The sequence below is a fragment of the Flavobacterium sp. KMS genome (genome assembly GCF_000813005.1).
Taxonomy (GTDB): domain Bacteria; phylum Bacteroidota; class Bacteroidia; order Flavobacteriales; family Flavobacteriaceae; genus Flavobacterium.
Map to the genome: position 1 here is coordinate 57,672 of NZ_JSYP01000005.1, position 115,343 is coordinate 173,014.

Below are 115,343 nucleotides of genomic sequence, written 5' to 3' on the forward strand. Positions count from 1 at the left end.
GAAAACCAAACTGGTAATGCTTTTAATCTCCTTGAGTTTTCGGGTAAAAAATTTAAGAAGCTGAAATTTTCTAATGGATCTCCCAAATAGGGTGCATTCGAATTTTGGAATGTTTCTATCTGTAATATTTTATGTTCTTCTTTTATCAAATAAAAAGCACTTTCATAAGGGACATTAAGCCATTTATGACAATCTATTGTAATACTATCAGCATTTTCCCAACCATTTACCAAATGTTTATATTTAGGCGAACAAGCTGCAAATCCTCCAAAAGCGGCATCAATATGCCACCAGAATTTATACTTCTTTTTTAATTCATTTATTGCTACAAAATCATCAAAATCGGCTGTATTTACTGTTGCTGCACTTGTAATTACAATAAATGGTTTTCCGTTTAGAGTTTCGATATTTTCTTCTAAATCGGCTACATCTATTGCTTCACGGTTTCCTTCGATTGTTTTTATTTTAGTGAAGTTCTGACTTCCAATACCTAACATTGACAAGCATTTTATAGAAGATGAATGTGGCGTAGATGCAAAAATCGTAATAGGTTCTGAAACTCCGTTCTTAGCAAAGTCTTTTCCTAGTTGTTTTCCAATCCATTGTCTTGCAACAGCCAATGAAGTAAAATTAGACATTGTTGCTCCAGTTACAAATCCGCCAAGAAATGATTTTGGCAAATCGAGCAATTGCAATAATAAATTAATAGTTTCGATTTCTATTAAAGCCGAAACTCCTCCTTGTGCTTTTACCGCTTGCGTATTCTGGTCATAAATTGTCGTTAACCAATCACCAACTATTGAAGCTGGTGTACTCCCACCTGTTACAAAACCTAAATATCTTGGTCCTGGCGATGCAATCATTAATGGTGCTAATCGCTGATTAAATTCTTCCAAAGCCGATAATGCGCCTAATCCTTCCTGATTAAGATTTCGGTTGGTCGTTATACTGTTGGAATTGGATGTTGGAATTGAATCGAGAGAATTTAAAAATGCTATTCCTTGTTGTTTTACTTGTTCAAGTATATTTTCTATATCGTTTAAATCTTGTTGAAGTGCTGTATTCATTTTAGATATTATAGTTTAAAATAAAATTAATGCATTATATGGTATCAATGCCTAATCTGTTTAAGAATAAGATTTTATTGTGAAAAAATAACCATATAAGTAATGTAAGTTCATTTAAGTTTTGCGTTGATTATTCTCTCTTATATTTACTTACATTACTTATATGGTTAAAATAATTTTATTGAATAAATGTTACGACAATTTCATTATGTTAAATCCCTACCATTTCGTTTTTTCCGAAAATCGGGAGACCATCATCGATGAAATCACATCGCCATTTGCATTAAGTAAAGTGGCTATTGGGTCTACAAGTGTACCCAAAATCATTGCTACAGGTAAGGCTTCTGCCATTGGCAAACCGTAAACTGTTATCGCCAATACTTCTCCGATATATCCTCCGTTTGGGATTCCCCCCTCAACAATCGAAACGATTACCGTAATTCCCAATGCTAAAAGTATTGTACTTGGTTCGGTAAAATCTTTTCCGAACATGGTAAATAATACGGTGATTTTTAAAATAGATGACATACTCGAACCGTCTTTATGCAATGGCGCTCCTAGCGGAATAACCACGTTCCGGACATGTGCGGGAATTTTCATTTTCTCGGCCGCCAAAAGATTAGCAGGTATTGTTGCAATACTACTACAAGTTCCTATAGCTGTAAGCGCGGGTGTAGCATTATTACTCCAGAATACTACAAAGGCTCTTTTTCCTCCTGCTATTAAAGCATACAAACTAAAGAATACAAAGAAATAAAAAATACAGGCTCCATAATAAATCCCTAGGGGTTTAGCGTAAACTCCAAACAATTGTGGTCCATAAAAACTAACCTGATAGGCAAAATAAGCTCCCAAACCTATTGGAGCTAATTTCATAATCATATTTAAAAGCTGTTTCATCACTTCGTTTCCTGAGTCTAGAAAACTCCTGAAAGCATTTCCTTTTTCTCCTGATTGCAAGGTTGCAAATCCTATTAAAAAAGAAAAGATAATAAGTGCCAACATACTTTTTCGAGACAATAATTCGTAAAAATCATTGGTTGTAAGTAATTGTGCAATTTGATCCCCAACATTACCTGTTGCAATATTCTCTAATGGAACTTTAGAAACTATAATGTTCTGATGAATAGGAAAAAGATAAACGGCAATAATCATTACAATAGCCGAAATAAGAAGTGTTCCTAAGAAAACGGCAATCATAACAACAAATAATCTTCCTAACTTTTCTGTTTTCTCTAAATTGGCAATAGAGGAAGTTATCGTAAAAAAGATTAACGGAATAATTGCTGTAAAAAGCAAATTCAAGAAGATATCTCCCAATGGCTTTATAATCTCAACATCTTTACCAAAAACTAATCCTAAAATACTTCCCGCAATTATACCTCCCAGAAGCAAAAGTATACTACTGTAATTTTTTATAAAATTGATTTTTTTAGTCCCCATAGTTTAAAAAGCATTAGTATTTTAAAAATCAATTAAATTACACCAAAAAAGGATTCTAAATTGTTAACTCTAATTTTATTCTTTTTGTAAAACAAGTGTAGTAAATTCTCTATCGACAAGTTCTCCTTTTTTGCTTTTGACTTTTTCGGTCAACGTTTCTGAATCTATGATTCTAAAAGGGGTTTGACTGATTAGTTTTTCAGCTTTTTCGGTATCATAAAGATTGAATTCAAATTCGGTAAACGGAAGTTTCTTCATAAAACTTTCCTGTGCAAATGTTAGGCTAAAGATTCCTTTATCATTAAGCACTCTATATATTTCTAAAAGAAATTTTACAGGCTCTTGCCAAAAGTATAACGTATTTACAGTAAATATTTTATCGAAGGTGGCATCTGGAAACGGAATGGTGTTTCCATCATAAACTGAAAAGAAAGCTTGTTTTTGAGAGACATAGTTTCTGTTTATCTGTCGCGCTTCTCCATACATTAATTCAGACATTTCGAGTCCGTAATATTTTAAATCAGTACTCTGTTGCATTACGTATTCTAAATGCGCTGCGTTGCCGTGACCAATTTCCAGTATTTTATCACCTTGGGAGATATTTAAATTTCGGATTGAGCTAAGCGTCATATTGATGTTTGTTTCATGCATCATATTTGCCATTTCTATTCCTTTTTCTCCTGTTGGATGCTTTAGCTGAGACGCTATTGCTTGTAATTCTTCTTGTTTCATAATCATTAAAATTATAACAAATTGAAATTAAAATACCTAATACCATAGCCCAGATGGGAGCGACATCCTTTTTATTTTTTCTTTAAAAATAAAAAGATATAGCAGACAGCTGGAAATAGCTCCTTTCTCTAACTCTTCTTAAAATAAAACATTAAAAACAATTATTTTTTACCATTAAGAAATCAAGCTTTACTTAATCAACCTTAATTTCTTAATGGTGAAATTTGCACAAAGTAAATTTAGAAAACTTTACTCGCTATTTGACGAATATTTTCGGATTTTCCCATGGAGTAATAATGCAAAACCGGAACTCCTGCAGCTTTAAGCTCTAATGATTGCTGAATTGCCCATTCGATACCTACTTGTCGTATCTCTACATTATTTTTACATTTATCGACTTCGTTAATTAAGTCTTCGGGTAAATCGATACGGAAAATTTGTGGTAAAACCTGCAAATGTCTTTGTACAGCAATTGGCTTAATTCCTGGAATAATAGGAATTGTAATCCCCATTTCGCGTGCTCTTTTTACAAACTCGAAGTATTTTGAATTGTCAAAAAACATTTGTGTTACCACATAATCAGCACCAGCATCGACTTTTTCTTTTAGTCTTTTTAAGTCAGAAGTTAATGATGGAGATTCTAAATGCTTCTCTGGATATCCTGCAACACCAATACAAAAATCGGCTTTGTTATCAACATCCATTACTTCGTGCAAATACTTTCCACAATTTAGTTCATTAATTTGTTTAACTAAATCTATCGCAAAACTGTTTCCTCCAATTTTAGGTACGAAAGATTGTTCGTCTTTCATAGCATCTCCACGAAGCGCCATTACATTATTGATTCCTAGATAGTGACAATCTACCAACATATACTCGGTTTCTTCTTGAGTAAACCCACCGCAAAGCAAATGTGGTACTGTATCGACGTTATATTTATGTTTTATAGAAGCACAAATTCCCAGTGTTCCCGGACGCATACGTGTAAGTTTTTTATCTAAAAGTCCGTTGCCTTTATCAATATAAATATACTCCTCGCGAGAAGTTGTTACATCTATAAATGGCGGTTTAAACTCCATTAACGGATCAATATTGTCGTATAATTCCTGAATACTTTTCCCTTTTTGAGGCGGAATAATCTCAAATGAGAATAATGTATTCCCGTTGGCGTTTTCTATATGTTGTGTTACTTTCATAATCAGCCCCCTAACCCCCGAAGGGGGAATTCCTGAAAGGGGTCATCAGGTTTGTGTTATTTTTTTCTGCCTTACTTCCCCCTTCGGGGGCTAGGGGACTAATCTGCTATATTAGGATTTAACCATTTCATAGCTTTATCTGTCGAAATACTTCGGCGTTTGGCGTAATCTACAACTTGGTCTTCTTTTATTTTTCCGAGTCCAAAATATTTACTTTTCGGATTTCCAAAATAATATCCTGAAACCGAAGATGCTGGCCACATCGCCATACTTTCAGTAAGGGTTACTCCTATTTCTTCTTCTACATTTAGTAATTTCCAAATTGTTGGTTTTTCTAAATGGTCTGGACAAGCAGGATATCCTGGCGCTGGACGAATTCCTTTATAATTTTCTTCGATTAAATCTTCTGTCGATAATGATTCGTCTACGTCATAACCCCAAAAATCTTTACGTACTTCTTCGTGTAGATATTCGGCGAAAGCCTCTGCAAAACGGTCAGCTAATGCTTTTACCATGATCGAATTGTAATCGTCAAGATCTTTTTCAAATTCGGCAGCCCATTCGTCTACACCAAATCCTGTTGTTACACAAAATGCTCCCATATAATCGGTAATTCCGCTGTCTTTTGGCAATATAAAATCCGACAAAGCAATGTTTGGTGCGCCTTTTGTTTTTTGTGATTGCTGACGAAGCGTTAAGAATTTCTCCAGAACTTTTCCGTTTTCATCACGCAATTCGATATCGTCATCATCTACCTGATTCGCAGGGAAAATTCCGTAAATACCTTTTGCAGTTAGCTTTTTCTCTGCCAAAATTACTTTCAACATGTCCTGTGCATCTGCAAAAACAGAAGTTGCTTGTTCTCCAACTACTTCATCGGTTAAAATCGCTGGGTATTTCCCAAACAATTCCCATGTTCTAAAAAACGGTGTCCAGTCGATATACGGTACCAGAACGTCCAACTCTACTTCGATTACTTTTGCTCCAATAAATTTTGGTTTGGTTGGCGTGTATTCTGCCCAATCCAATTGTAATTTATTTTTACGCGCTTGCTCAATCGTCAGGAAGTTTTTATCTCTCGAACGATTTAAAAATGTTTCTCTAAACGCATCATAATCTGCACGAATATCGCTTGCATATATTTTGCGATTATGGTCTAAAAGATTTCCTGCAACGGTAACGGCTCTTGAAGCATCGTTTACGTGAATTACAGTTTCTCTATATTGTGGTGCAATTTTCACGGCTGTATGCGCGCGCGAAGTCGTTGCTCCACCAATCATAATCGGGATTTTAATTCCTTGTTTGTCTAGTTCTTTTGCCAAATACACCATTTCGTCAAGCGAAGGCGTAATCAATCCGCTTAGACCAATAATGTCAACATTATGCTCTATCGCGGCAGCAATAATTTTTTCTGGAGGCACCATAACACCAAGATCTACAATCTCGTAATTGTTACAGGCTAATACCACCGAAACGATGTTTTTACCAATATCGTGAACGTCACCTTTTACAGTTGCCATCAATATTTTACCATTCCCTTGTTTGTCTCCGGCTTGTTTGCTTGCCTCAATATAAGGTAATAAATAAGCAACAGCTTTTTTCATTACACGTGCTGATTTTACTACTTGTGGCAAGAACATTTTTCCGCTTCCGAATAAATCTCCTACGACATTCATTCCTGTCATCAAATTGATTTCGATAACTTCAATAGGTTTTACAGCTGCTAGACGCGCTTCTTCGACATCTATTTCTATAAAAGCATCAATACCTTTTACCAATGAATGTGTAATACGCTCCTGAACCGTTCCTAAACGCCATTCCTGAATCGCTTTTTCATCTGATTTTACTTCGCCTTTTACATTCTCTGCAAAATCTAAAAGTCTTTCAGTTGCATCGTCACGTCTGTTTAGGATTACATCTTCTACGTGTTCTAATAAATCTTTAGGGATATCATCATAAATCGAAAGCATCTCTGGATTTACAATTCCCATTGTCATTCCGTTCTGAATTGCGTGGTATAAAAACACCGAGTGCATCGCTTCACGAACGTGATCATTTCCTCTAAAAGAGAATGAAACGTTACTTACTCCACCACTAATATGTGCGTGTGGCAAATTATCACGAACCCATTTTGTACCTCTAAAAAAGTCCAAAGCATTTAAGCGATGTTCTTCCATTCCGGTTGCAACTGGAAAAATATTTAAATCGAAAATAATATCCTGTGGAGGAAATCCAACTTTATCAACCAAAATATCATACGAACGCTGGCAAATTTCGACTCTACGTTCAAAATTATCTGCCTGACCTACTTCATCAAAAGCCATGATAATAGCCGCAGCACCGTAACGTTTGATTAGTTTGGCGTGGTGAATAAAGGCTTCTTCTCCTTCTTTTAACGAAATCGAGTTTACAACGCTTTTTCCTTGTACTACTTTAAGACCCGCTTCGATGATTTCCCATTTCGAACTGTCGATCATAATCGGCACTCTCGAAATATCGGGTTCTGATGCTATTAAATTCAGGAATTTTGTCATTGCCTGAACACCATCAAGCATTCCTTCATCCATATTTATATCGATGATCTGCGCTCCACCTTCTACTTGTTGTCTTGCAATATCAAGTGCCTCGTCATATTTCTCTTCCTTGATTAAGCGAAGGAATTTTCTTGACCCGGTAACATTTGTACGTTCACCAATATTTACAAAAACACTGTTAGGCGTAATAATCAACGGTTCTAATCCTGCTAATACAAGGTCTCTTCTATTTTCTGCCATTTCTTTTTAAGTTACTAAGATTCTAAGTTGCTTAGATTCTGAGTTTTTTTATTCTATTTTTATAAGGTTCTAAGACCTTTCATCTCTATAATCTTATTTTGGGCGTGTTTCGCCGTGGCGAATCGGGCTATCCATTTCTTAGTCCTCGCACTTCCTTCGTCAGGCTGTGGGCTATCCACTTCTATCCCTCACGCAAATTCGGTTTCATAAGACATTTATGTTTCCCGAAATTTCAATTTTAATCTACAATTTAAAGATCATTTCCATTTTGACCCTTCTATATATTTACAGGTTACACCTCCATCGTATGTATAATATTTCACTTTAGTAAAACCTGCTTTTACAAGTGAAATAGAATCAGGTTTTAATTCTTCTTTCAAAATAATATAGTGTCCTTTTTCAGGATTATCTAGATCATATTTCACTTTATAAAACTTGTTTACAAGGTTATAATCAACAATAGAAGCCCCTCCCAAAATCTTTTTTTTGCCCGAATAAAAACAATATCTTAAATATTGGGATTTACCCGATTGTTTAATTCTTAATGTAAGCCCTATTGTTTCCCCTTTAAATGTCTTTCTATATCTATGCTCATCATTTCTATGAGCATTCTTAAATAAAAAATGTACTGTTGAAATTATTATTACAGCTATAAAAATTCGCAATAACAATTTCAGAGAATTTGCGACTTCTTTATTTTCAATCATTTCTTTTAATTTTCAACGAAATAAATTTCGTTGCTACAATATTTGTCGTTCCTCTGGAACTTTTATTCTCAATTCAACCTACAAGGCTTTAAAAACCTTGCAGGAAAACGTTATTCAAACACTGGCGCCACACGTGGCTTATAATCTTTTGCTATTTCGGCAATTAACCTGATATGATCCGGCGTTGTTCCGCAACAACCTCCGATGATGTTGATTAAATTATCTTCTAAATATTCTTTGATGAATGCCTGTGTTTGTTCTGGTGTTTCGTCATATTGTCCGAATGCATTAGGCAAACCTGCATTTGGGTGCGCCGAAACATTAAAACTGGTATGTTGTGCTAATGTTTTAAGGTATGGCTTTAACAAATCGGCTCCAAGAGCACAATTAAATCCTACACTTAATAGCGGAATATGTGATACCGAAATCAAGAATGCTTCAACAGTTTGCCCTGAAAGTGTTCTTCCTGATGCATCGGTAATTGTTCCCGAAACCATGATTGGAATTTCGATATTACGTTCTTCTTTTACTTCTTCGATTGCAAAAAGTGCAGCTTTGGCATTTAATGTATCAAAGATGGTTTCTACCAACAGTAAATCGCAGCCACCATCCATTAAGGCTTCTACTTGTTGTTTGTACGCAATTCGTAAATCATCAAACGTTACGGCTCTGTAACCCGGATCGTTTACATCTGGTGACATACTTGCTGTACGGTTTGTTGGCCCGATTGAACCGGCAACGAAACGCGGTTTGTCCGGATTTTTAGCTGTAAACTCATCGGCTACTTCTCGGGCTAGTTTAGCCGACTCGTAGTTTAATTCGTAAACGTACTCTTCCAGGAAATAATCGGCCATACCGATTGTTGTTCCCGAGAATGTGTTGGTCTCTACGATGTCGGCACCCGCTTCATAATAAGCGGCGTGGACATCGCGAATTGCTTGTGGTTGTGTTATGGATAGTAAATCGTTGTTTCCTTTTAAGGGATGTGGAAAGTCTTTGAAGCGCTCTCCACGAAAATCTTCTTCGGAAAAATTATAGCGTTGTAACATTGTTCCCATTGCTCCATCGAGCACGAGTATGTTTTTTTTAATTGCTTCTTGAATTGTTGACATGTTTTTTCTTTTCTTGCAATGACGCTAAGGCGCAAAGCTTTTATTAAATATTACCAAAAATTCAATATCATAGCCTTTTAGCCCCGAGTGCAGCGGTATCCTTTTTTTCTGGTCCCGAAGCCTCGGGATAGAAAAAAAGATATAGCGGAAAGCGGGAATGTTTTGGGCAAAAATGCGCCAATAATTCGCTTCTGATACTGAAATTTTATTCAGTTAATATCGATAAGTTTGTCAAGAAAAGTTTTGAGAAATACATTGCTGTATTATGTGTTATCTATCTTTAATACAGTAAATGTATAAAGTAGAATGTAGCACCTTCTTTATGATAAAGGGTTGCTAAGGTTTCAATGGGTCTATCCCTCCGCCTTTCGTGATAACTTTCAATAAATATATGAACAGTGCAAAGTAAACACATAGCGCTAACAATTGCAAGTGTTTTTTAAAGATTCTGAGGAACTAAGTTACTAAGGGTTTTAGGGTTGACGTTTAGCATCAAAAAATTAAGAATAAATACTAGTAAGTTTAAAGATAATTAACATTCTTATACACCTGAAATTCTATTATTATCAATTTATAGCCCGCGGTTTCAACCGTGGGATACGGATTGTGATTATATATTGTGTTCCAGTGGTTGAAACCACTGGCTATGTTTTTAAATTATTCCCAAATGTTCTGAAAGATATGAATGTGTAATAAAACGAAATTGCCCTATATTATTAAAAAAAATAAAGCTCAAACTTGATAACAAGTTTGAGCTTTATATATAAAAATCTTAGTACCTCAGAAACTTAGCTTCTTAGAGGCTTAAAAAATTAAACTATTGCTTTAACAACAGCTTTTGGAGCTTCTTTACGAGTTCCGTCAAATCCGTCTACTCCTGAAACGGTAGTATATTTAAGCACGTATTTTTTTCCTGGATTGATAATTTGGTATGCAGCCTGACACATAAGTGTTGCTTCGTGGAATCCGCAAAGAATCAATTTTAATTTTCCTGGGTAAGTATTAACGTCTCCAATAGCAAAGATTCCCGGAATATTAGTTTGATAATCTAATGCGTTATTTACTTTAATCGCATTTTTCTCGATTTCTAATCCCCAGTCTCCGATTGGTCCTAATTTTGGTGTTAATCCGAAAAGTGGAATAAAATAATCGGTTTCGATTTTACGGTGTGCTCCGTTTTCTTCGATATCTAATGATTCAATATGCTCAGCACCATTGATTCCGATAACTTCTGCTGGTGTAATTAATTTAATTTTTCCAGCTGTTTTTAATTCTTGTACTTTTTCTACAGAATCTAAAGCTCCTCTAAATTCGTTTCTACGGTGAATTAAAGTTACTTCTGAAGCTACATTAGAAAGGAATATACTCCAGTCTAAAGCTGAATCTCCTCCTCCTGCAATTACTACTCTTTTATCTCTGAATTTTTCTGGATTCTTGATGAAGTATTTTACTCCTTTATTTTCATAAAACTCGATATCTTCAATAAGTGGCTTACGTGGCTCAAAACTTCCTAAACCTCCTGCAATAGCTACAACTGCTGCATGAATTTTTGTTCCTTTATTTGAGGTTACAATAAAACTTCCGTCTTCTTGCTTGTCTATTGTTTCAGCACGTTCTCCTAATGTAAAACCTGGTTCGAATTGCTTTATTTGCTCCATTAAGTTATCTACCAAATCTCCTGCTAATACTTCTGGAAATCCAGGGATATCATAGATAGGTTTCTTAGGATATAATTCTGAAAGTTGCCCTCCTACTTGAGGTAAAGCATCTAGTATATGGCATTTTAATTTTAACAATCCTGCCTCAAAAACGGCAAATAAACCAGTTGGACCAGCTCCTATTATAAGTATGTCTGTTTTAATCATTTTATTGTTGTTTATAATCATTCTTAATAAATACAAAGAAACAAATAATTTACACTATTTTCAATGATTTTTATCATTCATTTCTTCCTTTGTCCAAAAAAAATTACTGTGTATTTTTTAGTGAAGCAGTAATCTCATTCATTTTTTTAACCTTATCTTCAAAATTCCCTTTTAAGGTTTTTCGATATTCGTTAAGGTTTTCTACCATCTGGTTGATATCTTCGGGAATTATTTCTTCGAAAAATTCTCGTAGCCTTTTGGCAGTGGTCGGTGATTTACCATTTGTCGAAATGGCAATTTTTACATTTCCTTTGGTTACGATTCCACCTAAGTAATAATCACATAATTCGGGGGTATCGGCAATATTACATATGAGATATCTTTCTGTAGATAAATCGTATATTCTTTTGTTAACCAATAAATCGTCGGTACAGGCAATAACCATATGCCTCCTTTTAAGCATTTTCTTTTTGAACTTTGCCTTTGTTAGCGTTAGATTATACTTCTCTGCCAAGATTTCTATCTCTGGCAAAAAAGTGGTTGCAACAACCTCAACATTGGCATTAGGGCTTGATTTTAATAAAAAGGAAAGCTTCTCTAATCCCACATTTCCACCGCCTACAATAAGTACATTAAGCTTATGCAGTTTTAAAAAAATGGGATACAATTCGTTTCTTTCCATTATAATCGTATTTGGCTTGATACAAATTCTTCGTAAAATCCTTTTAATTTGGTACTTTCTCTAACTACTTCTCCAATGATAATAATAGCTGGTGAACCTAGTTTGTTTTCTGCAGCGATTTCCTGGATTGTATTTATCGTTCCAACTCCTACTTTTTCCTCTGACGTTGTTCCGTTTTGAATAATCGCTATCGGTGTTTCTCCCTTTGATTCTTTTTGGAATAAAGCTACTATTTGCGATAGTTTACTCATCCCCATCAGGATAACTACTGTTGCAGAAGATTGTGCTGCAAGAGCAACATCTGATGATAATTTTCTATCAGAAGTTGTTCCTGTAATTGCCCAAAAACTCTCTGAAACTCCTCTTTTCGTTATCGAAATTCCCTGATAAGCAGGAACTGCAATTACCGATGAGATTCCGGGTACTACAAAAGTAGGGATTCCAAAACTCTCTACGTATTCTATTTCTTCGCTTCCACGACCAAATACAAATGGGTCTCCACCTTTTAGTCGCACTACATTTCCATAAGTTAATGCGTTATCAACTATCAATTGATTTATCTGGTCTTGTGTGTAAGCATGATTCCCTACTCGCTTGCCAACAAAAATTCGGATTGCATTTTTAGGTGCATATTCTAAAATTTCTTCATTTGCCAAAGCATCGTACAAAACCACATTTGCCTCAGCAAGTGCTTTTACACCTTTTAAAGTCATCAAATCTGGATCGCCCGGACCTGCTCCGACTAAAGTTACTTTGGGTTTTACTGTATTAAGCATTAGCTAAATCTTTGGCTCTATATTTTTCTATTGTATCAAAAAAAGCAATTCCTTCTTGGATATATTGTTTTGCAAATGCTTCTGAAGGTTCTACTTTATTAATTTGGTATACCAATTCTTTAAAAGTTGTTGGCAATTCAATTTTAGAAGTTGCTACAAAAACAGTGTCAAACAAATCAACAATTCCTGCGTGATTATTTGTTTTTTCATCTTCTGAAAGTAATAATGCTTTAGCACCATTTACAAATCCTGCATATGCATGGTAAATAGCATCTGACCATTTATTTTCGTCGAATGATTCTTGTGCAAACGTTAATTTATCTTTAGCCTCTAATAATAAAGTAGCAACTAAATCGATAACAACACCAGCACATTCTCCTACTCCAACTGCTTTTACGTAGTTGTCGGCATTACCCCAATCTACAAAATCAGCTTCGGTTAAATTGGTTACATCAGCAAAAGGTTTTAAGATTTCGTAGAAATATTTCTCTCCTTTTAAGTCGTAATAATTTAGGAATTTTTCTCCGTTTGCGTTGGCATCAAAGTCATTTAAGATAGTACGCAAAGCATCTGGTCCTCTACGACTTGGAATCTTAATTACTTTATCGGCAAAACGTCCTGCTCCATTTCCTAATTTTCCTCCTCCCAATAAAACTTGTAACGCTGGTGCTACTAATTTTCCTGAGTTAATTGACATTCCCTGAAACCCGATTGCTGACATATTGTGTTGTCCACAAGCATTCATACAACCACTAATTTTTATTTCGATTTCATGGTTATTGCTATACTGAGGATATTCGGCATTTAATACTTTTTCTAGTTCTTCGGCAATTCCGGTACTACTTGCAATCCCAAGATTACAAGTATCTGTACCCGGACAAGCTGTAATATCGGCAGTAGAATTATACCCTAGATTTACAAAACCTAATTTGGCTAATTCCTGATAAAAGAAGGGCAGATTCTCTTCTTTTACATGACGTATTACAATATTTTGACGCAATGAAAAACGTAATTCATTTGCTGCATAATTCTTAATCAAATCAGCTAATAATCTAGCTTTATCAGTATAAAAATCTCCTAATAAAACTTTGATTCCGATAGCATAATATCCTTCTTGTTTTTGAGCAATTACGTTTGATTTTTTCCAAGCTTCATACCCTTTAGTCTCTTCAATAGTAACCGCTGGAACTGGTAATAATGTTTCTGGAATTGGTGCTTCAAAAGCTGTTGTATCTATTTCATAAGTTTCAAAAGCAATCGCTTTCTTCTCTTGTTCAACCAAATCCATAAAGGTATCTCTTCCTATTTCTTTGATTAAAAACTTCAAACGTGCTTTCATTCTTTTTGCACGTTCTCCGTATCTGTCAAAAATACGAATTACACCTTCTGCCGTTGGAATGATTTGGTTTGCAGGTACAAATTCCGAAAGTAATTCGGCATGTGCTGGTTGTGAACCTAATCCTCCTCCTAACATTATTTTGAAACCACGAACACCATCTACTACTTTTGGAATAAATCCTAAATCGTGTAAGTAACTCAAAGCCGTATCTTCATCTGATGATGAGAACGAAATTTTAAATTTACGTCCCATTTCCTGACAAATAGGATTTCTTAACAAATACTGAAACAAAGCGTGTGCATAAGGCGAAACATCAAATGGTTCATTTACATCTACACCCGCCAATTCGCTTGCTGTAATATTACGAACGGTGTTTCCACAAGCTTCACGCAAGGTAACATCGTCTTTGGCTAAATTTGCCCAAAGCTCTGGAGTTCTGTCTAAACTTACATAGTGAATCTGAATGTCCTGACGTGTTGTAATATGCAAACGCCCTGTAGAATATTCATCAGAAACTTTAGTAATACGCACTAATTGCTCACTGGTAACTTTACCAAAAGGCAATTTAATACGAATCATTTGAACGCCTTCCTGACGTTGCCCGTAGATTCCACGTGCTAAACGAAGACTACGAAAGCGCTCATCATCAATTTTTCCTCCACGGAATAAATGAATCTTTTTTTCTAAATCGATAATCTCTTTCTGAACTATCGGATTTTCTATTTCTGTTCTAAAACTTTCCATTTCTTTTTAATGCTTTAGGCTTTAGGCAATAAGCTGTAGGCTTTCTTGCGTACCTTGTTATACGTTTTTTGCTAAAAGCTTACAGCCTAAAGCTTATTGCTTACAGCAGTGAAACTATCTAATGAATCCTACTCCTGCAGTTGTATTTGTTGCGGTATCAATAAGGATAAAAGCTCCGTTTGATTTATTGTCATTGTAAGCATCAAAATATAAAGGCTTGCTTAATTTAATACTTACTTCACCAATTTCGTTTATTGCTAATTGAGTTGCTGGTGTTGTTCCTGAGTAATCGGTTGCGATTGTATTCTTGATACTTTCTACTTTTGCCAACACTCTGTTTGTATTATGCTGAACGATATATTTTGTTCCTGGAACTAACTTTTTAGAATCCATCCAACAAACTGTTGTTGTGATATCTTTTTCTATTTTAGGAAGTTCTGTTGATTTTACAATCATATCCCCTCTTGTAACATTGATATCATTTTCTAATTCAATTGTGATTGATGAACCTGCAATTGCTTCGTCAAATTGTTTATCAAAAAAGTGAATGTTCTTTACTTTAGATTCTGTTAATGAAGGTAAAACTGTTACTGCATCTCCTACTTTAATAGAGTTTCCGTATAATTTACCTGCATATCCTCTAAAATCATGATACTCTTCGGTCTTTGGACGAATAACTGTTTGAACTGGAAAACGTGCTTGTCCTTTTTCAAAAACATCTGTTGGCTCTAAAGCTTCTAAATGCTCCAAAACAGTTTGTCCATCGTACCAAGGCATATCTTTAGATTGATCAACTACGTTTCCACCGTTGATTGCACTTAGTGGAATATAACTTACGTTTTGTTCCTTAAAAGTACTTTTGGCGTTTAATGCCTGAAAATCAGCTTTGATTTTATTATAAACTTCTTCAGAATAATCTACTAAGTCCATTTTGTTAATCGCTACAATTACCTCTTTTACTCTCAATAAATTATTGATAAAAAAGTGACGATATGTTTGCTCGATTACTCCTTTTCGAGCATCAATCAAAATGATTGAAACTTGTGAAGTCGAAGCTCCTGTAACCATGTTACGTGTATACTCAACGTGACCTGGAGTATCGGCAATAATGTAACTTTTCTTTGCTGTCGAAAAATAAATGTGAGCTACATCAATCGTGATTCCTTGTTCTCTTTCTGCTACTAATCCGTCAGTTGCAAGTGAAAAGTCTAAGTAATCATATCCTTTTAATTTACTGCTTTTTTCTATTGCTTCGATTTTATCTGTAGTCAATGATTTTGTATCATACAATAACCTCCCGATTAAAGTACTCTTTCCGTCATCTACACTTCCTGCTGTTGCTATTTTTAAAACTTCCATTTTAATTTTTTGTTTAAAGTTTAAAAGTTTAAGGTTCCCTAAAAAACCTTCATATAAACTCTTAAATCTGAATATTTTATTTACTTTTCAATCCGCTTAAGTTCCCCCTTCGGGGGTTAGGGGGCTTAAAAGTATCCTTGTTGTTTTCTTTTCTCCATTGCTGCTTCAGAACGTTTGTCGTCAATTCTGGCACCTCTTTCAGAAATTGTCGATGTTCTGATTTCTCCAACTACTTCTTTAATTGTTGCTGCATACGATTCAACGGCTGCTGTACAACTCATATCTCCAACGGTTCTAAAACGAACGATTCTTTCTTCGATTTGTTCGTCTTCTTCCTGATACACATAAGGAGAATGTGACCAGATTAATCCATCTCTCAAGAAAACTTTACGTTTGTGTGAAAAATAAATAGATGGAATTTCGATTTTTTCTTGTTCGATATAACTCCATACATCTAATTCTGTCCAGTTTGAAATTGGAAAAACACGTACGTTTTGTCCATTTTCTATTTTTCCGTTCAAAATATCAAATAACTCTGGACGTTGGTTTTTCTCATCCCATTGACCGAAATCATCACGAACTGAGAAAATACGTTCTTTAGCTCTTGCTTTTTCTTCATCTCTACGCGCACCACCAATACAAGCATCAAACTTAAATTCTTCGATTGCATCTAGAAGTGTTGTAGTTTGTAAGCTGTTTCTACTAGAATATTTTCCAGTTTCTTCTACAACTTTTCCTTCGTCGATAGCATCCTGTACATTTCTTACGATTAATTCTAATCCTAACTCTGCAACCAATTTATCTCTAAATTCTATCGTTTCAGGAAAATTGTGTCCTGTATCAACGTGCAATAGTGGAAAAGGAATTTTCGCAGGAAAGAATGCTTTTTGTGCTAAACGCACTAAAGTAATCGAATCTTTACCTCCTGAAAAAAGTAAAACCGGTTTATCAAATTGAGAAATTACCTCTCTAAAAATGTATATCGCTTCACTCTCTAAAGCATTTGTTTTTAATACTGAACTCATTGTTTTTTTGTTTCAAAGTTTAAAGTTTAAAGTTTAAGGTTTTGATCACCTCATCTAAAAACTCATAACCATTATTGTTTTTTATTCTATTCTCTTGCTCTCTTGCCTCTAGGCTCTCTATTCTTTCTTAGCGCTATGCAAACCACATTCTTTATGGCTCGATTCCCACCACCATCTTCCGGCTCTAATATCTTCGTCTGGCAAAATTGCTCTCGTACATGGTGCACATCCTATACTTACAAAGCCTTTTTTATGTAATGCGTTTTGAGGTACATTGTGCTCTTGTAAATAATTCTCAACTTCTTGTAATGACCATTTTAATAATGGATTGAATTTTATTATTTCGAAGTTTGCATCGTATTCAAACAATTGTAAATCATTTCTGTTTTCCGATTGTTCGGCTCTTAAACCTGTAATCCAAACCGAGTTTCCTGACAAGGCTTTTCTTAATGGAACTACTTTACGGATAAAACAACATTCTTTCCTATTCTCTACCGAATCATAAAAACTATTCGGTCCTTTTTCTCTCAATAAACTCTCTACTGCAACTGCTTCTGGAAAATAAACTTCGATATGTTTTTTATATTTTTTTAATGTTCTATGAAAAACATCGTATGTTTCCTGAAACAATCTTCCTGTATCTAATGTAAAAATGGTAATTGCGATATTATTTTTAGCGATAAAATCGGTTATAACCTGATCTTCCTGACCAAATGAAGTCGAGAAAACGACTTTGTCTTTGTATTCATTAGCCAAAAATTCTAATGTTTCTTCCAGAGAAAAATCTTTTGTTTTAGCTAATAAAGATGTAATATTTGTTGTGCTCATATTCTTGATATTTCTAAAAAATTATTACAATAATTTAGATAATGTTTTTAAACTCAAAAGGATAATTAATATTCCTACTGCCACCATCATAGGTTTTCTTTTAATTTTATTTACTAAAAAAGCAGCAAGAGGAGCAGCAATTACGCCACCTAAAATCAAACCTATAATAACTTGCCATCCGTGGATTCCTCCAAAAAGCATGAATGTAACACCACTTGCAAATGAAACTGCAAACTCGGCTGCATTTACCGACCCAATTGTATAACGAGGATTTCTACCTCTTCCTAACAATGTCGAAGTTACGATTGGCCCCCAACCTCCACCTCCTACAGCATCCATAAAACCTCCAAAGGTTGCTAAGATTCCTAGTCGCTTGGTTTTCTTTTTAATTATAGTTTTATTTAATGCTTTTCTGATAATTATTACTGCCAGTACAATCATATAAACCGCGATAAAAGGTTTTATAACATCTCCATCAATTACATCCGACAGTAAATATGCTCCTGTAATTGATCCTAAAACCCCTGGGATCAATAAATTCTTAACTAGTTTTTTATTGATATTTCCAAATCTATGGTGTGATATCGCTGATGCCCCTGTTGTAAACATTTCTGCTACGTGAACTCCTCCACTACTAATAACCGGAGAAACTCCATAAGCCAATAAAAAAGATGTTGATGTTGCTCCGTAACCCATTCCTAACGTTCCATCTACCAATTGTGCAAAAACTCCAATTAAGAAAAACACTAAAAATTCCTGATTAAATCCATCTAGAAAGCCTTCCCAAGTAAATTCTGCATGATGATTATAAATCAATACTGAAATCAAACCTAACAATAATGCAGCAGGAATTATAACCCATAATTGTTTTGAAAACGATCCACCTGATTTTATTGCTACGGTATCCAACTTCAGTTCTTTTTCCATACACCTAATTATTCTTTTTTATTTTTAAAATCCATTACCCTATCGGCTTAGTAGATTACAATGCAAAATTACTACTTATTTCTAAATATCAAAATAAATTTTAATTTTTTTACATCGCTAATTGTCTTTAAGTTACATCCTAATACGCTTTAAAGAATTCTAAGAATCATCATTGTGTATTATAAATAATGTTTTGTTATCTAATTGTGATATTTTTCTTAAAGTCTACCATATCTATAGGATTATCGTGAAATTGTTATTATTTTTACCCAAATTTTATTTATGGATTTCCAAATAGGTCTTGTAATTGCAGGTTTAGTCGTTGGTTTTATAGTGGGATTAACAGGTGTAGGAGGTGGCTCTTTAATGACTCCTATTTTATTATATTTTGGAATTCCTCCAACAACAGCAGTTGGTACCGACTTACTATACGCAGCTTTTACCAAAATGGGAGGTGTATTTGTACATCATAAAAAAAGCAATATAAATTGGTCTATAACTGGCTGGCTTACTTTAGGTAGTGTTCCTGCTGCTTTATTGACTTTATGGATATTAAACAGTATTAAAACAGATATTACAACCATAAATGCAGTTATAAAATATAGTTTAGGCTGGGCATTGCTTTTTACTTCTATTGCAATTTTATTCAAAAAGAAATTATTAGTATACTCTCAAAAACACGCTGGCGATAAATTTCACAACGAAAGCGATACACAAAACATGTTAACCGTTGGAATTGGCGTATTACTTGGAGCAACCGTAACATTAACATCAATAGGAGCTGGAGCCTTAGGTACCGTTACTCTATTTTTCCTCTACCCACTTTTACCTACACCACGTTTGGTAGGTACTGAAATTGCACATGCTGTACCTTTAACTCTTGTTGCAGGAATAGGACATGCTTCAATGGGTAATTTAGATTTAACTTTATTAGCTCAGTTATTAATGGGATCACTTCCAGGAATCTTTATGGGAAGTATGTTAAGCGGAAAAGTGCCAGATTCTTTACTTAGAAATGCTATTGCAGTGATGCTTTTTTTAGCTGGATATAAATTGATTTTTTAAACCAAATCTAAAAGACATAAAAAAGACCATTTCAGAATCTGAAATGGTCTTTTTTATTATAGTATATAAAACAAGATTAACTAAAACGCAATATCTGCAAGTGAGTTATTCTCTAAAACTTTCAAAGTATTATCTCTCACTTCTGTCATTAAGCGCCTTGCTGCACAAGTAGTTTCATCATCACAATCATCACATTTTTCATAAAAGTTATGACTCGCACACGGAAGTAATGCGATAGGTCCTTCGAGAATACGATATACCTTTGCCATGCTAATATCTTTTGGGTCTTTTATCAAGTAATACCCACCACCTTTACCTTTTTTGGCTCCAAGAAAACCAGAGTTTCTAAGTAGCAACAAAATACTTTCCAGAAATTTAATCGAAATATGCTCGCTTTTAGCAATTTCAGCAATTTGTACAGGCTCGTTATTTTCTCGCCTGGCCAAATATGTTAAAGCCTTGATTCCGTATTTAGTTTTCTTTGAAAGCATTTTTTATTTTAGATTTTAGAATGTAAATTTTAGATTTCTGCTAAAATGGACTACATATTTTTCTACAACAAAAATATACTTTTTGAGTGAACAATTACAAAAGAATAAAAAATGATGATTAACGATTCTTTTTCTGATGAAATATATCAAATAAAAATTCGCCAATCACCATTCAAAATTATTTAAGAAAGCGCTTGCTCTAAATCGGCAATTACATCTTTTACAGTTTCTAAACCAACAGATACACGAACTAATCCTTGTGTAATACCAACTGCTAATTGGTCTTCTTCAGACAATTTACTGTGAGTTGTCGATGCTGGATGCGTAACAATTGTTCTTGTATCACCAATATTAGCTGATAGTGAACATAATTTTATTTTATCCAGAAACTTTCTACCAGCTTCTATTCCGCCTTTTATTTCAAATGCAATAATATTACCACCTAAAAGCATTTGCTTTTTGGCGATTTCATATTGTGGGTGCGATTTTAAGAACGGGTATTTAATGCTGTTTACATTTGGGTGTGCTTCTAGAAACTCAGCAACTTTAAGTGCATTCTCGCAATGTTTCTCTACACGCACAACTAATGTTTCTAAACTTTTAGATAAAATCCAAGCATTAAATGGTGATAAAGCAGGTCCCGTATTTCTTGAGAACAAATATATCTGTCTGATTAAATCCTCGTTTCCTACTGTTACTCCACCCAAAACACGTCCTTGACCATCGATTAACTTAGTAGCAGAATGTACTACCAAATGTGCTCCATGTTTTATAGGTTGCTGAATATATGGCGTTGCAAAACAGTTATCGATAATTAAAATCAAGTTATGTTTTTTAGCAATTTTTCCAAGCAATTCTAAATCGATTACATCTACACCAGGATTTGTAGGTGACTCAGCATACAATATCTTTGTATTTGGCTTAATAAAACTCTCAATCGTTTCAGGTTTATTGATATCAAAATACGAAGTTTCAATATTCCATTTTGGAAAATAAGTCACAAACAAGGCATGAGTTGAACCAAAAACACTGCTTGCTGAAACAATATGATCTCCCGCATTTAACAAGGCTGCAAAAGTAGAATACACAGCTGCCATTCCTGTTGCAAAAGCATAACCAGCTTCGGCACCTTCCATTTTGCAAATTTTATCTACAAATTCAGTTGTGTTTGGATTGCTAAAACGGCTATAAATATTTCTATCTTTCTCTTCTGTAAAAGAAGCTCGCATATCTTCAGCATCTTCAAATACAAAACTTGATGATAGGTACAATGGCACCGAATGCTCTAAATACTGTGATCTTTCTAATTGTGTTCTTATGGCTTGGGTTTCAAAACCAAATTCTTGTTCGTTCATTTTATTTTATGTTTTTTGTAAAGAGCTATTACACAAAGATTCTCAAAGGCATTTGATACAATCTTAAACTAAACAGTTCTTTTACTATGTTATAATAGCTAGTCAAAGAATTATCTCATTCTCTAATTGACTAATTTTCTAATTCCTATAATTCCTCGTTGTTCAAAACCACTTTATATTTTATTGTAGCTGTAGGCTCGACAGTTTTACCAACTGAGCAATATTTCTCGAAAGAAAGTTGTGCTGCACGTTGCGCTTTTTCAGGATTAATATCTCCTTCCAGATAAAAAACTACAAAGATTTCTTTAAAAGGTTTTGCTTCTCCAATTTGAACACGAGTTCCTTCGACCTCAGCATTAAATGAAGTGATTTCCTGACGTTGCTTCTTCAAAATCGAAATCATATCTATAGCGCTGCATCCTGCAACTCCCATCAATACTAATTCCATTGGGCTTGCACCTAAATCGCTTCCGCCAAATTCGGCTCTGCTATCTACATCAACTACATGACCACGTTCATTTTTGAGCTTAAAATGAAACGCGTCGTTTACTCTGTTTAAGGTTACTTTCATGTTTCTTGTTTTTATTTTATTTTGCTTTCGAAAAAGCTATTTTTATTGCCATTGAAGTCAAAACTCCAGCCATAAACCATTTTTGAACTTTTAACCATGTTGGCTTTGTTGCAAAAAAGACTGCCATTCTTGATGCTGTTAATACAATTACAAGGTTTACAGTAAAACTTATGGTCGCCTGAGTGATTCCTAATTGCAAACTTTGTGTCATTATTGAGCCATGCTCAGGTTTAATAAACTGAGGAAAAAAGGATAAATAAAACATTGCTATTTTAGGATTTAGAACACTTGTTAAAAACCCAATACCAAACAGCTTACCTGGTTTATCGATTGTCAATTTATCGTTTACTTCAAACATATTTTTTCCATTTGGCTTAATTGCCTGAAAAGCCAGATACAGAAGATAAGCAACTCCTAATATTTTTAAAATTAAATACGCAAAAGGAACTGCAAATAAAAGAGCCGTTATTCCAAATGATACTAATACGATATGAAATAAAAATCCAAATACTATTCCTGTTAACGAAATTATTCCAGCCTTTTTACCTTGAGTAATCGACCTTGAAATCAAATAAAGCATATTTGGCCCCGGAGTCAATACCAGAAGAAATGCAGCTATCATAAAACCTATAAGCTCATTAAATGGTACCATTTTTCGTTTATTAAATACTGATTGCACGAATCTTCAAATGCAAATTCAGCTGATTATAATTTATTCGAATGTTTGTCTTCTTTAGAAAGATAAAAGTGATTCTACTTATTTATCTTTTTTATCTAATTTACTCCAATATTCTAGAATTTTGGTCTTATAGATTTCACTCAAAGAATCAAAATTGGAAGAGAATTTATCTGTTCCAAAATTATCCGAGACACTAGATTCTATAGTGTAAAGTTGGTCTTTTTGCGAAAAGATTAAATGAACTGATTGTTGTTTAAAATCAGCATCATAAAGTCCGTAAATAAAAAGAGCATCAATACTTTTGTCTTTATCGAAATCCCAAAAAGCTTTTCTACTTCCCCAAGCCGAAATGATTCCGTTATGGTTTACTTCAATAATAGATTTTACTATCCATTTGTCGCCCACTTTTGTAAACCTCTGAAAATACATTTTATCAGGATTTGCATTTTTTTCAATCTTCGAAAAAACAAATACATTATCCTCGTTTCCCGGAGAGTTAACCTCATCTATTTGTATGGCTCTAACTCCTTTGTATGGAAAAACTTCTTGTGTATAACTGTCTTTGTTTCTAACAATACTCGAAACTTGCGCAGTAATAACGTTTGTAAATAATAACAGTAAAAAAAGTTTTTTCATTTTTTAAATATGTGATTTTAATAGTTCGCGTGAATTATTCTTTATCCGACAATCTCAAAACATCTCCAAAAACACCTCTTGCTGTCACTGCCGATCCTGCTCCTGCTCCTTGTATTACGATTGGTCTGTCTCCATAAGATTCAGTATAAATTTCGAAGAAAGAATCAGATCCTTTTAATCCGCCCAAAGCTGTATCCGAAGGTACCGAAACTAATTTTACTTCCAGAACTCCTTTGTCGTTTTGCAAATCACCAGATAACTCGCCTATGTATCTTAATACGTGATTTGGTTTTTGATCCTTTTTAATCTTGTCATAAATTGGATCAAATTCTTTTAATTTAGTCAAGAAATCTGTAACGTTTCCTTCACGTAAATGTTCTGGAATTAAATTCTGAATAGAGATTTCTTCAAATTCATTTTGTAAATCTAATTCTCTAGCTAAAATTAATAATTTTCTTCCAACATCATTACCACATAAATCCTCACGTGGATCTGGTTCTGTATATCCGTTATCGATAGCTTCTTTCAATATTTCACTAAACGGAGCATCTTTGGCAGAGAAATTATTAAATAAATAACTCAACGTTCCTGAGAAAACTCCTTTTATCTTGGTGATATTCTCTCCTGAAAGGTGTAATAATTTTATTGTATCAATTAATGGCAATCCTGCACCAACATTGGTTTCATACAAATAGTTTTTTTGATTGTCTGCCAAAGCTTTTCTTAGTTCTTTATAAAAACCATAACTAAGTGTATTGGCTACTTTATTTGACGAAATTAAATCAAAACTACTTTCTACTAACGAGATATAATTTTCAACGAAAGTCGCGCTTGCCGTATTATCAATCGCAATTAAATTCTCTAAGTGATTCTCATTTGCGTAAGCAATAACATCATTAATTGTATAAGCAACTCCGTCGTTTTCGATATCTTTTTTCCAATCTGCAGAAACTCCTTTTTTATTTAAAAGCACTTTTTTAGAATTGGCAATAGCAAAAACATTCAGCTTAATATGTTTACGTTTTTCGATGCTAGCAGCCGAAGCCAAGATTTGGTTTATCAAAGTTCCTCCAACTAATCCGTGACCGAAAATAGCAATATTGATTTTCTTTGAAACTCCAAATATCTCTCCGTGAATTACATTTAAGGCTTTATGAAGTTCTGATTTTTTAACTACCAAACTCACGTTTTTACCCGTAACGGTATTGTTAAACAAAATCGGAACAATTTTATTCTTGATTAATGCAGTGTATGGTTTATGGAATGTACTTAAATCTTGTCCTATTATCGAAATTACCGAAACATTATCGGTTACTGTAATCTGGTTAACATCTTTAGAATAAAAATCGTTTTCAAACTCTTTTTCCAGTTCTATCATTGCTGTTGTTGCTTTATCTGTTGCAACTACAAGTCCGATTCCTCTTTCTGATGAACCTTGCGAAATAATACTTACACTAATATCATTATCTCCCATTACTTTAAAAATACGAGCATCGACACCAGCTTTACCAAGTAATCCTCGTCCTTCAAGATTAACCAATGATAAGTTCTCTAAAACTGAAAGTGTTTTAATTCCTTCTTTAGCAGAATCTGACGTGATTAATGTACCGCGGTTTTCGTGATTAAATGTATTTAAAATACGAAGCGGAATACTTTTTTCAATTAACGGAATAATCGTTTTTGCATGCAAAATGGTAGCGCCAAAATTAGCCAACTCATTTGCTTCGTTAAATGATAAATATTCAATCTTTTTAGCATCACTAACTAAATCAGGATTTGCTGTATAAATTCCGTCAACGTGCGTAAAATTCTGAAGTTCTTCGGCATCAAGATAATTTGCTAATAATGAAGCTGTATAATTACTCCCATTTCTGCCTAATGTAGTTGTCTCATTACTATTATTTGAACCAATAAATCCTGTAACAATATTTACAGTTGACCCATTATATTGTTTAAAATAGTTGATTACATTTTTCTTAGACAATTGTTCTAGAAGTTGTGCATCACCAAATTTAGAATCTGTTTTAAGCAGTTCTCTAGAATCGGCAAAGTTCGCAGGAATACCTTTACCCAGCAAAATTGAAGTCAATAATTTAGCCGAAAGCAATTCTCCTTTCGAAAGAACCTGATCTTTTATCTTCTTGCTGTAGTCACCAATTAAACTAACTCCTTCAAAAAGTTTATCCAAAACACCAAACTCTTCCGAGAAATCAACATTTGAATACTCTGATATCTGGTATGTTTTAAAACTCTCTAATAACGGCTTGTAATTTCCGTTTTTAGAAGCAATTGTTAATATATCTTCTAGTTCATCTGTTGCGTTACCACGAGCAGAAACTACTACGGCAATTTTCTCACCTTGATTTATTTTATCAATAATTATAGAAACTACTTTATTAAGTCCTTCTCCGTTTGATAAAGATTTACCTCCAAATTTTAATATTTTCATCTTATTTGTGTTGTATTTTATGTTGCTCTAAAAAATAGACGCAAGCAAATTATCTAATTGTTTGTACTCGATTAAAAAAGCATCATGTCCGTGAACAGAATCTATTTCGCTATATGAAACATTTTCTTTGAACTTTTTTAATTCCTGATAGGTTTCCTGATTTTCTTTTGCACTAAAAAACAAGTCCGAATTAATCCCTATGATATGGATATGGGCAGTTGTTTTTGATAATAATGTTTCAAAATCGGCTGTATTCCTTGTAATATCAATTGTTTTAAGCAACTGATTCATTAATTTATATGATGAAATTTGATACCTTTTTTGAAGCTTTTTCCCATGATGTCCCAGCCAGCTTTCTACATTAAAAATAGCTAGTTCATCATTTTTAGTTCTCTGAAATTTTTCTTTAAAAGATTCTGGCGAGCGATAACATAACATGGCATGAATTCGCGCATCTTCTATTGGTCTTGAAGAATTGTTTAGGATTTGCTCTTGCAAATAGCAATTTGCAATTAACCAATCGGTAGATTTCCAATCGGTTGCAATAGGTATTAAATGTTTAGTGATTTGAGGTTCTAAAGCCAGAATTTCCCATGCGATGCCGCCACCAACAGAACCACCAATAATTGCATATAATTGATTGATTTTAAGAAACTCAATCCCTTTTATGAAAATTCGGGCAACATCTCTGGCGGTAAAATCTGTATGGTTTTCTATAGAGATTCCGTTATGTCCATTTCCTGGAACATTAAAAGCTAGAATTGTATATTTTGCAGTATCAATGGTTTTATTATCACCAATTAAATCGTTCCACCAACCATTCTCGCCCGTAACCTGAGCGTTTCCTGTTAATGCATGATTTACCAAAACTATAGGCGCAGTGTGTAACGGTAAACCAAAAAGTTCATAACTTAGGTTAATCGCATTATACGAAGCGCCACTTTCGGTGACAAAATTCTGTAATATAATCGGGATGGTTTTATTTTCCAATTTCAAATCTTTTGTAATTTTTGATTTGTACATGGAAATATTAAAAAGAAAAAACTAGAGCTATGCTAGAGAAATTCTTTGTGTTATCTTTCCACGTTGGGCGTGGTAGAATGCAGCACCTTCTTCGATTTATCGAAGGGTTGCTAAGGATTCATCGGGTCTAATCCCTCGTCCTTTCTTTATAACATTTCAATACGTTTTTGAACTTAATGGCACAAATTAACTACTATTTTCTTAAACGACCAAATTTTTTATTCATTTGATTTTAGTTCGTTTACAAAATAGTTCAAACAAAACAATCACGTACAAGCAACCGCTGGACATATATATCCAGAAAATTCATATTGCTAGCTTGTATTTTATTTAAAGTTTTAATTTAAATAAATAAAGTTTCATTCTCTTTTGAATACATCAAGAAAAGCAAAGAATTAGGTGCTTTTTTTTCCGCAGTTTCATCTGTAGCTTCCATTCCAAATCTTGGATGTGCCAATTCATTTACAGTTTGGATTGTTATTGTTTTTTTAGCTCTGAAGAATCTAAAGAATCCGAACCTTTTTGCGAAGTAGTTTTGTGTGCTCATAACATGTGTGTTTTATAATTGTTTATTTGTGTTTGTTTTTATTAAATGAACTCGATGTCCAAAAAAAAACCCTTTTGATAATTATACCAAAAGGGTTTAAGTCGTTTAAACTTATTATACTTTTGGAAATCAATAGACGCGTACGCAAATAAGCGCGACATTCTGCATCATCTTAAACTTCGAGTTATTATTCATTTTAATATTATTATTTATCATTTTAAAAAATTTCAATATTTGTATAATCTAAAAAAAAGCCTCCCAATAAATTTGGGAGGCTTTGCTATATATTTTTTATAGATATAATTTTAAGCAATAGACTTCCCTACGGATTTCTCCGACATGACCTTATTAATTTTACAAATATTAAAATTCATTTTTGGTATCTTTTTGGTTTAACAAATATGCGACGTTTTTTCGGATTAACCAAGCCAGAATCCATATTTTAATGATAAAACCACGTTAAATTTGCATTTAAAAACAAAAAAACGACGAAATGTTACTTTTTTTCGACGAAATACTCCGAATGAGGTATAAAATTAACACTCAACTGTTTAAAAACTTCCTTCACTAAACATAAATTTCAAAGAACATCTAACTATAAATCAAAAAAAAATTGAATATAAAATTCAATTTCAAAAATTTCTAAGCCCAAATAGCTTCTTTATTTTTTATCTTTTCGGCAACTTTTAGAATGTCTGTTATAACTCCTCTTGCTATAGCTTCTTTTCCCGCAGCAGCACTTTGAATAACTATCGGAATGTTTCCGTAAGATTGTGTGTAGATTTCAAAAATAGTATCTGATCCTTTTAATTGCCCGATTGCAGTTTTGGTAGATTCTGAAACTAATCTGACTTCTAGTTTATTTTCTAAAACATTATACTCTCCAACATATCGTAAAACATGATTATCGGATTGTGTAATTTTTGCGATTTTAAAAGACTTATCTAATAGTTCTTTATTAATCACACGTTTTGATTTGGCATTTATCTCATATTGATTATGATCTAAAAGTGGAGTTGTTTTAATATCCGAAATTTCAAAGTCTTTCCCTATTTCTCTAGTAAGAATAAGTAATTTCTCGGCTGCATCACTACCCGATAAATCTCCTTCGTAATCGGATGTTATTAACTGTAGCTTTTCGGCATCTTTTAAAATAGTAGAGAAACAAGTGTCTTCTGATGAAAATCGATTAAAGACATAACTTAATGAATCTGAAAAAACACCTCTTATCTTGGTTATTTTCTCTCCCGAGTTATATAAATCTCTAATAGTTTGTAATACCGGAAAACCTGTATCTACTGAGGTTTCGTATAAAAATTCTTTATCGTATTTCTTAAGGTTTTCTCTTAGTTCTCTATAAAAGTCTATTGGCAATGTATTTGCTTTTTTATTTACTGCCACAATATTAAACCCATTTTGAACTAACGGAATATAATGATCTATTAATTCGTCACTTGCAGTTGCATCTACAGCAATTAAGTTTTCGAAAGCATTCTCTTTTGCAAAAGCAATAATATCATCTACCTTAAAAGGAATTGCGAGATGTACAAAATTGGCTTCCCAGGCGTTCTCTGCGCCTTCTTTTTCAAAAAATGCCAATGTAGAATTGGTTATGATAGGAAACCGCAAATCAATGCTTTTATTTTCGCTAAAAAATACTTGGCTCTCAATTATCTGATTTATTAAAGTGCTGCCAATATTTCCTATTCCAAAAAGGATGATGTTTATTTTAAGCTTTGACATAATTTTTACTTTTATTTTAAAATAAATTCAAGAAATCTACCATCTGGACAATTAATTTAAACACGAATTTCACGAATTGGCACTAATTAGTTTGTGAAATTAATTTCACAAACTAAGCTAATCATTATGATTTGTGCCAATTCGTGAAATTCGTGTTTATCTTTTGCATCTATGCCAAGAAAGCAGTTCAAGAAATATTGTTTTGAACTTTTACTTAGTATTATTGTTTTTGATTATTTTTTGAAAATCACCTTTAACCCTGCTCACGTGGTTAAAGGCAATTTTTCTAACAAAAAACAAAAAAACCTAACTTTCTAATTTATGCTAATTGAGCACTCTTTATATTTTTAAATACCGCTTGTAAATCGGCAATCAAATCGTCTATATCTTCAATCCCTACCGAAAGTCGAATCAAATCTTTTGAAACTCCTGTCGAGAATTGTTCTTCTTCTGATAATTGTTGGTGAGTTGTACTTGCAGGATGGATAATCAGTGACTTTGTATCGCCTATATTTGCAAGAAGTGAGAATAATTTGGTTTCATCGGCTACTTTTTTGGCAGCTTCAAAACCTCCTTTTAATCCAAAAGTTATGATTCCGCTTTGTCCTTTCGGCAAATATTCTTGTCCCAAGACATAATATTTATTCGATTTTAGACCTGGGTAATTTACCCAAACCACCTCATCTTGTGCCTGTAACCATGATGCTAAGGCTAATGCGTTTTCGCTATGCTTCTTAATACGTATGGGTAAAGTCTCCAATCCCTGAATAATCTGAAAAGCATTAAATGGACTCAATGCTGAACCAAAATCGCGTAATCCTTCTATACGTGCTTTGGCAATAAATGCAGCATTTCCTAGTGCTTCGTTATAAACTAATCCGTGATAACCTGCAGATGGTTCTGTAAACTCAGGGAATTTTCCGTTTGCCCAGTCAAAAGTTCCAGCATCGATAATTGCTCCTCCTAAAGAAGTTCCGTTTCCTGAGATATACTTGGTTAGGGAATGAATTACAATATTTGCTCCATGTTCTATTGGATTAAGCAAATATGGTGTTGGAACGGTGTTGTCTACAATAAATGGAACTTTAAATGCTTTGGCTTCTGCCGAAATGGCTTTTAAATCTAATACATCTAATTTTGGATTCCCTAATGACTCTACAAAAAAGACTCTTGTATTTTCCTTTGCTGCTTTGGTAAAGTTTTCGGCATCAGATGGATCTACAAACGTCGTTGTGATTCCTAATCTTGGCAAAGTAACTTTTAATAAATTATAAGTCCCTCCGTATAAGCTATTTGATGCTACAATATGATCTCCTGCTTTAAGCAATGTTAGCAAAGTTGTTGCAATTGCTGATGCGCCAGATGCTGTTACAACTGCTCCAATACCACCTTCTAGCGCTGCCAGTCGTTGTTCCAGAACATCATTTGTAGGGTTGTTTAATCGTGTGTAAATAAATCCTGCTTCGGCTAGACCAAACAAATTAGCTGCATGATCTGAATTATTAAAAACATAAGATGATGTTTGGTAAATAGGCACTGCTCTTGTATTACCATTTTTTGTTACATCGTGTCCTGCGTGTAGTGCGTTTGTTGCGAATTTTTGTGTGCTCATGGGTTCTATTTTTTTAATTAGTTAAAAGATTGTGTGTTTATATTTTTTAATTATTTTTCTGTTTATATAAAAAGATCTTCATCTTCGTGGGCATACATCTGAAACAATAATGAGTTTGACTCACTTGTATACAATTTTCCTTTTACTTCGTTTGTATTTATTCTTTTGGTTTGTATTACACCAAAAATTCTTTTGGCATCTGCTTTCAATAAAGCTTGAATTGCTCTTGAAATTTTATAGAATGTTTTCATGATTTTTAAATTTTAAATTATGGAATAAAAAAAAGCCCTTTCGGATGGCTACCAAAAGGGCTTATAGCTTTAACTATAACAAAGATTTAATCTTTCACTTTTGGCAATAGCAAATTGGGATGCACATTTGCATCATCTTACAACACATTATCATATTATTTGCTATTGTATTCATTTTATAAAATTTGTTTTATCTGTTTTTATTAGTTCTACTAATTCGATAGAGTAAATATAGTAACTATAATTTTAACTACCAAACTTAATTTCAATTTTTTACATAAAAAGATTTCCTAACTACCTAAAGCCCTATTATTGCTACTAAAGCATTATATAATTTTTAAACCATATAAGTAATTTAAGAAGATATAAGTTTTCTAGATAGGTTACTTAAATGAGCTTATATTACTTAAATGGTTACTTTTAATCGAAATCACTGGGTACATTTTATTTTAAACATCAAAATAACACCCAGCAATTAAATTATATTTTAAAACTTAAACGGGCAAAACCAAATCTTCCGTTTAATCCAAATTGTGATACTGCTCTAGAATAAGCAAACTGATTTGCATTACTTAAATCTGTACTTGGCGCAGGAGACAATGTTGGTGTTGTATTTGTAAATGCCGGAGTTGCTGGATTATTTCTGTCAGGATAAACATCTCCTATATTATTAACTCCTAGTGTTACTCTTAAATGTTCGTTTATCTGATATCCTAAAGATAAATCGGTAACTAATTTTGCACTGTATTCTGGGTGCTCATAAACTGAAGAAAAACCATCTAAGTTTACATCTGTTGCTCCTGGATCTGTAACTTTTCCGAAATAGCTATTTCTTAAATAAATATCCAGTTTCTTAATACTGAAAGTAGTCATTAAATTAGCTTTCAATTTTGGGATTGCTTCTTCCAGATAAATTCTGCTTGACTCTGGGAAAAATGAATATACATATGGATCTCCACCTGCATTAACAATAGATTGAGGGACATTTAATGATCCAACTCTTTTTGTTGTATTATAACTTAAAGCAAAATCATTTCTGATTGTAAAATCCTCAATAACATTATATTTTTGAGAAATCACTAAGTCGATTCCTTTAGTTTCAGAGTTAATTCCGTTTGTCCAGAATGAAGCTCTTTCTACACCTTTTAGATCAAATGCTTGCTGAAACAATGTTAATGCATCTTTTTGTTCTGGTGATGTTGCTCCGTTTATTTGTGCATCTGTAGGTCTTGCATATTGTCCTGTTAAAACAATTCTGTCGTCGATTCTTGTAAAATAAGCATCTGTAGCAATTGTAATATTAGCTGCAGGAATCTTAAATGTAAATCCTGTACTTATACTTTTAGATGTTTCTGGTTTTAGGTTCTCTACTCCAATACTTTTTGCAGCTTCAGAATCATTTGTAAAATAACCTACTTGGTAAGGCGAACCATTAATAAATTGTGTAGAGCTACTTTCAAAATATTTTTGTTGTAATGATGGCGCTCTAAAACCTGTTTGTCCAGAAATTCTCCAGTTAATATTATCATTCAATTTTAAAAGTGAAGCTAGTTTAAAAGTAACTGTACTACCAAAATCTGAATAATTCTCATAACGAGCAGCACCGTTGATTAACCAATTTTTGGTTGCGTTTAATTCTAGATCTATATATGCTGCACCACTTCTTCTATCTTTTTCTTTAGCATCTGATGGTTGGAATCCTGAAAAACCTTGTGCTCCTGCTCCACGCTTATTACCAAAAAAGTCGGTTACGATTAATGGTGAGTTACTTGGTAAAATTCCAGATACTAGATTTCCGTTTACATCGTATAAACCATAAGACTCTACATCTCCTTGTTTTATCTGATAATTTTCATATCTAAATTCTCCACCAAAAGCAACATTCAATCCATCAAGAACATCATACTTTTTACTTAAATCTAAATTGGTTGTACTTTGTAAAAACGAAACTTTACCAGCATAAAAACTAGAATCAGAGTTTGTTCCTAAAGTAGCATTAATAGTATTGTTCACATCATACTTAAAAGAGTTTGATCCAAGGTTTGTACTAATATCAGTATCAAATCCGAATAATTGTGTTGTAAGTCCTACAGCAGAAGAAGCATCAATAATATCCGATTCTATTTCTGGCAAAAATCCATTTGCATATACTTGTGTAAATGTTCCAGCTCCATTAGGCAATCTGTTAAAAGCATATGATTTTCCGTTTCTATACGAAACTCCTCCAAATGAGTACAACGAAGTAATTTCTGTTAATGGATATTTGGTATTATAATATAGTTGCCCAGATGCCAATTCTGACTGACCAACGCTCATGTTGTAATCACTTCTTTCCTGACCTCTATAATTGATTTCATTATTGGTTGCATCAAAACCTAATGCCGCTTGCATTTGTGTAATATTTGTTGCGCCAGCAATTGCTGTTTGTTGTGCTGCCGTAAAATAACTAACTTGTGGAGCGTATTGTTGTAATGTACTTATAATTTGAGCTGAGTTTGGAGTTGTATTAATATTACTGAACAATGAATTCACATTTACACCATTCTGAGCCGCTCTATATTCGACAGCATTATAAGCATTAAAAATAGCATTACTTCTAATTCCTGCTCTACTGGTTGCTTGTCTTGTAACCGCACTACCTGTAACGCTCAGGAAACTTCCTTCTTTACCCAAAGATGTTCCGTAATTTAAATCTACTTGCAAAGCCTGACCATCAGTTCCTCCTTTAAAGTTATTAGATCCCGAAGACATGTTTGCTCCATATTGTACATCTCCCGAAAGATAATTAGCATTCTTTTTTAATACAATGTTAATTACTCCCGCAATTGCATCAGATCCGTATTGTGCTGCTGCCCCATCTCTTAGTACTTCAATTCTTTCTATTGCAAATGATGGTATTGCATTTAAATCTGTTCCAACAGAACCTCTTCCTGGTGCTCCATTTATATTTACCAAAGAACTTGTGTGTCTTCTTTTACCATTTACAAGTATTAAAACCTGATCTGGTCCTAATCCTCTTAATTGCGCAGGATCAATATGGTCGGTTCCATCTGCTGTAGAAGTTGGATTACTGGTAAACGACGGTGCAACATAATTTAATATTTGAGTTACACTGGTTTGTGGTGCTCCTTTTGTTATTTCCGAAATATTAAAAATATCGATTGGAACGGGTACATCGGTCTTAACTCTGTTTTTACTTCTAGAACCGATTATTGTTACTTCTGATAATTCATTATTTTGTAAAGTATCTTTCTCCTTTTTATTTTCCTGAGCATAAATGCCCGAAAATGTCAAAAGACCTAAAACTAATGCTACATTTTTTTTCATTACTTTTTTACTGATTTATTAATATTTTGGTTTAAAATGACATTCTGTTTTGTTTTCTTCATTAAACAAAAAAACCTCTGCAATTTGCAGAGGTTCTATGTATATTTTTGAAAATAAACTACAATAGTATCTCTGCGGAATACTCCGGCATCTTACAAGACATCATATTGTTAACAGTGAATTTCATTTTTCTTTTGTTTTGTTGGGGCAAATTTGCGAACTATTTTTTAGTCTACCAAACAAATGTCGATTTATTTTCTAAACTCTATAGAACAAGTCGAATATGTTAAATTTTTGTATATTAAATTAAAAAAACAAAAGATTAATTTGCAATTCAAAATGGTTTTATACCTTTGCAGCCGAATACAGAGGAAAAATTTGGACTGATTGCAACCTCTTCATAATGAAAACATTCATTATGGATGCTGAAAGATTTTCATTTCAGTTTTAAAAAATGCTAAAGCAGGAATCCTCCTTTAGCATTTCCAGCAATTATTTCTTTTCCTCGCTTAATTTTATAATTTTAATTTAATAAATATTATGGCTTATTTATTTACGTCAGAATCTGTTAGCGAAGGACATCCAGACAAAGTTGCGGATCAAATCTCAGATGCATTAATTGATAATTTTTTAGCATTTGATGCAGATTCTAAAGTAGCATGCGAAACTTTAGTAACAACTGGACAAGTAATATTGGCCGGTGAAGTAAAATCAAATACATATTTAGATGTACAACAGATCGCTCGCGAAGTAATCAGAAAAATTGGTTATACGAAAAGCGAATATATGTTTGAGGCAAACTCTTGCGGAATTTTATCTGCTATTCACGAACAATCTGCAGACATCAATCAAGGTGTTGACAGAGCAAATCCTGAAGAACAAGGAGCTGGTGATCAAGGTATGATGTTTGGTTATGCAACTAACGAAACTGAAAATTATATGCCTTTGGCACTTGATTTATCTCATAAATTACTACAAGAATTAGCTATTTTAAGACGTGAGAACAAAGAAATCACTTATTTACGTCCTGATGCTAAATCTCAGGTAACATTAGAATACAGTGATGACAATAAGCCAACACGTATCGATGCAATTGTAATATCTACTCAGCATGATGATTTTGATGAAGAAGCTGTAATGCTTGCTAAAATCAAAAAGGATATTATCGAAATTCTTATTCCAAGAATTATTGCTAAGAACCCAACTCACGCACATTTATTTAACGATAAAATTCAATATCACATTAACCCAACAGGAAAATTCGTAATTGGAGGTCCTCACGGAGATACTGGATTAACAGGAAGAAAAATAATTGTAGATACTTACGGTGGTAAAGGTGCTCACGGTGGTGGTGCTTTCTCTGGAAAAGATCCAAGTAAAGTAGATAGAAGTGCTGCTTACGCTACACGTCATATCGCTAAAAACTTAGTTGCTGCTGGTATTGCTGATGAAATCTTGGTACAAGTTTCTTATGCTATTGGTGTTGCAAAACCAATGGGTATTTTTATTGATACTTACGGAACATCTAAAGTAAACTTAACTAACGGTGAAATCGCTAAAAAAGTAGAAGCTATTTTTGATATGCGTCCTTACTTTATCGAACAACGTTTAAAATTAAGAAATCCTATTTATAGCGAAACTGCTGCTTACGGGCACATGGGTCGTAAACCAGAAATTGTAACTAAAACTTTTTCTGCTCCGGGAGGAAATGAGAAAACTGTTACTGTAGAATTGTTTACTTGGGAAAAACTTGATTTTGTTGACCAGGTAAAAGCTGCTTTTGGATTGTAATTTGAAGTTCTTTTTAGAAGCTTAAAATAAATCTTAGTATATATTAAACCCCGAAATTTGCAAATGCAGACTTCGGGGTTTTTCTTTGGCAATGTGCTTCTATTTTCTTTCCTTCGTAGAACAAAACCTACCAAAAAAATATGGCTAAATTCCCTTCTTTTCAAAACGTTTTAAACTCAACACTAAAGACAGTTCTTAGATTTCCATTAGAAATTTTAATCTCGATTACAGGAACTATTCTCACCATTATCCTCAACGAAGCAAAGTATGACGATCCAAACAAAGAGCTTTATGTAAAAGCTTTAATGAGTTGCTCTTTATGCTTAGTTTTATTCCTTTCTGTTAGTTTATTTTTTATAGCTGCAAAAAAGAACAACCTTCTACGTTACCTAACCAGTATCATACTGGGATCTTTAATCTTTCTATTTATTTTCAATTTTCATGAAGATATTACAGAAATAGAAATACAACAATTTATAGTCCTTAACATTGCTTTGCATTTGTTAGTTTCATTTGCAGGATTTTTGCCCAGAGCATACAATCAGGATGAATATTGGGAATTTAACAAACAACTTTTCCTCAGGATTTTAACGGCTGGTTTATACAGCATTGTACTGTATGCTGGTTTAGCTTTGGCAATATTAGCTGTTCATGAATTATTTCATGTAGAATTTTATGATCACATTTATTTTCATATCTTTTTTATCATCAGCGGAATTTTTAATACTACTTTCTTTTTGAGTGGAGTGCCAGAAACCAATAATGAACAATCTCCTTTAGTCCTTAATTACCCAAAAGGTCTTAAAAACTTTACTCAGTATGTCTTATTACCTTTAATAAGTTTATACTTGGTGATCTTGATTTGTTATGAAGCAAAAATTCTTGTAACACTATCTTTACCTGTTGGCTGGGTTTCTTATCTTGTTTTGGTATTTGCTATTTTCGGGATTCTTTCTTTTTTATTGGTTCATCCTATTGCAACCGAAAAAGCTAATCTCTGGATAAGAACTTTTAATCGTTTATTTTATTTTCTATTAATTCCGCTACTGGGATTACTGTTTTGGGCAATTTTGTACCGAATTAATCTTTACGGATTTACGCATGAGCGTTATTATGTTCTGTTATTATCAATATGGCTTACAATAGTTGTGGCCTATTTTTTAATCCAGAAACAACCTAAAATAAAGTTCATTCCGATAAGTATGTGTTTAGCAGCTTTACTTTCATTAGTTGGTCCTCAAAGTGCTAATTCAATTTCAAAATACAGTCAATTATCAAGATTTGAAATGTATATGGAAAAGGCTAAAAAAGAAAAACTAACTTTTGAGCAAGAACAGGATTTAAGCAGTATTGTTACATTTTTACAAGACAATTATGGTACAAAAATTATGGTTCCTTATGCTAAAGCAAAATTAGAAGCTTTACTTAAAAAAGACAAATCTCCTAGTGATAATGAAGTAATGAATAGCCTGGGGTTTGAGTATCGATATTATTATGATCGAAAGGATGACATAGATACTTCATTCTACTATTATTTTTATGGAAATGAAGATAATCAAGTAGAAAACATTCATGGACAAGACTTTTTGTTTACAATATCCTATAACAATGATTTTAAATGCAATAATTGTACTTCGATAGATGGGAAAAATTACACTATAAAGGCTAAAAAAACTGATTATGGAATTGATTTACAAATCAATCAGGACATAGTTCCTTTAAAAATAAATGATTTTGTAAATGCAAATTCCAACTTTAGCCGAAATAACAATACAAATGAAAAAGTAATTCAAAAAGTAGATAGCCCAAAATACACTATCACTTTAACTTACATTAGTGCAAATGGAAACGTTACAAAAGGAAAGAAAACCTTAACCGCTTACCAGATTAAAGTAATGGTTGGCATAAAAAAATAAAAAAAATGCCATTGAAGTTATCTTAAGGAATACGAAAATCTAGTTGATTAAATAAAAATCGAATATCCGATATTGATGCCGCTATTATGTTATTATTTTAAACTAAATAAATAGTAAGAAAAATATTAATATATTTAAAATTAAGCTTTTCTTTACAAAAACCTTAATTACTTAAAAAAATAACTAATCATACGCATCATGAATAGTAGTCTATTTAAAGAAAAAACAGATTTAGTACCTTCTGAATATAATAATTTATTTGGAGATCCTTTTTGGGGAATAACAGGGAATTCTGAAGCAAGAAAATTTTATCTTCAATTAAATGAGAGAGAAAAAGCTTTGATGTTAAAAGCCAATTATATAAAAATGATTGAAAAAGCCAGAGAAAGAAATTTCGATAAAGCAGCTGATTGTTTACAATGGTGGTTAGACGGCACAGGATTTACAAAAAAAATAGATTTTCATTGGCTTAGAAGTAAAAGTGAAGTTATCGTAGCAGAAAACATAAATATTGAACGTTTTGAAAAAGACAATGATTCTAAATTTAAAGATTTTCTTAAAACTTTAAATGTAGGAGATTCTAAACCATATACAGATCATTATGATAAACAATTTACGGCTGGAATTTTTGGAGAATTGTATTACATGTCTGGAACTAGCACAATAATATCAACTTGTAATTTTAAAATAACAAGAACAAAAAATAATTTCACTTTAGTTGGAAATATAATCCATACTTGGTGGGACATATACGACTGGCATGAAGGAGCTAATGCTTACATTCCTAGTTTTGGTTCTATTAAGGATTCAGATGCTTTGTTGGTAGAGAAATATTGTGGAGCAAGACCCTTTAGAATGGAAAGCAAATGGCAACAAACATTTAATAAAACCTTTCAATATACCTCTTCGGGAAATTTAAATCTTAAATTAAAATAAGAAAATGAAAAAGATAATATTCATCCCATTATCCGTATTAATTCTTTTGTTTTCTGCCTACTATTATTGGCAAAATAGATATGTAGAATTCAAACCTGTTATTCCGGTTGACCTTGGACGTCCCCTTATCGTTTTCTCTGATAATGAATTTTACAGAATTGCAGAGCCAAATGAAATCCCTCCAGATTTTTATAAAAACATAGAGCCAACTTTAAAAAGTTGTGGTATAGATTACATATTCAAAAATGGTGTAATATATGCTAAATATAAGCAAATAAATGATTATGAAACTATTTGGAATTATACAACTAAAACTAAGGATTCTGCTTGGTTTAATAAAAAAGCTTGGTGGAATAGAAAATTAAATTGATTAAAAAAAAACACTAATTAGTTTTTTTTAAGCTTTTTAGAAAAAACAAATATATTAAAGACTCAGATACCTCATTAGTAGAGAAACATTGATCATATTATAGTGTTCTCTCAAAATGAATTTTACAGAATTGCAGGACCAAATGAAATACCTCCTAATTTTTATAAAAACATGAAACCCGTTTTAAAACGTTATTCCATAAATTATATAGTTAAAGATGAAGTGATTTATATTAAATATAAAGTCATGAATGATTTAGAAATGATTTGGGGCTGTACAATTAAATCTAAAGATTCTCTTTGCTTTCACAAAAGAAATGAATAATTCTACTTTAAATCTTTTTAGAACAAACCATAAAAATTAAAGAAAAAGCCTTTGAAGTTATCTTCAAAGGCTTTTTTAATCTAATAGGTTCCGTTTTGCATTTTAACTAATGTTTCCTGCATTTCTATCTTAGTTTCTTCTTCGACATCTTTAGAGAGTTCTACAGCTTGTTGTTGCATTTTAATAGCCCTTTCTTTTTGTCCGTCTTTGTAATACAATTGTGCCAATGTATCCAGATAATAAGGATCGTTCTTTTTAACAACCAAACTGTATTCTGACCATATAATTGCTTTCTTTATAGAACCTGCATCGTTTGAATGTAATACTGTATACCAAGCCACATCATTACAAAGATTAGTATGATATTCTTTAAACTCTTTCCAATCGAAATAAGACGCAGTAACATCTGTACTATATATTTCGTCTAGTCTTTGGATAACATTCTCCTGCGTTGCCAAAACCTTATTAAAATAAGCGTCAAATTCTTTTAAATAGGTATTACTAACATCTTCATTTACGGCATGTGCAGCTAAATAATAGAAATAATTTCTATAAGAATCAAAATTACCTTTTCCGCTAGAAATTAACTTCTTGTATGTTTCCATTACTTTTTCCGAATCTGATTTTGCTTCTGTATTTTCATCTACATACAAACTTGTGTTATTCTGTAAAGCAGTCGAAATTTCTGTGTTTATATTACCAATTGCAACATGCGACTCATCTTGAGCATTATATTCTGTACGCAGAGCTTCGATAGCATCATAATGTTTTATCAGATAATCTATCGATTTAAAATCGGTATCGTTTAAAACTTTATCTACCGAAAAAACTTGTTTATTAAAACCAACACTTTTAATTTCCTGCAAGATAGCTTCGACCAAAATCATATTCGGTTTTGCGTCTTTTTGATGTGTCACAATAATCTTATCCCAAGTTTGTTGCGCTTGTTTTTTATCCAGATCGAATTTAATAAATTTAAAATCTCCTTCTTTAGGCTCTTCAGTACCATAATCATAGTCATAATCGCTAATATTCCCAAGTGCTGCAACATCATTAAATGCTTTTATCAGTTCAGCATCACTGGCTTTTTTATTGGTAATTGTTTTAGCAAAATTATTCTTTGCATAGGTTTTTTTAAATTTGTTAAATAAAGATCCATAATAAGAGAACATATCTGTTTTATCTACCAAAGTTGATTTTGCAGTTGCTAAAACAGCTCCGTTTTTATCCAATACAATTATACTTGGTGAATCTGTTATCTTGTTTTTCTTCAACCAGGCTTTATCACTTTTGGTCGCTAAATAATAATTAAATCTATCATATTGAGCATCATAAGCATCGTAAAAATTATATCCTATGCTCACTTCTTGAGCTATGACAAATGCATCAAAATCATCTTGAGCCGATTTATTATTGATATCATTATATACAATCAAAAACTTATCGCCTGTAGCTTTGGTTACTTTTATGGCATCTGCTAAAGATTTTTCTACTTTTAGTTTAAAATTTACTTTTGGGGCAACATCATAAACCGCTGTAGCTACACTATCTGTACCAACTCCCCAATCTTCTGTAAGAAGCGGTTCTTTGCCTGGATAAGTCCAATCTGTAATACTTTTATTTTCCAGAGGAAGCAACTTTGTTTTTACTGATTCTTTATTAAGTGCTTTTGCATTTTGAAAAGTCAACGGATTTTTACCCGATATTTCAAAAACCACCAACTCATTTTTCTTTTTATCAAAAAAACCTTTTAACTCAGGATTATCAGAATACGGTTGATACTTTATCGCTACGCCTGTAGCTTTGGCAGGAATCTCATATTTTAATACTTTACTTGGAGTACTACTATCATATCCTTCATAAACAAGATATAAAAATTGAGCATGATCAATTTCAAAATTTAATGATGAATCTGCACTTGGGTCTCCAACAACTTCTATATCAGATATTTTTTGGTACTGAACTGGATCTGATCCGTTTTGTGTACCAATATAAAAACCATAATATAATGATTCAGCAAATTTAACTTTCAGTTTTCCTGCACTCTCCGATTTATCATAAGTGTAGTCAACATCAAAAACTACTCCATCTCTATTTTTACCTTTTAGTAATAATGAATCATTTTTTACTTCATAGTCACCTTCCAAAAAAACCAATTCATACTTATTATTTTCCAGTAGATTCAGTTTTATCTTTAACCCCTGATCATTATCTTTAGACAAATAAGAACCTTTCTCGAGAGTTTGGTTTTGTGCAAATGAAAATGATGTTACAAAAAAAAGCACTAAAGTGCCAGACAAAAAGTTTCGCATACAAATTGTAATTAATTATTAATAAGCTACACAAATATATCTTCTTTTTTTAGGATGAAAAAAAATTAACACACAAACAACTACAAATTATATTTCATCGAAAAGATTATATATCGAGGCTGAACTGTGTATTGCGAAACTCTGGTAGAAAACTGCGAAAAACTATCATCATTTAAATATTTTGTGTTTAACAAATTGGTAGCCGAGACTTTATACTCCCATTTACTATCCTTTTTTTGGTAAACCAAACTAGCATTTAAAAAATCGTATTCGTTATCGATTGCCTTATTCTTACTGTAATAATGGTAAAATTCATAATCGGCAACAAAAGAAAAACTTTCTAAAAAATAGTAATCCAGCTTAGCAAAAGGTTTATCTGTATAATAAGTAGAACCACTATATTCATTAACCAAGAAAGTATAACCAAATTCTAGATTAGGCAAATCTTTATAATTTGTAGCTGCTTTTACCGTATAATTTTGGCTAAAGCTTTCTGTTACTGAAGGGGAGTCGTTCTGGATATTATTAAACTTAGACCAGTTTAAACTCGCATTTACGGATGCTTTATAGTTCTTTAAAAATGAACGTCCGTAACTTCCCAATCCTGAAAAAGTTTCGTCGGCTAAATTAGAATTATAAGGCATCGAAGATTGGTTTATTCCTGCAAAATCAGACTTCGTTTTTACAGCATCTACTTTTTTAGTATAGGTTACATCGGTAAAAATATTTTCAAAATTGAACATATTGTATTTAAAATAACGCAAAGAATGTACTTGAGAAGTTGCATTCTCTAAGAATCGATTCCCTTGAAACAAATTACTATAATTAGACAAAACGTAACCAGAAGCCAACTGATTAATATCGGTGAAATTATTGCTCAATGAAAAATCATAGGTTAATGTTTCTGATTTTTTTATCTGATACAAAGCAAACAAATCGGGTAGAACTCTAAAAAAATTCTGCGAATAACCAGAACCTAATTGGTTATTTTCCATCTTATACGAATGTACACTCACTCCTGGAGTAAAGGTGAATTTACCCGCCAGAATTTTATAATGTACTCCTAAAAACACATCGTTAAAGTTATAATTTACCTGATTATTATTTTCTGCAGCATTCAAATCATTGCTTGTGCCATCATCCAAGATTTGAAATATATGAGAATTAAAATTTTGATGAGAATAGGTGTTCCCAATCGTCACGTTAATATTGCTCTTAGGGGTTACCATATAATAGTAATCGAATTTAGCATCTAGTTTATTTGTTTTCACAAACCGATTCTGATTCAAATCATTTCTATCCTGACCTGAGATATATCCCGATAAATCAAACGGCTGACTGTGCAAATTGGCATTATAAAACGGGTTCTCATGCTGATATAAATACTGGGCTTCAAAAGCAAAAATATTTTTGTCGTTTTTGGTATAATACAAACTCAGATTTTGATTGACAGATGTTGGATCTTGCTTTTTCTTTGTAAATATATTCTCGGTTGTAGTCGTATTATCTACAATCGATTCTCGCAATAAATTACTATTCTCTTCTTGTTTGGATAGTTTTGTTAAAACATCATAATCAAACTGAAATTTTGCGTTTGGTTTATAAGTCGAACTTAATTTAAAAAGTCCCAGATTATTTTTTTGATGTGTTAGTTCATCACTTTTTTGTTGATCTCCAGATTCTAGTATTGAGATTTGAGATTTAGTTTCGAGTTCGGTCGTAGCCGAAGAAATAATTCCGAAACCACTTAAACTCCAAGATTTAGTAACGTTATAAGTAAAATTAGTAGCTCCAAATTGGGTTTCGATTTCTTTTGCTCGATTATTTCGCAAAAGCGAAATTCCTAAATCATTAGAAGAAACATCAAAGCTACTTCCACCTTTTTTCATCATACTCCTAAAACCGCCCGTAAACTTAAAATAATCCTGAATTGTAAGAGGTAACTCGCCTATATTATTAAAATTGGTAATCACATTAATGCTATACTTCGGGCTATAATAAAACACTTTCGGGTTAATTACATAACGGTTATCGAGTTCTCCAACTCCTATTCCAGCTGTCATATCTCCAAACCAAAAATTGTTCTTTCCTTTTTTAAGTTTAATATTCATGGCAACATTATCCTGATCATTCTCTAATCCTTTTAATGCGCCAACTTCATTATAATTTCTTAGCACCTGTACTTTATCAATCGCATCAGCAGGAATGTTTTTGACTCCTAATTTTGTATCTCCATCAAAGAAATCTTTGCCTTCGACCATTAATTTAGAAACTTTTTTGCCTTCTACTTCTATTTCACCATCAGCGTTTACCTCAACTCCTGGTAGTTTTTTCAAAACATCTTCTAGTTTTTTTTCTGTTCCAGATTTAAATGAATCTGCGTTATATACAATCGTGTCACCTTTTATAGAGACTGGCATTTCGCGCACAATCTCGACCCCCTCAAGTTCTATCCCGAGGTTATCCAAAACAATATTCTGAGAAATATTTATAGATTGTGTTGTGATTATTATCTCTTTAGATTTCATTCCGAGATAACTAATTTTTATGCTGTAGGATGAATTTGGTTTTAAACTCAACTGAAACCTTCCTTTATCATTGGTTATTCCGTACGAATCCATCGCTTTCGTGCCTATATTAACAGCCATAATATTAGCCATTTCTAACGGATGTTTCTTTTCATCCAAGATAAAACCATCGTATTTAATACTTTGAGATAATGATATGGTTGTAACCAAAAGAGTGAAAAATGAGAGTATGTTTTTCATTATAATTAAATTATCTAACTATAAGAGTTGCTGCTCCGCCTGATCTGCTACGATTAGGATGCATTTCCCGAAATTCTTTCATTTTCTTTATTACAATTTCATCATATGCTTTCTGAGAAGTTATTTTACCAGCTGTTGGTGCTTTTATAGCAACTTTATCTTTTGCATTCAAAACAATTTTAGAGCATAGTATAATGGTTCTCCCATCATTAATTTCTAATATTAAACCTGGTAAACCCCAATAATTCTCAGGACCTTGGTTTATAGGAATATCTGGCGTATACCAAGCAGTTACAATTATATCTTTAGGAACGTCAAAACTCTCCATGAAATTTGTTCCTTTCTCTTCTTTCTTAGGGTTCTCTACTTTTTTTGATTCTTCATTTTTAGTATCAGGATTCTTGGGTCTAACATTTCTAATATCTGCTTCATTAACTGTTTTAACCATCGTGGCTTTATAACATGTATAACCTCCTATTTGCTTGGTTTCACCCTCTAGTTTCCATTTTATATTTGGCAATGAATCCACGACTAGAAATTCTTTTCCCATAAATTCTTTATCAACGGTATACGATTTAGCTTTTACATTTTTATAAAAAGTTCCGCCGCTGCCCATCATAGAACCCATCATTCTAAAACCTCCACCTTCTTGTCCTCCCATATCTAGCTTTTCTTCTTCTTTATAAATCGAAGCTGACTGATCAAAATTAAGTATGAATGTTTTTTCGAGCATTTTTTTCATGTGCTCTTCCATGTCTTTTTGCATCTCGGGAGTAATATCTCTGTTGCCTTCCATTCCATTAAATTTTGGAGCTTGTGTTTTAGACTCATAAATTGCCATTCCCTGAAAGTCTTTTTGTACCTGTGCCTGATAAAATCCAAACATCACAATAAGTGTAAAAAATATTTTATTCATCATAGCGCTATCTTTAAAATGGTTCTGTCTAATTATTAGATTATTAACCAAAGCTATTACTAATCTCAAAGTCTAAAAAAACTAATATATCAATTGCCTGAAACGATAGACAAATGTGGCTTTAAACAAGATATTCCTAAAAAAAGTAGTGCTGCATAATCATTCCTAGTCCAAATATTTATGCTAAAGCAAATAGCAATTGAGTTTTTTTGTAATTTGGCCTATTCAAAATCAGAGTTATTAAAACCAAAACAACAATGCATAAAAACTTGATACTTCTGATTCTTATTTGCTCCTTTTCAGCAGCTTTTTCTCAGGATAAGAAAATCCAAATCACTACTGTAAATAGTATAACTTTTGATGCTGATCAATTTTCAGGAACCGATACTTTTGGCTTTGTATATTTAATAAAAGACAACCGTTTTATAAAGACAAACGGTAAAGATGCCTACGAATATAAAAACATCTCTTTAGGAAAGATTACCAAGGCTGATTTAGAAAATCCGCTTAAAGTTGTTTTATTTTATGAAGATTTCAATACTGTGGTTTTATTAGATAATCAGTTTAATGAAACTAGTCGAATTAATTTTTCTAAAAATACAACCCCAATCCTCGCTTCTGGAATTGGGATTGCTTCCCAAAACCAGCTCTGGATTTACAATACATTAAACCAGCAAATTGGTCTTTACAACTATTTAAAGGATGAGTACAAAACTGTTTCAACTCCACTTTCAGGAAATATAAAATACTATCAATCGAATTTCAACGTTTTTTATTGGGTAGACGAAAAGAACAATTGGTTTTCTTGTGACATCTTCGGCAAAGTTATTGCTTTTGGGAAAATACCCGATTTTGATGCTTTGACGATTCTTAACAACAATCAATACATTTACAAAAAAGCTAATTTGTTGTTTTTTAAAGACATCAGTACCCCCGAATCAGGAGATCCTTTGCAAATTGAAAATTCAGAAAAAACGTTTGGTAATTTCTATTACAAAGACCAAATTTTATCTATTTTTACAATTGGAGGAATTACAAATTATAAAATCATAATACCGTAATGCACATAGCAATAGCAGGAAACATAGGCGCAGGAAAAACAACTCTAACCAAATTACTGGCTAAACATTTTAAATGGGAACCCAACTTTGAAGAAGTTGTCGACAACCCATATTTAGATGATTTTTACCATCAAATGGAGCGTTGGTCATTTAACTTGCAGATCTATTTCTTAAATACCCGATTTCGCCAAGTGCAACAAATTCGCGAAAGCGGTAAAAAAGTTATTCAGGACAGAACCATTTACGAAGATGCTTATATTTTTGCTCCCAACTTATATTCTATGGGATTAATGACTAGTCGTGATTTCCAGAATTACACTTCATTGTTTGAACTAATGGAAACATTGGTAAAACCACCCGATTTATTAATTTACTTAAGAAGCTCTATTCCTAACTTAGTAGGACAAATTCATAAACGCGGTCGCGAATACGAAAACTCTATCTCTATTGATTATTTAAGTCGTTTGAACGAAAGATATGAAGCTTGGGTTCAAACATACACTAAAGGAAAAATATTGATTATAGATGTTGACAACATAAACTTTGTTGATAATCCTGAAGATTTAGGAGACATCATTAATAGAATTGATGCCGAACTAAACGGATTGTTTTAAAACATAAAAAAAATGCCTCTAAATTATTAGAGGCATTTTTTGTTTTTAGAACTTTGTCAAAGTGTAAGTATTCAAGATTGATAAGTCATTTTATTATTTCAAAGCATCAATTTGAGCATTAACCTCATCTGCTGTTCCTTTAAAAACCTTTTCATCTACTTTACCATTTGTTGTAGTTCTAACCGTTCCTACAACCTGACCATTCACGTTTACAATTTCTACACGAACTGCATCGGTTTTAGTGTATTTAGTTGTATCAAAACAATCCGTTTTTTTATGAAGGTATTTTCCGTTTGCATCATAGTTTGCTAAACATTTTGCAGTTTCTTCTGGACTGCATCCTTTTTCTTTACACATTTGTGCACATTCCTCTCTGGTCATTGTTGCCATTTTAGACATATCACATTTAGAATGTCCTCCATGCATTTCGGTTTTAGCGCAACAAGAACCTCCTTCTGCCATTCCCGAAGCTGAATGTCCTTCGCCTAATATCGGAGCAATTACCAACCCGATTAAGCAAGTTAGTTTTATCAAAATATTCATCGATGGTCCTGATGTATCTTTAAATGGATCTCCAACTGTATCTCCTGTTACGGCTGCTTTATGCGCATCCGAGCCTTTATAGGTCATTTCTCCATTAATAAGTACTCCTGCCTCAAAAGATTTTTTTGCATTATCCCAAGCTCCTCCTGCATTATTCTGGAAAACTGCCCAAAGAACTCCCGAAACTGTAACTCCAGCCATATAACCACCCAACATTTCGGCGATTAATTGGTTATTGCTTCCGTAAACTAATTTCCCTAAAAGAACAATCGCAATAGGAAAACCAATCGTTAAGATTCCTGGAAGCATCATTTCGCGTAAAGCGGCTTTGGTCGAAATATCTACACATTTTGCGTATTCTGGTTTTCCAGTTCCTTCCATGATTCCTGGAATTTCTCTAAACTGGCGACGTACTTCGTACACCATATCCATCGCTGCTTTTCCTACAGAATTCATAGCCAGAGCTGAGAAAACTACAGGAATCATTCCTCCCACAAAAAGCATTGCCAAAACTGGTGCTTTAAAAATATTAATTCCGTCAATTCCTGTAAATGTTACATACGCCGCAAACAGTGCCAATGAAGTTAATGCTGCCGAAGCAATTGCAAATCCTTTTCCCGTGGCTGCTGTAGTATTTCCTACTGAATCCAGAATATCTGTTCTTGTACGAACTTCTTTTGGTAATTCGCTCATTTCGGCGATTCCACCTGCATTGTCAGATATTGGTCCAAAAGCATCAATTGCTAATTGCATTGCTGTTGTTGCCATCATTGCAGATGCTGCTAATGCCACTCCATAAAATCCTGCTAATGCATAAGATATCCAGATTGCTGCAGCAAATAAAAGTACAGTAGGAAATGTAGAGATCATTCCTGTTGCCAATCCTGCAATAACATTTGTTCCTGCGCCTGTACTTGATTTTTGTACAATTGCCAATACTGGTTTTGTACCCAATCCTGTATAATATTCGGTAACTGAAGAAATAGCTCCTCCTACGATTAATCCAACAATGGTAGCATAGAATACTCTGATTGAAGAAATATCTTTAGAACCTTCTCCAAAGAAACTCATTTGCATGGTTTCTGGTAACATATATTGTACTAAAAAATAACAAGCTATTGCAGTTAGAACAATCGAAACCCAGTTTCCTATATTCAATGCTTTTTGTACTTGTGCTTCTTTTGCATTATCATCTGTAATTTTTACTAATGTCGTTCCAATAATAGAGAACAAGATTCCGAAACCAGCAATTGCCATTGGTAATAAAATTGGTCCGATTCCTCCAAAAACATCTTGGATATTCCCACCCATATCTTTTATTACATAATTACCCAGAACCATTGCTGCCAAAACTGTAGCAACATACGAACCAAATAAATCGGCTCCCATTCCTGCAACATCTCCCACATTGTCACCCACGTTATCTGCAATTGTAGCTGGATTACGAGGATCATCTTCTGGAATTCCAGCTTCTACTTTACCAACTAAATCAGCACCTACATCGGCAGCTTTAGTATAAATACCTCCTCCTACTCTTGCAAATAATGCGATCGACTCGGCTCCTAATGAAAATCCTGCTAATGTTTCCAGAACTTTTGTCATATCTTCAGATGAAGTCCAAACTCCACCCATAAATACCTGAAAAAATACTATAAAAAAACCGGTTAACCCTAAAACAGCTAATCCGGCAACTCCTAATCCCATAACGGTTCCTCCACCGAAAGATACTTTTAATGCTTGTGGCAAACTAGTTCTTGCTGCTTGTGTGGTTCTAACATTGGTTTTGGTTGCTATTTTCATTCCCATATTCCCAGCTAAAGCAGAGAAAAATGCTCCGAAAATAAAAGCTACTACTATTAATATATGTGTGGTGGGAACTATAAATGAAATTCCCGCTAAAACAATACTTGCTCCAATTACAAAAAAGGTAAGCAATCGATACTCGGCTTTCAGGAAAGCTAATGCTCCTTCATAAATATGGTCTGAAATGGCTTTCATCTTGCCATCGCCAGCATCTTGTTTTAACACCCAAGTCCTTTTTATTGCCATGAAAAGTAATCCTATAATTGCCATAACAATTGGCAAATAAATCATAAATGCATTCATAATTTTTAATGGTATTTTGGTTAGTATTAGTAATGTAACTAAACGAATTTAAACAAAAAAAGCAACACTCTTATCTAAGTGCTGCTTTTTTTATAATAGAATAGGATAAAAATTATTTAATACTAAATAATCCCTCTGGTTTATTTTCGATATCATTAAAACGTTTAGTACATTCTGCAATGATATTAAATGCTTCTGTTACATCTCCCCAACCTTCTACATCTACTTGTTTGTTTTCAAGATCTTTATAAACCTGGAAGAAGTGTTCGATTTCTTTTAATAAGTGTGGATTAATATCCGAAAGGTTTTCTAATGAATTCCAGATTGGATCAGAAACTGGTACACAAATAATTTTCTCATCTGGTCCTTTATCATCTGCCATATGGAAAACACCGATTGGTTTTACTTCCATAACACATCCAGGAAAAGTAGGCTCATTTACTAGAACTAATACATCTAGTGGATCGCCATCAAGAGCCAAAGTTTCAGGAATAAATCCGTAATCGGCTGGGTACATCATTGAAGAGAATAACATTCTGTCGAAACGCATTCTTTTTATTTCAAAATCGTACTCATATTTATTTCTGCTTCCTCTTGGTATTTCGATTAATACATCGAAAGTTGTTAGTTTGTCTGCGGTCATTTTCGTTTTTTATTTTTTCTATAATTTCGATTGCAAAAGTAGTTAAAGAATCCTTTTTTACAATGAAAAAATCCATTAATCTATGCACTTTTCTTTTAAAAAACAGGCAGTTAATAGGTAATAGTTCTTTTTCTTTTCTTTAAATAATAATGCCAAAGCAAATATGTAGCATAAGAACGATATGGGCTCCATTGTGAGGTAAGGTTTTCCATCTCTGTTTTGTCGTGAATATCAAGCAATTCTTTGATTGTATTTATGACAGCGATGTCTCCAAGCGGAATTAAATCGGGCTCCTGAAGACAGAACATCAAATAAATATCGATGGTCCAATTCCCGATTCCTTTTAGTTTTATAAGTTCCTCACGAACTTCTTTGGCTGATTTGGTAGCAAAACTTTCAATATTGATTTCATTATTTAATATCGCTAAAGCTAATATTTTAATGTACGCTGTTTTTTGTCGGCTTACACCCAAAGCACGAAACTCTTCATCGGGTAAGATTACTAATGTTTCGGGATTACAAGTTGTATATGCTTTAATTTTTAAAAATGTAGCTTTCGCTGAATCTATAGATACTTGCTGCTCTAGAATAAGCAAAACCAATGTCTCGAATCCTTGTGGTCGCTTCGGGATTGGTGGCAAGCCATACTCTTTAATGATTGCCTGAAAAATTGGACTTTTATTTGAAAGATAATCGATAGCTTCTTGCATACCTGTGAGTTTTTTAGCCCCGATAGAAGTGGAAATCCTTTTGTTTTTTCTTTAAAAAACAAAAGATTGAAACGGATAGCGGGAATAGCTCCTAAAATTAATTAAAAAAAACTCGCAAAGTTTTCTTTTCACGCAGATTTGGCAGATTAAAGAGATCTTTAATTAGCATTGAAAAAGAATAAATTTGCGTGAAACAAAATATTAATCATACAAAAACGCCAAGTCTTAAGAAATTAAACTTAGTGACTTGGCGCTTTACAAGATTATTTTTTTATCTAAATATTAGAAGTAAAATCCGAAAGATCCTTTTACTGCAAATTTATTAGCATCTGGTGTATTTAGATAACTTCCTCTCCAAGAGAAATCGATACGGAATACTTTAAAAATATTCCCGATTCCTGCGCTGTATTCCCAATACACTTTTTCGGGTGCATTGTAAACCAAGCCTGATGCATTAATTGCTCTGTTTGCATCCGAGATTGTTCCGTATACTGCTTTGGCACCAATAATTTCTCTCCAATTGAGTTTACGCATAAATGGAATTCGAGCAAAAAGTCGTCCGCCAAAATTATGATCCCATTGCAAAGTCGTGTATTGATCGGTTACAAACTCATAAAAATTCAGGTTACTAAATGTATTCTCAATTGTAAAGTAAGTCTGGTTACCCGGGATTACACTCATTAATCCTAACGGAATTGTTCCGAATGTTTTTCCTGTTTCCAAAATAAGGTTTGTACGACCAAGCGGACCAATAATTATAGGTTGCTTGTAATACAACTGAACTTTTTCGTATTTAAAATCACTATTCAGTACGCCTTTAAATCCGTGGCTGTAATTAATAAAGAATCTACTAAACGGACTGTCAACGTTATTTCTTTCAACCCCAAAACCAATTGTTTTACGATTTGGAGTGTATTCTATCTGAATATTTGCTTCGGATTGTTTTACTTCACTTTCTATAACTCCCGCAGGATTTGTGGCAGAAGGTAAAGTTGTATAATAATCTAAACTAAAAGTTGGCGATGCTGACTCTAATGTACGATATGATAATCCTACCTGAAATGTTAGGTTCTTGATTGGTTCGATTTCGGCAGCAACATTGGTTAAATTAATGTTGGTTAATTTCCCATTGCTTCCTGTTGTGAACAATGCTGATGAAGCGAAACTTCGACCTAAAACATCATTGGTTGTGGTTAAACTAGCTCCAATTTGCTCTACATCGCGCCTGTTTCCTCCCGAGATAATAAGACGATTCTTTTTATCGACCATCCATTTTCCCGAAACTCCATATTTAAACTTATTATCTTCAAAACCATATGCGGTATATGCTTGTAATCGCCATGGGTCATTTGGTCCAAAATAAGTTCTTCCTCCTACTCGTACACGAACTCCTTCGACTTCGTTATATCCAAAGGTGGAGAATATCGGTCCGTAATCAAACTTAGGAAACTCTACATATCCACTACCAAGTATAGAAACTAAGCTATACAATTGCTTAAACTTCTTGACCGTTTGCAATGTATCGAGCATTTTATAAACACCTTGCTCGTCTTTGGTCAGTTTTTCGAATCGGTTTTCTTCCCAATATTCATCAGGCCTATTATAAACTTCGTTATCTATATAGTTAACTTCTTCTTTATAAAAAGCTGCTGGTTTTGATATATTAAATTTATGATCTCTATAAGAACTCGTTCTTTTTCCATAGACACCTTTTGAACTTTCTTTTTTGTTTAATGCAAAATCCGACATCATATAATCTCTCGTAAGAAGAAAGATTGAATCACTTACTACATCAAATTCTTGCTCGATATAAATATCTTTTACCCAGTTAATATTGGCACTTTTTGTAACTGCCATATTAATTTTCTTGATTGCAAATGTGGTATCGTTTACCCAAAAATCTCCTTTAAAAGTTAATTCGTTTTTACGTCTTGGATAAAACACGATATTATAACACCATTTGTTATCGATAAATGTACTGTCTTTTAAAACATAGTTATACACATCGATTCCTGTTGTAGATAATGGGCTTGTAAAGCTTTTATCAAAGAATGTAAGGTGATTGTCGTAAATATTGTATTCAGAATATAGGTCTTTTACAAAAGATAATATTTGCTGGTTGTTATTAAACCCAGAAGTCTTACTTCCTTTTATTATCTCTTTTACTTTCTTTATATTATTATCTCCATATACATCATACAAAGATTCATTTATAAAAATAGGTAAATATGTTTTTCCTGTAATTTTAGAAGTATCCACCTGTTTAAAGATGAATTCCATTCCTTTAAAAATCTTATTTTTCATGAAGGCACTATCAATGGTATTCATATCGAATTCCACTTTTTCGTACTTCTCCATTTGGTATTGTTTAAACTGGTATAATCCGTTTTTACGTTTTCGCTCCCAGATTTTTCTAAGGATGTCAAGCGCAGGATTATTTTTTTTAGAAGTTTTACCAGTAAAGATTACTACTTCTTTTAAACTTTCGGCTTCGTTCAGTACTACTTTAAAGTTGTAGTTTACTGCTTTCTCTAAAGTAATTTCTTTTTCAGAAAAACCTGCCGATGCAATAATTATTGTAGTATAAGTATTTGCCGATTCTAAATAAAAACGTCCATCTTCATTAGAAACAATTCCTATATTGGTTCCTTTAAAAACTACGTTTGCAAACGGAATCGGTTGATTGGATTTATCTAAGACGATTCCACTCACTTTTGTTTGTGCAAAAATGCTATTCACAAATGCGAATAAGAAAAATAGACTGAGTACAATTATTCTTTTCATAATCCAAAAAAAACTTCATCAAATAAGAAAATGATGAAGTTTTATTAGTATTGTTAATTTTCTTATTTTTTATACATTACCTTCTTAACTGCTTTTATGACATCACCTGAATTTGGCAACCAGTCTTTAAGCAATACAGGAGAGTAAGGTGCAGGTGTATCTGCAGTTGTAATACGTTGTATTGGCGCATCAAGAAAATCAAAAGCTTGTTCTTGTACGATATATGTAATCTCAGAAGATATACTTGCAAATGGCCAAGCCTCTTCAAGAATTACTAAACGGTTTGTTTTTTTAACAGAAGTTAAGATTGCATCTTTATCCATTGGACGAACTGTTCTTAAATCGATAATCTCACAAGAGATACCTTCTTTAGCTAATTCATCTGCTGCAATAAATGCTTCTTTGATAATTTTTCCAAAAGATACGATTGTTACATCAGTTCCTTCACGTTTAACATCAGCAACTCCTAGAGGAATTGTATATTCTCCGTCTGGAACTTCTCCTTTATCACCATACATTTGCTCAGACTCCATAAAGATTACAGGGTCATTATCACGAATAGCTGATTTTAAAAGTCCTTTTGCATCATAAGGTGTAGATGGAACTACAACTTTAAGTCCTGGTGTATTTGCAAACCAGTTCTCTAAAGCTTGAGAGTGTGTTGCTCCTAATTGACCTGCTGAAGCAGTTGGTCCACGAAAAACGATAGGCACATTAAATTGTCCTCCTGTCATCTGACGCATTTTAGCAGCGTTATTTATAATTTGATCAATACCAACTAAACAGAAGTTGAAAGTCATATATTCTACAATTGGACGACAACCGTTCATTGCAGATCCAACTGCAATTCCTGTAAATCCAAGTTCTGCGATTGGAGTATCAATTACTCTTTTTTCGCCAAACTCAGCAAGCATTCCTTTTGATGCTTTGTATGCACCGTTGTATTCTGCAACTTCTTCGCCCATTAAATATATGGATTCATCGTGACGCATTTCTTCACTCATCGCTTCGCAAATGGCCTCTCTAAATTGTATTGTTCTCATATTTTATATTGTATGTTGTAATTTTCTGAAAAGCAAAAATAAATATTTTAAATTACTTAAATGCATAAATTTAGTTTAAAAAACAAGAAGTACTTGCTATATGGATGTTTTACTAGAACTTTAACTTTTGACAATCAAAATTTTCCAGTTACGAAATCGATATATTACACTATAAAATAGTTATACCCTTCTTATTTATTTTTTATTTTGCTAGAAATTCCATTTTAAGGAAATAAAATTCAGCAAAAAAGACTCCAATATTTCTTTTTTTCATTTACTATTGATTCTTTTTAAGTCATAAATATTTGCTTAATAACCACTTTTTCAGGCATAAAAAGCAACATTATTCAAAATTCAAGTCCCATTTTACGAAAACGTAATAGTTTTCTAAAATATTATGCATGCATAGTAAATTATTCGGATTATATTTCTAAATTTGTGGAAACGTATTTAGAAATAATAAAATATATACTTATGAAAATATTAGTTTGCATCAGTCATGTACCTGATACTACTTCAAAAATCAACTTTACCAATGGTGATTCAGAATTTGATACCAACGGCGTACAATATGTAATTAATCCTAACGACGAATTTGGCCTAACACGTGCAATTTGGTTTCAGGAGCAACAAGGCGCTACGGTTACTGTAGTAAATGTTGGAGGTCCTGACACTGAACCAACTTTACGTAAAGCATTAGCAATTGGAGCAAACGAAGCAATTCGTATCAATGCAAACCCAACTGATGGTTTCTTCGTTGCAAAACAACTTGCAGAAGTTATCAAAACTGGTGGTTACGATCTAGTAATTGCAGGAAAAGAATCATTAGATTATAATGGTGGAATGGTCCCTGGAATGATTTCTGGAATCTTAGGATATAACTTTTTAAACTCTTGTACAAATATAACTGTTGACGGAACTAGCGTAAAAGCGGTTCGTGAAATTGACGGTGGAAAAGAGACTGTAAGCACATCTTTACCATTAATTATTGGTGGTCAAAAAGGATTAGTTGAAGAGAAAGATTTACGTATCCCGAACATGAGAGGAATTATGACTGCAAGAACAAAAGCGTTAGCAATTCTTGAACCAGTTGATGCTCCTGTAAATACTAAAGCGGTTAAATTTGAAAAACCAGCTCCAAAATCTGCAGTAAAATTAGTTTCTCCAGACAATTTAGATGAGTTAATTAATTTATTACACAACGAGGCGAAAGTAATCTAGTAATCAGTTTTTAGTCCCCGTTTTCAGTTACAATAACTTTAAACCTAAAACTTTAAACTTTTAAACAAATAAAATCATGTCAATATTAATATATGCAGAATCTGCAGAAGGAAAATTTAAAAAGGTAGCTTTTGAATTAGCTTCATACGCTAAAAAAATTGCCGAATCATTAGGAACAACTGTTACAGCATTAACTATAAACACAAGCGACGTAAGCGAATTATCGAAATACGGAGTTGATAAAGTTCTTAAAGTAACTAACGATAAGTTAGCAGGTTTTACTGCTAAAGCTTATGCTGACGTTATTAAACAAGCAGCTCAAAAAGAAGGTACAAAAGTAGTTTTACTATCTTCTAGCACAGACAGTATTTATCTTTCATCATTAGTTGCAGTTGGCTTAGACGCTGGATTTGCATCAAATGTGGTAGGATTACCTGTAAGCACATCCCCTTTTCAGGTAAAAAGAAATGCTTTTTCTAACAAAGCTTTCAATATTACAGAAATCAGTACAGATGTAAAAGTATTAGCTCTTGCTAAAAACTCTTATGGTATTTACGAAAGCGCTGGTGCTGCAACAGCAGAAGATTTTAACCCAACAATTGGAGACAATGATTTTGGAGTAAAAGTAGAATCTGTAGAAAAAGTTACTGGAAAAGTATCTATTGCAGATGCTGATATCGTAGTTTCTGGAGGTCGTGGATTAAAAGGACCAGAAAACTGGGGATTGGTAGAAGATTTAGCTGCTGTACTTGGTGCTGCAACTGCATGTTCTAAACCCGTTTCAGATTTAGGATGGAGACCTCATAGCGAACACGTAGGACAAACAGGAAAACCAGTTGCAACAAACTTATATATTGCAATAGGAATTTCTGGAGCTATCCAACATATTGCTGGTATTAACTCATCAAAAGTAAAATTAGTAATCAATAATGACCCAGAAGCTCCTTTCTTTAAAGTAGCAGATTATGGTGTTGTTGGTGATGCTTTTGAAATTGTACCTAAGTTAATTGAAAAATTAAAAGCATTCAAAGCGCAACATTCATAGATTTTAAAAATTCTATACTAAAATAATGCTACCTAAAAATAAGATAATCGTATCTTTGCTTTAGGTAGCTTTTTTGTTCCATATTTTTTGATTAAAATTGCACTTTTATTTTTTACACAAAATTCTAATTAAAATGAGGTAGTAATACCTTTTACGTCTGCAACTTATGAGCTTAGTTAAATTATCTATAAAAGGAATTTCATACAGTCAAACTCAAAATGGCGCTTATGCTTTGATTTTGAATGAAGTTGATGGCGAACGAAAGTTACCAATTGTAATTGGTGCATTCGAAGCGCAATCAATTGCTATTGCTTTAGAAAAAGAGATAAAACCACCTCGCCCATTAACACATGATTTATTCAAAAACTTTGCAGAACGATTTGATATTGTTGTTAAGCAAGTTATTATCCACAAATTGGTTGATGGAGTATTCTATTCCAGCTTAATTTGCGAAAGAGATAAAATTGAAGAAATAATCGACGCAAGAACTTCTGATGCTATAGCATTGGCATTGCGTTTTAATGCTCCAATATTTACTTATAAAAACATATTGGATAAGGCAGGAATTTATTTAAAGTCAAACTCTATGGAGAGCGATAAGGATTCTCAAGAAATTGATGATGTTCTTTCTAATCCAGAAACATTTGGTCGCGAAGAAGAATCTAATCAATCTGGCGAAACTTATTCTAAACACACAACTCAAGAACTTAACGAATTATTAGAGCAAGCTGTTCTTCAGGAAGATTATGAAAAAGCAGCCAAGATTCGTGATGAAATTTCGAAGAGAGAATCATAAAGCAATACGCTTTACGCTACAAGCTTAAAGCCTATAGCATAAGGCATAAAGCCAAATAAAAAATGAAACAATACTTAGACTTAGTACAACATGTTCTTGAGAACGGTTGTCAAAAAGGAGATAGAACTGGAACTGGTACAAAAAGTGTTTTTGGATACCAAATGCGTTTTGATTTAAGTGAAGGTTTCCCAATGGTTACTACCAAAAAATTACACTTAAAATCTATCATATACGAATTGCTTTGGTTTTTAAAAGGAGATACTAATATTAAATATCTACAAGAAAACGGAGTTAAAATTTGGGATGCCTGGGCAGACAGCAATGGAGATTTAGGTCCTGTTTATGGACACCAATGGCGTAATTGGAATAGTGAAGAAATCGACCAAATTTCGGAACTGATTACCGAACTTAAAACAAACCCAAACAGTCGCCGAATGTTGGTTTCTGCTTGGAATCCATCGGTATTGCCAGATACAAAAAAATCTTTTGAAGAAAATGTAGCTAACAATAAAGCTGCATTACCTCCTTGTCATGCTTTTTTTCAGTTTTACGTAGCAAGTCCTGACCTTGAAAAAGGCGAAACTAAAGGAAAATTATCTTGTCAATTATACCAACGAAGTGCCGATATCTTTTTGGGAGTTCCATTTAATATTGCATCATATGCTTTATTAACTATGATGATTGCACAAGTTTGTGACCTCGAAGCTGGAGAATTCATCCACACTTTTGGAGATGCACACATTTACAATAACCATTTTGAACAATTGGAATTACAATTAAAACGTGAACCAAAACCATTACCAAAAATGGTTTTAAATCCAGATATAAAAAACATTTTCGATTTTGATTATGATGATTTTACCCTTGTAGGTTATGAACCACATGCAGGGATCAAAGGTAGTGTTGCCGTATAAAAAACATCAAAAATAACAACAATCCGCTTTAACGAGCGGATTTTTTTTTATCTCAAAAAGATGCAAACCATGCTCTTTCAAGAGCAAAATCTCTTACAGGATAAATATTCAACTATCAAAACAGTCCTGTTTCAAAATAAATTTTATCTTTATAATCTAATATTTTACTCATGGAAAAGGAATTACACGAGCAGTATGAATACGCCAGAAGAAGAATTAAACAAAAGAAAACCCTTTATTTCCATTTTGTCTTATTCCTTTTAGGAAGTTTATTTTTATTTATTGCCAATCGGTTTTTTAATGTCTCAAATGGGCAAACTTGGTACCTATGGATAATTACCGCATGGTGTTTTATTTTTATTTTACACTTTATAAAAGTATATATCACCGACCGTTTCATGAATAAGAATTGGGAAAGAGAACAAATTGACCGACTTGTTGCATTACAACAAAAAAGAATAGCTCAGCTAGACTCAAGCATAAATGACAATACCGAAAACAAACTTTAGTTCGAAACAAAATGATTATAATGATTGCGGCTGTTGCCGAAAACAATGCGCTTGGAAAAAATAACGAAATGATTTGGCATTTATCAAATGATTTTAAAAGATTTAAAGCTCTTACCACTGGACATCATATTATAATGGGACGAAAAACATTTGAAAGTTTTCCTAAACCATTACCAAACAGAACTCATATTGTAATAACGCGTCAAGAAGAATATCAACCAGAAGGATGTATTGTTGTAAAAAGCATAGAAGAAGCAATTGCAAAATGTCCCGAAAATGATGATTCGTTTATTATTGGCGGAGGAGAAATTTACAATCTGGGAATGCCATTAGCAGATATTCTAGAAATTACAAGAGTACATCATAGCTTTGAGGCCGATGCCTTTTTTCCAGAAATTAATAAAAAGGAATGGCAACTCGTAGAGGCTGAACCCAACACCAGAGATGAAAAACATCTTTACGATTACACTTACGAGACCTACGTTAGACAATAGCACAAAAAAAAGTCCCTCAATAATGAGGGACTTTTTTTTGGCAAACAATGATTAGAGAAATGACCTACTCTAGAAAGAGTATTTGATAACATAAAATAAAAATTACAAATATTAAAAATACACCAGAAAAGAATATTATAATATTTGAGATTTTTTGAGAGTACATCTCAAAAAAGCCTTTAATACCAAATACCACGAAGGTACTAAAGACAAAGAAAATTAAAATTTCCAAAAACAAATTTAATCCTAAGAACGTATTTTGCGCTTTAAAAAGAATACTGCTCTCAAAAACAGTACTTTCAAAACAACTTACTAGAACAAACGAGATGATAAGCGCAAGTAGCACCCATTTGATTTGGGTCATTAATTCTCTATTAATCATTGAAAAAATATATACATTTTTACAAAGTAAATTTCCACATTAAATAAGGATCCTACAATACCCACTTTTAGTGATTTTTTACAAATCATTAAAAGTGGGTATAAGAACACAGATCCAAAAATAATTTCATATCGTAATTAAAGAAACTGAATAACAGTTAATACAGATTGTATTATATTTGTACAAATAAAAAAAATGGCAGAGAAAATAACACCTTATAAAGATTCAGCCTTAGGCAAGAAAGAACAAGTAGAACAAATGTTTGATACAATATCAGGAAATTACGATAACTTAAATCGTGTAATTTCATTTGGTATTGACATAAAATGGCGTAAGAAAGTTTTAAAAATAGTTTCAGACAAAAAACCAAAGATAATTCTAGATATTGCAACAGGAACTGGCGACTTAGCTATTTTAATGGCTCAGACAAATGCCGAAAAAATTATTGGCTTAGACATATCTTCAGGAATGCTTGAAGTAGGAAAAAAGAAAATCGCAGCAAAAAACCTTACTCAAACTATTGACATGGTTGTAGGAGATTCTGAAAATTTACCTTTTGGAGACAATCATTTTGATGCAATTACCGTTGCTTTTGGTGTTAGAAATTTCGAAAATCTAGAAAAAGGATTATCAGAAATCTTAAGAGTTTTAAAACCTAATGGTGTTTTTGTAATTCTTGAAACCTCGGTTCCAGAAAAACCTCTATACCGTCAAGGCTACTCTTTTTACACTAAAAATATACTTCCGTTAATAGGAAAATTGTTTTCAAAAGACAATTCAGCTTATGGATATTTGTCAGAATCTGCTGCCGCATTTCCACATGGAGAAGTCTTAAACAATATTTTAAGAAAAATTGGGTTTATAAGTGTCGTGGCTATGCCACAAACATTTGGTGTAGCAACAATATATTCAGCTTCTAAAAAATAGTATGAAAAAAACTGTAATCTTAATTTTACTTGCCCTGACTACAAAAGGATATAGTCAATTTACTAAAAGTATGTTTAGTAAAGATCCTATTATCAATTTGGAAACCTGGCAAAAACAACGCCTTTATTTTGGGTATTACCTCGGATTTAATAGTTATGATTTCAAAATAGACTATAAATCGTATGAAAAAATAAACCAAGACATTCAGGTAAAAAAAACAACTGGATTTAATGTTGGGGTTGTAGCCGATTTAAGATTAATGGAATATATCAACCTTCGTTTTGAACCTGGGTTATATTACACAAAAAGAGATTTATACTTTCCTGATCCCGAATTCACTTCGAAGACAGATTATTTAAGAGAAGTAAGTAGTACTTACATCAATTTTCCTTTGTTATTAAAATTTTCATCTCTAAGAACTGGAAACATACGTCCTTACCTGCTTGGAGGAGTTTCTACAACATTAAACTTATCTAGTAACGCAAAATCTATAGACGACAACTTAGAGCAACGCTTTAGGGTAAAAGCCTGGACTATGAATTATGAATTAGGTTTTGGTATAGATTTCTTTTCAGAGTATTTTATATTCTCTCCTTCTATCAGGGGTTCATTTGGTATTAATGACGAGTTAATACGTGACAAAGACCCAAATAGTCCTTGGACAGGAAATATTGAGTCTATAAAATCAAGAGCAATTTTAATTAACTTTACTTTTCATTAAAACTATATAACTAGCTATTTCGTTTAAACTCACTAAGTATAATTGCGGTTGCAGTAGCCACATTTAAACTTTCGGTTTTTTGAAGTTCCCCAAATCTAGGAATAGTTAGTCTGTTTTTGATAGTTTTTTCGATTTCGTCGGAAATTCCGTTGGCTTCATTGCCCATTATAATTATCCCTTCTTGGGGTAAATCTGTTTGGTAAATATTGGATCCGTCCATAAAAGTCCCAAAAACAGGAAGTGGTGTTTGAGCAAGAAAAGCTTTTAAATCAATATAATTTACATTAACCCTGGCAATTGAACCCATTGTAGCCTGAACTACTTTAGGATTATAAATATCTACTGATTCTTTAGAACAAAGCAATTGCTTAATTCCAAACCAATCACAAAGACGTAAAATAGTCCCTAAGTTTCCTGGATCACGAATGTCATCAAGAGCTAAGATTAAACCAGATTCTATTATTTTTTTATCGGCAGGAATTTTAAAAACCGCCAAACAAGAATTAGGAGTTGATAATGCACTTATTTTTTTTAATTCTTGTGCACTAATTAACGTTTTCTTAGAGACTAAAACAGTCTCAAAATCGTTTTGAGTAGTATATAGGTGTTCCAGTTCAAAGTTGGATTGCAACAATTCTTGAATTACTTTTACCCCTTCGGCAAAAAACAATTGATTAGCAAAACGTTGTTTTTTTTGAAGTAAACCCGATATAAGCTTGATTTGGTTTTTACTAACCATAAAATAATGTACTTTTGAATTAAATATTTTAGAACACTTGAGAAAGAATTCCACAAAAATAGCAGCATTTATTCTAATAGCAATATTTATTTCAGCTTGTAATTCTGTAAAAAGAGTTCCTAACGGCAAAAAGCTTCTTACAAAGAATGAAATTATAGTAAATGACAAGCCTATTAATAACGAAAGCGTGTCCAACCAATTGTACCAAAAACCTAACAGTACGCTTATTGGTGGATACAAGTTGCGCTTAAACTTATACAACTTAGCCAATCCAAATCCAGATTCAACTTTTCAGGCAAAATACAAAAGTAATCCTAAAAGATATGAAAGATTATCAAAATTATTATCTGCAAAACAAGTAGACCGATTAGGACAATCTTTTTTATACAAAGGAATAAATGAGTTTTTTAAAACAACAGGTGAGCCGCCAGTAATTATAGATACTAGTAAGGTAAAAAAATCAGCTACGCGTTTAAAATATCATTATTTTCACAATGGTTATTTTAATGTAAAAACTGCTTTTACAATTGATAGTGTAGCCGCAAAAAAAGCCAAGATTCGTTACAACATTACAACAGGACAACCATTTCTCTTAGATACTATCAGTACTAATATATCATCTCCTGATGTAGATTCTTTATATAACAAAAGCATTGAAAACACAGTATTAAAATCTGGAAATCAATATAAAACAAGTGATTTAGAGGATGAGAAAAACCGTATAACAACTTACTTTAGAAATCACGGTGTATATTATTTTCAATCTAACAATGTTACCTATAATATTGACACAATAAATAAAAAGAACAAAGCTAATATCGATTTAATCATAAAAGATTATAGTTATCAGGACAAAGATTCTAGTAGAACTATGCCTTTTAAAATCTACAAAATTAGCGACGTTAACATATACACAGACTATTCTGCTGCAAATGCCAAATTAGAAATTAAAGATAGTACTACTTATAAAAATTTTAATTTATACAGTTACAAGAAATTAAAATATAAGCCTTACGCTATAACTGATGCTATTTTTATCACCAAAGGAAGCACATTTGCTGATTTTAAAACAACTCTTACAACCCGATATTTAAACAATTTAAAGATATTTAATTATCCGTCTATCCATTATGAAGTCGACAAAAGAGATTCGACTGCACAATCTTTAATTGCCAAGATATACTTAACTCCTAGAAAAAAATATAGTTTTCAAACGACTTTGGATGTTACACACTCGAATATTCAGGATTTCGGAATTGGATTTAGTCTTTCTGAAACAATTCGAAATGTTTTTAATCGCGCCGAAACACTAGAAATAGCTGGCCGTGTTAATGTTGGTTCTTCACAAGATTTAGCAAATCCAAATGGAACTTTCTTTAATGCTTCTGAATATGGAATTGACATTAAACTGAATGTACCTAGGATATTAATGCCTTTTGGAACTGAAAAAATCATTCCAAAAAGCATGATTCCGTCTACGGTAATGACTGCTGGTTTTGCAAAACAACGAAACATTGGTCTTGATAAAGAAAACTTTACAGGTGCTTTTACCTATAACTGGACTCCAAAAAGAAATAACACTGCACGTGTCGATCTTTTGAACATTCAATATGTGCGAAATTTAAATCCTCAAAATTACTACAGAGTATATCGTTCTTCTTACAATGCTTTAAATGATATTTCACAAGAATACACTTATAACGACAAGCCTCTATTTGTTGACGATAATAATGATTTAGTAATAGACGAGGGCACAACAGGATTTACAAAAGAGGTATTGGATAAAACAATTCCTGTCTCTAGTGATGATTATCAATCGGTAGAAAGTATCGAAGAAAGAAGGATTAGACTTACGGAAAATGATTTTATCTTAGCATCTAATTACACATTCACAAAAACGACAAAAAAAGATTTATTAGATAATACCTTTTATCTTTTTAAAGCAAAAATCGAAACTGCCGGATCATTACTTTCTTTAATCTCTCAAGCTGCTAGTTTGCAAAAAAATGCAAATGGGAACTATGAAATTTTCAATTTAGAATATTCAGAATATTTAAAGACCGAATTTGACTACATTAAACACTGGGATCTATCTAAAGAAAAAGTAATTGCTGTACGAACGTTTTTTGGAATTGCTGTTCCTTTTGGTAATTCAGATTATGTACCTTTTTCAAGAAGTTACTATTCTGGAGGTTCAAATGACAATAGAGCCTGGCAACCCTATTCATTAGGACCAGGAAGCACAGGAGCTGTTAATGATTTTAACGAAGCCAATATGAAAATCGCTATTAGCGGTGAATTTAGATATAAGATTTTAGGGAAGTTAAAAGGGGCTATTTTTGCAGATGCAGGAAACATCTGGAATGTACTAGATAATGTAACGGATGAAAAAGCAACATTTAAGAACTTAAGCGACCTTAAAGACATCGCACTAGGAACAGGAATAGGGTTTCGCTATGATTTGAGTTTTTTCGTAATCCGTTTTGACTTAGGATTTAAAACCTATAATCCTGCTTACGAAATGAACAAACGCTGGTTCAGAGATTACAATTTCGGACACTCAGTTTTAAATTTTGGAATAAATTATCCTTTCTAATGCTATTTAATTCTTATTTTTGCAACCTAAAAACTAAAAAACAACTAAAAAGAATTACAATGGCACACAATATTAAACCAGGAGTAGCAACAGGGGATCAAGTTCAAGAGATTTTTAATTATGCAAAAGAAAAAGGATTTGCACTTCCTGCAGTAAACGTTACTGGATCAAGTACAATCAATGGAGTTCTTGAAACTGCAGCAAAACTGAATGCGCCAGTTATTATTCAATTTTCTAACGGTGGAGCACAATTTAACGCTGGAAAAGGATTATCTAATGCTAACGAAAAATCAGCAATCGCTGGTGGAATCGCTGGAGCAAAACACATTCATACTTTAGCAGAAGCTTACGGTGCAACAGTAATTTTACATACTGACCACTGTGCAAAAAAATTATTACCTTGGATTGATGGTTTACTAGATGCTTCTGAAAAACATTTTGCAGAAACAGGAAAACCTTTATTCAGTTCTCATATGATTGACTTATCTGAAGAGCCTATCGAAGAAAACATCGAAATTTGCAAAGGTTATTTAGCTAGAATGAGCAAAATGGGAATGACTCTTGAAATCGAGCTTGGTATTACAGGTGGTGAAGAAGACGGTGTTGACAACTCTGATGTTGATAGCTCAAAATTATATACTCAACCAGAAGAAGTAGCTTATGCTTACGAAGAATTATCTAAAGTAAGTCCTAAATTTACAATTGCAGCAGCTTTTGGAAACGTTCACGGTGTTTACAAACCAGGAAACGTAAAATTAACTCCAAAAATCTTAAAAAATTCTCAAGATTTCGTTCAAGACAAATTCAAAACTGGTCATAACCCAGTAGATTTCGTTTTCCACGGAGGTTCAGGTTCTACACTTGAAGAAATTAGAGAAGCTATTGGATATGGTGTTATCAAAATGAACATTGATACAGATTTACAATTTGCATATACTGAAGGAATTCGTGATTATATGGTTAAAAACATTGACTATTTAAGAACACAAATTGGTAACCCAGAAGGTGCTGATGTTCCTAACAAAAAATATTATGACCCAAGAAAATGGGTACGTGAAAGCGAAGTAACATTCAATACAAGACTTGAGCAAGCTTTTGCTGACTTGAATAACGTAAATACACTTTAAATTTTAGATTTCGTAATTTAGATTTCGGACTTCTAAAAAGCCTGAAATCTAAATTTTGAATCAGATTGAAAAATCTAAACTTTAATCCCGATAACTATCGGGACTACATTCTAAATTAAAAAAAATGGCTTGGTTTAAAAGACACGAAAAAGGGATTACAACTGCTACCGAAGACAAAATGGATGTCCCAAAAGGACTTTGGTACAAATCTCCAACTGGAAAAATTATTGATGCTGATGAGTTGGCTCGTAACTTATTTGTGAGCCCAGAAGATGATTTCCATGTTAGAATTGGAAGCGCAATCTATTTTGAGATTTTATTTGATAACAACGAGTTTGTTGAATTAGATAAAAACATGACATCTAAAGATCCTTTGCATTTTGTGGATACAAAAAAATATGCAGAAAGATTAAAAGATGTAATGGAGAAAACTCACTTAAAAGACGCTGTGCGTACAGGAGTGGGAAAATCTAAAGGAAAAGAACTTGTTATTTGCTGTATGGACTTTGCCTTTATTGGTGGATCTATGGGAGCTGTAGTAGGTGAAAAAATTGCTAGAGGAATTAATCATGCTATCAAAAACAAATTACCATTTGTAATGATATCTAAATCTGGTGGAGCACGTATGATGGAAGCAGCTTACTCTTTGATGCAGTTAGCCAAAACATCTGTTAAACTTGCTCAGCTTGCCGAAGCTGGATTACCATATATTTCTTTATGTACAGACCCAACAACAGGAGGAACAACTGCTTCTTATGCTATGTTAGGAGATATTAATATTTCTGAGCCTGGTGCTTTAATTGGATTTGCAGGACCTAGAGTTGTAAGAGATACTACAGGAAAAGATTTACCTGAAGGTTTCCAAACTGCTGAATTCCTTTTAGAACATGGCTTTTTAGACTTTATAACGCCTAGAAAAGAATTGAAAGACAAGATAAACTTGTATATCGATTTGATTCAAAACAATACAATTAGATAGTTTACAAACTTCTAAAAATACCAAAATCCCATTCGCTACGGCAAATGGGATTTTTTTATATCTTTATTTCAAATACTATTATATGAAAAGTGCTTTTATCGGTTTTATTACTTGCTTATTCCTTTTTAATTGCACCAAGAAAGAAGAAAAGAAAGTCGACACAAACAAGCCTTATATTATCTCTCAAGAGAACAAACCTAAGCCTTCAAGCAAACAAGAAAACAAGCAGGAGATAAAAAACATTCCACCTCTTCCTCCTCCACCTTCAAATTCAACAATACCAGGATGGTTAGTTTACGGAACAAATACTTTTATTATTGATACTGATTCAAAAATATATTATTTCCAAAGAAACGACATAGGATTTATTTGCGGCACAGAAACAGCTGATACGATTCCTCATTTTATAAATCTACAACCTAAAGATTTAATCGAAATACCAAATAAAAACATCTATGATTTTATAAAATTGAATTACAAAGATGACTTTCGAAATATAACTTTTATTGCTTCAGAAACTGACACATTAAAATCTAAGGCTTTTTTCGATTTACGAAAAACTCTAGAATCTTTTACTAAAGGCCGTGATTTTTATCATATCAGAAGAACCACTCAAGAAGAAGACACTGTACTGAAGTACAAGAAAAACAATAAGTATTATGATTCAGAAGACATAAAGTGGGACAAAACAAAAATCAAATTCCCTAATTACAAAATCAAAGACTAAAGCTATAACCATCCAACTTTGCAGCAACAACGATGATAAATAACCTATTGGTATGAGTACGAAGTTGAGAGACTTCACCTCAATCTGACATCTGATTATATTATGACAGGCCTATATTGTGTAGAGATACTACGGCACACCCTTAAACTTCTACTCCTTTCTCTCCAATCTTGTCACCCTGAGGAACGAAGGGTCTCAACAAGAAACTAACACAAACTTGATCTTAAATTGTCGAGCTACTCACGAAGGTTCTTCCTGCGTCAGAAAGAAAAACAAGTTTAAGATTACTATAAACAAACCAATATTGCATAGACGCACTGCGGTGCGTCTCTACAGAAAACCTTTGAATCTTTATCCTTTGAGCCTTTGAACCTCAAAAAAGCTACATCCCAGTTCTAATCGCTTCAACAGGATCTAATTTGGAAGCAGATATTGCGGGAAGAATCCCAGCGATTAATCCAATTAATGCTGCAAGCCCAGTTCCCAGAAGAATATTTCCCATTCCGAGTACAAACTCAAAATCTAGCGCTTTCGTAAGGATTACAGAAATTAACCAAACCAAGATCAACCCGATTGCTCCGCCAATTACTGAAAGAATAATTGCCTCAAACAAAAACTGAAACATGATAAATCTATTTTTTGCCCCCAAAGACTTCTGAATTCCGATAAGATTCGTTCGTTCTTTTACCGAAACAAACATAATATTAGCAATCCCGAAACCACCAACAAGAAGAGAGAATCCGCTTATTATCCAACCCATCATATTCATCTGTCCGATAATTCCATCTATAAAATCTGTAAATCCTGAAAACACATTAACAAAGAAATTATCGATTTGTCCCGCTTTCAAACCTCTAACGGCTCTTAATTTCTGCGATACTTCGGCTTTATATGCATCCATATCAATTCCTTTTTCAGGCTTCAATACAATTACCGGAGTCATCCCATCATTATTATCACCATACATACGACGTAAAAAATTTGCTGGAAAAAACACTGATGTATCATTACTATCTCCAAACAAACCTGCTCCTTGCTTTTTCACAACACCTATAACAGTGAAACGTTGCCCGTACAAACGAATATTTTTTCCGATAGGTTCTTCATCTCCAAAAAGCCCCTCGGCTATATCATGTCCTAAAACTATAACTGGTGTTCCAGAATTTGATTCTGATTCGTTATAAAAACGACCTTTCTCAAAATCCAAACCTTCGATTTCCATAAATTCATATGAAACTGGAACTACATTTACATCACTAACTGTTTTAGAATCGTATTTTAAACTTTCACGTTTAACAAAAAGCTGATACCCTACTTGATTTGTATTTGTAAGAGAATTTTTCAGATAAGTATATTCATCATATTTTACGTTTGGAAATTGTTCTCTTTTCCATTGCGGAATATCTGATGGACCAAAAGGAAACTTCATTAAATAAATCGTATTTTTATCTAAGCTACTTAAATCCTTAGTAATTTTTCTATTCAAAGAATCTACAGCTGCGAGTACTGCGATGATTGAGAAAATACCAATGGTAACTCCCAACAAAGACAACAATGTTCTTAGTTTGTTACTACGTAAGGCATTCATCGCAAAACCAAAACTTTCTTTTAATAATCGAAGATAAAGCAGCATAGATTTTAAATTTACATTAAAGTAAAATTCAATAAATTTTAGTCAAAAACCTAATAAAAATTCACTTACTCATAGGTAGGATTTTTTAAGAGAATGTTACATAAAATGATGATTTTTATAATCAAAAAAAAACTATTTTTGCACCTTCATAATTATAACTACACAATGAGCACAACAAAAACTATTCAATCGGCATTAATTTCAGTCTTTTCCAAAGATGGGCTTGAACCAATTGTAAGAAAACTACACGAACAAAAAGTAACACTTTACTCTACTGGAGGAACGGAAGACTTTATTAAAAACTTAGGAATTCCTGTAGTTCCTGTAGAAGACATAACTTCTTTTCCTGAAATTCTTGGTGGACGAGTTAAGACTTTACACCCGAAAATTTTTGGTGGAATCTTAAACCGTCAAGATAACGAAAGTGATGTACAACAAATGAAGGAATTTGATATTCCTCAAATTGATTTAGTAATTGTTGATTTATACCCATTCGAAAAAACAGTTGCTTCTGGAGCTAGTGAAACAGATATTATCGAGAAAATTGATATTGGTGGAATTTCATTAATCCGTGCTGCTGCAAAAAACTTTAAAGACACTACTATTGTGGCTTCGGTAAATGAGTACAGCTTATTGTTGGATTTAATTACAGAACAAAACGGAGCAACAACTCTTGAGAACAGAAGATTACTTGCTACAAAAGCATTTCATGTTTCATCTCATTATGATACTGCAATTTTCAACTATTTTAATACTGACGATACTATTTACAAAGAAAGTATTGCTGACGGACAAGTATTACGATATGGTGAAAATCCACATCAAAAAGGATTTTTCTTTGGAGATTTTGACGCAATGTTCAAAAAACTACACGGAAAAGAATTATCGTACAACAACTTACTTGATGTAGATGCTGCTGTAAACTTAATTGCAGAATTTAAAACTGACGGACCTACGTTTGCAATTTTAAAACACAATAACGCTTGTGGTTTAGCTACAAGAAAAAACATTAACGAAGCTTATTTAGCAGCTTTGGCTTGCGATCCAACATCTGCATTTGGTGGAGTTTTAATTTCTAACACAAAAATTGATTTAGCTACAGCTCAAGAAATAAATAAATTATTTTGCGAAGTAGTAATCGCTCCAAGTTATGACAATGAAGCAATTACAGTTTTAGAAGAAAAGAAAAACAGAATTATATTGGTTCAAAATGAGGTAGAATTACCTACAAGACAAGTGAGAACATGTCTAAACGGGCTTTTAGTTCAAGATAAAAATAATATTACCGACAATAAAGCGCATTTAAGAACCGTTACAATTACTGCACCTACAGAGCAAGAAGTAGAAGATTTAATATTCGCTTCAAAGATTTGTAAGAACACAAAATCGAATACAATCGTATTTGCAAAAAACGGAACTTTAATTTCATCTGGAACGGGACAAACCTCTCGAGTAGACGCTTTGGTTCAAGCAATTGACAAAGCAAAAGCATTTGGATTTGATTTAAATGGAGCTTCGATGGCAAGTGACGCATTTTTCCCTTTTCCGGATTGTGTAGAATTAGCCAAAAAAGCAGGAATTACAGCTGTAATTCAGCCAGGTGGATCAATAAAAGACGAATTAAGCATAAATTATTGCAATGAAAATAAAGTTGCAATGGTATTTACAGGAACGCGTCATTTTAAACATTAATTTGTTTAACTTTGTGCGTTACTAATTTATAACTTTTAAACCCCTAAAAAACTTATGGGATTTTTTGATTTCATGACCGAGGATATTGCGATAGACCTTGGTACCGCAAACACTTTAATCATACATAATGATAAAGTCGTTATTGACAGTCCTTCAATCGTGGCACGTGATAGAATATCAGGCAAAATCATTGCTGTTGGTAAGGAAGCCAATATGATGCAAGGTAAAACCCATGAAAACATAAAGACCATAAGGCCACTTAAAGACGGGGTTATCGCCGACTTTGATGCTTCTGAGAAAATGATCAATATGTTCATCAAAAGTATTCCTGCATTAAAAAAGAGAATGTTTACTCCTGCATTACGTATGGTGGTATGTATTCCTTCTGGAATTACTGAAGTAGAGATGCGTGCAGTAAAAGAATCGTGCGAAAGAGTAAATGGTAAAGAAGTTTATTTGATTCACGAACCAATGGCTGCGGCAATTGGTATTGGTATCGATATTATGCAACCAAAAGGAAACATGATTGTTGATATCGGTGGTGGAACAACTGAAATTGCAGTAATTGCATTAGGTGGAATTGTATGTGACAAATCGGTAAAAATTGCTGGTGACGTTTTTACAAATGATATCGTTTATTACATGCGTACACAACACAACTTATTTGTTGGAGAAAGTACTGCAGAAAAAATAAAAATTCAAATTGGAGCCGCTATCGAAGATTTAGATGGACCTCCAGAAGATATGTCAGTTCAAGGTAGAGATTTACTTACTGGTAAACCAAAACAAGTAGATGTTTCTTACCGTGAAATTGCTAAAGCATTAGACAAATCAATTCAACGAATTGAAGATGCTGTAATGGAAACATTATCTCAAACACCTCCAGAATTAGCAGCCGATATTTACAATACAGGTATCTATCTTGCAGGTGGAGGATCTATGTTAAGAGGTCTTGATAAAAGAATTTCGCAAAAAACAGATTTACCTGTTTACATTGCTGAAGATCCATTAAGAGCTGTAGTTCGTGGAACTGGAATGGCACTTAAAAACATTGCAAAATTTAAAAGTATCTTAATCAAATAAGATAAACAATTATTATATATTTCCTCAGAGCTAAAATTTATAAAACTTAGCTCTGAAGGAATTTTGAAACTTAAAGCATATCCTGAAACAAAATAACCAAGCAAGAAATGCAGCAGATATTTAATTTTATTATAAGAAACAGTAATCGGTTACTGTTTTTGCTGCTTTTAGGTATTTCGTTGGGTCTCTCCATTCAATCTCATTCTTTTCATAAAAGTAGAGTTATTAGTTCTGCTAATTTCTTGAGCGGTGGTGTTTACGAAAAAATAAACAGCGTAAATGAGTATTTGAATTTAAGAAAAGAAAACGACGAATTGGTTCTTGAAAACGCAAGACTAAAAAGTCTTTTATTTAATGCAGAAGACACTACCAAATTACCTCTTCCAGACAGCATTAAAGGCGTTAAACCTGCCGATATTATCGTTTCGAAAGTGATACATAACTCTTATAATGTACATGAAAACTACATTACCATAAACTCTGGTTCTAATGAAGGAGTTAAACCTGATATGGGAGTAATTAATAGTTTAGGAATTATAGGTATTGTAGATAATACATCTCCAAGATACGCTACTGTTGTAAGCATTCTTAATATCAAATCACAGATTAATGCCAAAATAAAGAAATCAAATCATTTTGGTTCTTTAATCTGGAATGGAAAAAGCACTGGTTTTGTTCAGTTAATAGATGTTCCCAGACTGGCTTCTGTACGTAAAGGAGACACTATTGTAACTGGTGGTCAATCGGTAATTTTCCCTGAAAATATTGGAATTGGTACTGTAGAGAATATATACACATCTAAGGAAACAAATTATTATACAATCAATGTCAAATTATTTAATGACATGACAAATTTAGGACATGTATATATTATCAAAAGTAGAGATAGAGAAGAGCTTATTAAATTAGAAAAAAGAGAAAAAGATGAATAGCGCGTTGTTAATCAATATTTCTCGATTTATCCTGCTATTGGCAGTTCAGATTATTATTTTTAATAACATGAACTTCCTTGGCTATATAAGTCCGTTTCCTTACATACTTTATATCATATTATTTCCTGTAAACGGAAACAAATCTGGTCTTATAGTATCTAGCTTTTTACTCGGCCTTGTAATGGATATGTTTTGTAATTCGGGAGGAATACACGCAACAGCTTGTTTAATTCTTGCCTATTACAGACCTTATATATTTAAATTTTCATTTGGATTGAGTTACGAATACCAAACTATAAAATTAAACGATTCTTTAACCCCTGAACGATTCTCGTTTTTATTAGTATCGGTATTATTACATCATATAATACTGTTTACATTGGAGGCTTTCCAGTTTAACTTCATTTTAGATGTTTTACTTCGTACATTATTCAGTACCATATTTACCATTATAACCTGTATCATAATAATATATCTTATTAAGCCCAACAGAAGATGAGAAAAGTTCTGCTGCCCTCTTTAATAATCATTGCAGCATCTTTGCTAGTAATTCGCATATTCTATTTACAAATTATAGACGATTCTTTTAAACTTAAATCAGAGAATAATGCTATAAAGATAAAATACGACTATCCCGAAAGAGGTTATATATACGATAGATACGGTAAATTATTAGTTGCTAATCAGGCATCTTATGATATTATGGTTATCCCTAGAGAGATAAAAAACATAGATACCTTAGAATTTTGTCAACTCTTGAATGTTACCAAAGAAGATTTTATAAAAAAAATCGAGAAGGCTAAAGTATATAGCCCTCGATTACCATCTGTATTTTTAGCACAGTTAAACAAAAGTGAATTTGCTGCTTTTCAAGAGAAAATCAGAAAATTTGAAGGTTTCTATTTCCAAAAAAGATCGTTACGTGATTATGAAGTCGATTATGGCGCTAACATTTTTGGTTTTATTACTCAGGTAAATGAAAAATTAGTTTCCAAAAACCCTTATTACAACAGTGGAGATTTAATTGGGAAACAAGGTGTAGAAGAAAGCTATGAAGATGTTTTACGCGGAATTAAAGGTGTAAAATATATTCAAAAAGACAAATACAATAGAGAAATAGGTTCCTATAAAGACGGAAAATATGACACAATCGCCGTACAAGGAGAAGACATCAACCTAACGATTGATGCTGAACTTCAAAAATACGGAGAAGAGTTAATGATTAACAAACGTGGTGGGATTGTAGCTTTAGAACCTAAAACTGGCGAAATCTTAGCTTTAGTTACTGCCCCATCTTATGATCCTGGTATTTTAGTTGGTAGACAACGTTCTAAAAACTATACTTTATTGTATCATGATTCAATTGCAAAACCATTATACGATCGTGGATTATTAGCCGAATATCCTCCAGGTTCACCATTTAAAATCCTAACAGGTTTAATTGGTTTACAGGAACAAGTAATAAACGAAAACACGACGTTTTTTTGTCACCATGGATTCAGTTATGGAAGAGGTCGTTTTATGAAATGTCATAGCCACGCACCAAACCAACAGTTACATAATGGTATTTACAATTCATGTAATACTTATTTCGCCCAGACTTACATGCTTACCATAAACAAATACAACAATCCTGCTTACGCAGTTGACATATGGAGCAACCACGTAAAAAGCTTTGGTCTAGGTCAGTTTATGGGATATGATTTACCAACAGGTAAAAAAGGAAATATACCAACCTCTAAAACATATAAGAAAATTTATCCTAACGGAGGCTGGAGAAGTACAACAATTGTATCCAACTCGATAGGTCAAGGTGAAGTTTTAATGACCCCAATTCAGTTAGCAAATATGATGGCTACAATAGCCAATCAAGGTCATTACTACACACCTCATATCATTAAAAAAATTGAGGGAGAAAAAATAGACCCTAAATTCACGACTAAACACGAAACTACGATAGACAAAAAATATTTCCCTCCTATAATCAGCGGATTATTTGATGTTTACAACCTAGGAACTGCTAGTAGGTTACGTGTTGAAGGGATTGACATTTGTGGAAAAACGGGTACTGCTGAGAATTTTGCTAAAATCAATGGCAAAAGAACACAACTTAAAGACCATTCTATATTTGTGGCATTTGCACCAAAAGACAATCCGAAAATTGCGATAGCAGTAATGATCGAAAACGGAGGATTTGGAGCAACAATTGCAGGACCTATAGCCAGTTTAATGATTGAGAAATACCTTCGTAAAAAAATCACAAGAAACGATTTAGAAATTCGCATTCTAAACACAAGCTTGAAAGACCAATATGCAAAATTAGGAGGAATGACTGAAGCTAGTTTAATAGAAACTACACCTAAAGATTCTGTTATGAGAGCAAAAATGAACAAGCCTAAACCTAAAGAAGTTAAAACAACAAAAGTAGATACAACTCAAAAAAACTAATAAAGAGATTCATTCCTGATGAAAAATCAAAGTGTAAAAAATAATATTGACTGGATAAGTGTAATCATCTATATCGCATTAGTGGTAATGGGATGGTTAAACATATACTCATCTTCTCTATCCTCTACTGATGGTACTTCTGAGAAACAGCTGATTTTTATTTTGCTTACTATCCCTTTAATTTTTGTGGTACTTTTTGTAGATGGTAAATTCTATGAAAAATATGCCAGTATCATTTTTGGAGTTGCCTTATTATCACTCGTCGGATTATTCTTTTTCGGAAAAACCATAGCAGGACAGCGTTGTTGGTATGCCATAGGAAGTTTTACTTTACAACCATCAGAGTTTACTAAATCTGCAACTGCACTTGCATTAGCAAAATACTTAAGTGATACACAAATAAACCTAAAAGACGTTAACAGGCAAATACAAGCCCTTGCAATTGTTTTTTTACCTGTAATATTAATTCTTCCTCAACCCGATCCAGGAAGTGCCTTAATATACTGTATCTTTTTAATCGTATTATATCGCGAAGGTCTTCCTTCCTGGTATATATGGACTGGCTTTATAGCAATACTTTTATTTGTATTAACTCTTGTTTTAGAACCAGAATACGTAATACTCATATCCATATTGGTTCTCCTTATAATGCACTTTAAAAGCAGGGCTGTAGATAGGAATTTCATTTTAAGTGGTATATTACTTGCACTTATATCTGGCTTCGTTTTATCTGTAGATTACGTTTTTGACAATGTCTTTAAGCAACATCACCGAGACCGTTTTAATATCTTATTAGGAAAAACAGTCGATATGAAAGGTATTGGATACAATACCAATCAATCTGAAATTGCGATTGGATCTGGCGGATGGATAGGTAAAGGTTTCTTAGAGGGAACCCAAACCAAAGGAGGATTTGTACCTGAGCAACATACCGATTACATCTTTACTACGGTAGGAGAAGAATGGGGATTTGCAGGTTCTATAGTAGTCATCGCCTTATTTGTTGGACTATTTTTAAGAGTTATTTATTTAGCCGAAAGGCAAAAAACAAAATTTAGCCGCGTATATGGATACTGTGTTGCTAGTATTTTGTTTATTCACTTTTTTGTAAATATTGCCATGGTTATTGGTATTTTTCCAACTATTGGGGTTCCACTTCCTTTCTTCTCTTATGGAGGTTCAGGATTATGGGGATTCACCATTTTGCTATTTATCTTCCTAAAAATGGATGCTAATAAAGTAAATGAGTGGTAGCTTCAACCAAATAAACTAAAAAGCCCAAGCTTTATAATCTTTATTTTTCTCTAAACTATCCTCTATTTTATCATCTAGATGGGGAAAGAAATCTATGCCTGTTAATTTTTCGATACTATCTACCGAAACTACAAACTCGTACAAAGGTCTTTCACTTTTTTCATTTGGAACTAAAAATGCAATCATTTTGTATTTTCCATTAGACTCGTCTAATAGTACTTTATAGAAATATTTAGGCACTAGCACTTTTTCTTTTCCAATTGTAGTATTCGAGTCGGTAAGAACTCCGCCAGTTACCACATAAATATCATCATATTTTACAGCCCAATAACGTACTTTTTGCTCTAGCCTATTCCAAACTCCGTCATTAAATTCGTGTATTTGTGGTGAAATATTCGAGGTTAAAAAAGTATCTTCATACGCCTTTTTATCAAACTCCATATCTCCGGCTGGACAAAGGTGCCCTTTATCATAACCCGATTTTTTGTAATTACGCCAATCCGCAGAGCCTGTAGTTACTTTTGGGTCTTCATTAAAATAAGGCCTTTTAAAATCATTATTCTTGATATAGCTTTTCTTTAACTCGTAAGCAACCCATTCTGCTTGTTCAAACTTTTCATTATACGAAAGCGTGTAATAATCATGTTTTACGATTTGATTTGTTGTAGAAGCAGGCAAGTAATCAAACTCCGTATTATCGTCTTTATATAAAGCTGTTTCACCCTTTAAACTATCTTTTACATTAGAATCAGAACTATTGCTACCACTTCCTGAATCCTTTTTGCAAGAAGAAAGAAATACAACTGCAAAACCAACTAACAAAACTCTTTTTACAATTACCATAAAATCATTATTAAAACCTTAAATAGTGCTCGCATCATTTTACAAAAACACAAATCCAAAGTTAACTAAATGAATCCAATAAAAAATGCTCCAAAAATCATGATGATTTTTGGAGCATTTTATTAATTAACTAAAAATTTAATGCTTTTACTAAGCGCTATAATTTAGAAGCTAGCTTGTCTTTCTTTGATTTACCAGGAATCGAAGATTGCCTTGCACCACTTTTAGACTGTAAATCATCTAATACATTTATAGCTTCTTCTACATATATATCTTTTGCTAAAGCTTGATGCCAGCTTTCTCTTTTCTCTTTTAAAGAAGGATCTTTGGCCATCTCTGCAGTTTCGTATGGTAACGAAGTAAACTGTAAGTTATTTTTATAATCCGTAATTGGTTTATATTTTTTAGCTTCTGCCTCTACCTCTGTTTGAGTTTTCTTGAAATCATCTATATTCAAGCTATACGTATTCTCTTTACTTTTAGTATCAATCCATTTTGCATTATCCTCTATTAATTGGAATTGAGGATTTTGTGCGATACGCATTTTACTATTTGCAATAGCTTGGTTAAAATTAGAACCATTATTCCAAACACTATATTCTGCTGGATCTATTTTATCCCATGGCATAGCATTATCAATATCACGCTCACCCATTTTTAAGTAAGCATAACGATCTGGTGCAACAATATCACTACGCACACCTTCTAGTTGTGTAGATCCACCATTGATTCTATAAAACTTTTGAGTTGTAATTTTTAAAGCTCCTAAATCTCCAAAATCACTACTACGAACAAACTGATTTAAATCGATAACATTTTGAACTGTACCTTTACCGTACGTTTGTTTACTACCAATAATAACTCCTCTTTTGTAATCCTGAATTGCAGCAGCAAGAATTTCTGAAGCCGAAGCAGAGAAACCGTTTACCATAATTACTAAAGGTCCATCCCACTCTATCTTTTTATCACGATCGTAAAGAACTTCTTTTTTTCTACCAGCAGATTTAATCTGCACTATAGGACCTTGCTCAATAAATAATCCAGCAATGTCAACAACTGTAGATAAAGATCCTCCACCGTCATCACGAACATCCAGAATAATACCGTTTACATTCTCTTTTTTAAGTCTTTCAACCTCTAGAGCAATATCTTTTCCTGCATCTCTACCATCTTTGTTTTCAAAATCGATATAGAATTTAGGCAAATAAATTACACCATATTTCAATCCGTTTTTATCTACAATACTAGATTTAGCATACGTTTCTTCTATCTCTACAATATCTCTGATGATAGAAATTACTTTAATAGTTCCGTCTACTTTTTTAACTGTAAGGCGAACTTCTGTTCCTTTATGTCCTTTGATTTTCTTAACTACATCGTCAAGACGCATACCCACAACATCTACAGGTTCATCAGTCCCCTGTCCTACTTTTATAATTAAATCACCTGCTTCTAATTCTTTACCTCTCCAAGCTGGTCCGCCTGAAATAAGTTCTGAAATTTCAGTAAAGTCATTTTTCTTTTGCAGCTTAGCACCAATACCTTCAAGTTTACCACTGATATTAACGTCAAAACGTTCTTTTTCTTCTGGTGCAAAATAACTTGTATGTGGATCAAAACGAGCCATGATAGAGTTTACATAAACTGAAAACCAATCACTTCTATCTAAATCTTTAATAAAACCAAAATATTCATCTAATGATTTTAATGAATTATCTCTAGTTTCTTTTTCTAAAGCCTCAAATGTTTTTGCTTTATAAGCTGGGTCTTTTACTTTCTTTTCGTCTTCGATATTCTCTTTGGTTACAAGAGAAGATAGTGTAGATAACTTAATTTGTTTTCTCCACTTCTCTACCAATTCGGCAGGAGTTTTTGCGTAAGGCGAATGCTCGTAATCTGTACTAAAAGTTTCGTTTACTTTATAGTTAAACGGATGAGCTAAAATAAGTTTGTATCTCTTTTTTCCCTCTTCCATTCTTTTCATCAAACGCGCATAAGTAAGATTAAAGAAAGTTAAATCTTTATTTACAAATTGATCATCTAATTGCAACTCATATCTAGAAAATTCATCGATATCTGCTTGCAAGAAAAATCTTTTGGATGGATCCAATGCTTCGATATAATCCTTATAAACTCCTTTAGAAAACTCATCGTTCATAACAGGAGGATTATAATGTCCTTTCTCGATTACAAAGGCAAGTAATTCCAAAAGCATCTTATCTTTATTCGGGTCTGGGTCTATACCTTTATCGCTATTAATTTTAAATGCAAACAATGTAGCAGATAAACAAATAACGGCTAGGATAATTTTATAATTTCGTTTCATAAATTTAATAATAGCATTCATCAATTTTTTAATCTAATTTACGGTAAAAACTATGCCAACAAAGTACGAGTCGTATAATTTTTTGTTAAAGATATAAATATAGTTTTTCTTTCAATTAATTAAAAGCGCGAAGTTCGCAAATTTAAGATATTTTGTTACTATTTTAAGAAAACCAGTTACTACATTTGCTAATAAAAACCCTACATACCTAATTTTTCCTTTATATTTTACAAAATGAATTCAAAAAAACCTTTGATCTTAGTAACTAATGACGATGGCGTTTCGGCTCCCGGAATTAGAGCTTTAATTAGTGTAATGTCTCAAATTGGCGAAGTTGTAGTTGTAGCGCCAGACAAACCACAAAGCGCAATGGGTCATGCCATCACTATAAACAGTACTTTATACCTAAATAAATTATCTAAAGAAGGAGATTTAGTTACAGAATACAGCTGTTCTGGAACTCCGGTAGATTGTGTAAAACTAGCAGTAAACGAAATTCTAAAACGCAAACCAGATTTATGTGTTTCGGGAGTAAACCACGGATCAAACTCCTCTATAAATATAATATATTCAGGAACTATGAGTGCAGCTGTTGAAGCTGGTATCGAAGGAATTCCTGCAATAGGCTTCTCCTTATTAGATTATGACTGGAATGCAGATTTTGAAAGCATAAAATCTTTTATCAAAAAAATCACTCTTGAAACTCTAGAAAACAAATTACCTGAAGGAGTAGTTTTAAACGTGAACTTTCCGAAATTAAAAGAGAATGAAATCAAGGGAATTAAAATTTGTCGTCAAGCGAAAGCACAATGGATGGAAAAATTCGATAAGAGAAAAACCCCATCTGGTAAAGATTACTACTGGCTTTCGGGCGAATTTGTAAACCAGGATAAAGGCGAAGATACTGATGAATGGGCATTAGAAAATGGTTACATATCTGTAGTACCTGTACAATTTGACTTAACGGCTCATCATACAATGCAACAACTTAATACATGGAAATGGAATGAATAATTCAAGAAATAAAAAAGATTTACTTATAGGTTTTATCATAGGACTGATGGCTTCTTTATTAGGAAGCTTTCTCTTTCTAACTTTACTTACTGATTTTGATGTTTCGAACGGAATGGAAAGCATCCGAATCATCAAAAATTACGGATATCTGGGCAAAGTAATTACTCTGGGTTCTATTTTATCCTTAGTAGCATTTGGTGTATTTTTAAAACAAAACAAAGAATTTAGAGCAAGAGGTGTTGTTTTGGCTGTTATCATATTAGCACTTCTCACTTTATTAATTTAATTTATCTTTGCAATTATAAAGAAATTGTCATTCTCAATTTAATGACAACTTAGATAACTACCATTCGCAAAAACAAAAACATGAAATACTACATTATTGCAGGAGAAGCCTCAGGCGATTTACATGGTTCAAATTTGATGAAAGCCTTATATAAAGAAGACCCAAACGCCGATATTCGTTTTTGGGGAGGTGACTTAATGCAAAAAACTGGCGGAACATTGGTAAAACATTACCGTGAGCTCGCTTTTATGGGTTTTATTGAAGTTATCTTTAATTTAAAAACAATACTAAGTAATATTTCTTTTTGCAAAAAAGACATCTCACAATTTAAACCAGATGTATTAATTTTTATCGATTATCCTGGTTTTAATATGCGTATTGCAAAATGGGCAAAAGCACTGAATTATAAAACTCATTATTATATTTCTCCACAAATTTGGGCTTGGAAAGAAAGTCGTATTACAAGTATTAAACACGATATCGATAAGATGTTTGTAATCTTACCTTTCGAAAAAAGTTTTTACGAAGACAAACATCATTTTCCAGTAGAATTTGTTGGACACCCACTAATTGATGCTATTCATAACCAGCCTTCATTTGACGAAACGACATTCCGAAAAGAAAATAATTTAAGCGATAAACCTATTATTGCCATATTACCAGGAAGTCGCAAACAGGAAATTACCAAAATGCTTTCGGTTATGCTAAGCGTTGTAAATGATTTTAAAGAGTATCAGTTTGTTATTGCTGGCGCTCCTAGTCAGGATTATTCTTTCTACCAACACTTTATTACTAACGAGAACATAAAGTTTGTATCAAATAAAACATATGCTCTATTGCAATCTTCTACAGCAGCTTTAGTTACATCAGGAACGGCAACTCTGGAAACGGCACTTTTTAAGGTTCCCGAAGTAGTTTGCTACAAAGGTAGTTGGGCATCATACCAAATCGCAAAACGTATTATTACGCTTAAATATATTTCGTTGGTAAATTTAATTATGGATAAAGAAGTAGTTACCGAACTTATTCAAGATGATTGCACTCCTAAACGAATTAATGAAGAATTAAATAAAATACTTGAACCTAATTACCGCAAAACACTTTTGCATAATTATGATTTATTAGAAGAAAAACTTGGAGGAATTGGTGCCAGTGAAAAAACGGCAAAATTAATCGTAGCCGATTTACAAAAATAGTCCATCGGCTTAAAAAACATTGTCTTGAAAAACATATTATCCATACTAGCCTTATTACTGTTATTTGCATCTTGTAAATCGACATCGTCTGTTACTACCACTAAAAAAGAAGACAATCCAAAAGCAGTTGTTAAAGATTTAATTTATACAGCTTCCGAAAATATTGGTGTGCGCTACAAAGCTGGCGGAACAACAAATAAAGGTTACGATTGTTCTGGTTTGGTATTTACAACATTCAATTCTGAAAACATTAAATTACCCAGATCTTCATACGAACAGTCTAAAGTTGGAGAAGTTATTAATCGAAATAAAGCTAAAAAAGGAGATTTAATATTTTTTAAAACCAATAGAAGTTCTCAAATAAATCATGTCGGGTTAATTGTCGAAATTAATAATGACGAAATTAAATTCATACATTCCTCTACTTCCAAAGGCGTAATTATTTCATCAACAAAAGAGCCATATTATCGTGATTCCTATGCGCAAGTAAATCGCGTTATAGAATAACCAAGAAGTAAATTAAATCTATATTTTTTCCCTAACACAAACCTGTTAGGTTTGTGTTAGGTTACTCACGCAATTACCTTTGCCAAAGTTCAAAAAACTTTGACAAAGGTTTAAACAAAACTTTTCAAATTAAGAAGCAGGATGACAATTAACTTAGTCAAAGTTCAAAAATTTGACTAAGTTTTATAATCATTAATTCAGATTTTCATTTTTTTTAATTAAAGTTATTTCTTACAAAATTGTTGTATTTTAGCTACATGAAAGTACTACAATTTCCATTGGTAAGAATTACAATTAGTTTTATAATAGGCATTTTGCTGGCTTATTATTTAAGTCTTTCCTTAACTTTTACGTTTGTATCCCTTGGTACAGTAACACTACTTTTTTGTGGCTTTTATTATTTCTCAACTATAAAACCAAAGAAAACAGCTTACTTTGGCATTGCAACCTATTTATTAGCATGTTGCATTGGTATAACAACTCAAACTCTTCATACCGAATCACTCCAAAAAAACAATTACTCTAATTATGAAGGCATCTATGATAAACCACATTTAATAGATTGTATAATTAGTGAGAAATTAAAAAGCAACAATTACAGCGACAGGTATATTGCCAGCGTAAACCAAATTGATCAAAAACCTGCTTCTGGCAAAATAATACTTAACATAAAAAAGGACAGCACAGGATTAAGTCTAGAAATCGGAAATTGTATTCGGGCAAAAGGTCTTTTATCTAAAAATAGCGCTCCCAAAAACCCCAACCAGTTTGATTATAGTAAATATTTAAATAACAAACATATCTATGCGCAATTGTATGTACAAAACAATGATATTGCTATTAGTTCTAAAATCGAGAAAAGCATTTGGTATTATGCAGCTCGAATGCGAACAAACATAATAAAGAATCTAGAGAAGAACAATTTTAATAAAACCGAAATGAATGTTGCTCTGGCTTTAATTTTAGGCCAGCAGCAAGATATTACGCCCGAAATCATCAAAGACTATCAATATGCAGGAGTAACTCATATTTTGTCCGTTTCTGGTCTTCATGTTGGCTATATATTAATCTTTATAACTTATCTCTTAAAACCGATTCCTAATACTAAAAAAGGCTCGCTGATAAAACTTATAGCACTAATAGTTTCTTTATTCTCTTTTGCTGTTATTTCAGGGTTTTCACCTTCAGTATTACGATCTGTGGTAATGTTTTCATTTGTGGCCTTAGGAAATCATTTAAGGAGAAGTGTAAACATTTATCATACACTATTAGTTTCTATATTATTGTTACTGCTTTTTGAGCCCGCTTTTTTATTTGATGTTGGTTTCCAATTAAGCTACTTGGCTTTATTTTTTATTATTTGGCTGCAGCCAAGATTAAAAACAATCTGGAAACCAAAGCATAAATTCACAACTGCAATATGGAATGCCTTGACAGTATCTTTTGCAGCTCAAATAGGTACTTTACCACTATGCCTATATTACTTCCACCAGTTTCCAGGATTATTCTTTGTTGCCAATATTGTAATCATACCATTTTTAAGCGTTATAATGATATTAGGAATTATAGTAATGGTTTTAGCAGCATTTGATGTTACTCCGTTAATTCTTGTCCAATTACTGGAGAAAAGTATATTCTATTTAAACAAAATCATAAATAGTATTGCTTCATTCGAAAGCTTTATTATTCGAGATATCTCGTTTAACACTTATCTATTAATTAGTTCTTTTTTATTAATCATTACCGCAACTATTTGGTTCAAGAAACCAACTTTTACAAAGTTAGCATTCACTTTGACTTCATTAATCTTATTACAAATTACTTTTATAGTAAACAGAAAAGACACAGAAATTCAAGAAGAATGGATCGTTTATAATGTATCCAGAAATTCGCAGGTTACAGAACGAAAAGGCAACAATGTACAATTATTTACTACAGACACTTCCTCTAATAGTATCACTAACAATTACTCATTGACATCTTATTTGGTAGGTAATTTTGGAAAGTTAGCAAAAAGAGAAAAGCTTCAAAACATTGCTTACTTCAATAAAAATAAAATTCTGATTATAGATAGTACAGGCATATATCCTAAAGGAATAAAACCAGATATTATAATGATTACACAATCATCAAAAATAAATCTAGAAAGGCTATTAAAAAACACACAACCCAAAATGGTTATTGCTGATGGTACAAACTATAAATCGATTCAGCACTATTGGAAGAAAACGTGCCTAAAAGAAAAAATCCCTTTTCATTCTACTAATGAAAAAGGATTCTATAAATTGAATTAATATAGTAACATTATTGTTTTAACCATATAAGAATTTAAGAAAATATAAGATTCAAATGGCACTCTTAAATGAACTCACATAACTTATATGGTTGGCTTTTTTTAATCTTTATCAGGATTATAACTTCTTTTAAAGTAATATTTAAAATTCACTAGGATGCAAAAGCGCATTCGACTCCGAAATCCAAGCTTTTACTCCGCCTCCACTATAAGCCATTTTACCCAGTGCCTGAAAAGTAGTTTTATTTTTTCTGACTACAGCATTCGCAAAACAAATCTCAGGTAGATCCTGAACTCCAAAAGCATTTTTAAGCCTAATATTCTGTTCTTTGTCACTATCTGAAATTTGACTATCGGATAAATCTAATTTTACTAAAACAACATTATCTCTAGACCAAAGTGCGAAGTCCAGCGTTCTCATTATTTCGTTTTGTAAGTTATCGGCTAAATTATTTGCAGTAAACAAAATCAACATTGGTTTTTTCAATTGGTTACTTAATTCAATAGCGTCATTAATATTTGTTTTCCAAACTAAATTCTGCGATTGCATTGTAATAAATCCTAAAAAAAACAGGGATACAAGTAGTTTTTTCATCATATTAAATTTGGTTTTTGGTTAGTTAAGGTAAACGAAATTAACATTTAATTTTAATTATCCAAATTATTTTATAACTAAAAATATATTTTATGTTTTTTTATAACTAATATTTTAAACATCCAATAAAAAACCAATATTCAGAATCCAAAAACCAAATGAATTACCTTATAAACAGCAAAAAGCTCTTTCCGTATAAAACGAAAAGAGCTTCTTTTATTTATTGATAGTTACTAGAAACTATCTAAATCATTTAATTATTTCTTAACCGGATTAACTATCCCGTCTGCAACAGCAAGCCAAGCCGTAGGTCCGCCAGCTACATATCCTGTAGTACCAAGCCCTTGAAAATTAACTTTTCCGTCTTTGTTCTCCGCTTTAGTAAAATAAACGGTTGGAAAACCCTGAATTCCAAAAACCTGTTGCAACTCGTTGTTCTGAGCTTTAACCTCTGGAGTTTGTGGTGTTCTTCTAGGGAAATCTAATTCAACCAAAACAACATTATCCTTTGCCCATTTGTTAAACTCAGGTGTTTTTAAAACTTCACTTTGCAAACGAATACACCATCCACACCAATCGCTACCAGTAAAGAACAACAACATTGGTTTTTTCTCTTTGTTACTTACAGCAATTGCTTCTTTTACATCTGTATACCATTTTAATTCTTGTGCTTCAACAGCAAAAGAACCTAACATAAGTAACAATGCAATAAATATCTTTTTCATCTTGTTTTTATTTTTTTTCAAATTTAAGGAAAAAATGAACTAGAAAATATTTTCTATTTTACTTCTTGCATTAATTTTTTAATCAATGGAGTACTTACAATTAAAACAATACCTGCTATAAGCGAATAAATTGCTAAATGATAATATCCATCTGTGTAAGCAAGTAACTTAGACATTAATGTAGTTCCTGTATTTGCATTCGACATTTCCGAACCCAATTTTCCAGCTGCAAACTGTCCAAATGCACTTGATAAAAACCATAATCCCATCATCATTCCAAAAAGTCTTTTAGGAGACAATTTAGTAATAACCGACATTCCGATTGGTCCAATACATAATTCCCCAAGTGTATATACTAAATACCCTAAAGCAAATACATTAAGTGAACTCAATCCATTTGGATCAACAAAGAAACGAGCACTATAAAATATAAAGAATCCAGCTGCAAGAAGAATGAATGAGAATCCAAATTTCACAACTGTATTTGGCTCAATTTTTCTCTTATAAAGAAATATCCATAATAACCCGATTAGCGGACTAAAAATAATAACGTATAAAGAGTTTATACTATTATTAACCACGTTTGGATCAATATTAAAAAACAATAACTTACTCGACAAGTTATCTTTTGCAAACAATGACAATGATCCACCCGATTGCTCAGAGATTGCCATAAACATAAAATATCCGAAGATAAAGACAAATGCTGCAAGCAATTTATATTGTTGGTTACGATCTTTAATTCTTAGTAATTCATACAAGAAATATAAAAGAGCAACGGCACCAATAGTGTACATGAAATATTCTGTAAAATCAGAATTTATTACCATTATATAAATAAGCGGAATTGCTAATAACGAACCTACATACACTCCAATTTCATACGTATTACGTTTTTTTGGGGTAAATTTCTCCAATGGAGAATTACCAATAGGCGCTAAATGTTTCTTTGTTAATAGAAAAGTGATTACACCAATAATCATAACGATAGCAGCAGAAAGGAAACATAAACTCCAAGAGTAATTTTTCCCTAAATAAATAGGAATTGCTCCTCCTAACATTCCACCAATGTTAATACCCGCATAGAACATTCCGTATCCAGCATCTCTACGCCCATCATTTTCATGATACAACTCTCCAACCATAGAAGAAACGTTTGGCTTAAAAAATCCTGTTCCAATAATCGACAGCGTAATACCGTAGTAGAAAAAATCATGTGGCGAAGCTGCGATAATCAAGTTCCCTATGATCATAACGATTCCACCAAAAAGCAACGATTTTTTAAATCCCAAAATTTTATCGGCAAAAATACCTCCAATAAAAGTAAAAGCATATACAAATGCCTGTATGGCTCCATATTGCAAATTTGCTTTTCCTTCTAATAATCCTAATTGGTCGACCATGAAAAATGCCAAAACACCTCTCATACCGTAAAAGCAAAAACGCTCCCACATTTCGACTAAAAACAAATACCATAATTGCTTTGGGTACTTGCCTTTAAAATTTTGTATTTCATCTAAAGTAATACTATGTTCCATTTATTTATAAATAATTAATTGATTCCTTTTTCTTTCATCACCTTGTTGAGTTGCTTTACCAAAGCAAACATCAATATAGTTGCAAACATCAACAATGCAAAATTCACCCAAAAAAAGTTGGCTTTATTATCGTATGTATCCCACATACTCGCTAAAACTCCACTTAGTTTATTCCCTATAGAAGTTGATAAAAACCAACCTCCCATCATTAAGGAAGTAATATTAACGGGACTTAATTTAGACACCACAGATAATCCCATGGGACTCAAAAATAGCTCCCCGATTGTTATGATTCCGTAATTTGCTACCAACCACCAAGCACTAACCTTCTCTGCTCCATCATTTCCAATTTCTACAGCAGCAATCATAACTAAAACTGACAGCGCCGAAATTAATAAACCAAAAGCAATTTTCGTAGGTGTTGATGGTTCTTTTTTTCTTGCTCGTAAAAAAGAGAAAAAAGCAACAATCAATGGCGTTAATATAATTACCCAGGCTGGGTTAATAGACTGACTTAAATTTGTTGCCCAAAGATGCACTTTGGCTCCTTCTTCAGGTAATTTTTCTGGAGCAACATTTCTAAAATACAACGGATAATCCTCTACTTTTTCTACAACTCCATTTACTTTTTGCAAACGGAACTGATCATCATAAAGCTCTGTAGATACTTTTTTATACTCGACTTCTTTTGCTAATTTTACGTTACCTACAATCTGTCCAGCAGTTCCAGTAACTTCTCTATCTGTATAACGGTCCGCCCAAGTTGTAAGCGCCGAACCATTAAGCTTAAATACTGCCCAAAATAAAATCACCACTGCAAAAATTGCCAACAAGGCACCAATTGGACGTTTGTCTTCTACTTTAGCCTTAAAATAAAGCGACCCGTAAAAGAAGATTATCGGAATACAAGCAAAGATAAATGCATCTGTACTATCTGATCCAAAGATATAACTATCAGGATTAGCTTCTGAAGTAACTCCTTTTAACAACCAACCTATTGCACCAAAAACAAATGAAGGCAACAAAATAAATAAGACAATTTTATAAAACGGCATATCCCCTTCTTGCACTCCTTTTTTCTGGTCGTGTCCAACATAATGTTTTGTACCTAATAAAAACACAATAACACCTATAAACATTCCTACACCTGCAGCCATAAAAGCCCAATGCCATCCTAAAAGAATTTGTAGAGCAGCCCCAAAGAAATTACAAATAAAAGCCCCAACATTAATTCCCATATAGAAAATATTGTAACCTTCATCTTTTTTATCTTTATACTCTTCATTATTATAAAAACTCCCTAATAAGGTAGAAATATTCGGCTTAAAAAAACCATTCCCTACAATTACCAAAGTCATAGCAATATAAAGCACCGTAACATCATGTACCCCCATAAGGAAGTAACCAATACCCATTAAAATCCCACCAATAACAATAGATTTTTTATACCCTAAATATCTATCAGCAATAAGACCTCCAATAAAAGGCGTTAAAAAAACCAATGCAATAAAAGTTCCATACAAATCAGAAGCTTCTTTTTCGGTCATTGCAAAACCTTCTTTTACATCTTTAAGATATAAAGTAAAAATTCCAATCATTAAATAATAACCAAAACGCTCCCACATTTCAGATAAGAACAAATAAGGCAATGCTTTAGGATGTTTTTTCCACATAACTATAAACTCTTTAAAATTAAAATTACCTACAAGTCTAAACCTGTAGGTAATTTTTATATATTATTATTTTTTTTTATCTAACACCGTGCATCATTTTCTTTAAAACCGGAGACAGTGCAAACAAAATTATAGCCGCCAATCCCGTTAAAATAACAAACACCATGAAGAACTCGAATAAGTTATGAATTTCGAAACCTGCAAAAACAGGGTTATGATCATTAATATGATGCTCTGCCAATAACTTTAATTGAGCCGCAGTTGGCGTAATAGTTTTATCCAGAACAGCCTGTAAATCTATACCTAATTCTTTAGCTTTTACAAATTTATCTCCTGTTGCAGGCAAGATAGAACCTAAAGTACCACCTAAAGCATAACCAGAAGCATTAGATAAGAAGAATACTCCGTATAATAATGAAGAGAAACGTTTTGGCGAAAGCTTACCAACCAAAGACAATCCGATTGGAGACAAACAAAGCTCAGCACAAGTATTTAATAAATATAATAAAATCAACCATTTGATAGCTAACAATCCTGAAGTTCCAATTACTTTAACCTGAGTAGCAATCATGAAGAAACTTATTGTAATAATCAATAAACCAAAAGCAAGTTTTACAGGCGAGATTGGTTCTTTACCTCCAGCTCTTAATTTATCCCATAAAATACTAAAAGGAACCGCAAGAACTACAACAAATAAACCATTAAAGATTTGTACCATCGAAGCAGGCATTGCCCATCCAAAGAAGTTTCTGTCTGTTTGGTTATCTGCAATAAAAGTTAAAGATGAACCAGCTTGCTCAAACGCAGCCCAGAAGAAGATAATAAAGAAAGAAACGATGTAAATTACAAAAATACGATCTCTTTCAATTTTTGTTAAAGAAGAATCAGAAACGATTAATCCTGCCAAAGTCAAACCACTTGAATAAATCAAAGTATAAATTAAGTTTTGACCAAAACCAAAATGAACAATTGCACCTATAACGAAAAATGCTACACCAGCAACTGTCAATGCAGTTTGAGAAAAGTTAGCTTTTTGAGATTCACCTTCTTCAAAATCTGCAGCAACATTTTTAGACGGTAATCCACCTAAAGGTCTTCCTTCCGGAGTAACCACATATTTATTCTTTAAGAAAAAGAAAAGCATTGTTCCTAAAAACATTGCTATCGAAGCAGCAAGGAATCCCCATTTAAAAGCGTGAATATCTCTAACTCCACCTGTATCTCTTACATCTCCTAATAAAGGACAAATAGATTGCCCAAGAAAAGCACCTAAATTAATACCCATATAGAAAATAGTAAAAGCAGTATCAAGCTTACTTTTTTCTTGTTTCGGATATAAACTCCCTACCATACTAGAAATATTTGGCTTAAAGAAACCGTTACCAAAAACGATAACTCCCAATCCGCAATACATTATAATAGTAGCAAAATTTAAATCAGAACCAAAAACACTGGCACTAGTAAACAATAATAATTGTCCAATTGCCATCATAAAACCACCAAGAAGAATACAGTTTCTGTTTCCGAAAAAACGATCTGCAATAAACCCTCCAAGCATTGGTGTAAGGTAACAAAGACCAAGAAAACCTCCATAAATTAATGAAGCATCTTCTTCTTTCATTAATAATGAATTTACAAGAAATAAAGTCAATAAGGCTCGCATGCCATAAAAATTGAATCTCTCCCACATCTCGGTTCCAAACAATACCCAAAGCCCTTTTGGATGCGCCGTTTTTACTTCTGTTTCTTTCATATTATTCATTATTTATTTAGGTTTATTAGTTTTATATTATAGGTTCTCCTTGATAAAGTTAGTCATTTTATCATAAAGCTGAATTCTTGTTTTTCCGCCATAAATACCGTGATCTTTGTCTGGGTAAATTTGCGAATCAAATTGTTTGTTAGCTTGTATTAAAGCCTCCATCATTTGCATTGAGTTTTGTACGTGTACATTATCATCTGCAGATCCATGAATTAAAAGAAACTTCCCTTTTAATTTATCTACATGATTAATAGGAGAGTTATTATCATAACCACTTGCATTCTCCTGAGGAGTTTGCATATATCTTTCAGTATAAACCGTATCATAAAATCTCCAGTTAGTAACAGGAGCAACAGCAATTGCCATTTTAAACACATCGTTTCCTTGGAAAATACAGTTCGAAGCCATAAAACCTCCGTAACTCCATCCAAAAATTCCAATTCTAGAAGCATCAACATAAGGATAAGCCCCAATTACTTTAGCAGCATCAATTTGATCTTCAACTTCATATTTCCCTAATTGCAATTGAGTTACTTTCTTAAAATCAGCTCCTTTAAAACCTGTTCCTCTACTATCCACACAAGCAACGATATAACCTTGTTGCGTTAACATTTCAAACCAGTAATCATTAGAGTTATTCCATTGGTTAGCCACTTGCTGAGATCCTGGTCCTGAATATTGAAACATAAAAACAGGATATTTTTTCGCAGGGTCAAAATCTTTAGGCTTTAAAATCCAAGTATTTAATTCGTTTCCTTTAGCCGTTTTAAGCACAAAGAACTCTTTAGTAGCAAGATTATAGCCTTTAAGTTTAGAAGCTAATGCCTCATTGTTTTCTATTACTTGTAATTCTTTACCGGCTTTAGCATCGTTAAGAGTATAAGTTGTAGGCTGAGAAGCGCTTGAGAATGTATTAATGTAGTATTCAAAATTCGGGCTGAAGGTTGCCTTACTAGTACCTACGTTTTTAGATAAACGTATTTTATTTTTTCCGTCAAGAGCAATTCGGTAGATATCACGATTGATTGACCCATTTTCTGTAGATTGATAAAAAACAGTTTTTGTTTTTTCATCAAATCCGTAATATGAAGTTACTTCCCAGTTTCCTTTAGTAACCTGATTTTTAAGCTTTCCAGTTTTATCGTATAAATAAATATGATTAAAACCATCTTTTTCGCTAGTCCAGATAAAACTATTATCTTTTAAGAATGTCAAGTTATCAGTAACATCTACATAAGCTTTATCTTTTTCATTAAGAACCACTTTCGAAGTTCCCGAAGTACCATCTACAAATAATAAATCCAAATTATTCTGGTGACGGTTTAACACCTGTGCAGATAAGGTATTATTATCATTTGTCCATTGCATTCTTGCAATATAAAAGTCGTTGTAATTACCAAGCTTAACTTCTTTAGTTGCATTTGCAGCCGCATCATATATATGTAACGAAACTACTGCATTTTTCTCTCCAGCTTTAGGATATTTAAATGTTTCGATTGAAGGATATAGATCTGTCTTAAAAATTGACATCGAAAATTCTGGAACCATACTTTCGTCAAAACGAATATAAGCTACTTTCTTACTGTCTTTACTCCAATCAAAAGCCCGCACAAAAGCAAATTCTTCTTCATAAACCCAATCCGTAATACCATTAATTACCGAATTTTTCTTTCCATCTGTTGTAATCTGAGTCGATTTCTTCGAAACTACATCATAAACATAAAGGTTATTCTCTTTTGCGTAAGCGATTTTTTGTCCATCAGGCGAGAAAGTCGGCTCCTGAACCTGAAAATCAAAAAGCTTAGTTAACTCTTTAGTACCTATATTATATAAATAATAATCTGCTGTAAACGAGTGACGGAAGATTTTTTTAGAATTACAAGCCAACAAAATCATTTTTTCTGATGCATCAAAAGTATAACTATCAATCATCGGTAAACTTCTATGATCTTTAGTATCGATTAAAGTTGCTCCTTTTTTTAATGTAGCATAATCATACAAATCTATCTGCATACTTCTACCAGCTCTATCAAAATTCAGTACAGTATATTGATTTGTATTGTGTAGTGACTGTAGTTTAAACATTTCTTTAGCTCGAAATGTTCCATTAAAAATATCATCTACAGTAATTTTTTGTTGACCAAAAAGTGTCACACAAAAAAATAAAAACAATGCGGTAAGTTTGTTAGTATTCATACAATTGAGTTAAATATAAAAAAGAGCCCAATTTTAGTGAAAAAAATACACATAATATACTTTTTGTATGTTAAATGTTAAGAAATTGGTTTTTCATATTATTTAATGTCCATAATTACATTATAAACAAATCCGTTAAAGTGGTATCTTTGCAGCAATACTACCATTTAATCTACTGAGAATGAACAACGCGGTTTCTGGATTTTCTAAATTATCCAAAGAAGAAAAAATAAACTGGATTGCAAAAAAGTACTTTTCGACACCCGAAGAAGCAGTTTTTTTACTTAAAAATTACTGGAATGCTGACGAAAAAATACAGAAATTACATGATGAATTCATCGAAAACACCATAACCAATTTTTATATTCCACTTGGTGTAGCTCCAAATTTCCTCATCAACGACAAATATTCCACAATTCCAATGGCAATTGAGGAAAGTTCTGTTGTTGCAGCAGCTTCAAAAGCAGCTAAGTTTTGGTCGACAAGAGGTGGGTTTAAAGCTACAGTAATTAACACCGAAAAAATTGGTCAGGTACATTTTACTTTTAATGGAGATGTATCAAAACTGAATCTATTTTTCGCACAAACCAAAAGCAAGTTTTTTAGCGATACCGAAAGTATTACCAAAAACATGCAACAACGCGGTGGCGGAATTCTGGACATTGTTCTAAAAGACAAAACCAATTTATTACCGAATTACTTTCAGCTTCATGCTACTTTTGAAACCAAAGATAGCATGGGAGCCAATTTTATAAATTCGTGTTTAGAGCAATTTGCCAAAACACTAAAAGAAGCTTCTCAAGAATATGAATTATTCACCGAAGCCAATGAAGAAGTAAAAGTTATCATGAGCATACTCTCTAACTATGTCCCAAATTGCGTAGTTAGAGCCGAAGTTTCTTGTCCTGTCGAAGAACTAGCAGAAAAACACATCCCGAATCCTCAAGAATTTGCAGAGCGATTTGTACAGGCAGTTCAGATTGCCGAAGTAGAACCATTTCGTGCAGTAACACACAACAAAGGAATCATGAATGGTGTCGATGCAGTAATACTCGCCACAGGAAATGATTTCCGTGCAGTCGAAGCAGGAGTTCATGCATACGCATCCCGAAACGGACAATATTCAAGTTTATCTCATGCTAAAATCGAAGATGGGATTTTCACATTCTGGCTAGACATTCCACTTGCCATAGGAACCGTTGGCGGACTTACATCTTTACATCCTTTAGTGAAATTTTCATTACAAATGCTCGAGAATCCATCGGCCCCAGAGTTAATGCAAATCGTTGCCGTTGCAGGATTAGCACAAAACTTTGCCGCATTGCGTTCCTTAACAACAACAGGAATTCAGGAAGGACACATGAAAATGCACATCAATAATATCATCAATCAATTTGCTGCCAATGACGAAGAACGTCATTTAATCAAAAATCACTTTAAAAACAACACCATCTCACATAGTGCCGTGGTAGATTTTATCGAGAACTTAAGAAAATAATTTAATTGTCAACCTGAGCGGAGTCAAAGAATAACTAAAGCAAAATCAAAAGGAGAACGTTTTTTTCCAGAAGCTATTTCCCGCTGTTCGCTATATCTTTATATTTTTAAAGGAAAAACATAAAGGATACCGCTGCCATCAGGGCTAAAAATAAATGTATGAAAACAACTTTTTACAGTAACGGAAAACTTTTAATAACAGGAGAATATTTAGTATTAGATGGCGCTAAAGCCTTTGCATTACCAACAAAATTCGGACAGAATTTAATTGTTGCCAAAGGAGAAAATCAAGAAATACAATGGAAAAGTTACGATGCCGATAGCCACGTTTGGTTCGAAGACATTATAACATTTGCCGAAATAATAGACAATCCCGAAACTGAAACCGAAACTGTAAAAACAACATTAATAAATATTCTTCACGAAGCCTATTTATTAAATCCAGAATTTATAACACAATCCGAAGGATATCAAATAAGCACACAACTTACATTTCCTAAAAATTGGGGCTTAGGCACATCATCAACATTATTAAACAATATTGCCCAATGGACAAAGATCGATGCTTTTACATTGCTTAAAAATAGTTTTGGAGGTAGCGGATATGATATTGCCTGTGCACAAAACAACACTCCTATATTATATCATTTACAACAAGACTTACCAATTATCGAAAAAATAGCATTTAAGCCAGAGTTTAGCCAGAATCTACACTTTGTGTACTTAAACAAGAAACAAAGTAGCAAAGCAGCTATTTCTGCTTATTACAACAACAAGAATAACAACCTTGCCAAGATAATTACCAACAACGACAAAATCACACAAACAGTTATACAAGCCAAAACTGGAAAAGAATTTGCAAAGGCACTAGCAATACACGAAGCCGAAATGAGTAATGTATTAGAAATGCAAACTATTAAAGAAAGACTCTTTCCTGATTTTGATGGTGTAATTAAAAGCCTTGGTGCTTGGGGAGGCGATTTTGTAATGGCAATATCCAAAGAAGACCCAACCGAATATTTCATAACCAAAGGATACGAAACAATAATCCCTTATAACGAAATGATATTAGCATAAACCAAATTACAAATATTCGATTACTAAATACAAACCTTGCTATATTCTAGCAAGGTTTTTTATTTTTTAGTTATTATAATCAATACAAAATACCTAAAAGGATTTTAACAATAGACAAGTCTTTAACTCATAATCTTGTTTTATCCAAAAACTTGCCTTTCTGACGAAGGAAGACACGAGCGATAGCGAACTGGCGAAGCAATCTCCGCAAGAAACTAACACAATGCTTCCAAAAAATACTGAGCTACTATTGGAGATTCACTTGCTGGCGCGAGCGCAATGTCATTAAGTTAAGGAAAAACAGAGAAAAATGATTGATGATTTTAGATTAACAATTTTTGATTTCAGATGTATGCAACCACTTGTTGGCGCAAGCGTCCCACTCGTGAACACAATCAAAATAAAACTAAACGGACTCGAAACCCATAACTTCTAATACAAACAAACCTACAAGGTTTTAAAAGCCTTATAGGTTAAAACAAAAAAAATCCCGAAATAAACATTTCGGGATTTTTTAATTTAATCTTTTATTTAAGTCGTAATAAACTAGTAGCTAAAGTTAGCTCTGTTATCAACGATTTTAGCATTGTCTTTTAATGCAGGAAGAATTCTGCTTACATCTTGTGCACTTTGAGCTTTTACCTGAGCAACATAAGCTGCATGATCTTTTAAAGCTGGTGCTTTTACAGTACTAACGTTTTTAACAACATATACTCCTGTATTACCTTCAATTGGAGCAGAAAGTTTACCTGCTGCCAAAGCAAATGCATTACCAACAACTTTTGGCTCTTGACCAACACCACCAGGTAAAATTGGGTTATTCATCGTTACATCTGTAGCTTGTTGTACAGCTACTCCAGCATTTTTAGCTACTGCTTCGATAGTTGCACCTGTCATTTTAGCTTTTAATATTTCAGCTTTTTTCTTGTTTTTAAGAATTGGCTCAACATAAGGTCTTGCAACATCTACAGATACTAAACCTGTTTTGTTAACACTCTTAAGTTGTGCAATAACGTGACCAACATTTGATACTTCAAAACGTTTTACATCACCTTTGCTTGTTTCTTTATCAAAAGCCCATCTTACGATTGTTCTTTGATTTCCTAATGGACCAAAGTTTTCATCCATAGCTTTTACAGTAGCAGGAGCTGCAACCGTTAATTTCATTTCTTTTGCAACTTGATTAAAGTCTTTATCAGCAGCATCCATTTCAAATTTAGTTGCCTGAGTAAATGCTTTATCAGATGTAGCTTCAGAAGCTTCGATTTTTTGAGCAATAGTTGCTAAACGAATACCGTCTTGTTTATCTGTAATTTTGATGATATGGAATCCGAAAGGAGTTTCTACCAATCCAACTTTTCCAATTGGGTTACTGAAAACAAAATCATTAAATGGTTTCACCATTTGGTTTTGACCAAAATATCCTAAATCACCACCTTGTTGTGCAGATGAATCATCAGAAGCTGTAAAAGCTAACATTAAGAAACTATCTGGATTTGCATTTACTTGAGCCAAAATTTCTTCTGCTCTAGCTTTAGCTTGTTCTTTAGTTCTTCTTTCTTTTTGGTTTGGAACTTGAGTTCCTTCATAACTAATTAAGATATGACTTGCTTTTGCATTAACTCCAGCTTTAAAACCTAAAGATTTAGAAATACAGTAGTATTTACCAAAAACATAAGGACCGTAAATTTCACCTGGAGCAAGACTGAATAATTTATCAGCATCAACAGCTGGCAAATCTTTCTTAGCTACATAAGTAGAATCGTAAGGTACATCTGAATTTGAGTTTACAAAGTCAGCAACATTTTTAGCCGATTTAAATCCTGGCAAAGTATCGTTTTTACCTGTTTTTTGGTTGTAAACAACACTTCCAGATAATAGAGCAGTTATTTTAGCTTTAATATCAGCTTCATCTTCTTTAGACGCTTTATCTTCAATTAAAACATATTGAACCTCACGAGTTTCATCTGCTTTAAATTTCTTTTCGTCTTTTTTCATGAAATCTACAATCTCAGCATCAGTTACTTTTACATCACTGTCTTTGATAGAAGAATATAAACCAGCAGCAAAAGCAAAGTTAACTTTGTTTGCTTCCATTTCATATTTCAATTTACCTTCAGCAACAGTTGTATAAAGACCTGCTTTAATCAACGTATTGTATATTTGGTATTTTGCATTCAAATCTGCATCTTTCTCTCTATCTTTTAAGAATTGAGCTTGCTCAGGATTTGCTTTAAAATATTCTTTAAATTTTGCTACGTCAAACATCCCTGCTGCATTTAAGAACATTGGATTTTTTCCGATATTTTGGTCAGCTTTTAAAACCTCAAGTAAATGTTTTTCACCTACTCTTAATCCTAGTTTATCAAATTCAGATGATAACAAAGCAATAGAAACTTCTTGATCCCAAACTCTGTTTGCAGCTTCAGTGGAAGTTATTCCTTGCCCACTTTTCTCAACACTACTTACTTTGATTCTAAAATCCTCAAATGAGATATCTTTCCCATTGATGCTTCCCACGTCTTTTGAACTTTCGCCCATCCCTCCTTTACTGAAAAGATCTTGAATGATAAATGCGAATAATGCAAGTGCAATAGCGCCTATCAATAAAGCGGAACGTTGTCTAATTTTTGCTAAAACTGCCATTTTTATTGTTGTTAATTTTATATTCAGTTTGCGAAAATACAATTATCTAGTTAATAATAATACTACTAGCAATTTATTTTGCAAGAATTTTTACTTTTCTAAAAAAATATCACTCTCTAATAGTCATTTTTACTAATTCTATTTTCTTATTTGTCGCCTCTTCTATCACAAAATGATAGTTTTCGATGGTAATTTCTTCCCCAACCTGAGGAATTTCTTTCGTATGATCTACAATAAAACCACCTAATGTTCCATAAGAATCACTTTCGGGAATATCTAGTTTATAAGTCTCATTAAGATACTCAACATCAAATCGAGTCGAGAAAAGATATTTACCTTCACCCAATTCTTTTTCTATTAATTCCTCGTCCAGGTCGTGCTCATCTTCAATCTCTCCAAACAACTCCTCTACAATATCTTCAACAGTTATTATACCCGAAGTTCCTCCATATTCATCTAAAACCACAGCAACACTTTTTCGTTTTTTTGTAAGCAAATTCAAAACGTCTTTTATATAAACTGTTTCCGGAACAAATTCTACAGGAATCAATACTAACTTTATAGTCTTAGGCTTTTTAAACAAATCGAAAGAATGAACATATCCTAAAATATCATCCAAAGAATTCTGATATACCAAAATCTTAGAATATCCAGTTTCTACAAATAATGCTTTAAGCTCTGCAACTGTATCAAAAAGTTCTACTGCATCAATCTCCGTACGAGGCGTCATGATGTCCCTTGCTTTTACACCCGAAAACTCTAATGCATTCTGAAATATTTGTATCTCTGAATCCACTTCTTCATCATCTTCTACCGCACTCATTTGCTCGGTAATATAATTCCCAAGTTCAACTTTACTAAAAAAAAGCTGCACTTGATCCCCTTCAGTTTTAAAAAATCTTCGCAGTATAAAATCTGAAATCCAGATAAAAAATGTAGAGATATAATAAAAAAGCCAGTAGAAAAAATACGCTGGGATTGCAAAAAACTTAATTAAAGAGTTTGCATAAATCTGAAAAAAAACTTTTGGAAAAAACTCTGCCGTAATTAAAACCAAAAAGGTAGAGATCACAGTTTGAACAATTAAGCTAGTAACATCCGAGAAATGATACCCGAATTTAATTATAACCTTTAAAAGCAAATCCCCCATAAAAAAACCATAAACAACCAATGCAATATTATTACCAATAAGCATTGCAGCTATAAATTTTGATGGTTTTTCGGTAAGTTTAGTAAGGATTTTGGATAAAAAATTATCTTGTTTTTTCTCAATCTCAAGATAAATTTTATTCGAGGATATGAATGCTATTTCCATACCCGAAAAAAAGGCCGATAGTATTAAGCAAACTATTATAATACTAATCTCCATTTTTTATTATTTTTTATTAGGATTCTGATTATCAAACTTCTTAGAAAATTTCCTTCTGAAGAAAAACATAAAAATTCCCATTCCCGCAATTAAAAAACTTAACCAAGGAGTCTCTCCACCCGCGTTTATTTTCATTACTGCATCATAAATAAACAGAATTGCAATTACTAGATAAGCGTATTGTGTATATTTTAAGTAACCCATAATAATCGTTTTTTATTCTTCGGTTTGTATCTCTCCGTTTATTCGTTGAGAGTTTATTATTTTAAAGTCTTTACTGAAATCGATTCCCTGACCATAAGAAACTCCTTTTACATCTGTAAATTTAAACTTTCTTTCGGTATAAAACCATTCATTTTTTTGATCAAAATACAACTGTTCCGTCTCTAACATCTGACCGTCATCTGTTGTAATCTTCACTTTTCCTTGCAAATCGATGATAGAAGTTTGCTTGTACGAAATAGCATAATTTGCTTTTACGTAAGTACGTTTGCGCTTTTTATCATACAAAGTAACATCTATACCTTTTGGAAAATCGGTAAATGGAAAAGCAACATTGGAATAATCCAACATCTTAGGACTTATTAAAATTCCTGAAATAAGTCCAGAGTCGGTATATTTTATATTAACATTATCAGCATCACTAGCAGGAACAAACTCAGTAAAATTACTTCTTTGTACCTCTTTAAAATTGCTTTCGCATCCTAGAAAAAACATCGCAATAAAAATTACAAGCCCAGGAATGACGCTATATGTTCTAAGTAAATTCATTCGCTAAATAAGGTAAATTAAACTCTAAACCAGAGTTTGTAATCTATAATCCGGATTAATTAAACTTGCTTCTTTCGAACCATTTATCGTTTAATGAGAAACCAAGACTAAAATTAGCATAATTTTCTTGAATTAAACCTGCAGATGTAGTTCCTCTTTTTCCGAACTCCATTCCGAAATTAATATTAGAAAATGTTCCTGAAATAGGGAATCCAGCTCCTAGAGTAAGCCCAATATCATTTATGCGCTCTCCATTGATAATCAAACCTGTTTTCTCGTATTTAAGACCAGCTCTATAAGTAACTCTATTAAAGTAACCTGCAAAAGAACTATAGTTAGGAATATAATAACCTCCTAAACTTGCGCTAGCGTATTTTCCGTATCCTACATTTGATGCAGCATTATAAGTACTTGATTGATCAACTGAATTTTGATAAGAAACTTTTCCTCCAATTAACCATTTTCTTGCCTGTCCAACACCTGCACTTAAAGCAAGTTTAAATGGCATATTTACATCTACCTCAGATTTTTGATCCGTTCCAGGGTCAATAACACTAAAGTTAAGTCCAGAACCTAACATTCCTGTAGATATATTTCTTGTGTTTTCAGAATTTAATTTACTCTGTAATGTATATGTTGCACTAGTAAAAAGAGATAATTTTTTATTAATTTTATATTGGTACATTGCTCCCAAATTAAAATTAACTCCAGATAAATGAGTCGTATTCAACTCTCTTGTTCCAACTGGAACATCAGTAATAAACTCTAAACTAGTAGTTTCTACCTTACCAAAATTATAATGCATATCAGCACCAATGCTAAAGTTAGGTTTGATTTTATAAGCAAATCCTAAATAAACTTTATTCAATCCACCAGAACCATCAAATCTTTTATTGTTATCTCCTGTATTTATAGCAAGCGATTCTATTTGATATCCTACAGATGAATATGGAATTAATCCAAAACCTAATCCGAATTTACTTCCTAAAGGCATACCCACAGCTAAATAATCTAAAGCTGTTCTTTGTGCTTTTGCCGATTCAGTATCTGTTTTTAATGTACTTGAATTGTATGTTCCCCCTATCGTAAAAGCTGTAAGTTTAAGATTTGCGTAACTCGCAGGGTTCTCTAAATTCATATGAATACTATCTTGCTCAACTGCAACACCCGACATAGAGCGATTTTCGATAGTTCCTTTAAATCTTACATCTCCAATTCCGTAAAAAGAATAAGGAGAAGCTGTTCCTTGCTGAGCAAAAGATACGAATGACAAAAGTAAGCAAGCGCTTATTATAATTTTTTTAATCATTGTTGATTTTATATTGAAATGTTTGATTCAAACTTTCTAATAAGAAATTTGAATTGGCAAATATGGTATTTTTTAATCGTTTAGCCAAAAAAAGTGCATCACCACCCGTTAAAATTATTATAAAGTTTGAGTAGTCTGCTTTGTATTGATCGATAAAACCGTCTATTTCATAGACGAATCCGTTTACAACCCCCGAATGCATTGATTCGGGCGTTGAATTCCCTACGTATGATTTAGGCTCTTCAAAAGTTAATAACGGAAGTTTTGCTGTATAATTATGAAGCGCTTCGTATCGTAATCGCAACCCTGGAGAAATAGCTCCTCCCAAATAGTTATCATTTTCGTCGACAAAATCGTATGTAATGCAAGTTCCAGCATCGATAACCAATCTATTTTGATTAGGATATTGCAATGTTGCTCCACTAGCAAGTATAATTCTATCGATTCCTAAAGTTTTTGGCGTTGCGTAATTATTTTTAAATGGAAAATGACCTTCATTTGTCAAAAAACAAACATTTACGTCATTTTCAAAATTCAAAAACGACTCTTTTTCGACATTTCCGACAGACGCAACGACCAAATCGGTCACTTTTTCAAATTTTTTTAAAATTTTTTTAATTTTTATTTGGAGCTCATTTTTATCAAAAACAAACAATTCCAAAACAGTATCATTCTCAAAAACAGCACCCTTAATACGAGTATTCCCAACATCGATTGTTAAAACCATAGCTTCTTACTTTACGAATGCGAAGATACGAATTGATTTTTTTTTAAAATTGTTTTGGAGAAACTAAAAAACATTCTATATTTGCACCCGCAACAAGCACGGTACCTTAGCTCAGATGGTAGAGCAATGGACTGAAAATCCATGTGTCCCTGGTTCGATCCCTGGAGGTACCACGAAACCCGAATAGAAATATTCGGGTTTTTTGTTTTTAACACTTTTCTGATTTTATTTTCAAAAGAATTTTACCGCAAAGGTCGCTAAGATTTTCACTTATGAATATGTTCAAAAACGCAAAGTTCGCAAAGCTTAATGATAAAGCTTTGCGAACTTTGCGTTTTTACTTTGCGAACTTTGCGTTTTTACTTTGCGATCTTTGCGGTAATTTTTTTTTGCGGATAAAAAACAAAAAAATTATTGATGAAATACAGAAACTGCAGGAAAATAATATCCTGAAAAATTTACCGATGCTGTTTTTTCTCCTGAATCAGCGTTAAATATATAAAGATTGTTTATAGAGAAATTCACACCAAAACCTGAATTTAAGGTATTTACCACCAAAGTATTTTTCTTTCGGTCATAACCAATTCCTGCACCATATAAGATATTTGAATTTGTTAATGTAATAAAAGGCGCAGTCAATGACTCTGGAGTACCAGTGTATTTGTAAATTTCTTTACCACCACTAAAACTTCCGTTTTTAGCAATGAAAACATCATTTTTAGCAGCCGTAATAGATCCCGGATGCCAAGCTCCCCAGCTTCCGTAAGCCTGAAAACCTAATGCAATTTCTTTTACTTCAAGAGTATTCGAATCTATACTTATAAGATTTTTTCCTCCTGCTGCCCATACTTTTTTATCATCGGTAACAGCAAATCCTAAAACTATACCCGGAATCGTTTTTTCGACTGCCAATGTTGAAGCATTTATTACAATAACACCTTTTGAAGCAGACAATGCAAAAATATAACCATTGGCCTTAACAACATCTCCAACCTGACCTGTAACACCTTCGATTTGCCCATTCACTTCCATCGTATTAAGATTAAGCTTAAATATCCCTTTACCAGAAGTCAAAAGGGCTTGATTTTCATCAATACCCACAACTGCACGCCAGTCGTTTCCGCCTTTAGCCGGGACTCTTTTTTCTTCTTTTAACGAATAAGCATCAGCTACTACAACAGGTCCGCCAACTTTAGAAACTAAAAATAGTTTTTTATTAATGATGGTTCCAAATTCTAATGTAGATGATGCCGGTTTTAAATCTTTATCTGGATTTACTTTTACAAAAACACTGTCTTCTATAGCTCTTGTATCGTATCTATAAAACCCTACCGTTCCTGTTCCGTGACCAAACCATCCTTCGTTGATCATAAAAAAACCGTTTTCATATGCTCCCCATGCATGGATATCATAAGTAAGAGAAACTTTTCCGCCATCATTTTTGGCTATCATTGTAATTTTAAAATCTCCCCTCGTTTCTGGTTTAAAGATATAGGTAGAATCAGATCCTACTACTTTTCCATCTATCGCCCATTCAAAAGAAACATTTTTTCTATCTGCTAATTTTGAGCTTAATTGAAGTATTTTCCCAACGGTTAAAGTATCTTTTAATTGCTGTTCGCCTTTTATCACTGGAGGTTCTGTAAAATCATCATCATTGTTACACGAAACTGTTAGCATAATCAAAGAAGCAATTGCGATTAATTGCTTGGAAAAAAATTGGTTTTTCATTATTAAATATTTAAAAAATTATATTACTTAAATTTTTAAATCGAAATACAATTTACTCTTGCAAAAGTTCTATAAATAAACTTTTGTAAAAGCACAGCATATTGTAAAGCGATACGTTTTAATGATTTTTTTAGTGTAGAAAAGGAAAATATCGAACAGAAAAGCTCACAAGAAAGGATTGCTTTTACGATATTATATTTGCAGAAAAAAAATCTCATAAATTCCATTTTTTGGCTTACGAGAATAGAATAGCTAAACAATACCATTATCACACAAAGTGAAAAGTATTGTTCTTAATTCAAGCTTCAATCCCCGAAAGCTATTTATTAGTATAAAAAAACGGCAGGTCTTCTGACTTACTCCCTACACCCTGCCTTCCCTTTCTAAATGAAAAGTGACGTATTAAAGGGCTTCAGTTAATGAGCTTACAGCTGCGGGACAGTTTTGGATTTACACCAAATTCCCTTTTAATGTCAATATCATATCGATATGACAACCATTTTCTGTTTTAAAATTTGAGCTGCAAAACTAATGTTTTCTTTCGTAACAATGCAATAGTTCTTATTTGAAAGGCCTTGAGCATTGCTGCAAACTATACTTTATTTTGAATTATCAAACTTTGATCTTCTGAACAAATGTTAAATCAACAAATAATCAGCTTTTGTTAAAAAACTACCAACTAAATAAGAAAATATCTTATATATTCGTAAAACATCGCCTTATGCTTTTATTTACCATTAAAAACACATTCATTTCATGAGTAATACATCTACAAAAGGAATTTGGAAAGTTATTTCGGCCTCTTCTATGGGGACGATGATAGAATGGTATGATTTTTATATTTTCGGGAGTTTGGCTGTGGTTATTTCTACCAAATTTTTCCCATCAGACAATCCTACAGCATCATTTTTGGCAACTCTAGCCACTTTTGCAGCAGGTTTTGTTGTTAGGCCCTTTGGTGCTTTATTCTTCGGGCGTCTTGGAGATTTAATTGGGAGAAAATACACTTTTATGGCGACCCTGCTATTAATGGGATGTTCTACTTTTTTAATTGGTTGTATTCCGAGTTATGATACTATCGGTTTCTTAGCACCAGTATTAGTCTTGATTTTAAGATTATTACAAGGTCTTGCACTTGGTGGAGAATATGGTGGCGCTGCAACTTATGTAGCCGAACATGCTCCTGTGGGACAACGCGGGTATTGGACTTCGTGGATTCAAACCACAGCAACCGTTGGCCTTTTTATTTCTTTGATGGTTATTTTAATTACAAAAAATACGCTTTCGGCCGAATCTTTTGATTCTTGGGGATGGCGTGTTCCTTTTTGGGTTTCAATTGTAATGGTGGGAGTTTCTTACTTGATACGTAAAAACATGGATGAATCTCCTGTTTTTGCTAAAGCAAAAAAAGAAGGAAGTATAAGTGTAAACCCTTTAAAAGAAAGTTTTGGAAATAGATATAACCTGAAATTTGTTTTACTTGCTTTATTTGGTGCAACAATGGGACAAGGTGTTGTTTGGTACACTGGACAATTTTACGCCATGAGTTTTATGAAAACGGTAATGAGTATCGAATCTTCTCAAGTAGATGGCTTACTAGGAATTGCGTTGTTATTAGGCACTCCGTTTTTTATAGTTTTTGGATGGTTGAGCGACAAGATAGGACGTAAATATATTATGATGGGCGGAATGCTACTCGCAATTCTACTCTACAGACCTATATATAAACAAATGTATGAAACCGTAAATCTAGACAACAAAATTATCTCGAATACATATACAACTGAATCCGAAAACAATGCCAAAAAAGAACATTACGTTATTATAAACAATGAATATTCAGATGGCACAATTGCCATGATTAAGCAAATAAATCATGCTGAAAAAATTAACCCCGAAAGACAAACTACAATCACTATTAACTCTCAAGATAAATGGACATTGATTTTTCTAGTTTTTGTTCAGGTCTTATTTGTAACAATGGTTTACGGTCCTATTGCAGCTTTCTTGGTAGAAATGTTTCCAGCAAAAATAAGATACACATCGATGTCTTTGCCTTATCATGTTGGGAACGGAATCTTTGGCGGTTTACTTCCTGCAATTTCAACCTATTTTGTAACGCACTCTAAGGAAGTTGGCAAATCCGACTTTTATCTTGACGGCCTTTGGTATCCTATTATTATAGCTTCGATATGTTTTGTTATCGGAATGATTTATATTGACAATAAAGACAAAAACACTCACATTTAATCCCCTTTTACAATGGATGTACTAAAACGAATATTAGGAATACTATGGATAATATTATCTATTGCTGCTGCTTACTTTTGCATTTTTGAATTTGGGTTACCGAAACTTGTTTCTGACAAACAGGACGATTTAGTCTTCGGAATTATAATTCTATTTATTCTCACTCCTCTAATCGTTTTAGGTCTTGGTACTTTTGGGTACTTTTCATTGATAGGTGAATATGATAAGAAAAAATAAATTACATTTTCTATTTCCTAAAATTACTTAAAACAAAAAAGCTGCCTATAATGACTTATAGACAGCTTTTTAACTAACTAAACAAAATTATTTTTTCAAGAACTTCATTACCTGAGTCTTATTATTTTCATCTATTGCCTTAACGATATACAATCCTGTATTTAATTCACTCACTGAGAACTCAGAAGTTATTTTTCCGCTTCCGCTAAAGCTTTTCACTAACTGTCCAGTCAAAGAATAAATCTCTACTCTTGAAACCTCAGTATTTAAAGTAAAATAATCTGAAACCGGATTAGGATGTAAAGTAATCGCATTTGGTTTCTCAAAATTTTCTATAGCCAACAGCGCTTGCTTATTACCATAAATCCTAAACTCTCCTGCTGGAATTGCAATTAGAGCTGCAACATTAGTAACATTGATAGTTGTATTATCCATTAAATTATACCAAACTCCTGCATAAGGAAAACCTGTAGCAACACTTTGAGTAGTTACATCAAAATTTGCCAGAATCAACACGTCTTTTAGCTGCGTTGATGCCAATGCTGCGTTTGTAATTTTTATATTAGGAGACAATGAATTTGTATTAGAAACAGTAACTGTTCCCGAAAAAACAGGCTCAACAGTTTTCATAGTAATCATTTTTGCCCAATCATTATAAATTTTGCTTCGGCTTGAATTACCTAACCAATTACCCGTCCATTGTGGTTGTTGTTTTGTATCAAGTTTACAATCTCCAGGAATTGTCCCCGAATCATCATTAACGGTTCCGTTATTACATGCAAAAATAGAACTCTCCCAACCTAAATCACCAAAATGCCATATCATTTTTGGACCAGGAATCAATAAAGAAACAGCTCCAATAGCTGACATTCTGGATAAAGCAACATTTAAGTTCTTAACATCATGACTTGTATTATTACTATTACCATATTGTATGTTCTTATACATTAATCGTTCTTCATCATGGCTTTCGGCATACCCTATTAATCGATTGGCAGAAAAACCACGACTAGCACTTGTCATTCTAGAAATATTGCTTTCTGAAGCATATCCCATTGACAACTGATTGTATGCATTGGTCATTTTCCCCCACATCATTATCCCTTTACTAGGACTTTCATTTATTTTATAATTAGCCCATAACTGCTCTTCGGCATCACTACCGAGATGTTCAAAAATTGTATAATGTGTAGGATCAAGACTCCAGGAATAATCGGCATACTTTTTTAATACATCCACCCTGTCTTGCTGTAAACTATTTGTACACGATTCATCGCCAGCAGTACAATTCTGCGTGAACCCTTTGGTTAAATCCCAACGCAAACCATCTATTTTATATTCTTCAACCCAATGTTGGATTACTCTTTTTACATAGTTTTGAGTTCTCGCTTGCTGATGATTAAAATCTTCTCCAACACTATAACTATGTTTTGCTACGCTATTAAAATAAGGGTTGTCTGTGGATGGTGAACCCCAACCATCATTGTCTGGATCATTCATCCACATTCTTACCATAGGATTACGACCAAATGCATGATTTAATGCAACATCCATAATAACTGCGATTCCGTTTTGGTGACATAAATCAATAAATTCTTTAAGCTTATCCGAAGTACCATAAAATTTATCTAAAGCCATATGAAATGAGGTATTATATCCCCAACTTTCATTGCCTTCAAATTCCATAACAGGCATTAACTCAATAGCATTTATTTTTAAATTCTTGAAATAATCAATCTTATCAATCAGACTTTGATAGTTTCTGTTTGCATCAAAATCACGAACTAGAACTTCATAAACCACTAATTTCTCTTTTTCGGGTTTAACAAAATCTGTTACTTGCCAAGGATATGCTGTTTGTCCTGTTTTTAAAACTGTAACTTCACGTTCTTGCCCTACTGGATAAACTGGCATGTTTGGATAACTTGTTGCCGGAATTCCTGAATCGTCAAAAGGCGATAATACTAATGTAGAATAAGGATCTGCCGTTTTTACTAATGAAGGTGAATTAGCAATTGGGGCATTAGCAACAACCCAATATTGATAGGTATTATTTACTCCCGAAACCAATCCTGTTAACTCTAACCAGAACTTACCCGAAGTTGGATCTTTTTTCATTAAGTAATCGCTCGTAGAAACCCAATTATTAAAGCTTCCTGCCACATAAACATAATCTTTTAGCGGAGCATCTAAAACCAATGTTGCTTTTGTAGCATCTGTAGTATTATAATTTATTCCATCTACTAATCCTACGGGCATAGCAACAGGTATTACAGTTCCTGGATTGACTATTGCTGTGAATTTTTTAGTAATAGTTGTTCCACTCTGAGTAATACTTAATTCATAGCTCTGATTCCCCGTAATATTTACATGATTAAAAGCATAACTCGAACTACTTGGGTTAGTATTTAAAACTACTCCGTTTGATTTTAAGCTATAACTTGCAACTCCATTTGTATTTGTAGCGGTAATATTTAAACTTCCTCCGCTTGCTACAATAGTATTGCTATTTTCTAGCGGTGAAGTTAAAGTTGCCTGAAAAGCACCAACCTTAATAAAGAAATCAGAACAAGACGGAGCCAGTTTTAGTGTTTGAGAACCAGCAGCGTTTCTAAACACCATTCCCATTTTTACAGCAGCTGCTTGTTGTATTGTTGTTAATCCGAAATAAACACTTGGCGTAATAACGATACTCCATGTACCATTTGGATTTTTAGTCATTAATCCAATTCCGTCATCAGCACCCCAATTTCCTTTTGCAGTTGCCCATGGGTTAGCCTCTGTCCCTATTCCTGCATGCATATATACTTTTGTGGGATTCGTACCCATTTCATTACAAGTTGACGATGCAAAAGATGCAGTAATTGTTATAGGTTCGTTAACCTGAAACACAGCAGGCGATACTGTTATTTGCTGTGCATGAGTAACAATACCCCACAACAAAAAGAAAGATAATAGTAAAGTTTTTTTCATAGTTTTTTGGTTGATTGGTTAGTTTGTATAAAAAAGGCTACCCATAGGGATAGCCTTTAAATTATTTATATTAAAAAATTAATCTAATGTTATAGTTTTTGCAACATTATCAATTTTAAGAACTCTAGGTCCAGTTGGTCCAGTATATTTGAAGTTTTTATCGCCATCTTCTGCATTAACTAATTCTGCATCAATAGTGTATCCATTACCAGAATAATATGGGTAGTTACGACTATTGCCTGCGCCCCAATTTCCTCCACTTGTAAAGTCATTAGATAAAAATTCTCTAAATGCTTGTCCGCTTTTAAGAACAATAGTTACTTGATAGATATCTGTTTGACCTGCAACTAAAGGAAATTCTGTTTCAGCATCACCATCCCATGACCATCCACCTGGAGTTGCTTCTCCAACTAACCAATGAGAACTTGCTAATGGTACGTGATAAGGAGTTGCCTTAAAAGTATAGAAGTTAGAATACTGTGCTTCAGCACCAATTCCTAAAGTAGCTTTAATACGAATGTCAACATCATTTTCCTCTTTCTCAATAAAACCTCCGTTAACTAAAGCAGAGTTTAATTCCGCTACTGTCAAAGCTTTGAAACGAGCTGTAGTTGTAGTTACTGCAACAGGAGTTGCAAATTTAGTCCCAGCTTTTGCGATTTCAATAGTATAATTTACAACGGTTGGTGTACCATCGTACTTAGCATCATTCCAAATTACAGTTGTAGCAATCTCTTTTTCACTTTCTTTTGTAAGAACAATATTAAAATCGTTCTGAGGACTTAATAAAACTGGAGCTGTAACTGGTTGTATTACTGGTCTGTTTTCTACATCATCTCCATTACAAGACACCGTTAAAACACCAATGAATGCGATTAAAATTTTATATATATTTTTCATTTTATTTATTTTTTTATAAGATTAGTTAGTATCCTGGATTTTGTTTTAAAGTTGGGTTAGCCTGAATTGTCTTTGAAGGAATAGGCATCAAGTTTCTAAATTCTTCTGTACCACTACCATTTTTAACGCCACCTTTCCATTGCCAGATTTTAGATCCTCCTGTAAATTTTCCAAAACGAATCAAATCTGTTCTTCTGTGACACTCCCAAAACAATTCTCTTCCTCTCTCATCTAAAATAAAGTCCAGTGTTAAATCTGAAGTTGTAACAACGCCCGCCTTAGCTCTTAATCTAATTTTATTTACATACTCTAATGATGTTGCAACATTTCCAGATGCTGCTCCTCTAAGTGTTGCCTCAGCATACATTAAATACACATCTGACAATCTGTACATTGGGAAATCCGTGTCTGGCACATCATTTCTTTGAGCAGCACTACCATCAGAATTGATATTGGTAAATTTTGTAACAGCATAACCATTACTAAAAACTCCATAATCAGCGATATCCAGAGTTTGTCCGTTAGTATAAAAAGTACCTCTTTGATCAGCTGTTGCCGTTGCATCAGGAAATAATTTAACAAATTCTGGTCTTGCTCTTGTTCCTGACCAGCCTCCATCCATTCCTTGATCGGCACCCACCATCTTACCACCAATAGATGCATGAATAATAAAACTCATACCTCCACCTATTGCTCTAATAGCATTACCATCTCCAACAATTGGGAAGATTACTTCTCTTTGAGCTCCGTTTCTGTCATTATCCGCAGCAAATAAATAACGATATGGAACATCTGCAAAACTATAAGCAGAACCTGTTATAATTTCATTACAAGCAATAGCAGCATCATTGTTTCTTTCAGTTCCTGTATATACTTTAGAATTTAAATAAATCTGTGCTAATAAAAATTTAGCCGCAGTTTTATCTACTCTTCCGTATTCATTTGCACCAGAAGCAGCTAAAGTATTATCCAAATCTTTTAATTCTGACTCTACAAAAGCAAAAACTTGTGCTCTTGATTTTTGTTCTGGATAAAAGAATCCTACAGGATCATTCTCAGTAGTAATTGGTACATTTCCAAACAAATCCATTAAATTAACATAAGAGAACGCTCTTAAAAAACGAGCCTCTGCTCTAAATTTAACAATTTCAGCTTTCAAATTAGCATCAACACCTCTTTCTGCTAATTTCTCCTCTGACGTTTGTCTTAAAAACTCATTGGCAATACTAATTTCATAAAAAGCTCTTGAAAAAATTCCATACAAAAACTGATTACTAGGACTCCATTTTTGTCCATTTATAGCTGGTAAACCATCATCAGACCAAGCTACAATAGCTTCGTCTGTAGGGAATTCCTGTGTAACAAATAACAATCGCAAATAACTGCTAAAATCACCCCCAAGACCAAAAATATCCGGAGAAGCATCTCCATCATTTCCTCCTACATACAAACCTGCATATAACTTCGCCATTACTTGTTTGTATGATGCCGGATCTTTAAAAAAGTCATCAGAAAGGAACTCATCATCATCTGTCGGCTTCACATCTAAGTCACTCGTACATGAAGTAAGGGTCATATTCAATCCTAAAATGAATAGGAGAAAATAAGATATATATTTAAATGATATTTTCATTTTGTTTATTTTTAAAATTTTATTTTTCAACGTACTATTAGAAATTTGCATTTACTCCAAACAAGAATGTTCTGGCTCTTGGATAAACATTATTGTCTATTCCGTTGAATTTTTCAGGATCTAAGCCATCATATTTTGTTAAAACGAAAACATTTTGAACTCCAACTGTAAACCTCAATGAAGCAGCTTTCAGTAACGTTTTATTAAAAGTGTATCCAAGTACAACATTATCTAACTTAATAAAAGAAGCATCTTTTACATAATAATCAGAGTAATTACGTTGTGTCCCATTAGAATTACTTTCAGTAGTAAAACCAGTATTATAATAATCAGAACTAATATTAGACAAATCAGAATCTCTTCTTAAACCTGCTTGTAAATATCCTTTATCAGAACTTACGTTATCAAAAATATAGTTCCCAACACTAGCTCTCCAGTTCATTGTAAAATCGAACTGCCCATAATTTAAAGTAGAGAATAATCCGAAAGTGTAATCTGCTGCTGGTTTATGAAACTTATAACGGTCAGCATCTGTTATAACACCGTCACCATTTCTGTCTGCATATGCACCCTGAATAGGTCGTTTGTTTTCATCATATAATTGTTCAAATACAAAAAATGAATTTGGAGCATATCCCTCAGAATGTATTAAAACTTGATTTCCTGTACCTCCAGCGATAACATCTCCTGTAATATACCCTTGAAATCCTGGAACAGTTGTCCCTAAATCAGATATTTTTTGATCAATGTAAGTTGCATTAGCAGCAACATTCCAAGTTAATTTATCATTTTTAATAATGTCAGATTGAAGATTAAACTCAACCCCTTTTGTTCTTACACTACCGATATTGCTATATCCTTGGTTTCTGATATTTGCACCATCTGGAACTGGAATCTCTGCTAAAAGGTCACTAGATTTTTTATCAAAATAATTAAGTGTTCCTGTTATTCTATCGTTAAGAAACCCGAAATCAACTCCTACGTTTGCCTCAGCTAAATCTTCCCATTTTATATCTTTATTGTATCCTTCTGGTTTTGCCGCTCTGTAAATAACACCATTAAAAAGGTATTGTGTGCTAAGCGTTCCTAATGTTACACGCTGCAAATAATCGTATGCAGGTGGAATATCTTGCTGTCCTGTAGTTCCGTATCCAACTCTTAACTTTAAGCTAGATAGTGTTTCATTTCCTTTTAAGAAGTCTTCTTCTGCAACATTCCATGCAAAAGCACCTCCTGCAAAATTACCCCATCTGTTTTCTTTAGAGAAACGAGAAGTACCGTCTCTTCTATAATTTACCGTTAATAAATAACGACTATCATATCCTAAATTCAAACGTCCAAAATAAGATTGTAAGTTAACATCTGCATCTGTAGTAACATCTGATGGTGGGTTTGGTCGCATAATATCACCTGAGTTATATCCCTCACGTTGAAACAACTGATAGTTGTATCCGGCAGTAGCATCAATTTTAAATTTCCCTAAATCTTTAGTATAGTTAAAATAAGTATTTAAGTTTTTATTCTGACGACTATCTGTATAACCAGTATACCCTCCTAAATTAGTCCAGTTCCCTTTATCAAATGTAGTAGGTTGGTATCCTAAAATACTCTCCGTACTTACTCGGGTATAACCATTAGTATCAAATTTATCGATACCTGCCTCAGCAACAACTCTTAAATCTTCAAAGAAATGAAGTTTATAATCTATCCTAATGTTACCCCATTTTCTTGTAGAAGTTGCTCTACGCTCATCTTGATTTAATCTTGCAACTGGATTTCTCGCTGGTAACAATGGTACATTACCGTTTGCTTCCAACCATTCAAAATAACCTCCATAACGTGAACCATCTTGATAAACAGGTTGTGTTGGATCAAACATAATCGCACT

At 33.0% G+C, this 115,343-nt stretch carries 90 protein-coding genes, 1 tRNA gene and 3 riboswitches (2 of these 94 cut by a window edge); of the genes, 35 read left to right on the plus strand and 56 right to left on the minus strand.

Translation table 11 applies throughout. The annotated features are described in order from the left end of the window. From OA93_RS07085 to OA93_RS07155, 15 genes are all read right to left on the minus strand, one after another. A protein-coding gene (locus OA93_RS07085; protein WP_039112448.1) for a pyridoxal-dependent decarboxylase crosses the window boundary here: on the minus strand, positions 1-1,067 show its 5' portion. It extends 343 nt beyond the left edge of the window; the window shows 1,067 of its 1,410 coding nt (coding positions 1-1,067); it begins with the start codon at positions 1,065-1,067; its stop codon lies beyond the left edge, outside the window. A gap of 219 nt (positions 1,068-1,286) precedes the next feature. Continuing rightward, positions 1,287-2,510 carry a dicarboxylate/amino acid:cation symporter gene (locus OA93_RS07090; protein ID WP_039112449.1) on the minus strand — a complete coding sequence of 408 codons (1,224 nt, stop codon included), beginning with the start codon at positions 2,508-2,510 and terminating at the stop codon, positions 1,287-1,289. Positions 2,511-2,585: 75 nt separating this feature from the next. Next, the gene (locus OA93_RS07095) at positions 2,586-3,242 is read right to left on the minus strand and encodes a class I SAM-dependent methyltransferase (protein WP_039112450.1); all 657 of its coding nucleotides are present in this window, start codon (positions 3,240-3,242) and stop codon (positions 2,586-2,588) included. 239 nt (positions 3,243-3,481) lie between these two features. Further along, on the minus strand, positions 3,482-4,438 hold the full coding sequence (gene metF / locus OA93_RS07100; protein ID WP_039112451.1) for a methylenetetrahydrofolate reductase [NAD(P)H]: 957 nt from the start codon (positions 4,436-4,438) through the stop codon (positions 3,482-3,484). 98 nt (positions 4,439-4,536) lie between these two features. Further along, positions 4,537-7,212, minus strand: coding sequence for a methionine synthase (metH, locus tag OA93_RS07105; protein WP_082001790.1), 2,676 nt, complete (start codon positions 7,210-7,212; stop codon positions 4,537-4,539). A gap of 257 nt (positions 7,213-7,469) precedes the next feature. Next, the gene (locus tag OA93_RS07110) at positions 7,470-7,919 is read right to left on the minus strand and encodes a hypothetical protein (protein WP_039112452.1); all 450 of its coding nucleotides are present in this window, start codon (positions 7,917-7,919) and stop codon (positions 7,470-7,472) included. A 110-nt stretch (positions 7,920-8,029) separates the two neighbouring features. Next, on the minus strand, positions 8,030-9,031 hold the full coding sequence (locus OA93_RS07115) for a homocysteine S-methyltransferase family protein (protein WP_039112453.1): 1,002 nt from the start codon (positions 9,029-9,031) through the stop codon (positions 8,030-8,032). Between the two features lie 267 nt (positions 9,032-9,298). Next, a riboswitch (SAM riboswitch) is annotated at positions 9,299-9,411 on the minus strand. 432 nt (positions 9,412-9,843) lie between these two features. After that, a complete protein-coding gene (locus tag OA93_RS07120; RefSeq protein ID WP_039112562.1) occupies positions 9,844-10,896 on the minus strand; it encodes an NAD(P)/FAD-dependent oxidoreductase in 1,053 nt (350 codons plus the stop codon). Between the two features lie 103 nt (positions 10,897-10,999). Next, positions 11,000-11,578, minus strand: a complete 579-nt coding sequence (locus OA93_RS07125; protein WP_039112454.1) for a bifunctional precorrin-2 dehydrogenase/sirohydrochlorin ferrochelatase — start codon at positions 11,576-11,578, stop codon at positions 11,000-11,002. Continuing rightward, positions 11,578-12,354 (minus strand): uroporphyrinogen-III C-methyltransferase, encoded by a 777-nt coding sequence (cobA, locus tag OA93_RS07130; RefSeq protein ID WP_039112455.1) that lies wholly within the window; start codon positions 12,352-12,354, stop codon positions 11,578-11,580. Before cobA ends, OA93_RS07125 begins: the two co-directional genes overlap by 1 nt. Continuing rightward, on the minus strand, positions 12,347-14,437 hold the full coding sequence (locus tag OA93_RS07135; RefSeq protein ID WP_039112456.1) for a HEPN domain-containing protein: 2,091 nt from the start codon (positions 14,435-14,437) through the stop codon (positions 12,347-12,349). The genes cobA and OA93_RS07135 overlap by 8 nt, the downstream gene beginning before the upstream one ends. Positions 14,438-14,551: 114 nt before the next feature. Beyond that, positions 14,552-15,796: a GTP-binding protein gene (locus tag OA93_RS07140; protein WP_039112457.1), complete on the minus strand. Its 1,245-nt coding sequence runs from the start codon at positions 15,794-15,796 to the stop codon at positions 14,552-14,554. A 125-nt stretch (positions 15,797-15,921) separates the two neighbouring features. After that, the gene (cysD, locus tag OA93_RS07145) at positions 15,922-16,821 is read right to left on the minus strand and encodes a sulfate adenylyltransferase subunit CysD (protein WP_035619812.1); all 900 of its coding nucleotides are present in this window, start codon (positions 16,819-16,821) and stop codon (positions 15,922-15,924) included. A gap of 117 nt (positions 16,822-16,938) precedes the next feature. Continuing rightward, the gene (locus OA93_RS07150; protein WP_039112458.1) at positions 16,939-17,649 is read right to left on the minus strand and encodes a phosphoadenylyl-sulfate reductase; all 711 of its coding nucleotides are present in this window, start codon (positions 17,647-17,649) and stop codon (positions 16,939-16,941) included. A 24-nt stretch (positions 17,650-17,673) separates the two neighbouring features. Beyond that, positions 17,674-18,576, minus strand: a complete 903-nt coding sequence (locus OA93_RS07155) for a sulfite exporter TauE/SafE family protein (RefSeq protein WP_039112459.1) — start codon at positions 18,574-18,576, stop codon at positions 17,674-17,676. A 282-nt stretch (positions 18,577-18,858) separates the two neighbouring features. Between OA93_RS07155 and OA93_RS07160 the strand changes: the two genes are divergently transcribed. After that, positions 18,859-19,641 (plus strand): sulfite exporter TauE/SafE family protein, encoded by a 783-nt coding sequence (locus tag OA93_RS07160; RefSeq protein ID WP_039112460.1) that lies wholly within the window; start codon positions 18,859-18,861, stop codon positions 19,639-19,641. Between the two features lie 80 nt (positions 19,642-19,721). Here OA93_RS07160 and OA93_RS07165 read toward each other — a convergent pair whose 3' ends face one another. The 12 genes from OA93_RS07165 to OA93_RS07220 all read right to left on the minus strand — a co-directional run bounded on the left by OA93_RS07165 (position 19,722) and on the right by OA93_RS07220 (position 34,325). Further along, entirely contained in the window at positions 19,722-20,132 is a 411-nt protein-coding gene (locus tag OA93_RS07165) for an Rrf2 family transcriptional regulator (RefSeq protein WP_035619819.1), read from the minus strand. Positions 20,133-20,314: 182 nt separating this feature from the next. Continuing rightward, positions 20,315-21,487, minus strand: a complete 1,173-nt coding sequence (locus OA93_RS07170; RefSeq protein WP_039112461.1) for an aminotransferase class I/II-fold pyridoxal phosphate-dependent enzyme — start codon at positions 21,485-21,487, stop codon at positions 20,315-20,317. A 145-nt stretch (positions 21,488-21,632) separates the two neighbouring features. Further along, positions 21,633-22,058, minus strand: coding sequence for an OsmC family protein (locus tag OA93_RS07175; RefSeq protein WP_039112462.1), 426 nt, complete (start codon positions 22,056-22,058; stop codon positions 21,633-21,635). Between the two features lie 16 nt (positions 22,059-22,074). Beyond that, complete coding sequence (locus OA93_RS07180) at positions 22,075-22,710, minus strand: LysE family translocator (RefSeq protein ID WP_039112463.1); 636 nt, start codon at positions 22,708-22,710, stop codon at positions 22,075-22,077. 105 nt (positions 22,711-22,815) lie between these two features. Further along, positions 22,816-23,373, minus strand: a complete 558-nt coding sequence (locus tag OA93_RS07185) for a hypothetical protein (RefSeq protein WP_039112464.1) — start codon at positions 23,371-23,373, stop codon at positions 22,816-22,818. 34 nt (positions 23,374-23,407) lie between these two features. Beyond that, positions 23,408-25,822: a bifunctional aspartate kinase/homoserine dehydrogenase I gene (thrA, locus tag OA93_RS07190; RefSeq protein WP_039112465.1), complete on the minus strand. Its 2,415-nt coding sequence runs from the start codon at positions 25,820-25,822 to the stop codon at positions 23,408-23,410. 27 nt (positions 25,823-25,849) lie between these two features. Further along, positions 25,850-26,812 carry an alpha/beta fold hydrolase gene (locus OA93_RS25345; RefSeq protein ID WP_240474695.1) on the minus strand — a complete coding sequence of 321 codons (963 nt, stop codon included), beginning with the start codon at positions 26,810-26,812 and terminating at the stop codon, positions 25,850-25,852. A gap of 80 nt (positions 26,813-26,892) precedes the next feature. Next, positions 26,893-27,000, minus strand: a riboswitch (SAM riboswitch). A gap of 188 nt (positions 27,001-27,188) precedes the next feature. Then, entirely contained in the window at positions 27,189-27,392 is a 204-nt protein-coding gene (locus OA93_RS07200) for a hypothetical protein (protein ID WP_039112466.1), read from the minus strand. A 642-nt stretch (positions 27,393-28,034) separates the two neighbouring features. Beyond that, complete coding sequence (locus OA93_RS07205) at positions 28,035-29,135, minus strand: aspartate kinase (protein WP_039112467.1); 1,101 nt, start codon at positions 29,133-29,135, stop codon at positions 28,035-28,037. Between the two features lie 319 nt (positions 29,136-29,454). Further along, positions 29,455-30,747: an O-acetylhomoserine aminocarboxypropyltransferase/cysteine synthase family protein gene (locus OA93_RS07210; protein ID WP_039112468.1), complete on the minus strand. Its 1,293-nt coding sequence runs from the start codon at positions 30,745-30,747 to the stop codon at positions 29,455-29,457. A 62-nt stretch (positions 30,748-30,809) separates the two neighbouring features. Further along, complete coding sequence (locus OA93_RS07215; protein WP_039112469.1) at positions 30,810-30,998, minus strand: hypothetical protein; 189 nt, start codon at positions 30,996-30,998, stop codon at positions 30,810-30,812. A 480-nt stretch (positions 30,999-31,478) separates the two neighbouring features. After that, positions 31,479-34,325: a TonB-dependent receptor gene (locus tag OA93_RS07220; RefSeq protein WP_039112470.1), complete on the minus strand. Its 2,847-nt coding sequence runs from the start codon at positions 34,323-34,325 to the stop codon at positions 31,479-31,481. A 540-nt stretch (positions 34,326-34,865) separates the two neighbouring features. Here OA93_RS07220 and metK point away from each other — a divergent pair. The 4 genes from metK (at position 34,866) to OA93_RS07240 (ending at position 39,338) form a co-directional block, all read left to right on the plus strand. Continuing rightward, positions 34,866-36,116, plus strand: a complete 1,251-nt coding sequence (gene metK / locus OA93_RS07225) for a methionine adenosyltransferase (RefSeq protein ID WP_039112471.1) — start codon at positions 34,866-34,868, stop codon at positions 36,114-36,116. A gap of 140 nt (positions 36,117-36,256) precedes the next feature. Continuing rightward, complete coding sequence (locus OA93_RS07230; protein WP_039112472.1) at positions 36,257-38,032, plus strand: DUF4153 domain-containing protein; 1,776 nt, start codon at positions 36,257-36,259, stop codon at positions 38,030-38,032. A gap of 198 nt (positions 38,033-38,230) precedes the next feature. Next, positions 38,231-38,968, plus strand: coding sequence for a hypothetical protein (locus OA93_RS07235; protein ID WP_039112473.1), 738 nt, complete (start codon positions 38,231-38,233; stop codon positions 38,966-38,968). Positions 38,969-38,972: 4 nt separating this feature from the next. Continuing rightward, complete coding sequence (locus OA93_RS07240; protein WP_039112474.1) at positions 38,973-39,338, plus strand: hypothetical protein; 366 nt, start codon at positions 38,973-38,975, stop codon at positions 39,336-39,338. A gap of 404 nt (positions 39,339-39,742) precedes the next feature. Here OA93_RS07240 and OA93_RS07250 read toward each other — a convergent pair whose 3' ends face one another. The 3 genes from OA93_RS07250 to OA93_RS07260 form a co-directional block, all read right to left on the minus strand. Then, positions 39,743-41,974, minus strand: a complete 2,232-nt coding sequence (locus OA93_RS07250) for a hypothetical protein (protein WP_039112476.1) — start codon at positions 41,972-41,974, stop codon at positions 39,743-39,745. A gap of 80 nt (positions 41,975-42,054) precedes the next feature. Beyond that, positions 42,055-44,742 (minus strand): carboxypeptidase-like regulatory domain-containing protein, encoded by a 2,688-nt coding sequence (locus OA93_RS07255; protein ID WP_039112477.1) that lies wholly within the window; start codon positions 44,740-44,742, stop codon positions 42,055-42,057. A 10-nt stretch (positions 44,743-44,752) separates the two neighbouring features. Then, complete coding sequence (locus OA93_RS07260; RefSeq protein ID WP_346425743.1) at positions 44,753-45,661, minus strand: GLPGLI family protein; 909 nt, start codon at positions 45,659-45,661, stop codon at positions 44,753-44,755. 254 nt (positions 45,662-45,915) lie between these two features. On the opposite strand from OA93_RS07260, the gene OA93_RS07265 reads away from it, so the two are divergent. Continuing rightward, complete coding sequence (locus OA93_RS07265; RefSeq protein ID WP_039112479.1) at positions 45,916-46,719, plus strand: hypothetical protein; 804 nt, start codon at positions 45,916-45,918, stop codon at positions 46,717-46,719. Next, positions 46,719-47,333 (plus strand): deoxynucleoside kinase, encoded by a 615-nt coding sequence (locus OA93_RS07270; protein ID WP_039112480.1) that lies wholly within the window; start codon positions 46,719-46,721, stop codon positions 47,331-47,333. The genes OA93_RS07265 and OA93_RS07270 overlap by 1 nt, the downstream gene beginning before the upstream one ends. A 93-nt stretch (positions 47,334-47,426) precedes the next feature. Here OA93_RS07270 and OA93_RS07275 read toward each other — a convergent pair whose 3' ends face one another. From OA93_RS07275 to OA93_RS07295, 5 genes are all read right to left on the minus strand, one after another. Continuing rightward, the gene (locus OA93_RS07275) at positions 47,427-49,982 is read right to left on the minus strand and encodes a sodium-translocating pyrophosphatase (RefSeq protein ID WP_039112481.1); all 2,556 of its coding nucleotides are present in this window, start codon (positions 49,980-49,982) and stop codon (positions 47,427-47,429) included. A 112-nt stretch (positions 49,983-50,094) separates the two neighbouring features. Next, the gene (locus OA93_RS07280) at positions 50,095-50,625 is read right to left on the minus strand and encodes an inorganic diphosphatase (protein WP_035619852.1); all 531 of its coding nucleotides are present in this window, start codon (positions 50,623-50,625) and stop codon (positions 50,095-50,097) included. 110 nt (positions 50,626-50,735) lie between these two features. Beyond that, positions 50,736-51,335: a DNA-3-methyladenine glycosylase gene (locus OA93_RS07285; protein ID WP_039112482.1), complete on the minus strand. Its 600-nt coding sequence runs from the start codon at positions 51,333-51,335 to the stop codon at positions 50,736-50,738. A 282-nt stretch (positions 51,336-51,617) separates the two neighbouring features. After that, positions 51,618-54,119 (minus strand): DUF5686 and carboxypeptidase-like regulatory domain-containing protein, encoded by a 2,502-nt coding sequence (locus OA93_RS07290; protein WP_039112483.1) that lies wholly within the window; start codon positions 54,117-54,119, stop codon positions 51,618-51,620. A gap of 62 nt (positions 54,120-54,181) precedes the next feature. Then, complete coding sequence (locus OA93_RS07295; RefSeq protein ID WP_039112484.1) at positions 54,182-55,162, minus strand: pyruvate dehydrogenase complex E1 component subunit beta; 981 nt, start codon at positions 55,160-55,162, stop codon at positions 54,182-54,184. A gap of 474 nt (positions 55,163-55,636) precedes the next feature. On the opposite strand from OA93_RS07295, the gene OA93_RS07300 reads away from it, so the two are divergent. The 8 genes from OA93_RS07300 (at position 55,637) to OA93_RS07340 (ending at position 62,171) form a co-directional block, all read left to right on the plus strand. Continuing rightward, on the plus strand, positions 55,637-56,383 hold the full coding sequence (locus OA93_RS07300) for an electron transfer flavoprotein subunit beta/FixA family protein (protein ID WP_039112485.1): 747 nt from the start codon (positions 55,637-55,639) through the stop codon (positions 56,381-56,383). A gap of 76 nt (positions 56,384-56,459) precedes the next feature. Beyond that, positions 56,460-57,428 (plus strand): electron transfer flavoprotein subunit alpha/FixB family protein, encoded by a 969-nt coding sequence (locus OA93_RS07305; protein WP_039112486.1) that lies wholly within the window; start codon positions 56,460-56,462, stop codon positions 57,426-57,428. Positions 57,429-57,594: 166 nt separating this feature from the next. Next, positions 57,595-58,224, plus strand: a complete 630-nt coding sequence (locus tag OA93_RS07310; protein ID WP_039112487.1) for a bifunctional nuclease family protein — start codon at positions 57,595-57,597, stop codon at positions 58,222-58,224. 62 nt (positions 58,225-58,286) lie between these two features. After that, the gene (locus OA93_RS07315) at positions 58,287-59,138 is read left to right on the plus strand and encodes a thymidylate synthase (protein WP_039112488.1); all 852 of its coding nucleotides are present in this window, start codon (positions 58,287-58,289) and stop codon (positions 59,136-59,138) included. A gap of 170 nt (positions 59,139-59,308) precedes the next feature. Beyond that, positions 59,309-59,647: a 2TM domain-containing protein gene (locus OA93_RS07320; RefSeq protein WP_039112489.1), complete on the plus strand. Its 339-nt coding sequence runs from the start codon at positions 59,309-59,311 to the stop codon at positions 59,645-59,647. 11 nt (positions 59,648-59,658) lie between these two features. Then, a complete protein-coding gene (locus OA93_RS07325; protein ID WP_039112490.1) occupies positions 59,659-60,141 on the plus strand; it encodes a dihydrofolate reductase in 483 nt (160 codons plus the stop codon). A gap of 577 nt (positions 60,142-60,718) precedes the next feature. Further along, positions 60,719-61,450 (plus strand): bifunctional demethylmenaquinone methyltransferase/2-methoxy-6-polyprenyl-1,4-benzoquinol methylase UbiE, encoded by a 732-nt coding sequence (gene ubiE, locus OA93_RS07335; RefSeq protein WP_039112491.1) that lies wholly within the window; start codon positions 60,719-60,721, stop codon positions 61,448-61,450. Between the two features lies 1 nt (position 61,451). Next, positions 61,452-62,171, plus strand: coding sequence for a porin family protein (locus OA93_RS07340; protein ID WP_039112492.1), 720 nt, complete (start codon positions 61,452-61,454; stop codon positions 62,169-62,171). Between the two features lie 10 nt (positions 62,172-62,181). Here the strand turns inward: OA93_RS07340 and OA93_RS07345 are convergent, their stop codons facing one another. Next, entirely contained in the window at positions 62,182-62,910 is a 729-nt protein-coding gene (locus OA93_RS07345) for an RNA methyltransferase (RefSeq protein WP_039112493.1), read from the minus strand. A 37-nt stretch (positions 62,911-62,947) separates the two neighbouring features. On the opposite strand from OA93_RS07345, the gene OA93_RS07350 reads away from it, so the two are divergent. The 4 genes from OA93_RS07350 to OA93_RS07365 all read left to right on the plus strand — a co-directional run bounded on the left by OA93_RS07350 (position 62,948) and on the right by OA93_RS07365 (position 68,339). Continuing rightward, the gene (locus tag OA93_RS07350; RefSeq protein ID WP_082001791.1) at positions 62,948-65,506 is read left to right on the plus strand and encodes a BamA/TamA family outer membrane protein; all 2,559 of its coding nucleotides are present in this window, start codon (positions 62,948-62,950) and stop codon (positions 65,504-65,506) included. A 59-nt stretch (positions 65,507-65,565) separates the two neighbouring features. Beyond that, the gene (gene fbaA / locus OA93_RS07355; RefSeq protein WP_039112566.1) at positions 65,566-66,633 is read left to right on the plus strand and encodes a class II fructose-bisphosphate aldolase; all 1,068 of its coding nucleotides are present in this window, start codon (positions 65,566-65,568) and stop codon (positions 66,631-66,633) included. Between the two features lie 124 nt (positions 66,634-66,757). Next, positions 66,758-67,612, plus strand: a complete 855-nt coding sequence (gene accD, locus OA93_RS07360; RefSeq protein WP_035621709.1) for an acetyl-CoA carboxylase, carboxyltransferase subunit beta — start codon at positions 66,758-66,760, stop codon at positions 67,610-67,612. Positions 67,613-67,694: 82 nt separating this feature from the next. Then, positions 67,695-68,339 (plus strand): hypothetical protein, encoded by a 645-nt coding sequence (locus tag OA93_RS07365; protein ID WP_039112494.1) that lies wholly within the window; start codon positions 67,695-67,697, stop codon positions 68,337-68,339. Positions 68,340-68,721: 382 nt separating this feature from the next. Here OA93_RS07365 and OA93_RS07370 read toward each other — a convergent pair whose 3' ends face one another. Beyond that, the gene (locus OA93_RS07370; protein ID WP_039112495.1) at positions 68,722-69,972 is read right to left on the minus strand and encodes an ABC transporter permease; all 1,251 of its coding nucleotides are present in this window, start codon (positions 69,970-69,972) and stop codon (positions 68,722-68,724) included. 165 nt (positions 69,973-70,137) lie between these two features. On the opposite strand from OA93_RS07370, the gene purH reads away from it, so the two are divergent. From purH to rodA, 6 genes are all read left to right on the plus strand, one after another. Beyond that, entirely contained in the window at positions 70,138-71,664 is a 1,527-nt protein-coding gene (purH, locus tag OA93_RS07375) for a bifunctional phosphoribosylaminoimidazolecarboxamide formyltransferase/IMP cyclohydrolase (RefSeq protein ID WP_039112496.1), read from the plus strand. Between the two features lie 54 nt (positions 71,665-71,718). After that, on the plus strand, positions 71,719-72,747 hold the full coding sequence (locus OA93_RS07380) for a rod shape-determining protein (protein WP_007804822.1): 1,029 nt from the start codon (positions 71,719-71,721) through the stop codon (positions 72,745-72,747). A 107-nt stretch (positions 72,748-72,854) separates the two neighbouring features. Continuing rightward, positions 72,855-73,679 (plus strand): rod shape-determining protein MreC, encoded by an 825-nt coding sequence (gene mreC, locus OA93_RS07385; protein WP_039112497.1) that lies wholly within the window; start codon positions 72,855-72,857, stop codon positions 73,677-73,679. After that, positions 73,672-74,178, plus strand: a complete 507-nt coding sequence (locus tag OA93_RS24455) for a rod shape-determining protein MreD (RefSeq protein ID WP_082001792.1) — start codon at positions 73,672-73,674, stop codon at positions 74,176-74,178. The genes mreC and OA93_RS24455 overlap by 8 nt, the downstream gene beginning before the upstream one ends. Then, positions 74,175-76,127, plus strand: coding sequence for a penicillin-binding protein 2 (gene mrdA, locus OA93_RS07390; RefSeq protein WP_039112498.1), 1,953 nt, complete (start codon positions 74,175-74,177; stop codon positions 76,125-76,127). Before OA93_RS24455 ends, mrdA begins: the two co-directional genes overlap by 4 nt. 18 nt (positions 76,128-76,145) lie before the next feature. After that, on the plus strand, positions 76,146-77,381 hold the full coding sequence (gene rodA, locus OA93_RS07395) for a rod shape-determining protein RodA (protein WP_039112499.1): 1,236 nt from the start codon (positions 76,146-76,148) through the stop codon (positions 77,379-77,381). A 15-nt stretch (positions 77,382-77,396) separates the two neighbouring features. Here rodA and OA93_RS07400 read toward each other — a convergent pair whose 3' ends face one another. Both OA93_RS07400 and OA93_RS07405 read right to left on the minus strand, forming a co-directional pair. Continuing rightward, positions 77,397-78,224, minus strand: a complete 828-nt coding sequence (locus tag OA93_RS07400) for a DNA/RNA non-specific endonuclease (RefSeq protein ID WP_039112500.1) — start codon at positions 78,222-78,224, stop codon at positions 77,397-77,399. A 157-nt stretch (positions 78,225-78,381) separates the two neighbouring features. Then, positions 78,382-80,571, minus strand: a complete 2,190-nt coding sequence (locus tag OA93_RS07405; protein ID WP_039112501.1) for a carboxy terminal-processing peptidase — start codon at positions 80,569-80,571, stop codon at positions 78,382-78,384. Positions 80,572-80,784: 213 nt separating this feature from the next. Between OA93_RS07405 and surE the strand changes: the two genes are divergently transcribed. The 5 genes from surE (at position 80,785) to OA93_RS07430 (ending at position 85,847) form a co-directional block, all read left to right on the plus strand. After that, positions 80,785-81,564, plus strand: a complete 780-nt coding sequence (surE, locus tag OA93_RS07410) for a 5'/3'-nucleotidase SurE (protein WP_039112502.1) — start codon at positions 80,785-80,787, stop codon at positions 81,562-81,564. After that, complete coding sequence (locus OA93_RS07415) at positions 81,557-81,850, plus strand: hypothetical protein (protein WP_039112503.1); 294 nt, start codon at positions 81,557-81,559, stop codon at positions 81,848-81,850. Before surE ends, OA93_RS07415 begins: the two co-directional genes overlap by 8 nt. Positions 81,851-81,930: 80 nt before the next feature. Continuing rightward, positions 81,931-83,046 carry a lipid-A-disaccharide synthase gene (gene lpxB, locus OA93_RS07420; protein WP_039112504.1) on the plus strand — a complete coding sequence of 372 codons (1,116 nt, stop codon included), beginning with the start codon at positions 81,931-81,933 and terminating at the stop codon, positions 83,044-83,046. A 24-nt stretch (positions 83,047-83,070) separates the two neighbouring features. Beyond that, on the plus strand, positions 83,071-83,553 hold the full coding sequence (locus OA93_RS07425; protein ID WP_039112505.1) for a C40 family peptidase: 483 nt from the start codon (positions 83,071-83,073) through the stop codon (positions 83,551-83,553). Positions 83,554-83,810: 257 nt separating this feature from the next. Beyond that, positions 83,811-85,847: a ComEC/Rec2 family competence protein gene (locus OA93_RS07430; protein WP_039112506.1), complete on the plus strand. Its 2,037-nt coding sequence runs from the start codon at positions 83,811-83,813 to the stop codon at positions 85,845-85,847. Positions 85,848-85,988: 141 nt separating this feature from the next. Here OA93_RS07430 and OA93_RS07435 read toward each other — a convergent pair whose 3' ends face one another. The 6 genes from OA93_RS07435 to OA93_RS07460 all read right to left on the minus strand — a co-directional run bounded on the left by OA93_RS07435 (position 85,989) and on the right by OA93_RS07460 (position 94,335). Continuing rightward, entirely contained in the window at positions 85,989-86,444 is a 456-nt protein-coding gene (locus OA93_RS07435) for a hypothetical protein (protein WP_039112507.1), read from the minus strand. A 254-nt stretch (positions 86,445-86,698) separates the two neighbouring features. Further along, on the minus strand, positions 86,699-87,166 hold the full coding sequence (locus tag OA93_RS07440) for a thioredoxin family protein (protein WP_039112508.1): 468 nt from the start codon (positions 87,164-87,166) through the stop codon (positions 86,699-86,701). A 53-nt stretch (positions 87,167-87,219) separates the two neighbouring features. Further along, complete coding sequence (locus tag OA93_RS07445; protein ID WP_039112509.1) at positions 87,220-88,704, minus strand: peptide MFS transporter; 1,485 nt, start codon at positions 88,702-88,704, stop codon at positions 87,220-87,222. A 14-nt stretch (positions 88,705-88,718) separates the two neighbouring features. Next, entirely contained in the window at positions 88,719-90,377 is a 1,659-nt protein-coding gene (locus OA93_RS07450; RefSeq protein WP_039112510.1) for a peptide MFS transporter, read from the minus strand. Between the two features lie 76 nt (positions 90,378-90,453). Further along, on the minus strand, positions 90,454-92,130 hold the full coding sequence (locus OA93_RS07455; RefSeq protein WP_039112511.1) for a peptide MFS transporter: 1,677 nt from the start codon (positions 92,128-92,130) through the stop codon (positions 90,454-90,456). 36 nt (positions 92,131-92,166) lie between these two features. Beyond that, positions 92,167-94,335, minus strand: coding sequence for a S9 family peptidase (locus OA93_RS07460; RefSeq protein ID WP_039112512.1), 2,169 nt, complete (start codon positions 94,333-94,335; stop codon positions 92,167-92,169). 181 nt (positions 94,336-94,516) lie between these two features. On the opposite strand from OA93_RS07460, the gene OA93_RS07465 reads away from it, so the two are divergent. After that, complete coding sequence (locus OA93_RS07465) at positions 94,517-95,833, plus strand: hydroxymethylglutaryl-CoA reductase, degradative (protein ID WP_039112513.1); 1,317 nt, start codon at positions 94,517-94,519, stop codon at positions 95,831-95,833. A 158-nt stretch (positions 95,834-95,991) separates the two neighbouring features. After that, entirely contained in the window at positions 95,992-96,909 is a 918-nt protein-coding gene (locus OA93_RS07470; RefSeq protein WP_039112514.1) for a GYDIA family GHMP kinase, read from the plus strand. 546 nt (positions 96,910-97,455) lie between these two features. Here OA93_RS07470 and OA93_RS07475 read toward each other — a convergent pair. The 6 genes from OA93_RS07475 to OA93_RS07500 all read right to left on the minus strand — a co-directional run bounded on the left by OA93_RS07475 (position 97,456) and on the right by OA93_RS07500 (position 103,731). Continuing rightward, positions 97,456-99,555, minus strand: a complete 2,100-nt coding sequence (locus tag OA93_RS07475) for a peptidylprolyl isomerase (protein WP_039112515.1) — start codon at positions 99,553-99,555, stop codon at positions 97,456-97,458. 109 nt (positions 99,556-99,664) lie between these two features. Then, entirely contained in the window at positions 99,665-100,924 is a 1,260-nt protein-coding gene (locus OA93_RS07480) for a hemolysin family protein (RefSeq protein ID WP_039112516.1), read from the minus strand. Positions 100,925-100,930: 6 nt separating this feature from the next. Then, positions 100,931-101,128 carry a hypothetical protein gene (locus OA93_RS07485; RefSeq protein ID WP_039112517.1) on the minus strand — a complete coding sequence of 66 codons (198 nt, stop codon included), beginning with the start codon at positions 101,126-101,128 and terminating at the stop codon, positions 100,931-100,933. 12 nt (positions 101,129-101,140) lie between these two features. After that, the gene (lptC, locus tag OA93_RS07490; protein ID WP_039112518.1) at positions 101,141-101,695 is read right to left on the minus strand and encodes an LPS export ABC transporter periplasmic protein LptC; all 555 of its coding nucleotides are present in this window, start codon (positions 101,693-101,695) and stop codon (positions 101,141-101,143) included. Positions 101,696-101,750: 55 nt separating this feature from the next. Beyond that, on the minus strand, positions 101,751-103,004 hold the full coding sequence (locus OA93_RS07495) for a membrane protein (protein WP_039112519.1): 1,254 nt from the start codon (positions 103,002-103,004) through the stop codon (positions 101,751-101,753). Next, positions 102,997-103,731, minus strand: a complete 735-nt coding sequence (locus OA93_RS07500) for a type III pantothenate kinase (RefSeq protein ID WP_039112520.1) — start codon at positions 103,729-103,731, stop codon at positions 102,997-102,999. The genes OA93_RS07495 and OA93_RS07500 overlap by 8 nt, the downstream gene beginning before the upstream one ends. A 100-nt stretch (positions 103,732-103,831) precedes the next feature. Between OA93_RS07500 and OA93_RS07505 the strand changes: the two genes are divergently transcribed. Further along, a tRNA-Phe gene (locus OA93_RS07505) sits at positions 103,832-103,904 on the plus strand. A 238-nt stretch (positions 103,905-104,142) separates the two neighbouring features. On the opposite strand, the gene OA93_RS07510 is transcribed toward OA93_RS07505, so the two are convergent. After that, a complete protein-coding gene (locus tag OA93_RS07510; protein ID WP_039112521.1) occupies positions 104,143-105,462 on the minus strand; it encodes a DUF5074 domain-containing protein in 1,320 nt (439 codons plus the stop codon). 323 nt (positions 105,463-105,785) lie between these two features. After that, positions 105,786-105,978, minus strand: a riboswitch (cobalamin riboswitch). Positions 105,979-106,218: 240 nt separating this feature from the next. On the opposite strand from OA93_RS07510, the gene OA93_RS07515 reads away from it, so the two are divergent. Both OA93_RS07515 and OA93_RS07520 read left to right on the plus strand, forming a co-directional pair. Then, positions 106,219-107,712, plus strand: a complete 1,494-nt coding sequence (locus OA93_RS07515; protein ID WP_039112522.1) for an MFS transporter — start codon at positions 106,219-106,221, stop codon at positions 107,710-107,712. Positions 107,713-107,724: 12 nt separating this feature from the next. Next, positions 107,725-107,949, plus strand: coding sequence for a DUF6814 family protein (locus OA93_RS07520; RefSeq protein ID WP_039112523.1), 225 nt, complete (start codon positions 107,725-107,727; stop codon positions 107,947-107,949). A gap of 87 nt (positions 107,950-108,036) precedes the next feature. Here OA93_RS07520 and OA93_RS07525 read toward each other — a convergent pair whose 3' ends face one another. The 4 genes from OA93_RS07525 to OA93_RS07540 all read right to left on the minus strand — a co-directional run. Further along, a complete protein-coding gene (locus OA93_RS07525; RefSeq protein ID WP_039112524.1) occupies positions 108,037-110,922 on the minus strand; it encodes an alpha-amylase family glycosyl hydrolase in 2,886 nt (961 codons plus the stop codon). A 78-nt stretch (positions 110,923-111,000) separates the two neighbouring features. Further along, entirely contained in the window at positions 111,001-111,822 is an 822-nt protein-coding gene (locus OA93_RS07530; RefSeq protein WP_039112525.1) for a SusE domain-containing protein, read from the minus strand. Between the two features lie 25 nt (positions 111,823-111,847). Next, positions 111,848-113,455, minus strand: a complete 1,608-nt coding sequence (locus OA93_RS07535; protein WP_039112567.1) for a RagB/SusD family nutrient uptake outer membrane protein — start codon at positions 113,453-113,455, stop codon at positions 111,848-111,850. A 37-nt stretch (positions 113,456-113,492) separates the two neighbouring features. Then, positions 113,493-115,343: the 3' portion of a TonB-dependent receptor gene (locus tag OA93_RS07540; protein WP_039112526.1), read on the minus strand. It continues 1,131 nt past the right edge of the window; only the last 1,851 of its 2,982 coding nucleotides appear in the window; its start codon lies off the right edge, out of view — the gene reads right to left on this strand; the stop codon is at positions 113,493-113,495.

Excerpts from the sequence above, each read along its gene's own strand:
- OA93_RS07345 (WP_039112493.1), bottom strand. The coding sequence starts at position 62,910 with ATGGTTAGTAAAAACCAAATCAAGCTTATATCGGGTTTACTTCAAAAA.
- thrA (WP_039112465.1), bottom strand. The coding sequence starts at position 25,822 with ATGAAAATATTAAAATTTGGAGGTAAATCTTTATCAAACGGAGAAGGA.
- lpxB (WP_039112504.1), top strand. The coding sequence starts at position 81,931 with ATGAAATACTACATTATTGCAGGAGAAGCCTCAGGCGATTTACATGGT.
- OA93_RS07365 (WP_039112494.1), top strand. The coding sequence starts at position 67,695 with ATGAAAAGTGCTTTTATCGGTTTTATTACTTGCTTATTCCTTTTTAAT.
- OA93_RS07485 (WP_039112517.1), bottom strand. The coding sequence starts at position 101,128 with ATGGGTTACTTAAAATATACACAATACGCTTATCTAGTAATTGCAATT.
- OA93_RS07270 (WP_039112480.1), top strand. The coding sequence starts at position 46,719 with ATGCACATAGCAATAGCAGGAAACATAGGCGCAGGAAAAACAACTCTA.
- OA93_RS07320 (WP_039112489.1), top strand. The coding sequence starts at position 59,309 with ATGGAAAAGGAATTACACGAGCAGTATGAATACGCCAGAAGAAGAATT.
- OA93_RS07480 (WP_039112516.1), bottom strand. The coding sequence starts at position 100,924 with ATGGAGATTAGTATTATAATAGTTTGCTTAATACTATCGGCCTTTTTT.
- OA93_RS07495 (WP_039112519.1), bottom strand. The coding sequence starts at position 103,004 with ATGATTAAAAAAATTATAATAAGCGCTTGCTTACTTTTGTCATTCGTA.
- metF (WP_039112451.1), bottom strand. The coding sequence starts at position 4,438 with ATGAAAGTAACACAACATATAGAAAACGCCAACGGGAATACATTATTC.
- OA93_RS07170 (WP_039112461.1), bottom strand. The coding sequence starts at position 21,487 with ATGAACGAACAAGAATTTGGTTTTGAAACCCAAGCCATAAGAACACAA.
- OA93_RS07305 (WP_039112486.1), top strand. The coding sequence starts at position 56,460 with ATGTCAATATTAATATATGCAGAATCTGCAGAAGGAAAATTTAAAAAG.
- OA93_RS07440 (WP_039112508.1), bottom strand. The coding sequence starts at position 87,166 with ATGAAAAAGATATTTATTGCATTGTTACTTATGTTAGGTTCTTTTGCT.
- OA93_RS07380 (WP_007804822.1), top strand. The coding sequence starts at position 71,719 with ATGGGATTTTTTGATTTCATGACCGAGGATATTGCGATAGACCTTGGT.
- OA93_RS07260 (WP_346425743.1), bottom strand. The coding sequence starts at position 45,661 with ATGATGAATAAAATATTTTTTACACTTATTGTGATGTTTGGATTTTAT.
- OA93_RS07475 (WP_039112515.1), bottom strand. The coding sequence starts at position 99,555 with ATGGCAGTTTTAGCAAAAATTAGACAACGTTCCGCTTTATTGATAGGC.
- OA93_RS07510 (WP_039112521.1), bottom strand. The coding sequence starts at position 105,462 with ATGAAAAACCAATTTTTTTCCAAGCAATTAATCGCAATTGCTTCTTTG.
- lptC (WP_039112518.1), bottom strand. The coding sequence starts at position 101,695 with ATGAATTTACTTAGAACATATAGCGTCATTCCTGGGCTTGTAATTTTT.
- OA93_RS07275 (WP_039112481.1), bottom strand. The coding sequence starts at position 49,982 with ATGAATGCATTTATGATTTATTTGCCAATTGTTATGGCAATTATAGGA.
- OA93_RS07310 (WP_039112487.1), top strand. The coding sequence starts at position 57,595 with ATGAGCTTAGTTAAATTATCTATAAAAGGAATTTCATACAGTCAAACT.
- mrdA (WP_039112498.1), top strand. The coding sequence starts at position 74,175 with ATGAGAAAAGTTCTGCTGCCCTCTTTAATAATCATTGCAGCATCTTTG.
- OA93_RS07240 (WP_039112474.1), top strand. The coding sequence starts at position 38,973 with ATGAAAAAGATAATATTCATCCCATTATCCGTATTAATTCTTTTGTTT.
- OA93_RS07400 (WP_039112500.1), bottom strand. The coding sequence starts at position 78,224 with ATGGTAATTGTAAAAAGAGTTTTGTTAGTTGGTTTTGCAGTTGTATTT.
- OA93_RS07135 (WP_039112456.1), bottom strand. The coding sequence starts at position 14,437 with ATGGAAAGTTTTAGAACAGAAATAGAAAATCCGATAGTTCAGAAAGAG.
- metH (WP_082001790.1), bottom strand. The coding sequence starts at position 7,212 with ATGGCAGAAAATAGAAGAGACCTTGTATTAGCAGGATTAGAACCGTTG.
- OA93_RS07090 (WP_039112449.1), bottom strand. The coding sequence starts at position 2,510 with ATGGGGACTAAAAAAATCAATTTTATAAAAAATTACAGTAGTATACTT.
- mreC (WP_039112497.1), top strand. The coding sequence starts at position 72,855 with ATGCAGCAGATATTTAATTTTATTATAAGAAACAGTAATCGGTTACTG.
- OA93_RS07155 (WP_039112459.1), bottom strand. The coding sequence starts at position 18,576 with ATGGAAAAAGAACTGAAGTTGGATACCGTAGCAATAAAATCAGGTGGA.
- OA93_RS07255 (WP_039112477.1), bottom strand. The coding sequence starts at position 44,742 with ATGAAAAACATACTCTCATTTTTCACTCTTTTGGTTACAACCATATCA.
- OA93_RS07215 (WP_039112469.1), bottom strand. The coding sequence starts at position 30,998 with ATGAAAACATTCTATAAAATTTCAAGAGCAATTCAAGCTTTATTGAAA.
- OA93_RS07095 (WP_039112450.1), bottom strand. The coding sequence starts at position 3,242 with ATGAAACAAGAAGAATTACAAGCAATAGCGTCTCAGCTAAAGCATCCA.
- OA93_RS07325 (WP_039112490.1), top strand. The coding sequence starts at position 59,659 with ATGATTATAATGATTGCGGCTGTTGCCGAAAACAATGCGCTTGGAAAA.
- OA93_RS07370 (WP_039112495.1), bottom strand. The coding sequence starts at position 69,972 with ATGCTGCTTTATCTTCGATTATTAAAAGAAAGTTTTGGTTTTGCGATG.
- OA93_RS07465 (WP_039112513.1), top strand. The coding sequence starts at position 94,517 with ATGAACAACGCGGTTTCTGGATTTTCTAAATTATCCAAAGAAGAAAAA.
- surE (WP_039112502.1), top strand. The coding sequence starts at position 80,785 with ATGAATTCAAAAAAACCTTTGATCTTAGTAACTAATGACGATGGCGTT.
- OA93_RS07295 (WP_039112484.1), bottom strand. The coding sequence starts at position 55,162 with ATGAGAACAATACAATTTAGAGAGGCCATTTGCGAAGCGATGAGTGAA.
- OA93_RS07265 (WP_039112479.1), top strand. The coding sequence starts at position 45,916 with ATGCATAAAAACTTGATACTTCTGATTCTTATTTGCTCCTTTTCAGCA.
- cobA (WP_039112455.1), bottom strand. The coding sequence starts at position 12,354 with ATGCTTAATACAGTAAAACCCAAAGTAACTTTAGTCGGAGCAGGTCCG.
- OA93_RS07180 (WP_039112463.1), bottom strand. The coding sequence starts at position 22,710 with ATGGTACCATTTAATGAGCTTATAGGTTTTATGATAGCTGCATTTCTT.
- OA93_RS07515 (WP_039112522.1), top strand. The coding sequence starts at position 106,219 with ATGAGTAATACATCTACAAAAGGAATTTGGAAAGTTATTTCGGCCTCT.
- fbaA (WP_039112566.1), top strand. The coding sequence starts at position 65,566 with ATGGCACACAATATTAAACCAGGAGTAGCAACAGGGGATCAAGTTCAA.
- OA93_RS07220 (WP_039112470.1), bottom strand. The coding sequence starts at position 34,325 with ATGAAAAAAAATGTAGCATTAGTTTTAGGTCTTTTGACATTTTCGGGC.
- OA93_RS07160 (WP_039112460.1), top strand. The coding sequence starts at position 18,859 with ATGGATTTCCAAATAGGTCTTGTAATTGCAGGTTTAGTCGTTGGTTTT.
- OA93_RS07200 (WP_039112466.1), bottom strand. The coding sequence starts at position 27,392 with ATGAGCACACAAAACTACTTCGCAAAAAGGTTCGGATTCTTTAGATTC.
- OA93_RS07115 (WP_039112453.1), bottom strand. The coding sequence starts at position 9,031 with ATGTCAACAATTCAAGAAGCAATTAAAAAAAACATACTCGTGCTCGAT.
- OA93_RS07280 (WP_035619852.1), bottom strand. The coding sequence starts at position 50,625 with ATGACCGCAGACAAACTAACAACTTTCGATGTATTAATCGAAATACCA.
- OA93_RS07520 (WP_039112523.1), top strand. The coding sequence starts at position 107,725 with ATGGATGTACTAAAACGAATATTAGGAATACTATGGATAATATTATCT.
- OA93_RS07450 (WP_039112510.1), bottom strand. The coding sequence starts at position 90,377 with ATGTGGAAAAAACATCCTAAAGCATTGCCTTATTTGTTCTTATCTGAA.
- ubiE (WP_039112491.1), top strand. The coding sequence starts at position 60,719 with ATGGCAGAGAAAATAACACCTTATAAAGATTCAGCCTTAGGCAAGAAA.
- OA93_RS07125 (WP_039112454.1), bottom strand. The coding sequence starts at position 11,578 with ATGGAAAGAAACGAATTGTATCCCATTTTTTTAAAACTGCATAAGCTT.
- OA93_RS24455 (WP_082001792.1), top strand. The coding sequence starts at position 73,672 with ATGAATAGCGCGTTGTTAATCAATATTTCTCGATTTATCCTGCTATTG.
- OA93_RS07150 (WP_039112458.1), bottom strand. The coding sequence starts at position 17,649 with ATGAGCACAACAAATATTACATCTTTATTAGCTAAAACAAAAGATTTT.
- OA93_RS07455 (WP_039112511.1), bottom strand. The coding sequence starts at position 92,130 with ATGAAAGAAACAGAAGTAAAAACGGCGCATCCAAAAGGGCTTTGGGTA.
- OA93_RS07525 (WP_039112524.1), bottom strand. The coding sequence starts at position 110,922 with ATGAAAAAAACTTTACTATTATCTTTCTTTTTGTTGTGGGGTATTGTT.
- OA93_RS07300 (WP_039112485.1), top strand. The coding sequence starts at position 55,637 with ATGAAAATATTAGTTTGCATCAGTCATGTACCTGATACTACTTCAAAA.
- OA93_RS07290 (WP_039112483.1), bottom strand. The coding sequence starts at position 54,119 with ATGAAAAGAATAATTGTACTCAGTCTATTTTTCTTATTCGCATTTGTG.
- OA93_RS07340 (WP_039112492.1), top strand. The coding sequence starts at position 61,452 with ATGAAAAAAACTGTAATCTTAATTTTACTTGCCCTGACTACAAAAGGA.
- OA93_RS07140 (WP_039112457.1), bottom strand. The coding sequence starts at position 15,796 with ATGGAAGTTTTAAAAATAGCAACAGCAGGAAGTGTAGATGACGGAAAG.
- rodA (WP_039112499.1), top strand. The coding sequence starts at position 76,146 with ATGAAAAATCAAAGTGTAAAAAATAATATTGACTGGATAAGTGTAATC.
- OA93_RS07235 (WP_039112473.1), top strand. The coding sequence starts at position 38,231 with ATGAATAGTAGTCTATTTAAAGAAAAAACAGATTTAGTACCTTCTGAA.
- OA93_RS07470 (WP_039112514.1), top strand. The coding sequence starts at position 95,992 with ATGAAAACAACTTTTTACAGTAACGGAAAACTTTTAATAACAGGAGAA.
- accD (WP_035621709.1), top strand. The coding sequence starts at position 66,758 with ATGGCTTGGTTTAAAAGACACGAAAAAGGGATTACAACTGCTACCGAA.
- OA93_RS07285 (WP_039112482.1), bottom strand. The coding sequence starts at position 51,335 with ATGCAAGAAGCTATCGATTATCTTTCAAATAAAAGTCCAATTTTTCAG.
- purH (WP_039112496.1), top strand. The coding sequence starts at position 70,138 with ATGAGCACAACAAAAACTATTCAATCGGCATTAATTTCAGTCTTTTCC.
- OA93_RS07250 (WP_039112476.1), bottom strand. The coding sequence starts at position 41,974 with ATGCGAAACTTTTTGTCTGGCACTTTAGTGCTTTTTTTTGTAACATCA.
- OA93_RS07530 (WP_039112525.1), bottom strand. The coding sequence starts at position 111,822 with ATGAAAAATATATATAAAATTTTAATCGCATTCATTGGTGTTTTAACG.
- OA93_RS07535 (WP_039112567.1), bottom strand. The coding sequence starts at position 113,455 with ATGAAAATATCATTTAAATATATATCTTATTTTCTCCTATTCATTTTA.
- metK (WP_039112471.1), top strand. The coding sequence starts at position 34,866 with ATGGCTTATTTATTTACGTCAGAATCTGTTAGCGAAGGACATCCAGAC.
- OA93_RS07165 (WP_035619819.1), bottom strand. The coding sequence starts at position 20,132 with ATGCTTTCAAAGAAAACTAAATACGGAATCAAGGCTTTAACATATTTG.
- OA93_RS07430 (WP_039112506.1), top strand. The coding sequence starts at position 83,811 with ATGAAAGTACTACAATTTCCATTGGTAAGAATTACAATTAGTTTTATA.
- OA93_RS07500 (WP_039112520.1), bottom strand. The coding sequence starts at position 103,731 with ATGGTTTTAACAATCGATGTTGGGAATACTCGTATTAAGGGTGCTGTT.
- OA93_RS07230 (WP_039112472.1), top strand. The coding sequence starts at position 36,257 with ATGGCTAAATTCCCTTCTTTTCAAAACGTTTTAAACTCAACACTAAAG.
- OA93_RS07445 (WP_039112509.1), bottom strand. The coding sequence starts at position 88,704 with ATGGAACATAGTATTACTTTAGATGAAATACAAAATTTTAAAGGCAAG.
- OA93_RS07435 (WP_039112507.1), bottom strand. The coding sequence starts at position 86,444 with ATGATGAAAAAACTACTTGTATCCCTGTTTTTTTTAGGATTTATTACA.
- cysD (WP_035619812.1), bottom strand. The coding sequence starts at position 16,821 with ATGAGTTCAGTATTAAAAACAAATGCTTTAGAGAGTGAAGCGATATAC.
- OA93_RS07175 (WP_039112462.1), bottom strand. The coding sequence starts at position 22,058 with ATGAAAGTAACCTTAAACAGAGTAAACGACGCGTTTCATTTTAAGCTC.
- OA93_RS07415 (WP_039112503.1), top strand. The coding sequence starts at position 81,557 with ATGAATAATTCAAGAAATAAAAAAGATTTACTTATAGGTTTTATCATA.
- OA93_RS07110 (WP_039112452.1), bottom strand. The coding sequence starts at position 7,919 with ATGATTGAAAATAAAGAAGTCGCAAATTCTCTGAAATTGTTATTGCGA.
- OA93_RS07210 (WP_039112468.1), bottom strand. The coding sequence starts at position 30,747 with ATGAGCACACAAAAATTCGCAACAAACGCACTACACGCAGGACACGAT.
- OA93_RS07185 (WP_039112464.1), bottom strand. The coding sequence starts at position 23,373 with ATGAAAAAACTTTTTTTACTGTTATTATTTACAAACGTTATTACTGCG.
- OA93_RS07460 (WP_039112512.1), bottom strand. The coding sequence starts at position 94,335 with ATGAATACTAACAAACTTACCGCATTGTTTTTATTTTTTTGTGTGACA.
- OA93_RS07315 (WP_039112488.1), top strand. The coding sequence starts at position 58,287 with ATGAAACAATACTTAGACTTAGTACAACATGTTCTTGAGAACGGTTGT.
- OA93_RS07120 (WP_039112562.1), bottom strand. The coding sequence starts at position 10,896 with ATGATTAAAACAGACATACTTATAATAGGAGCTGGTCCAACTGGTTTA.
- OA93_RS07205 (WP_039112467.1), bottom strand. The coding sequence starts at position 29,135 with ATGTCAAAGCTTAAAATAAACATCATCCTTTTTGGAATAGGAAATATT.
- OA93_RS07405 (WP_039112501.1), bottom strand. The coding sequence starts at position 80,571 with ATGAATGCTATTATTAAATTTATGAAACGAAATTATAAAATTATCCTA.